The sequence below is a fragment of the Bradyrhizobium jicamae genome (assembly GCF_018130215.1).
In the GTDB taxonomy this organism is placed as follows: domain Bacteria; phylum Pseudomonadota; class Alphaproteobacteria; order Rhizobiales; family Xanthobacteraceae; genus Bradyrhizobium; species Bradyrhizobium jicamae_A.
Window position 1 is genome coordinate 227542 of sequence record NZ_JAFCKQ010000002.1, and the last position, 114082, is coordinate 341623.

Annotated in this window: 105 protein-coding genes and 1 pseudogene (2 of these 106 running past the window's edge); 57 read left to right on the forward strand and 49 right to left on the reverse strand. The window is 65.3% G+C overall.

The annotated features are described in order from the left end of the window. A protein-coding gene (locus JQ586_RS04100; protein WP_212393210.1) for a FecR domain-containing protein crosses the window boundary here: on the reverse strand, window positions 1-46 show its beginning. It extends 659 nt beyond the left edge of the window; only the first 46 of its 705 coding nucleotides appear in the window; the start codon lies at window positions 44-46; its stop codon lies beyond the left edge, outside the window. A 257-nt stretch (window positions 47-303) separates the two neighbouring features. Between JQ586_RS04100 and JQ586_RS04105 the strand changes: the two genes are divergently transcribed. Further along, entirely contained in the window at window positions 304-1578 is a 1275-nt protein-coding gene (locus tag JQ586_RS04105; protein WP_249147326.1) for a phospholipid carrier-dependent glycosyltransferase, read from the forward strand. A 12-nt stretch (window positions 1579-1590) separates the two neighbouring features. On the opposite strand, the gene JQ586_RS04110 is transcribed toward JQ586_RS04105, so the two are convergent. Then, on the reverse strand, window positions 1591-1917 hold the full coding sequence (locus JQ586_RS04110) for a hypothetical protein (protein WP_212393212.1): 327 nt from the start codon (window positions 1915-1917) through the stop codon (window positions 1591-1593). A 123-nt stretch (window positions 1918-2040) separates the two neighbouring features. Then, window positions 2041-2673: an OmpA family protein gene (locus JQ586_RS04115; RefSeq protein WP_212393213.1), complete on the reverse strand. Its 633-nt coding sequence runs from the start codon at window positions 2671-2673 to the stop codon at window positions 2041-2043. Between the two features lie 286 nt (window positions 2674-2959). Between JQ586_RS04115 and JQ586_RS04120 the strand changes: the two genes are divergently transcribed. From JQ586_RS04120 to JQ586_RS04235, 24 genes are all read left to right on the forward strand, one after another. Beyond that, the gene (locus JQ586_RS04120) at window positions 2960-4369 is read left to right on the forward strand and encodes a caspase family protein (protein ID WP_212393214.1); all 1410 of its coding nucleotides are present in this window, start codon (window positions 2960-2962) and stop codon (window positions 4367-4369) included. 245 nt (window positions 4370-4614) lie between these two features. After that, on the forward strand, window positions 4615-4845 hold the full coding sequence (locus JQ586_RS04125; protein ID WP_212393215.1) for a hypothetical protein: 231 nt from the start codon (window positions 4615-4617) through the stop codon (window positions 4843-4845). 71 nt (window positions 4846-4916) lie between these two features. Beyond that, window positions 4917-6080 (forward strand): winged helix-turn-helix domain-containing protein, encoded by a 1164-nt coding sequence (locus tag JQ586_RS04130; protein ID WP_212393576.1) that lies wholly within the window; start codon window positions 4917-4919, stop codon window positions 6078-6080. A gap of 191 nt (window positions 6081-6271) precedes the next feature. Then, window positions 6272-7597 carry an MFS transporter gene (locus JQ586_RS04135; RefSeq protein WP_212393216.1) on the forward strand — a complete coding sequence of 442 codons (1326 nt, stop codon included), beginning with the start codon at window positions 6272-6274 and terminating at the stop codon, window positions 7595-7597. Window positions 7598-7867: 270 nt separating this feature from the next. Further along, a complete protein-coding gene (locus tag JQ586_RS04140; protein ID WP_212393217.1) occupies window positions 7868-8974 on the forward strand; it encodes an efflux RND transporter periplasmic adaptor subunit in 1107 nt (368 codons plus the stop codon). A gap of 45 nt (window positions 8975-9019) precedes the next feature. Then, entirely contained in the window at window positions 9020-12160 is a 3141-nt protein-coding gene (locus JQ586_RS04145) for an efflux RND transporter permease subunit (RefSeq protein ID WP_212393218.1), read from the forward strand. 21 nt (window positions 12161-12181) lie between these two features. After that, window positions 12182-12790: a TetR/AcrR family transcriptional regulator gene (locus JQ586_RS04150; RefSeq protein WP_212393219.1), complete on the forward strand. Its 609-nt coding sequence runs from the start codon at window positions 12182-12184 to the stop codon at window positions 12788-12790. Between the two features lie 161 nt (window positions 12791-12951). Further along, complete coding sequence (locus tag JQ586_RS04155; protein ID WP_212393220.1) at window positions 12952-13575, forward strand: flavin reductase family protein; 624 nt, start codon at window positions 12952-12954, stop codon at window positions 13573-13575. Window positions 13576-13847: 272 nt separating this feature from the next. After that, window positions 13848-15113 (forward strand): SMP-30/gluconolactonase/LRE family protein, encoded by a 1266-nt coding sequence (locus JQ586_RS04160; protein ID WP_249147261.1) that lies wholly within the window; start codon window positions 13848-13850, stop codon window positions 15111-15113. A 215-nt stretch (window positions 15114-15328) separates the two neighbouring features. Continuing rightward, complete coding sequence (locus JQ586_RS04165) at window positions 15329-17596, forward strand: acyl-CoA dehydrogenase (protein WP_212393221.1); 2268 nt, start codon at window positions 15329-15331, stop codon at window positions 17594-17596. Beyond that, entirely contained in the window at window positions 17596-18879 is a 1284-nt protein-coding gene (locus tag JQ586_RS04170; RefSeq protein WP_212393222.1) for an acetyl-CoA C-acetyltransferase, read from the forward strand. The genes JQ586_RS04165 and JQ586_RS04170 overlap by 1 nt, the downstream gene beginning before the upstream one ends. A 2-nt stretch (window positions 18880-18881) precedes the next feature. Continuing rightward, the gene (locus JQ586_RS04175) at window positions 18882-20978 is read left to right on the forward strand and encodes a 3-hydroxyacyl-CoA dehydrogenase NAD-binding domain-containing protein (RefSeq protein ID WP_212393223.1); all 2097 of its coding nucleotides are present in this window, start codon (window positions 18882-18884) and stop codon (window positions 20976-20978) included. A 26-nt stretch (window positions 20979-21004) separates the two neighbouring features. Beyond that, the gene (locus JQ586_RS04180; protein WP_212393578.1) at window positions 21005-21436 is read left to right on the forward strand and encodes an acyl-CoA thioesterase; all 432 of its coding nucleotides are present in this window, start codon (window positions 21005-21007) and stop codon (window positions 21434-21436) included. A gap of 227 nt (window positions 21437-21663) precedes the next feature. Further along, a complete protein-coding gene (locus JQ586_RS04185) occupies window positions 21664-21858 on the forward strand; it encodes a hypothetical protein (protein WP_212393224.1) in 195 nt (64 codons plus the stop codon). An 82-nt stretch (window positions 21859-21940) separates the two neighbouring features. Then, a complete protein-coding gene (locus JQ586_RS04190; RefSeq protein WP_212393225.1) occupies window positions 21941-22615 on the forward strand; it encodes an HAD family phosphatase in 675 nt (224 codons plus the stop codon). Between the two features lie 157 nt (window positions 22616-22772). Further along, window positions 22773-23603 (forward strand): DeoR/GlpR family DNA-binding transcription regulator, encoded by an 831-nt coding sequence (locus JQ586_RS04195; RefSeq protein WP_212393226.1) that lies wholly within the window; start codon window positions 22773-22775, stop codon window positions 23601-23603. Between the two features lie 400 nt (window positions 23604-24003). Next, window positions 24004-25548 (forward strand): glycerol-3-phosphate dehydrogenase, encoded by a 1545-nt coding sequence (gene glpD / locus JQ586_RS04200; protein WP_212393227.1) that lies wholly within the window; start codon window positions 24004-24006, stop codon window positions 25546-25548. After that, on the forward strand, window positions 25545-26624 hold the full coding sequence (locus tag JQ586_RS04205) for an ABC transporter ATP-binding protein (RefSeq protein WP_212393228.1): 1080 nt from the start codon (window positions 25545-25547) through the stop codon (window positions 26622-26624). Before glpD ends, JQ586_RS04205 begins: the two co-directional genes overlap by 4 nt. A 12-nt stretch (window positions 26625-26636) precedes the next feature. Continuing rightward, window positions 26637-27722 carry an ABC transporter ATP-binding protein gene (locus tag JQ586_RS04210; RefSeq protein ID WP_212393229.1) on the forward strand — a complete coding sequence of 362 codons (1086 nt, stop codon included), beginning with the start codon at window positions 26637-26639 and terminating at the stop codon, window positions 27720-27722. Further along, window positions 27722-28624, forward strand: a complete 903-nt coding sequence (locus tag JQ586_RS04215; RefSeq protein WP_212393230.1) for a carbohydrate ABC transporter permease — start codon at window positions 27722-27724, stop codon at window positions 28622-28624. The genes JQ586_RS04210 and JQ586_RS04215 overlap by 1 nt, the downstream gene beginning before the upstream one ends. Further along, on the forward strand, window positions 28624-29430 hold the full coding sequence (locus JQ586_RS04220) for a carbohydrate ABC transporter permease (RefSeq protein ID WP_212393231.1): 807 nt from the start codon (window positions 28624-28626) through the stop codon (window positions 29428-29430). The genes JQ586_RS04215 and JQ586_RS04220 overlap by 1 nt, the downstream gene beginning before the upstream one ends. A gap of 11 nt (window positions 29431-29441) precedes the next feature. Continuing rightward, window positions 29442-29768, forward strand: a complete 327-nt coding sequence (locus tag JQ586_RS04225; protein WP_212393232.1) for a DUF2160 domain-containing protein — start codon at window positions 29442-29444, stop codon at window positions 29766-29768. Between the two features lie 80 nt (window positions 29769-29848). Beyond that, window positions 29849-31633, forward strand: a complete 1785-nt coding sequence (locus JQ586_RS04230; RefSeq protein ID WP_212393233.1) for an ABC transporter substrate-binding protein — start codon at window positions 29849-29851, stop codon at window positions 31631-31633. A 141-nt stretch (window positions 31634-31774) separates the two neighbouring features. Continuing rightward, window positions 31775-32485, forward strand: coding sequence for a hypothetical protein (locus JQ586_RS04235; RefSeq protein WP_212393234.1), 711 nt, complete (start codon window positions 31775-31777; stop codon window positions 32483-32485). On the opposite strand, the gene JQ586_RS04240 is transcribed toward JQ586_RS04235, so the two are convergent. Beyond that, window positions 32474-33283: a tetratricopeptide repeat protein gene (locus tag JQ586_RS04240; RefSeq protein ID WP_212393235.1), complete on the reverse strand. Its 810-nt coding sequence runs from the start codon at window positions 33281-33283 to the stop codon at window positions 32474-32476. The two genes, JQ586_RS04235 and JQ586_RS04240, sit on opposite strands and share 12 nt — an antisense overlap. A 303-nt stretch (window positions 33284-33586) precedes the next feature. On the opposite strand from JQ586_RS04240, the gene JQ586_RS04245 reads away from it, so the two are divergent. Genes JQ586_RS04245 through JQ586_RS04275 form a run of 7 tightly spaced genes read left to right on the forward strand, consistent with a single transcriptional unit; the run spans window position 33587 to window position 42073 of the window. Continuing rightward, window positions 33587-35056 carry an FAD-binding oxidoreductase gene (locus JQ586_RS04245; protein WP_212393236.1) on the forward strand — a complete coding sequence of 490 codons (1470 nt, stop codon included), beginning with the start codon at window positions 33587-33589 and terminating at the stop codon, window positions 35054-35056. A 3-nt stretch (window positions 35057-35059) separates the two neighbouring features. Then, window positions 35060-36139 carry an ABC transporter substrate-binding protein gene (locus JQ586_RS04250; RefSeq protein ID WP_212393237.1) on the forward strand — a complete coding sequence of 360 codons (1080 nt, stop codon included), beginning with the start codon at window positions 35060-35062 and terminating at the stop codon, window positions 36137-36139. A gap of 28 nt (window positions 36140-36167) precedes the next feature. After that, the gene (locus JQ586_RS04255; RefSeq protein WP_212393238.1) at window positions 36168-37262 is read left to right on the forward strand and encodes an ABC transporter ATP-binding protein; all 1095 of its coding nucleotides are present in this window, start codon (window positions 36168-36170) and stop codon (window positions 37260-37262) included. Window positions 37263-37266: 4 nt separating this feature from the next. Further along, entirely contained in the window at window positions 37267-39075 is a 1809-nt protein-coding gene (locus JQ586_RS04260; RefSeq protein ID WP_212393239.1) for an ABC transporter permease subunit, read from the forward strand. A gap of 28 nt (window positions 39076-39103) precedes the next feature. Continuing rightward, on the forward strand, window positions 39104-40009 hold the full coding sequence (gene dapA / locus JQ586_RS04265; protein WP_212393240.1) for a 4-hydroxy-tetrahydrodipicolinate synthase: 906 nt from the start codon (window positions 39104-39106) through the stop codon (window positions 40007-40009). Window positions 40010-40055: 46 nt separating this feature from the next. Then, window positions 40056-40904, forward strand: coding sequence for an IclR family transcriptional regulator (locus JQ586_RS04270; protein WP_212393241.1), 849 nt, complete (start codon window positions 40056-40058; stop codon window positions 40902-40904). Then, window positions 40904-42073, forward strand: coding sequence for an alpha-hydroxy acid oxidase (locus JQ586_RS04275; RefSeq protein ID WP_212393242.1), 1170 nt, complete (start codon window positions 40904-40906; stop codon window positions 42071-42073). Before JQ586_RS04270 ends, JQ586_RS04275 begins: the two co-directional genes overlap by 1 nt. Window positions 42074-42085: 12 nt before the next feature. Here the strand turns inward: JQ586_RS04275 and JQ586_RS04280 are convergent, their stop codons facing one another. From JQ586_RS04280 to JQ586_RS04295, 4 genes are all read right to left on the reverse strand, one after another. Continuing rightward, on the reverse strand, window positions 42086-43189 hold the full coding sequence (locus JQ586_RS04280; RefSeq protein WP_212393243.1) for an alkene reductase: 1104 nt from the start codon (window positions 43187-43189) through the stop codon (window positions 42086-42088). A gap of 87 nt (window positions 43190-43276) precedes the next feature. Beyond that, entirely contained in the window at window positions 43277-44137 is an 861-nt protein-coding gene (locus JQ586_RS04285) for an SDR family NAD(P)-dependent oxidoreductase (protein WP_212393244.1), read from the reverse strand. A 99-nt stretch (window positions 44138-44236) separates the two neighbouring features. Beyond that, the gene (locus JQ586_RS04290; RefSeq protein ID WP_212393245.1) at window positions 44237-44740 is read right to left on the reverse strand and encodes a DUF1993 family protein; all 504 of its coding nucleotides are present in this window, start codon (window positions 44738-44740) and stop codon (window positions 44237-44239) included. Window positions 44741-45004: 264 nt separating this feature from the next. Continuing rightward, window positions 45005-46339, reverse strand: coding sequence for a lytic murein transglycosylase (locus tag JQ586_RS04295; protein WP_249147262.1), 1335 nt, complete (start codon window positions 46337-46339; stop codon window positions 45005-45007). Window positions 46340-46514: 175 nt separating this feature from the next. Here JQ586_RS04295 and JQ586_RS04300 point away from each other — a divergent pair, with 175 nt between their 5' ends. Next, a complete protein-coding gene (locus JQ586_RS04300) occupies window positions 46515-48182 on the forward strand; it encodes an ATP-binding protein (protein ID WP_212393246.1) in 1668 nt (555 codons plus the stop codon). Between the two features lie 18 nt (window positions 48183-48200). Here JQ586_RS04300 and JQ586_RS04305 read toward each other — a convergent pair whose 3' ends face one another. From JQ586_RS04305 to JQ586_RS04325, 5 genes are all read right to left on the reverse strand, one after another. Next, window positions 48201-48611 (reverse strand): nuclear transport factor 2 family protein, encoded by a 411-nt coding sequence (locus JQ586_RS04305; protein WP_212393247.1) that lies wholly within the window; start codon window positions 48609-48611, stop codon window positions 48201-48203. A gap of 128 nt (window positions 48612-48739) precedes the next feature. Beyond that, on the reverse strand, window positions 48740-50416 hold the full coding sequence (locus JQ586_RS04310; protein WP_212393248.1) for a carbamoyltransferase C-terminal domain-containing protein: 1677 nt from the start codon (window positions 50414-50416) through the stop codon (window positions 48740-48742). Between the two features lie 130 nt (window positions 50417-50546). Further along, on the reverse strand, window positions 50547-51497 hold the full coding sequence (locus tag JQ586_RS04315) for an aldo/keto reductase (RefSeq protein ID WP_212393249.1): 951 nt from the start codon (window positions 51495-51497) through the stop codon (window positions 50547-50549). Window positions 51498-51603: 106 nt separating this feature from the next. Beyond that, complete coding sequence (locus JQ586_RS04320) at window positions 51604-51825, reverse strand: hypothetical protein (protein ID WP_212393250.1); 222 nt, start codon at window positions 51823-51825, stop codon at window positions 51604-51606. Further along, window positions 51818-52798 (reverse strand): SPFH domain-containing protein, encoded by a 981-nt coding sequence (locus JQ586_RS04325; RefSeq protein WP_212393251.1) that lies wholly within the window; start codon window positions 52796-52798, stop codon window positions 51818-51820. The genes JQ586_RS04320 and JQ586_RS04325 overlap by 8 nt, the downstream gene beginning before the upstream one ends. A 231-nt stretch (window positions 52799-53029) precedes the next feature. On the opposite strand from JQ586_RS04325, the gene JQ586_RS04330 reads away from it, so the two are divergent. Further along, complete coding sequence (locus tag JQ586_RS04330; RefSeq protein ID WP_212393252.1) at window positions 53030-53359, forward strand: DUF2147 domain-containing protein; 330 nt, start codon at window positions 53030-53032, stop codon at window positions 53357-53359. 31 nt (window positions 53360-53390) lie between these two features. On the opposite strand, the gene JQ586_RS04335 is transcribed toward JQ586_RS04330, so the two are convergent. Both JQ586_RS04335 and JQ586_RS04340 read right to left on the reverse strand, forming a co-directional pair. Beyond that, on the reverse strand, window positions 53391-54689 hold the full coding sequence (locus JQ586_RS04335; RefSeq protein WP_249147264.1) for an FAD-dependent oxidoreductase: 1299 nt from the start codon (window positions 54687-54689) through the stop codon (window positions 53391-53393). Between the two features lie 249 nt (window positions 54690-54938). Next, on the reverse strand, window positions 54939-55157 hold the full coding sequence (locus tag JQ586_RS04340) for a hypothetical protein (RefSeq protein ID WP_212393254.1): 219 nt from the start codon (window positions 55155-55157) through the stop codon (window positions 54939-54941). A gap of 427 nt (window positions 55158-55584) precedes the next feature. Here JQ586_RS04340 and JQ586_RS04345 point away from each other — a divergent pair, with 427 nt between their 5' ends. Then, window positions 55585-57012: a hypothetical protein gene (locus JQ586_RS04345; protein WP_212393255.1), complete on the forward strand. Its 1428-nt coding sequence runs from the start codon at window positions 55585-55587 to the stop codon at window positions 57010-57012. 145 nt (window positions 57013-57157) lie between these two features. Here the strand turns inward: JQ586_RS04345 and JQ586_RS04350 are convergent, their stop codons facing one another. Beyond that, on the reverse strand, window positions 57158-58081 hold the full coding sequence (locus JQ586_RS04350; protein WP_212393256.1) for a glycosyltransferase family 2 protein: 924 nt from the start codon (window positions 58079-58081) through the stop codon (window positions 57158-57160). 748 nt (window positions 58082-58829) lie between these two features. On the opposite strand from JQ586_RS04350, the gene JQ586_RS04355 reads away from it, so the two are divergent. Further along, window positions 58830-59087: an iron oxidase gene (locus tag JQ586_RS04355; protein ID WP_212393257.1), complete on the forward strand. Its 258-nt coding sequence runs from the start codon at window positions 58830-58832 to the stop codon at window positions 59085-59087. Window positions 59088-59101: 14 nt separating this feature from the next. Here the strand turns inward: JQ586_RS04355 and JQ586_RS04360 are convergent, their stop codons facing one another. Next, window positions 59102-60544 carry a short-chain fatty acyl-CoA regulator family protein gene (locus JQ586_RS04360; protein ID WP_212393258.1) on the reverse strand — a complete coding sequence of 481 codons (1443 nt, stop codon included), beginning with the start codon at window positions 60542-60544 and terminating at the stop codon, window positions 59102-59104. A 192-nt stretch (window positions 60545-60736) separates the two neighbouring features. On the opposite strand from JQ586_RS04360, the gene JQ586_RS04365 reads away from it, so the two are divergent. Continuing rightward, window positions 60737-60946, forward strand: coding sequence for a hypothetical protein (locus JQ586_RS04365; RefSeq protein ID WP_139482122.1), 210 nt, complete (start codon window positions 60737-60739; stop codon window positions 60944-60946). Window positions 60947-61156: 210 nt separating this feature from the next. Continuing rightward, the gene (locus JQ586_RS04370; protein ID WP_212393259.1) at window positions 61157-61735 is read left to right on the forward strand and encodes a hypothetical protein; all 579 of its coding nucleotides are present in this window, start codon (window positions 61157-61159) and stop codon (window positions 61733-61735) included. Here JQ586_RS04370 and JQ586_RS04375 read toward each other — a convergent pair. Beyond that, window positions 61732-62619, reverse strand: a complete 888-nt coding sequence (locus JQ586_RS04375; protein WP_212393580.1) for a metallophosphoesterase — start codon at window positions 62617-62619, stop codon at window positions 61732-61734. The genes JQ586_RS04370 and JQ586_RS04375 overlap by 4 nt on opposite strands. Window positions 62620-62753: 134 nt before the next feature. Between JQ586_RS04375 and JQ586_RS04380 the strand changes: the two genes are divergently transcribed. The 3 genes from JQ586_RS04380 (at window position 62754) to JQ586_RS04390 (ending at window position 64242) form a co-directional block, all read left to right on the forward strand. Continuing rightward, window positions 62754-63242, forward strand: a complete 489-nt coding sequence (locus JQ586_RS04380) for an NUDIX domain-containing protein (protein WP_212393260.1) — start codon at window positions 62754-62756, stop codon at window positions 63240-63242. 49 nt (window positions 63243-63291) lie between these two features. Next, complete coding sequence (locus JQ586_RS04385) at window positions 63292-63804, forward strand: GNAT family N-acetyltransferase (RefSeq protein ID WP_212393261.1); 513 nt, start codon at window positions 63292-63294, stop codon at window positions 63802-63804. A 120-nt stretch (window positions 63805-63924) separates the two neighbouring features. Next, window positions 63925-64242 (forward strand): EthD family reductase, encoded by a 318-nt coding sequence (locus JQ586_RS04390; protein WP_212393262.1) that lies wholly within the window; start codon window positions 63925-63927, stop codon window positions 64240-64242. A gap of 64 nt (window positions 64243-64306) precedes the next feature. On the opposite strand, the gene JQ586_RS04395 is transcribed toward JQ586_RS04390, so the two are convergent. From JQ586_RS04395 to JQ586_RS04420, 6 genes are all read right to left on the reverse strand, one after another. Continuing rightward, window positions 64307-66571 (reverse strand): TonB-dependent receptor, encoded by a 2265-nt coding sequence (locus JQ586_RS04395; protein WP_212393263.1) that lies wholly within the window; start codon window positions 66569-66571, stop codon window positions 64307-64309. A 148-nt stretch (window positions 66572-66719) separates the two neighbouring features. Beyond that, on the reverse strand, window positions 66720-67142 hold the full coding sequence (locus JQ586_RS04400; RefSeq protein WP_212393264.1) for a DUF2946 family protein: 423 nt from the start codon (window positions 67140-67142) through the stop codon (window positions 66720-66722). Between the two features lie 180 nt (window positions 67143-67322). Then, the gene (locus JQ586_RS04405) at window positions 67323-69386 is read right to left on the reverse strand and encodes a hypothetical protein (RefSeq protein ID WP_212393265.1); all 2064 of its coding nucleotides are present in this window, start codon (window positions 69384-69386) and stop codon (window positions 67323-67325) included. 1 nt (window position 69387) lies between these two features. Then, the gene (locus tag JQ586_RS04410) at window positions 69388-72189 is read right to left on the reverse strand and encodes a DUF4159 domain-containing protein (RefSeq protein ID WP_212393581.1); all 2802 of its coding nucleotides are present in this window, start codon (window positions 72187-72189) and stop codon (window positions 69388-69390) included. Next, window positions 72189-73130 (reverse strand): DUF58 domain-containing protein, encoded by a 942-nt coding sequence (locus JQ586_RS04415; protein WP_212393266.1) that lies wholly within the window; start codon window positions 73128-73130, stop codon window positions 72189-72191. Before JQ586_RS04415 ends, JQ586_RS04410 begins: the two co-directional genes overlap by 1 nt. After that, window positions 73130-74134, reverse strand: coding sequence for a MoxR family ATPase (locus JQ586_RS04420; protein ID WP_212393267.1), 1005 nt, complete (start codon window positions 74132-74134; stop codon window positions 73130-73132). The genes JQ586_RS04415 and JQ586_RS04420 overlap by 1 nt, the downstream gene beginning before the upstream one ends. Window positions 74135-74361: 227 nt before the next feature. Between JQ586_RS04420 and JQ586_RS04425 the strand changes: the two genes are divergently transcribed. The 4 genes from JQ586_RS04425 to JQ586_RS04440 are packed head-to-tail and all read left to right on the forward strand — an operon-like array spanning window position 74362 to window position 77184. After that, entirely contained in the window at window positions 74362-75003 is a 642-nt protein-coding gene (locus tag JQ586_RS04425; RefSeq protein WP_212393268.1) for a DUF1285 domain-containing protein, read from the forward strand. Further along, window positions 75000-75671: a CoA pyrophosphatase gene (locus JQ586_RS04430; RefSeq protein WP_212393269.1), complete on the forward strand. Its 672-nt coding sequence runs from the start codon at window positions 75000-75002 to the stop codon at window positions 75669-75671. Before JQ586_RS04425 ends, JQ586_RS04430 begins: the two co-directional genes overlap by 4 nt. Continuing rightward, on the forward strand, window positions 75668-75931 hold the full coding sequence (locus JQ586_RS04435; RefSeq protein ID WP_212393270.1) for a DUF6111 family protein: 264 nt from the start codon (window positions 75668-75670) through the stop codon (window positions 75929-75931). Before JQ586_RS04430 ends, JQ586_RS04435 begins: the two co-directional genes overlap by 4 nt. Continuing rightward, window positions 75928-77184 (forward strand): CCA tRNA nucleotidyltransferase, encoded by a 1257-nt coding sequence (locus JQ586_RS04440; protein ID WP_212393271.1) that lies wholly within the window; start codon window positions 75928-75930, stop codon window positions 77182-77184. The genes JQ586_RS04435 and JQ586_RS04440 overlap by 4 nt, the downstream gene beginning before the upstream one ends. A gap of 160 nt (window positions 77185-77344) precedes the next feature. Here JQ586_RS04440 and JQ586_RS04445 read toward each other — a convergent pair whose 3' ends face one another. The 6 genes from JQ586_RS04445 to JQ586_RS04470 form a co-directional block, all read right to left on the reverse strand. After that, entirely contained in the window at window positions 77345-77593 is a 249-nt protein-coding gene (locus JQ586_RS04445) for a DUF2158 domain-containing protein (protein WP_249147266.1), read from the reverse strand. A gap of 103 nt (window positions 77594-77696) precedes the next feature. Continuing rightward, window positions 77697-78437, reverse strand: a complete 741-nt coding sequence (locus JQ586_RS04450; RefSeq protein WP_212393272.1) for an HAD family hydrolase — start codon at window positions 78435-78437, stop codon at window positions 77697-77699. Then, window positions 78428-79324 carry an oxygen-dependent coproporphyrinogen oxidase gene (gene hemF, locus JQ586_RS04455; protein ID WP_212393273.1) on the reverse strand — a complete coding sequence of 299 codons (897 nt, stop codon included), beginning with the start codon at window positions 79322-79324 and terminating at the stop codon, window positions 78428-78430. The genes JQ586_RS04450 and hemF overlap by 10 nt, the downstream gene beginning before the upstream one ends. A gap of 1 nt (window position 79325) precedes the next feature. Continuing rightward, the gene (locus tag JQ586_RS04460) at window positions 79326-79691 is read right to left on the reverse strand and encodes a 6-carboxytetrahydropterin synthase (protein WP_212393583.1); all 366 of its coding nucleotides are present in this window, start codon (window positions 79689-79691) and stop codon (window positions 79326-79328) included. A gap of 34 nt (window positions 79692-79725) precedes the next feature. Continuing rightward, the gene (gene queE / locus JQ586_RS04465) at window positions 79726-80358 is read right to left on the reverse strand and encodes a 7-carboxy-7-deazaguanine synthase (RefSeq protein WP_212393274.1); all 633 of its coding nucleotides are present in this window, start codon (window positions 80356-80358) and stop codon (window positions 79726-79728) included. Between the two features lie 10 nt (window positions 80359-80368). Further along, window positions 80369-80839, reverse strand: a complete 471-nt coding sequence (locus JQ586_RS04470; RefSeq protein WP_212393275.1) for a tRNA (cytidine(34)-2'-O)-methyltransferase — start codon at window positions 80837-80839, stop codon at window positions 80369-80371. A gap of 275 nt (window positions 80840-81114) precedes the next feature. Between JQ586_RS04470 and petA the strand changes: the two genes are divergently transcribed. From petA to JQ586_RS04485, 3 genes are all read left to right on the forward strand, one after another. Beyond that, entirely contained in the window at window positions 81115-81645 is a 531-nt protein-coding gene (gene petA / locus JQ586_RS04475; protein WP_212393276.1) for a ubiquinol-cytochrome c reductase iron-sulfur subunit, read from the forward strand. Between the two features lie 87 nt (window positions 81646-81732). Continuing rightward, window positions 81733-83799, forward strand: coding sequence for a cytochrome c1 (locus tag JQ586_RS04480; protein ID WP_212393277.1), 2067 nt, complete (start codon window positions 81733-81735; stop codon window positions 83797-83799). A gap of 177 nt (window positions 83800-83976) precedes the next feature. Continuing rightward, window positions 83977-84651, forward strand: a complete 675-nt coding sequence (locus JQ586_RS04485) for a dienelactone hydrolase family protein (RefSeq protein ID WP_212393278.1) — start codon at window positions 83977-83979, stop codon at window positions 84649-84651. 87 nt (window positions 84652-84738) lie between these two features. Here JQ586_RS04485 and JQ586_RS04490 read toward each other — a convergent pair whose 3' ends face one another. The 3 genes from JQ586_RS04490 to JQ586_RS04500 form a co-directional block, all read right to left on the reverse strand. Next, on the reverse strand, window positions 84739-85701 hold the full coding sequence (locus tag JQ586_RS04490) for an ABC transporter permease (RefSeq protein WP_212393584.1): 963 nt from the start codon (window positions 85699-85701) through the stop codon (window positions 84739-84741). A 55-nt stretch (window positions 85702-85756) separates the two neighbouring features. After that, a complete protein-coding gene (locus JQ586_RS04495) occupies window positions 85757-87298 on the reverse strand; it encodes a sugar ABC transporter ATP-binding protein (RefSeq protein ID WP_249147267.1) in 1542 nt (513 codons plus the stop codon). Between the two features lie 123 nt (window positions 87299-87421). Further along, on the reverse strand, window positions 87422-88396 hold the full coding sequence (locus JQ586_RS04500) for a sugar ABC transporter substrate-binding protein (protein WP_212393280.1): 975 nt from the start codon (window positions 88394-88396) through the stop codon (window positions 87422-87424). A 231-nt stretch (window positions 88397-88627) separates the two neighbouring features. Here JQ586_RS04500 and JQ586_RS04505 point away from each other — a divergent pair, with 231 nt between their 5' ends. The 3 genes from JQ586_RS04505 (at window position 88628) to JQ586_RS04515 (ending at window position 92820) form a co-directional block, all read left to right on the forward strand. Further along, window positions 88628-89647: a LacI family DNA-binding transcriptional regulator gene (locus tag JQ586_RS04505; protein WP_212393281.1), complete on the forward strand. Its 1020-nt coding sequence runs from the start codon at window positions 88628-88630 to the stop codon at window positions 89645-89647. 452 nt (window positions 89648-90099) lie between these two features. Continuing rightward, window positions 90100-92265, forward strand: coding sequence for an anthranilate synthase component I (locus JQ586_RS04510; RefSeq protein ID WP_212393282.1), 2166 nt, complete (start codon window positions 90100-90102; stop codon window positions 92263-92265). A gap of 15 nt (window positions 92266-92280) precedes the next feature. Beyond that, window positions 92281-92820: an adenine phosphoribosyltransferase gene (locus JQ586_RS04515; protein WP_212393283.1), complete on the forward strand. Its 540-nt coding sequence runs from the start codon at window positions 92281-92283 to the stop codon at window positions 92818-92820. A gap of 38 nt (window positions 92821-92858) precedes the next feature. Here the strand turns inward: JQ586_RS04515 and JQ586_RS04520 are convergent, their stop codons facing one another. From JQ586_RS04520 to JQ586_RS04560, 9 genes are all read right to left on the reverse strand, one after another. After that, complete coding sequence (locus tag JQ586_RS04520) at window positions 92859-93527, reverse strand: hypothetical protein (RefSeq protein ID WP_212393284.1); 669 nt, start codon at window positions 93525-93527, stop codon at window positions 92859-92861. Between the two features lie 102 nt (window positions 93528-93629). After that, the gene (locus JQ586_RS04525; protein WP_212393285.1) at window positions 93630-94379 is read right to left on the reverse strand and encodes a hypothetical protein; all 750 of its coding nucleotides are present in this window, start codon (window positions 94377-94379) and stop codon (window positions 93630-93632) included. Between the two features lie 170 nt (window positions 94380-94549). Then, entirely contained in the window at window positions 94550-95776 is a 1227-nt protein-coding gene (locus JQ586_RS04530; protein WP_212393286.1) for a M48 family metallopeptidase, read from the reverse strand. Window positions 95777-95812: 36 nt separating this feature from the next. Then, window positions 95813-96373, reverse strand: a complete 561-nt coding sequence (locus JQ586_RS04535) for a LemA family protein (protein ID WP_212393287.1) — start codon at window positions 96371-96373, stop codon at window positions 95813-95815. A gap of 115 nt (window positions 96374-96488) precedes the next feature. Beyond that, window positions 96489-97463, reverse strand: a complete 975-nt coding sequence (locus JQ586_RS04540; RefSeq protein ID WP_212393288.1) for a small ribosomal subunit Rsm22 family protein — start codon at window positions 97461-97463, stop codon at window positions 96489-96491. 130 nt (window positions 97464-97593) lie between these two features. Next, entirely contained in the window at window positions 97594-101058 is a 3465-nt protein-coding gene (gene smc / locus JQ586_RS04545) for a chromosome segregation protein SMC (RefSeq protein ID WP_212393289.1), read from the reverse strand. A gap of 217 nt (window positions 101059-101275) precedes the next feature. Beyond that, the gene (locus tag JQ586_RS04550; protein ID WP_212393290.1) at window positions 101276-101932 is read right to left on the reverse strand and encodes a DsbA family protein; all 657 of its coding nucleotides are present in this window, start codon (window positions 101930-101932) and stop codon (window positions 101276-101278) included. Window positions 101933-102010: 78 nt separating this feature from the next. Beyond that, window positions 102011-102667: a DsbA family protein gene (locus JQ586_RS04555; protein ID WP_212393291.1), complete on the reverse strand. Its 657-nt coding sequence runs from the start codon at window positions 102665-102667 to the stop codon at window positions 102011-102013. A gap of 124 nt (window positions 102668-102791) precedes the next feature. Continuing rightward, window positions 102792-103271, reverse strand: a complete 480-nt coding sequence (locus JQ586_RS04560) for a DUF721 domain-containing protein (RefSeq protein WP_212393292.1) — start codon at window positions 103269-103271, stop codon at window positions 102792-102794. Window positions 103272-103450: 179 nt separating this feature from the next. Between JQ586_RS04560 and mutY the strand changes: the two genes are divergently transcribed. Beyond that, window positions 103451-104563: an A/G-specific adenine glycosylase gene (mutY, locus tag JQ586_RS04565; RefSeq protein WP_212393293.1), complete on the forward strand. Its 1113-nt coding sequence runs from the start codon at window positions 103451-103453 to the stop codon at window positions 104561-104563. Window positions 104564-104736: 173 nt separating this feature from the next. Next, entirely contained in the window at window positions 104737-105156 is a 420-nt protein-coding gene (locus tag JQ586_RS04570; RefSeq protein ID WP_212393294.1) for a PaaI family thioesterase, read from the forward strand. Here JQ586_RS04570 and JQ586_RS04575 read toward each other — a convergent pair. Continuing rightward, entirely contained in the window at window positions 105153-106427 is a 1275-nt protein-coding gene (locus tag JQ586_RS04575) for a flavin-dependent oxidoreductase (protein ID WP_212393295.1), read from the reverse strand. The genes JQ586_RS04570 and JQ586_RS04575 overlap by 4 nt on opposite strands. Window positions 106428-106611: 184 nt before the next feature. Between JQ586_RS04575 and JQ586_RS04580 the strand changes: the two genes are divergently transcribed. Further along, window positions 106612-107232 (forward strand): glutathione S-transferase family protein, encoded by a 621-nt coding sequence (locus JQ586_RS04580; RefSeq protein WP_212393296.1) that lies wholly within the window; start codon window positions 106612-106614, stop codon window positions 107230-107232. A gap of 73 nt (window positions 107233-107305) precedes the next feature. On the opposite strand, the gene JQ586_RS04585 is transcribed toward JQ586_RS04580, so the two are convergent. The 3 genes from JQ586_RS04585 to JQ586_RS04595 form a co-directional block, all read right to left on the reverse strand. Further along, the gene (locus tag JQ586_RS04585; protein WP_212393297.1) at window positions 107306-107992 is read right to left on the reverse strand and encodes a glutathione S-transferase family protein; all 687 of its coding nucleotides are present in this window, start codon (window positions 107990-107992) and stop codon (window positions 107306-107308) included. A gap of 134 nt (window positions 107993-108126) precedes the next feature. Further along, complete coding sequence (locus JQ586_RS04590; RefSeq protein ID WP_249147268.1) at window positions 108127-108426, reverse strand: hypothetical protein; 300 nt, start codon at window positions 108424-108426, stop codon at window positions 108127-108129. A gap of 187 nt (window positions 108427-108613) precedes the next feature. Continuing rightward, window positions 108614-109747, reverse strand: a complete 1134-nt coding sequence (locus JQ586_RS04595) for a site-specific DNA-methyltransferase (protein WP_212393299.1) — start codon at window positions 109745-109747, stop codon at window positions 108614-108616. A 400-nt stretch (window positions 109748-110147) separates the two neighbouring features. On the opposite strand from JQ586_RS04595, the gene JQ586_RS04600 reads away from it, so the two are divergent. Beyond that, entirely contained in the window at window positions 110148-111083 is a 936-nt protein-coding gene (locus JQ586_RS04600; RefSeq protein ID WP_212393300.1) for a neutral zinc metallopeptidase, read from the forward strand. Between the two features lie 98 nt (window positions 111084-111181). Then, window positions 111182-111745: a molybdenum cofactor biosynthesis protein B gene (gene moaB / locus JQ586_RS04605; protein ID WP_212393301.1), complete on the forward strand. Its 564-nt coding sequence runs from the start codon at window positions 111182-111184 to the stop codon at window positions 111743-111745. 10 nt (window positions 111746-111755) lie between these two features. Here moaB and JQ586_RS41455 read toward each other — a convergent pair. The 3 genes and pseudogenes from JQ586_RS41455 to JQ586_RS04615 all read right to left on the reverse strand — a co-directional run. Continuing rightward, window positions 111756-111836: pseudogene (locus tag JQ586_RS41455) on the reverse strand (hypothetical protein); the annotation flags it as partial. Window positions 111837-111906: 70 nt separating this feature from the next. Beyond that, the gene (locus tag JQ586_RS04610) at window positions 111907-112830 is read right to left on the reverse strand and encodes a helix-turn-helix domain-containing GNAT family N-acetyltransferase (RefSeq protein WP_212393302.1); all 924 of its coding nucleotides are present in this window, start codon (window positions 112828-112830) and stop codon (window positions 111907-111909) included. A gap of 75 nt (window positions 112831-112905) precedes the next feature. After that, complete coding sequence (locus tag JQ586_RS04615) at window positions 112906-113475, reverse strand: glycosyl transferase (protein WP_212393303.1); 570 nt, start codon at window positions 113473-113475, stop codon at window positions 112906-112908. 156 nt (window positions 113476-113631) lie between these two features. Between JQ586_RS04615 and JQ586_RS04620 the strand changes: the two genes are divergently transcribed. Beyond that, window positions 113632-114082 carry the beginning of a PA0069 family radical SAM protein gene (locus tag JQ586_RS04620; protein ID WP_212393304.1) on the forward strand. The gene runs 716 nt beyond the window's last position, so the window shows 451 of its 1167 coding nt (coding positions 1-451); the start codon lies at window positions 113632-113634; its stop codon lies beyond the right edge, outside the window.

Sequence of the window (114082 nt, forward strand, 5' to 3'; positions counted from 1 at the left end):
CAAAACCGAGAGCGAGGATTGGGAGAAGGCAGTGACGCGAAATCATTTCAAAACCGATCGACTCGTTCCGAGAACGTACCGGATCGCGCCTGCACCTGATGTAGTATAATTATCACAAGAAGCGCCGAGTTGACTGCGTGGTTGGTCGCGGCGGATTCGAAAGGCGTTCAACGCGATGGACATGAAAGTGAGATCCGATCACACTCGTCACACAGGACGCCGCTCCACATCACACTTCGCTCACACTCGCTCCCGCCACGTCACATTCGAACCGTGATCTCCGCATCAGCATCACATTCGGTTCTGCAGCATTCGGCCGCGCGCGCGGTGATCGTCGCCACAGTAATCTTCGCTGTCGCTCAATCGCTGCTGCTGCTCGGGATCACCACGCCGGACAAGTTCTATTTCGACGAGGTGCATTACGTGCCTGCGGCGCGCCAGATGCTGGCGCCGGCGACGCGGGAGCCGATGCTCAATCCGATGCACCCGCCACTCGCCAAGCAGATCATCGCACTGTCGATCGAGGCGTTCGGTGACGGACCGCTGGGATGGCGCTATCCCGCGACGCTGTTCGGTGCGCTCGCCCTGGTCGGGGTCTATCTGTCCGCGCTTGCGCTGTTTGCATCGCAATCGCGCGCGATCGCAGCCGTGCTGCTCGCCTTCTTCAACCAGATGCTGTTCGTGCAGGCGCGGATCGCGATGCTGGATATTTTCGCGCTCGCCTTCAGCCTGTTAGCGATCGCGGCGTTCATCCATGGCTTCCGGCGGCAGCGCCCGCAGCGCTTCTTCGCACTGGCGGGGCTTGCCTGCGGGCTCTCGATCGCCTGCAAATGGAGCGGGCTGTTCGTGCTCGCGACCTGCATCGCGATCACGGCGGTGATCGGCCTGATGCAGAGCTGGCGCACGCGCTTTGCCGACGGCAATGCGGAGGACTGGTATCGGCCCGATCTGTGGCCGGATCTCCGCCTGCATCATCTCGTGGTCTGCTTCGCGGTGATTCCGGCCATTGCGTATCTTGCAACCTTCATCCCGCTCTACGGCCCGTCGCCCTCCGACATCATCGAGGCGCAGCGCCGCATCTTTGCCGACAACACCACGACCGCGATCGCCGGCCACACCTATCAAAGCTCCTGGCCGTCCTGGCCGTTCCTGGTGCGGCCGGTCTGGTTTCTGTTCGACAAGGTCGGTGATGACAGGATCGCGGCGGTCGTCTCGCTCGGCAATCCGCTGGTGCTGTGGCCCGCGCTGATCGCGATTGCGGTCGCGCTGCGCGACTGGATCGTCGCGCGCAAGGCCGATGCGTTCCTGGTGCTCGCGTTCTATGCCGGACCGTATCTCGCCTGGGCACTGCTGCCGCGCAGCCTGAGCTTCATCTACTACTACCTGCCGTCGGCGACCACGGCGAGCCTGGCGCTGGTCTATGCGCTGACGCGCGAGGGCGCGCCGCGCTGGCTGCTCTGGGCATTCGTGGCCGTGGGCTGCGCGGGCTTCGTCGCGATGCTGCCGATCACCGCGGCCTTCATCGGCACGTCGATGGCGACATTCAACCGGCTGATGCTGTTCCAGAACTGGATCTGAGACGAGCCGTTTTCAGAATCCGAACCAGGAGACCCGGCTCCAGTAGATGCCGTGCCGGTGAAGATGCGGCCAGTAGATCGGGAACGGCTCCCAATAGGCGTAGTGCCGGTAGTGGCGGTGGGCGTAGCGGCGATGGCGGCGGGGAGCTGGCTCGGCTGCGGCCGGCGGCGACGTCTCCGCGGCCTTCGGCACGATCGACGGGCGTGGCACGCTGGCGGGCGTCTCGGCTTGCGCCGGCGCGGCGGTATCCTTCGGCACTGCCGTGTCGTCGGCACGGGCGAGCGGCGAGGCGACAACCAGCAGTGCGGCGACGGCAAAGCCGCTGATGTGCGTCTTCATGTTGAAGATCCCCCGGAGACAATTCGCCGTGGTTGTTCAACTCACGGCCGATCGAAAAATCACGCGTTGAAGTTCAACGGCCCGCCTGCCGGCAACGCGCAGGCGGACCGACGGTGCGCAACGCTACTGCGACGCGGTCTTGCCCGCCATGTTGACGACCTGCACGCGACGGTTGGTCGGGTCCATCGGATCGTTCGGATCCTTCGGCCTGTCCTTGCCATAGCCGACGGTCACGAGGTTGGAGCCGTTCAGGCCATAGTGCTGGACCAGGTACTTCTTGATGGTGTCGGCGCGGCGCTCCGACAGATCCTGGTTGTAGGCTTCGCCGCCGATCGCGTCGGTATGGCCGGCGAGGACGAAGGTCGAGCCCTTCAGGCTGGTATCGGACAGCGCCTTGCCGAGTTCCTGCACGGCCTGGGTCGAGCCCTTGCTGATGTCGGCCGAGTTGTAGTCGAAGTGGATCTCCAGATCGATCTTCGGCTTGTTGGTGGCGATCTCGGCGATCTCCTGGCGCTCGCCGAGCGAGAGCGAACGGGTCTGCCGGTTGCGAACGCTGTTGAGGAAGCCGGCTTCGCGCGCCGAGACGGCCGGGTCGACCTGCGGACCGGCCGACAGGCCGCGGGTGAGCGGCTTCGGCTTCAGTGCACTGAGGATTTTCGCGGCGGGGACGGTCTCGTCACCGGCCAGTGCGAGGCCCGCCGTCATCGACAGCGCGGCGCCGATTGTCAGAACGGACAGGGAAAAAGCGCGGGTCATGGTTTTCGTCCTCGACTGTGACGCCAGCCAATCGGGCTTGCTGTCGTTTTGATGTCGGGACCCTAGTATCGGTTCAAAGTCGTGAATGTGATCCAGGTCACGTTCTGGTTCCCGCCTGATCCGATCAGGATGACGTGCGTCGCACCGTTATGGAATCGGGTTCGAAGCACGCCTTGCTCTGTGTGACCTGGATCACGGTTACGGACTGCGCGCCAGATCACACTCCAGCCATCGGATGAGGACCTTGCGGCAGGATGCCGGAGGTCGGGCAAGGGGAGAGTGGATCATGCGGCGGCTTTTGATTGCGGCTCTGTCATTGGCGGGATTCCTGGTCGGCGCAGATGCGGCGCTCGCCGACAAGCGGGTGGCCTTCGTGGTCGGCAATGGCGCCTACAAGAATGTGCCGGCGCTGCCCAATCCGGCCGGAGATGCCAAGGCGATCGCCAAGCTCCTGCGCGGCGTCGGCTTCGAGGTGGTCGAGGGCGCGAACCTCACCCGCGACAAGATGACGGAAAAGCTGCTCGACTTCGGCAAGAAGGCCGAAGGCGCCGACGTCGCGCTGTTTTTCTATGCCGGGCACGGCATTGCGGTGAACGGCGTCAACTATCTGCTGCCTGTTGACGCCGACCTCAAATCCGAGATGGACGTCAAGCTCGGCGCCGCGATCAACGTGGACCTCACGCTCGAGCAGACGATGGCCGACGCCAAGGTCAAGCTGGTGCTGCTCGATGCCTGCCGCGACAATCCGTTCGCCGCAAAGATCCGTTCGGCCAAGGCGACGCGCAGCGTCAGCGTCGAGAGCGGGCTTGCCGAGATGAAGTCGGGCGAGGGCACCCTGATCGCATTCGCGACCGGTCCGGGCCAGACCGCGCTCGATGGCGAGAGCGGAACCAACAGCCCGTTCACCCGCGCGCTGCTCGCCAACATCGCAAGTCCCGGCGTCGAGATCCAGCAGGCGATGACCAGGGTCCGCGCCCAGGTCAACGAGGAGACCAACAAGGGACAGCTGCCCTGGGGCCACACCAATCTGATCGGCAGCGTCTATCTCAACCCGGCGGCATCGCCCTCGACCGACAGTGCTGTTGCCGAGACCGCGGCGCCCGCCGGCACCGCCTCCGAGGTCGAGCTCGAGTTCTGGCGTTCGATCAAGGACTCCAGCAAGGTGGAGGAGCTCAACGCCTACCTGACGAAGTATCCGAACGGCACCTTCAAGCCGATCGCGCTCGCTCGCGTCGCCGCGCTGCAGGATGGTCCGTCGACCACGACGCGCAACCTCGCCACTGGCTCCGCCATCGATCCCGCGACCTTCTCCGACGAAGCCACCCAGGTGACGGAGGATCAGCTCGGGCTCGATCGTAACCAGCGCCGCGACGTGCAGCACCGCCTCACCGGCCTCGGCTTCGACGTCAAGGCATCAGGCAGGTTCGACGACGCGACCCGTGCCGTGATCGAGCGCTGGCAGGCGGCCCGCGGCTATCCGAAGAGCGGCTACCTCAATGCGCTGCAGCACAGGGCGTTGCTGTCGGAGATCGTTGCGGCCCGTGTCGCATCCGGCGACAACGCCGACGACGAGTCCTCCCATGCGTCGCGCCGGCATGGCGGCGGTGGCGGCGTTCGCTATCACTATCGCGCCGGCGGCGGCGGTGGTCCGGGCGCCTTCTTCGGCGGCATGATGGGCGGACTGTTCCGCCACTGAGTTCCGGACCAGCGAGACATCGGGGCGGCCGCACGGGCCGCCCTTGTCTTGGCGCCGCTGCCGGTCGCATTCCCGTCGTGCTGCAGCCGGGCTTGCGACAAACAATCGGCACGATGCGCGCCTAGCTGCTGGCTGGGGACCAGTACAAGCGTAGACGGGCGGACGTGTTCGGGCAGAGCAGGCGACGGCATGGCTATCGGGAGCGACACGGAGGCAGTAACGATCGCGACCAGTCGGCGGCATCGATGCCGATCCTGATCGGAGCTGCGATGATCGCAACCGCGATCCTGCTGTCGACGCTGCTCGGCGCGCTCGCCAACCGCTATGTCGGCTTCGAGAGCCCGAACGACGAGAGCGCCTGGCTGGTCGATCGCCTGACCGGCAATGTCTACAAATGCGAGGCGCCGGAGCGCGGCAAGGCGGTCTGCGAGGCCGAGATGTCGACCGGATCGGTAACGGAGCGGCCGAAGCGCTGAGCATCATGCGTGGCCGGTATTCGCTGATGCGGCTCTCCACAGCAGCGCGAATCCCGCTACATTGCCGCACCATGCCGCGCGCGACCGAACCCGTTTCCCTAAGCAAGACCAGGGCCCGCCATGTCTGGCTGCGCGCGCAGCGGCTCGACACGACAGCGCCGTTCGGCGAGGGCGCATCCGCGGTGGCCGCCGCCGTCGATCATCTCGGCTATGTGCAGATCGACACCATCAACGTGATCGAGCGCTGCCATCACCACATCCTCTTCACCCGCATCCCGGACTACCGCCGCGCCGACCTGAAGCAGGCACAGAGCGCGGACAAGAGCGTGTTCGAATACTGGACGCATGCACTGTCCTACATTCCGTCCAAGGATATCGGCTATTTCCTGCCGGCGATGAAGGCGCACAAGCGCGACGGCCACAAATGGTTCGCGTCGGTCACGCCGGCGGACACGCGCAAGGTGATGCGGCTGGTGCGATCGGCCCCGCTCACCATCCGCGACATCGACGACGACGTGCTGACCGAGAAGGAGCATCTCTGGCAGAGCCGCAAACCCTCGAAGCGCGCATTGCAGCTCGCCTTCTACGGCGGCGCGGTCACCATCTCCGAGCGCAACGGCATGCTGAAGACCTACGAGCTGACCAGCCGGCATTTCGGCTGGGACAGGCCGCCGAAGGCGGCGTCGGCGTCGGACGGGATCACCTATCTGCTCGACCGCGCGCTGCGCGCGCAGGGGATCGTCAGCCTCGATTCGATCTGCCATCTCGACGCGCCCAGCAAGAAGGCGGTGCGCCGCCTGATCGATGCCCGCCTCCGCCGCAAGGAACTGGTGGCGATCGCGCTCGAGGGCGCCGGCAAGCAGGAGCATTGGGCGCGGCCCGAGGTGCTGGAGCAGACCGGCGAGGGGGACCCCGGCCTCGTCCACATCCTGTCGCCGTTCGATCCTTTGATCATCCAGCGCAGGCGCACCGAATTGATCTTCGGCTACGGCCACAGATTCGAGGCGTATGTGCCGAAGGAGAAGCGCCTGTTCGGCTATTTCGCGTTGCCGGTGCTGGTCGGCGACGACATCGTCGCCGCCCTCGACCTGAAGACCGACCGCCAGAACAGGAAGCTGCTGATGCAGAAATGGAGCTGGGTCGGCAACGGCAAGAAGCAGGCATCGCGCAAGGAGCTGAAGCGGCGCATCGAGGAGGAACTCGATCGGTTCGAGCAGTTTCAGCTGGCTGAATAGGCACTCACCTCCGTCAAGCGAGCGAAGCGAAGCAATCCAGGGTGCCGCAAGCGGAAACCATGGATTGCTTCGTCGCCTCAGCCTGCGAAGTCGCAAGGCGCCGCTCGGTGCTGTGCACGATGCATTTTTGCCATTGCTCAACGCGCGGCCACCCAATATGCCTCACGGCAAGCAATAGAACGGGGAAACTGATGAGCCAGACTGCAACCATCGCGCCTGATGGCGGCGCCCGCAGTGAGATCGAGACATCAACCATTCGCGCGATCTCATGGCGGCTGATCCCGTTCCTGGTGCTGGCCTACTTCTTCTCCTATCTCGACCGCGTCAATCTCGGCTTCGCGGCGTTGACCATGAACAGCGAGCTGAAGTTCTCGCCGACGGTGTTTTCGTTCGGCGCCGGCATCTTCTTCATCGGCTATTTCATCTTCGAGGTGCCAAGCAACCTGGCGCTGGAGAGGTTCGGCGCCAGCCGCTGGATCGCGCGCATCATGGTGACCTGGGGCATCCTCTCGGCGCTGATGTGTGCGGTTTACGACGAGTACAGCTTCTATGCTCTGCGCTTCTTCCTCGGCGTGGCGGAGGCCGGTTTCTTCCCCGGCATCATCCTTTATCTCACCTATTGGTACCCGGCCGAGTATCGCGCGCGCTTCCTCGCCGCCTTTGCGCTCGCTGTCCCGATCTCCACCGTGATCGGCGCGCCGATCTCGGGCCTCCTGCTCGGGCTCGACGGCGTGATGGGGTTCAAGGGCTGGCAGTGGCTGTTCATTGTCGAGGGCGTTCCGTCGGTGCTGCTCGGCGTCGTCACCTGGTTTTATCTCACCGACAGGCCGGAGAAGGCCGACTGGCTTTCGGCCGGGCAGAAGGCGTGGCTGAAGTCGAAGCTCGATGCCGAGATCGCTGCCAAGCAATCGGTGCAGCATTTTTCGCTTGGCCAGGCGCTCACGTCGCCCAAGGTGCTCGCGCTCAGCGTGGTCTATTTCGGCTTCGTCGGCGCGCTGTATGGCATGCAGTTCTGGCTGCCGCAGATCGTCAAGGCGTTCGGCCTCACCAATGCACAGACCGGCTTCGTCACCGCGATACCCTATCTGTTCGGCACCATCGCGATGATCCTGTGGGCGCGGCATTCGGATGCCACGCGCGAGCGCGTCGCCCATGTCGGCGGTCCGCTGCTGCTCACTGCGGTTGCGCTCGGCGTCTCCAGCTACATCACCGATCCCACCGCGACGATGGTGGTGCTGACGATCGCCGCCATCGGCGTGTTCTGCACCTTCGCGGTGTTCTGGACGCTGCCGACTGCCTGGCTCTCGGGTACCGCCGCCGCCGGTGCGATCGCGCTGATCAACTCGATCGGCAATCTCGCGGGTTTCGGCGGGCCCTATCTGATCGGCTGGGTCAAGGAAGCGACCGGCAGCACGTCGACCGGCCTCCTGGTGCTGTCATTGCTGCCGCTGGTGGCGGGCCTGCTCGTCTTTCTCGGCGGGCATGAGAGCAGGACCGAGTTCGCCGGGGCGAAGTAGCCCGCATAGGATTGGTTTCGCTGCACTCTACCCATCCCACGATCTGCCGTGGCCCGGATGGAGCGCAGCACAATCCGGGACCGCTCTTTCCATCGACGATCTCCCCCGGATTTCGCTGCGCTTCATCAGGGGCGACCTACTTCCTGAAAGCCGCCAGGCCCGGATGCCGATCACCCCAGGTTCACGAATTGGTTATTACTGATGAATATTGACATTTATCAGTGATAAATCGATACTCTTCATCAGTCGCCAGCTCGATGGAGAGATCCGATGTTCGCCCGTTCCGTTTTATCCAGCTATTACAGGCTCTTGACCGGAGCATTGCTGGCTTTTGCGGTGTTCGCGCTGACCGGCTGCAACGAAAAGGTCGCCGAAAAGACCGAGCCCGGGCGCCCGGTTCTGGTAGCGACCGTCCATTACGAAGCCGAAACCCCTGAGCGCAGCTTTGTCGGCACGATCAAGCCCCGGATCGAAGCCGATATGGGCTTTCGGGTGGCCGGCAAGGTGGCCAAGCGGCTGGTCGAGGTCGGACAGACAGTCGACATCGACCAGCCCTTGGCCACCCTCGACGAGGTCGACCTGAAGCTCCAGGCCGAGCAGGCCGAGGCCGAGCAGCGCGCCTCGACCGGGGTGCTGGCGCAGGCCGCTGCGGCCGAGCAGCGCGCCAAGGACCTGAAGGCCAAGGGCTGGGCCACCGACGCGACGCTCGACTCCGCCAAGGCCGCGGCCGACGAGGCGCGCGCGCGACTGAACCGTGCGGAGCGCTCGGTCGAACTGACGAAGAACTCGCTGTCTTATGCAACGCTTGTGGCCGACACCCGGGGTGTCGTCACAGCGACCATGATCGAGCCCGGCCAGGTGGTTGCCGCGGGCCAGGCTTCGATCCGTGTCGCCCGACTTGGTGAGAAGGAAGCCGTCGTCGCGATCCCAGAGACGCTGCTTTCCCGCGCCAGGTCGGGCGTTGCCACGGTGACGCTGTGGTCGGACGCCAACAAGACATATGCCGCGAAGCTGCGCGAGGTCGCGCCCTCGGCCGATCCCGCGACCCGCACCTATCTCGCAAAATTCTCGCTGCCCGATGCCGACGACAATGTCTCCCTCGGCATGACTGCGACCTTGACGCTCGCGGATTCCTCCACCGAACGCGTGGCGAAGCTGCCGTTGTCGGCACTCTACAGCCAGGGCGGCGATCCCTCGCTCTACATCGTCGACGACAAGGGCGACATCGCGTTGAAGCCGGTCAAGGTGAAGTCGTACGGCAGCGACTGCGTCGTGATCTCCGGCGGTGTCGATGACGGCGCCAAGGTCGTGGCCCTCGGCGTGCAGAAGCTTGATCCGAGCCAGAAGGTCCGGGTCGTCTCGTCGCTGTCGTTCTAGTCCAAGCAATCAACGCGAAATCAGTTCTGGGAATTGGAGACTGATATGAAGCGCTTCAATCTTTCGGCCTGGGCGGTCAGCCATCCGACGCTGGTGCTGTTCCTGATGATCGTGCTCGGCGTCGCCGGCTACTTCTCCTACCAGAAGCTCGGCCGCGCCGAGGATCCGTTCTTCACCGTGAAGGTGGTGAACGTCTCGGTGATGTGGCCGGGCGCGACCTCGCAGGAAATGCAGATGCAGGTCGCCGATCCCATCGAGAAGAAGCTGCAGGAGCTGCCGTTCTTCGAGAAGGTGCAGACCTATTCCAAGCCGGGCTTCACGGCGATGCAGGTCACCTTCCGCGATTCGACCCCGCCGAAGGACGTGCCCTACCTGTTCTATCTGCTGCGCAAGAAGCTGGTCGACGTTCAGGGTGAGTTGCCGTCCGGCATCCTCGGTCCCGTCGTCAACGACGAATTCTCCGACGTCGATTCCATCCTCTACATGATGACCGGCGACGGCGCCAATTATGCGCAGCTGAAGAAGGCCGCCGAAGGTTTTCGCCAGCGCCTGCTCAAGGTGCCGGGGGTGACCAAGGTCGACCTCTACGGTATCCAGGACGAGCGCATCTATGTCGAGTTCTCGCATGCCAAGCTCGCCACGCTGGGCATCACGCCGCAGGCGCTGTTCGATTCGCTTGCCAAGCAGAACAACGTGACGCCGGCCGGCACGGTCGAAACCTCCGCGCAGCGCGTGCCGCTGCGCGTCACCGGTGCGCTCGACGGCGTCAAGGCCGTCGCCGAAACCCCGGTCGAGAGCAACGGCCGCGTGTTCCGCCTCGGCGACATCGCCACCGTCACCCACGGCTATGTCGATCCGCCGAGCTTCACCGTGCGTCAGGAAGGCAAGCCGGCGCTCGGCATCGGCGTGGTCACCGCCAAGGGCGCCAACATCCTCGAGCTCGGCAAGGACGTCGAGCAGGCGACCGCCGAGTTCATGAAGGCGGTGCCGCAGGGCATCGACGTCAGGCAGATCGCCGATCAGCCCAAGGTGGTCGAGCACGCCGTCGGCGAGTTCGTGCACTCCTTCGTCGAGGCGCTGGCGATCGTGCTGTTCGTCTCCTTTGTCGCGCTCGGCTGGCGCACCGGCATCGTGGTGGCGCTGTCGGTGCCGCTGGTGCTTGGAATCGTGTTCATCGTGATGAACGCGATGTCGCTCGACCTGCACCGCATCACGCTCGGCGCGTTGATCATCGCGCTCGGCCTTCTGGTCGACGACGCCATCATCGCGGTCGAGATGATGGTGGTGAAGATGGAGCAGGGCTGGGACCGCATGAAGGCGGCGTCCTTTGCCTGGGAATCCACCGCGTTTCCGATGCTCACGGGGACGCTGGTCACGGCCGCCGGCTTCCTCCCCATCGGCTTTGCCAATTCGGCGGTCGGCGAATATGCCGGCGGCATCTTCTGGATCGTGGCGATCGCGCTGGTTGCCTCGTGGTTCGTCGCGGTGATCTTCACGCCCTATATCGGCGTCAAGCTCCTGCCCAACATCAAGGTGCATCAGAACCACGATCCGCACGCGATCTACGAGACGCGGATCTACCGCGGCTTGCGCGGCGTCGTGCAGTGGTGCGTTGATCACCGTATCAAGGTCGTGGTGGCGACCGTCGGCGTGTTCGCGGCCTCGATCATGGCCTTCGGTCACGTCCAGCAGCAGTTCTTCCCGCTGTCGGAGCGGCCCGAGCTGTTCCTGCAGCTCCGCCTGCCCGAGGGCACGGCGTTCAATGTCACCGAGAAGGCGGTGAAGAAGGCCGAGGCGCTGCTCAAGGACGACCAGGACATCGAGACCTACACGGCCTATGTCGGCCAGGGTTCGCCCCGCTTCTGGCTCGGCCTCAACCCGCAACTTCCGAACGAGGCGTTCGCCGAGATCGTGATCCTGTCCAGGAACGTCGAGGCTCGCGAGCGCATCAAGGCCAAGATCGAGCAGGCCGCTGCCGACGGCGCGCTGAACGAGGCGCGGGTCCGGGTCGACCGCTTCAACTTCGGGCCGCCGGTCGGCTTCCCGGTCCAGTTCCGCGTGATCGGGCCTGACGCCAACAAGGTGCGCGACATCGCCTACCAGGTGCGCGAGGTCATGCGCCAGAACCCGAACGTCAAGGACGTCCAGCTCGACTGGAACGAGCAGTCGCCCTATTTGAAGCTGGTCGTCGACCAGGACCGGGCGCGCGCGCTCGGCCTCACCCCGCAGGACGTCTCGCAGGCGCTGTCGATGCTGATCTCGGGCGCGCCCGTCACCACGATCCGCGACGGCGTCGAGAAGGTCGGCGTGGTCGCCCGCGCGGTGCCGTCGGAGCGGCTCGATCTCGGCCACGTCGGCGATCTCACGATCACCTCACGCAATGGCGTTGCCGTGCCGCTGCAGCAGATCGCGAAGCTCGAATATGCGCATGAGGAGCCGATCCTGTGGCGGCGCAACCGCGACATGGCGATCACCGTGCGCTCGGACGTCGTCGACGGCGTGCAGGCGCCCGACGTCACCAACCAGATCTCGCCGAAGCTGAAGGACATCCAGGCGCACCTCGAGCCGGCCTACCGGATCGAGCCGGGCGGAGCATTCGAGGAATCGGCCAAGGGCAATGCCTCGATCTTCGTGCTCTTCCCCGTCATGGTGATGGTGATGCTGACGCTCCTGATGATCCAGCTGCAAAGCTTCTCGCGCCTGTTCCTGGTGTTCCTGACCGCGCCGCTCGGCATCGTCGGCGCCTCGCTGGGGCTGAACGTCGCAAACCAGCCGTTCGGCTTCGTGGCGCTGCTCGGTCTGATCGCGCTGGCCGGCATGATCATGCGCAACGCCGTCATCCTGGTCGATCAGATCGAGAGCGACGTGTCGAGCGGCCTGACGCGGCGGGAGGCGATCGTGGAAGCCACCGTCCGCCGCGCCCGGCCGGTGGTGCTGACGGCGCTTGCGGCCATCCTCGCCATGATACCGCTGTCGCGCTCCGCGTTCTGGGGCCCGATGGCGATCACGATCATGGGCGGTTTGTTTGTTGCGACTTTCCTGACCTTGCTGTATCTGCCGGGCCTTTACGCCCTCTGGTTCCGCAAGACCTTGGACGAGAGTGGCCCCGTCGAGCGTGCCGATACTGCGCCGCAGCATGCCGGAGGTGCACAGCACGCATTTCCGCTTGCTGAAGCGGCCGAATAATTGAAGATTGAGCAGACCGACATGACGCTGATTTCGGAACACATCGAAACTGACACCCGCGAGCGGATTCTCGTGGTTGCGGAGCGATTGTTCCGGCAGCTCGGCTACCAGAAGACCACGGTGGCCGATATCGCCAAAGAGCTGCGCATGAGCCCCGCCAACGTGTATCGCTTCTTCGAATCGAAGAAGGCTATCCACGAAGGCGTGGCGCGCGGCCTGATGGGCGAGGTCGAGATCGAGGCCCAGCGCATCGCGCGGACCGAGGGGCCGGCGGCGCTTCGGCTGCGCGAGCTGATGAAGACCGTCAACCGCATGAACACCGAGCGCTATGTCGACGACTCCAAGCTGCACGAGATGGTCGAGGTCGCGATGCAGGAGGACTGGGAGGTCTGCACCGCTCATATCGAGCTGATCACCGGCACGATCGGCGAGATGATCGCGCAAGGTGCGGCGTCCGGCGAGTTCGAGGTGAATGACCTGATGACGGCGTCGCTGTGCGCCTGCACCGCGATGATGCGCTTCTTCCACCCGCAAATGATCGCCCAATGCGCCACCAAGCCGGGCCCGACCATCGACGAGATGATCGATTTCGTCATTGCCGGCCTGTCGCCGCGCGCCCGGGCGAATTGATCGGACCGAACTGACGCACTCGTCAGTTGACTCTTCAATCATCGCAGGCGAAGCGACTTCGTAGCCCGGATGGAGCGCAGCGTGATCCGGGATATTGATCCGCTTGCGAAACTGTCCCGGATTGCGCTGCACTCCATCCGGGCTACGGAAGAGGGCCCACCGTGACCGCGAAAGACCTGCATTTCTACGAGCCGAAGAACGGCCACGGCCTCAAGCACGATCCCTTCAACGCCATCATCGCGCCGCGCCCGATCGGCTGGATCGCCTCGCGCGACACCAGGGGCAACATCAATCTCGCGCCCTACAGCTTCTTCAACGCCTTCTGCTACGTGCCGCCGATCATCGGCTTCTCCTCGACCAATTGGAAGGACAGCGTCGCCAACATCCAGGAGACCGGCGAGTTCGTCTGGAACCTGGCGACGATGGATCTGGCCAGGCAGATGAACGCGTCCGCCGCCCATGTCGCGCGTGACGTCGACGAATTCAAGCTGGCCGGGCTGACCGCCGAGTCGGGCAAGCTCGTCAACGTGCCGCGCGTTGCCGAAAGTCCGGTCGCCTTCGAATGCAAGGTGAGCCAGATCATCCAGCTCCAGGGCGCCGACGGCAAGAAGGCGGAGGCCTGGCTGACGCTCGGCGAGGTCGTCGCGGTCCATATCGACAAGGCCTTCATCAAGGACGGCGTCTACCAGACCGGGCTTGCCCATCCGATCGTCCGCGCCGGCCGGCGAGGGGATTATTTCGAGATCAAGCCGGAAAACATGTTCGAGATGATCCGGCCGGATTAGCTCCGCTCTGTCGTCTGCCTCGCCCCGCTCTTGCGGGGAGAGGGCGGGGTGAGGGGCTGCCTCCACGAGTCGCGACCGTGGTGAAAGCTGTACCCCCTCACCCGGATCGCATCTTGCGATGCAATCCGACCTCTCCCCGCAGGCGCGGCGAGGTAAGGCAGACCGCAGCATTGCGAGCTTGCTTCGCTCCCGCCACGAAATCGTCACTCAGGGCATACTAACCTCTGGTTGCCAGGCCGGATCAACGGCCGGCCAACACAGCGGAGGATGCGATGTCACGCCAGGAGCGGAACGATCCAACAGAAGTGCGGAGCGATCCAAAAGAAGAGCGGCGCGGTCCGAACGTTTCACGACGAGCGCTTGTCCAGGGATTGGCAGTGGGAGCGGCTGCCACTGCAACCGGCATCGGCAGCGCGCTGGCGCAGAACGCGCCTGCGCCGGTCGGACCGCCGACGACGATCACCACCCCGCCGCGCGATTTCAGTCCGCGCGGTGCGCCGACCACCTATTTCTGGGACCCCGATATCATCGCGGTCGATCCGTCCTTCAACGACCTCGCCCAGCCCAACACTTCGATCAAGCGCCTCTATACGGGCACTCTATGGTCGGAAGGCCCGGCCTGGAGCTCGCAGGGGCGGTACCTCCTCTGGAGCGACATCCCGAACAACCGCCAGATGCGATGGTCGGAGGACGACGGCCACGTCAGCGTGTTCCGCATGCCCTCGAACTATTCGAACGGCAACTCGTTCGACTTCCAGGGCCGCCAGCTGTCCTGCGAGCATCTGACCCGCCGCGTGACGCGCTACGAGAACGACGGCACCGCGACCGTGCTTGCCGATTCCTATCAGGGCAAGAAGCTGAACTCGCCGAACGACATCGTCGCCCATCCCGACGGCAGCTACTGGTTCACCGATCCGCCCTATGGCAGCCAGCTCTATGAGGGCGAGCCTGATGCTGCGGGCGGCCCGGTCAATCCTGCCGGCAAGCTCAATCCGCGGATCGGCCAGCCGGCGGGCTTCGAGCCGTTCAAGCGCGAGCTGCCGACCAACTGCTATCGGATCGATCCGTCCGGGCGCATCGACCTCGTGGTGAGCGAGGACCAGGTGCCCGATCCGAACGGCATCTGCTTCTCGCCCGATTACAAGAAGCTCTATGTCGTCTCGACCGGCAAGGGACCGGGCGACACCGGGCCGGGCGGCAAGGGCGACGTGTTCGTGTTCGATGTCGGCGCCGACAACAAGGTCTCCAACGGCAAGCGGTTCAGCGACTTCACGATCGACGGCGTGAAATGCGGACCGGACGGCATCCGCTGCGACGTCAACGGCAATGTCTGGTGCTCCAGCAATGCCGGCCGCGCCGTCGGCTATAACGGCGTCACGGTGTGGTCGCCGGAGGGCAAGCTGCTCGGCCGTATCCGCCTGCCGGAGGTGTGCGGCAACATCACCTTCGGCGGCCCCAAGCGCAACCGCCTGTTCATGGCGGCAAGCCAGTCGCTGTATGCGGTCTATACCGCGACGCAGGGGGCAGGCCCGGGCTAGCCCTGACGCGGATTGGCGCCGGCGCGACCCGCCGGCGCCAATCCGCTACCTGACTGTCGCAACTCATGTTTCGGAACTGAAGGCGCGGCGTGCCGTTAACAAACGGCGCTTTCGCCGCGTCAATTTCGCTTCATTTCAAAAGCGAAGTGTTCACCCGTGACCGGCACTTTCCGCTAGGATCATCTCCATCCGCGCCGATTCATGAGGACCCCACCATGAGCTTCCGCCGCGACACGATCACCAAGCCGATTTTCTCGTTTGCGCGAGGCGTGCTGCCGTCGATGTCCGACACCGAGCGCGAGGCGCTGGAGGCCGGCGACGTCTGGTGGGACGCCGATCTCTTCACCGGCAATCCGGACTGGACCAAGCTGCTGGCCTTTGCGCCGGCGACCCTGACCGAAGAGGAGAAGGCCTTCCTGCACGGCCCGGTCGACCAGCTCTGCGCCATGCTCGACGAGTGGAAGATCAACTGGGAATGGCGCGACCTGCCGCCCGAAGTGTGGGACTTCGTCAAGCGCAACAAGTTCTTCGGCATGATCATCCCGAAGGAGTTCGGCGGTCTCGGCTTCTCGCCCTATGCGCATTCCGAAGTGGTGCGCAAGATCTCGTCGCGTTCGTTGACCGCGGCCGTCACCGTGATGGTGCCGAACTCGCTCGGGCCCGGCGAATTGCTGATGCGCTTCGGTACCAGGGAGCAGCAGGACAAATGGCTGCCGCGGCTCGCCGACGGACGTGACATCCCCTGCTTCGGGCTGACCAGTCCGGAGGCCGGCTCGGACGCCGCCTCGATGATCGACAGCGGCATCATCTGCAGGGGCAATTTCGAAGGTCGTGAGGTGCTCGGCCTGAGGCTGAACTGGCACAAGCGCTACATCACGCTCGGCCCCGTCGCGACGCTGCTCGGGCTTGCCTTCAAGGCCTATGATCCCGATCACCTCGTGGGCAACGAGGAAGAGCTTGGCATCACGGTTGCGCTGATTCCAACGCATCTGCCCGGCGTTTCGATCGGCCACCGCCATCTGCCGGCGATGCAGGTGTTCCAGAACGGCCCGAACTGGGGCCGCGATGTCTTCATCCCGCTCGACTACATCATCGGCGGTCAAGAGCGGCTCGGCCAGGGCTGGAAGATGCTGATGACGGCGCTCGCCGCCGGCCGCGGCATCTCGCTGCCGTCGCTGTCGGCTGCCGGCGCCGCCTACGCCGCGCGCACCAGCGGCGCCTATGCCCGCATCCGCGAGCAGTTCGGCATTTCGATCGGCAAATTCGAGGGCATCGAGGAGCCGCTCGCGCGCATCGCGGCGACGGCCTACCTGCTCGACGCCGCGCGGCGGCTGACCTGCGCCGCGTTGAACGCAGGGCATCACCCCGCCGTCATCTCCGGCATCATGAAGCTGCACGCCACCGAGCGGATGCGGCTCGCGATCGACGACGCCATGGACATCCATGGCGGCAAGGCCGTGATCGACGGGCCGCAGAATTACCTGGGAGGGCTCTACCGCTCGGTGCCGGTCGGCATCACGGTCGAGGGCGCCAACATCCTGACCCGCAATCTCATCGTGTTCGGGCAGGGCGCGATCCGCGCCCATCCCTATCTGCTCGCGGAGATGAACGCGCTGCGCGATCCCGATCGCGACAAGGGGCTCACCGCATTCGACACCGCGTTCTGGAAGCATGTCGGCCACAGCTTCGCGACGCTGTTCCGCGCCTGGGGCCGCAGCTGGACCCTTGGGCTGTTCGCGCCGGCGCCGGACGCCGGCGAGGCAACCGGGTTCTATCGCCAGCTCTCGCGCTATTCGTCGGCCTTCGCGCTGTGCGCCGACATGGCGCTGCTCACGCTCGGCGGAGCGCTGAAGCGCAAGGAGATGCTGTCCGCCCGCTTCGGCGACATCCTGTCCGAGCTGTATCTGCTCTCGGCTGCGCTGAAGCGCTGGCAGGACGAGGGCCGGCAGAAGGAGGACCTCCCTGCGCTGCAATGGTGCATGGCGACCGGCTTCAAGACCATCGAGAGCCGGCTGGCGGAGATCACGGCCAACCTGCCCAACCGCGTCGTCGGTGTGATGCTGAAATTCCTGATCCAACCGTTCGGCGCGCGCGTCACGGGTCCGTCTGATGAGGTCGTGCATCGATGCGCGCAGCTCGTGCTGTCACCGTCCGCGGCGCGCGACCGCCTGACGCCCGATCTTGCCTTTGTCGAGGATGACGGCGGCATCGCACGGCTGGAGAAGGCGTTCCGTCTCGTCACCGAGGCCGAGGATGCCGCCAGGCAGCTGCACGCCGCACGCATTCATGACTGGAAGGATGCGGTGAAGAAGGGCGTCATCACCGAGGCCGAGGGCGAGAAACTCGCCGCCGCCCACGACGCAGTCGCCAAGGTCATCGAGGTCGATGATTTTGCGCCGGAGGCGCTGTCGCCGATTTACAAGAAATCCGCCGACGTGCATCAGTTCTTCCAGGAGCTGGGTGAGCAGAGGGCGGCGGGCTGATGGCGCGACCAGTCTTTATCGTCGACGGCAGCCGGACGCCGTTCCTGAAGGCGCGCTCCGGGCCCGGCCCGTTCACCCCCGTTGATCTCGCCGTGCAATGCGGCCGGCCGCTGCTGGCGCGGCAGCCCTTTGCGCCCACCGCCTTCGACCAGGTGATCCTCGGCTGCGTCAACGTCATCGCCGACGAGATGAACCCGGCACGGGTCGCGGCACTTCGGCTCGGCATGGGCGAGAAGATGGTCGCCTTCACGATGCAGATCAATTGCGGCTCGGGCATGCAGTCGGTCGACACCGGCTACCGCTACATCCGCGAGGGGATCTCCGACCTGATCCTGGCCGGCGGCGCCGAGGCGCTGAGCCACGCGCCGCTGGTCTGGCCCAATGCCGGCGTGCGCTGGTTCGCAGGCCTTGCCGGCGCAAAGGGCATGGTCGCCAAGGTCGCCGCGGCGTTGAAGGTGCGGCCGGGCTATTTCAAGCCGATCATCGGGCTCGAGCGCGGGCTGACCGATCCCATCACCGATCTGAACATGGGGCAGACCGCGGAGAAGGTCGGACATCTCTTCGGCATCACGCGCGCGCAGTCCGATGCCTATGCCGCCGAAAGCCACCAGCGGCTGGCGCACGCGCAGAAGGAAGGCTACCTCAAGGGCGAGGTCGAGACCGCCTTCGCCCGCGACGGCAAATTCTACGATCATGACGACGGCGTCCGTCCGGACTCGACGCCGGAGACCCTGGCCAAGCTCAGGCCCGTGTTCGAGCGTCCCTGGGGCCAGGTCACGGCCGGCAATTCCTCGCAGATCACCGACGGCGCGTCCTGGGTGATCCTGGCCTCCGAGACGGCGGTCGCAAAACATGGACTGACGCCGAAGGCCGTCATCCTCGACAGCCAATGGTCGGCGCTCGATCCCTCGATCATGGGCCTCGGCCCGGTGCTGTCGACGACCGCGCTCCTGAAGCGCAACGAGCTGATCTTGCAGGATATCGAGACCTGGGAGCTGAACGAGGCGTTTGCAACGCAAGTGCTCGGCTGCCTCGCGGCGTGGAATGACGAGAAGTTCTGCCGCGAGATCCTGGGGCTCGACGGCGCGGCCGGCGAGATCGATCGCGCCAGGCTCAACGTCGATGGCGGCGCGATCAGCCTCGGCCATCCCGTCGGCACCAGCGGCAACCGCATCGTGCTGCATCTCGTCAATGCAATGAAGCGGCTCGGCACCAGGCGCGGCGTCGCCACGGAATGTATCGGCGGCGGGCAGGGCGGCGCGATGTTGATAGAGACGGTGTGATCATGGATTCGCAGATCATGGACGTTCTCGCCGGTCGCGTGCTCGAGCTGGGGCCAAAACCGACCGCCGAAAGCCCTTACAGGAACTTCAAGCTGACCCGCGACGAGGACGGCATCGCCTGGCTGTTGTTCGACCGCGCAGGCGCCAGCGCCAACACGCTCTCCGTCGATCTGCTCGACGAACTCGACGCGATCGTGTCAGAGCTCCACAGCCAGCGCCCGGCCGGCCTCGTGGTCCGCTCGGCGAAAAAGAGCGGCTTCATCGCCGGCGCCGACGTCAACGAATTTCGTGGTGCCACGGACCCGGGCACGGTCGAGACCGCGATCGGCCGCGCCCATGCGGTGATCGACCGGCTGGAGGCGCTCCGCGTGCCGTCGGTCGCGGTGATCCACGGCTTCTGCCTCGGCGGCGGCCTCGAGGTTGCGCTGGCCTGCCAGATGCGCATCGCGATCGACGATGCACGGTTCGGCTTTCCGGAGGTGATGCTCGGCCTGCATCCCGGTCTCGGCGGAACCGTGCGCTTCACCGAACTGGTCAACCCGATGCAGGCGATGACGCTGATGCTGACCGGCAAGACGATCGATGCGCGCCGCGCCCGGTCGCTCGGGCTGGTCGATGCCGTGACGCAGGAGCGCCATGTCCGCAACGCCGTGAAGGACGCCGTGTTCGGCCGCCTCAAGCGCGCGAAGCCTGGCCCGCTCAACGCGATCCTCAACTTCGCGCCGGTGCGTGGCTTCCTCGCCAGCCGCATGCGCAGCGAGGCTGCCAAGGCGGCGCCGCGCGCGCACTATCCCGCGCCCTATGCGCTGATCGATCTCTGGGAAAAGCACGCCGGCAACCGCACGGCGATGCTGAATGCGGAGAAGACATCGTTCGCCAATCTGATGGTGACGCCGACCGCGCAGAGCCTGATCCGCGTGTTCTTCCTGCGCGAGCAGATGAAGAAGATTGCCGCAGGCGGCAACAAGATCGCGCATGTCCATGTCATCGGCGCCGGCGCGATGGGCGGCGACATCGCGGCCTGGTGCGCGAGCCAGGACATGCGGGTGACCCTGGCAGACATGAAGGCCGAACCGATCGCAGGTGCCTTGAAGCGCGCCGCCGATCTGTTCGGCAAGATCATGCGCAAGAAGATCGACCAGCGCGACGCGCTGGACCGCCTGATCCCGGACATGGAGGGTGAAGGCGTCCGCAATGCGGATCTCGTCATCGAGGCTGTGCCGGAAAAGCTCGAGCTGAAGCAGAAGGTCTATGCCGGCCTCGAACCGAGGATGAAGCCGGGTGCGATCCTCGCCACCAACACCTCGAGCATTCCGCTGCAGGATCTGCGCACCACGCTGCAACGGCCGGAGCGGCTGCTCGGGCTGCACTTCTTCAATCCGGTGTCGCGGCTGCAACTGGTCGAGATCGTCAGCCATGACGGCACCGATCCGGCGCTGCTCGGCGAGGCGCTCGCCTTTGTCGGTGCCATCGACCGCCTGCCGCTGCCGGTGAAGAGCTCGCCGGGCTTCCTCGTCAACCGCGCGCTGACGCCCTACATGCTGGAGGCGATGTTGATGCTGGACGAGAAGATCGACCAGCGCCTGATCGATGCGGCCGCAGTCGAGTTCGGCATGCCGATGGGACCGATCGAGCTGGCCGACCAGGTCGGTCTCGACATCTGCCTCGACGTCGGCGACATGCTGCGCTCCAAGTTCGGCGATCATCTGCCGCCGACGCCGGCCTGGCTGCGCGACAAGGTCGCGAGAGGCGAACTCGGCCGCAAGACCGGCAAGGGGTTCTACAGCTGGAAGGACGGTAAGGCGGAGAAGGCGCCGTTGTCCGAGACCGGCCCGCGGGTGACGGATGAAATGATCGACCGTCTGGTGCTGCCGATGTCCAATGTCTGCGTCGCGGCTCTGCGCGAGGGCATCGTCGACAATGCCGACGTGGTCGACGGTGCGATGATCTTCGGCACAGGCTATGCGCCGTTCCGCGGCGGCCCGCTCAACTATGCTCGCACGCGCGGTACCGACAACGTGGTATCTGCGATGCGCGCGCTCGCGCAGAAGTTCGGCGACCGTTTTGCGCCGGATGCAGGCTGGGAGACTTTCAAGTGACCGATCCGCAAGTGACCGATCCGCAAGTGACCGGCACGCATGTCCACGCGCCGCTGATCACCTCGAACGAGCCGCAGGGCGATCTCTGCATCCGTACGCTGGCGATGCCGGCCGACACCAACGCCAATGGCGACATCTTCGGCGGCTGGCTGCTCAGCCAGATGGACGTCGGCGGCGGCGTGTTCGCCTCCAAGCTCGCGAAATCCCGCACCGTGACGGTCGCGATCGAGGCAATGAATTTCCGCAAGGCGGTCTATGTCGGCGACCTCGTCTCGGTCCATGCCAATCTGGTGCGGGTCGGCCGCACCTCGGTCACGGTCCATCTCGAAGCGTGGGTGCTGCGCCGCCGCGAGCAGCAATCGATCCTGGTCACCGACGGCAATTTCACCTACGTCTCGATCGACGACCAGGGCCATCCGCAACCAATCAAGCGCGAGGGCGCGACGATTGCGACATAATCCGGCCCCAAAGGTTGCTGTCGTCATCCGCGAAGCTCCCGCAACCCGGATGAAGCACAGCGAAATCGCGGATTGCGCTTCGCTCCATCCGGACTGCGCACCGGATTCAAGCCGAAACGTGGCGGCGCGCTGGAAAGCCGGAATCCGCAGGTTGCACGCGAGTGAGGGGCTTAGGAACAAATCGGCGGTGACCCCGTTGTCGGCCCGGACTTAAACCGAGGCTGACCATGTCTGACAGTTACGTGATCGAAGTAAGTTCTCAGACCGCGGGTATCGTGGTGCGCGATACCGGCGGCTATCAGTTTTTTGCGGCGTCGCATCTTTTCGACCGCCTCGAAGGACAGATCTTTCGCAGCGCCCGCGACGCCGAACGGGCGGCGCGTCGTCTGGCTGCGGGCCAGGTGCTCCCGATAGCTTCGTAGCGGCGATCCACAGCGCGCGCCATTTGCGCGCGCCGCAACAGTCTGTATTGATGCATCCGGATTCACTGGGATCATGGTTCGGATGCTGCAGGAACAAGGCAAGGCGCTGCTGTTCGATATCGATGGCACGCTGGCCGATACCGATCCGCTTCACCTTGCCGCGTTCAACCGGGTGCTCGGGCCTCACGGCCACGTGTTCGACCACGCGCGCTTCGGCAAGGAACTGCAAGGTTTCTCCAACGCATCGATCGCCGAGCGTTTCCTGTCGCATGAGCCGGCGGAGCGCCGCGTCAGCATCCTGGGCGAGAAGGAACGAATCTTCCGCGAACTCGTCAGCGGCCAGATTGCGCCGGTGCCCGGATTGCTTGATCTGCTCGACCGGGCGGACCGCACCGGCGTTGCCATGGTGGCGGTGACCAATGCGCCGCGCCCCAATGCCGAATTGCTGCTGTCGGGACTTGGTATCGCGCACCGCTTCAAGGCTGTCGTGATCGGCGACGAACTGGCACACGGCAAGCCGCATCCGCTGCCCTATCTGGAGGGATTGCGCCTCGCCGGCGCATCGGCCGGGGCCGCGCTGGCGTTCGAGGATTCTCGTTCCGGCGTGCAATCCGCGACCGCCGCCGGGATCGCGACGATCGGCATGCGGACAGGGCTCAGTCATGCCGATCTGGTCGCGGCCGGCGCGGTGGCCAGCGCCCGGGCGTTCGACGATCCGGAGCTGATCAGGCTGGTCGCAGCGGCCATGGCCTGGTGAACTTGCCTGGTAAGCTGGCCTGGCGAGCGGCTGCGTGCTTGCTCGTTGACCTCCGGGCCGAACGGTCGCACCATGGGCTGCGGCATGATCAGGAAACTGGATACCGGTTTTCCGAAAAGATCATGTCCAGATCGATTGCCGTTTCAAGGGTGCCGCCGTGGCCGGACTGTCCCATCGCCAGACTGAAATCCTCAACATCGCACGCGCGTTCGGTCGGGTCATGGTGGAGGACCTTGCCAAGCGATTCGAGGTTTCGGCGCAAACCATCCGCAAGGACCTCAACGATCTCTGCGACCAGCGGTCGCTGACGCGCATCCATGGTGGTGCCATCATCGCTTCCGGCGTGGAAAACCTCGCCTACGAGGCGCGCCGCTTCGTCGCGGCCGACGAGAAGAAGGCGATCGGCGCCGCCGCGGCCGCGCGGATCCCGAACGGCTGCTCGCTGTTCATCAATATCGGCACCACGACGGAGGAGGTGGCGAGCGCGCTGACCTCGCATGAGGACCTGCTCGTCATCACCAACAACCTCAACGTTGCGATGCTGCTGTACCGTCATCCGCGCATCGAAGTGGTGGTCGCCGGCGGCACGGTGCGGCGGGCCGACGGCGCCGTGGTCGGCTCGACCGCGACGCAATTGATCGGTCAGTTCAAGGTCGACTATGCCATCATCGGCGCGTCGGCGATCGACGAGGCTGGTGCGCTGCTGGACTTCGACTATCGCGAGGTGCAGGTCGCGCAGGCGATCATCGCCAACGCACGCAATGTGATGCTGGTGTCGGATGCGACAAAGCTCCGCCGCAGCGCGCCGGTGCGCATCGCCCATATCAGCCAGATCCAGACCTTCATCACCGATTCACCGCTGCCCGCCGGCCTCGCCAACATCTGCCACAGCCGGGGCATCGAGGTGGTGGTGGCGATGGACAAGCCGCAATCCGACATCGACGACAACGGCCCCGACTCCGCTCCCGTCACGCTGCGCAGCGCGTAGTGTCAGCAAGTCTCGGCAACATCTGTTGTCGTCGCCGGCTTGACCGGGCGATCCAGTATTCCAGAGACATTCGTGCTTGAGCCGAGAAGCAGCGCTGTACTGGATGCCCCGCTTGAAGCGGGGCATGACGGCGGAGTGTGCCGAAGCTCAGTTCTTCCGCCGTTACCCCGAAGAGCGCGCATCGCGTGCAGGTCGTCGACCCTTCGAGGGCCGCCGAAGAAGCGGCCACCTCAGGGTGACGGTGAGAAATTCGCGCGAGCCGCAATCCGGTCAGCAGCTCCAAACCTAAAAAAAACTTCACAAAGTTCCATTTTCGGATTGCTTTCGTTTTTGCTTGTGATTTACTCCGATCCGAAAGTAAAACCGCTAAAGCGAAGGCGGCGCCCGGGGGAGGCGTTCTTTGGATCGAATTTACGACCTCGCCATCATTGGAGGCGGCGTTAATGGCTGCGGCATCGCGCGCGATGCGGCGGGCCGGGGCAACACCGTTTTCCTCTGTGAAATGAATGATTTGGCGAGCGGGACGTCGTCCTGGTCGACCAAACTCGTGCATGGCGGCTTGCGCTATCTCGAGTACTACGAGTTTCGTTTGGTGCGAGAAGCGCTGATCGAGCGCGAGATTCTCTGGCAGATCGCACCCCACATCATCCGTCCGCTGCGTTTCGTGTTGCCGCATCACTCCGGCTTGCGTCCGGCCTGGCTGCTGCGGCTCGGCCTCTTCCTGTACGACCACATCGGCGGCCGCCATCTGCTGCCGGCAACGCGCTCGGTCGATCTCACCAAGGATGTGGTCGGCAAGCCGCTGATCCCTGGCCGCTACACCAAGGGTTTCGAGTACTCCGACTGCTTCGTCGACGATGCGCGGCTGGTCGCGCTGACCGCGCGTGACGCAGCCGATCGCGGCGCGGACATCCGCACCCGCACCCGTGCGGTCGAGATCAGGCAGGTCGACGGCATCTGGCACGTCACCGTCGAGGATCGCACGAGCGGCACGCGCGAGGTGATCAAGTCCCGCGTCGTGGTCAATGCCGGCGGTCCCTGGGTCGAGCAGGTGCTGGCGGCAGGTGCCGGCGTCAATGCGCGCGCCAAGGTCCGGCTGGTGCAGGGCTCGCACATCGTGGTCAAGAAGCTCTACGACCACGACCGCGCCTACATCTTCCAGAACGCGGACGGTCGCATCATCTTCGTCATCCCCTATCAGGACGATTTCACGCTGATCGGCACCACCGATCGCGATTATGACGGCGACCCGGCCAAGGTGAAGGCGTCCAAGGAGGAGATCCAGTATCTCTGCACCTCCGCCAGCGAATATCTGGCGAGCCCGATCAAGCCCGAGGACGTGGTCTGGGATTATTCCGGCGTGCGTCCGCTCTATGACGACGGCGCGAGCGAAGCCAAGGCCGCGACCCGCGACTACGTGTTCGAGCTAGATACGCCCGGCGGTGCGCCGATGCTGTCGATCTATGGCGGCAAGATCACGACCTATCGCCGTCTCTCCGAAGAGGCGCTCGAGCGGCTGTCGCCGTATCTTCGCAGCGCGAAAGCGAAGGAGGGCTGGACCGGCAAGGCGGCGCTGCCCGGCGGCGACATGGATGTCTCCGCGGTCGCCGCGCTGACCGCCGAGCTCACGCGCGCCTATCCGTTCCTCGCGCAGCCGCATGCGAGCCGTCTCGCGCATGCCTACGGCACGCGCGCTGCCAAATTGCTGGGCAATGCAAAATCCGCTGACGATCTCGGACGATCCTTCGGGGCCACCTTGACGGAGAGCGAAGTCAGGTACCTGATGGCGAACGAATGGGCTCAGGCTGCGGAGGATGTCGTCTGGCGGCGATCCAAGCTCGGCCTGCGGATGACGGCGAACGAAATCGCCGCGCTCGACGAGTGGATGGCCGCCAACCGCGTCCCCGGTGAACGTCCCCTTCGCGAAGCGGGAGGACGGACATGAGCGTTACGCTGCAAAATGTCACGCGGACCGTGGATGGCGTTCCGGCCATCCGCGATGTGTCGCTGACGCTGGAACGCGGCACGCTCAGCGTGCTGCTCGGTCCGACACTGTCGGGCAAGACATCGATCATGCGGCTGCTGGCCGGCCTCGACAAGCCGACGACGGGGCGAGTGCTGGTCGACGGCAAGGACGTCACCGGCGCCGACGTGCGGCAGCGTTCGGTCGCGATGGTCTATCAGCAGTTCATCAACTATCCCTCGCTGACGGTGTACGAGAACATCGCGTCACCCTTGCGGGTGCAGGGCAAGCCGCGCGAGGAGATCGAGAAGCGCGTCGCCGAGGCCGCGGGCCTGTTGCGGCTCGAGCCGTTTCTGAAGCGTACGCCGCTGCAGCTTTCCGGCGGCCAGCAGCAGCGCACGGCGATCGCGCGTGCGCTGGTCAAGGGCGCCGACCTTGTGCTGCTCGACGAGCCGCTCGCCAACCTCGACTACAAGCTGCGCGAGGAACTGCGCGCCGAGCTGCCGCGCATTTTCGAGGCTTCCGGCGCGATCTTCGTCTACGCGACGACCGAGCCGTCGGAAGCGCTGCTGCTCGGCGGCAGCACCGTGTGCATGTGGGAAGGGCAGGCGCTGCAGTTCGGCGAGACGCCGAAGGTCTATCGCCATCCGGACACGCTGCGCGTCGCCCAGGTGTTCTCCGATCCGCCGCTCAACATCATCGGCATCGAGAAGAAGGGCGGGCAGGTGACCTATAGCGGTGGCGAGCAGGCGCCTGCGACCGGCCTCTATGCCAATGTCCCCGACGGCATCTATCGCGTCGGCTTCCGGGCGCATCAGCTCGAGGTCGGCAACGCGCCCGCCGGCCGTCACAAGTTCTCGGCCGCGGTGACGGTGACCGAGATCACCGGCTCGGAGAGCTTCGTGCACCTTCACGTCCACAGCTCGAACTGGGTCGCGGTGCTGCACGGCGTACATGAATACGAACCCGGGCAGGTGCTCGACACCGCGCTCGATCCCGACAACATCTTCGTGTTCGACGCGACCGACCGCCTCGTCGCGTCACCAGGCTCCAAGTGAGGGAGATGCAAGATGGCCCGCATTGACCTCGACGACCTCGCGCATTCCTACGGCGGCAACGATGCGCCGCAGGAATCCTTTGCGCTGAAGCCGGTCACCATGACCTGGCGGCAGGGCGGCGCCTATGCGCTGCTCGGCCCCTCCGGCTGCGGCAAGACCACGTTGCTCAATTTGATCTCCGGCATCGTGACCCCGTCGCGCGGAAAAATCCTGTTCGACGGCAACGACATCACGCCGCTGTCGACGCAGAAGCGCAACATTGCGCAGGTGTTCCAGTTCCCGGTCATCTACGACACCATGACGGTCGGCCAGAACCTCGCCTTCCCGCTGAAGAACCGCGGCGTGGCGAAGGCCGAGGTCGATGCCCGCGTCAAGCAGATCGCCGATCTGCTCGACCTCACGCCCTATCTCAATCGCAAGGCGACGCGGCTCACCGCCGACGCCAAGCAGAAGATCTCGCTTGGCCGCGGCCTGGTCCGCTCCGACGTCGCCGCGGTGCTGTTCGACGAGCCGCTGACGGTGATCGATCCCGAGCTGAAGTGGCAGTTGCGCTCGAAGCTGAAGGCGCTGCACCGCGAGCTCGACCTGACGATGATCTACGTCACGCACGACCAGACCGAGGCGCTGACCTTCGCCGATACCGTCGTCGTGATGCACGACGGCCGCGTGGTGCAGAGCGGCACGCCGGCCGAGCTGTTCGACAAGCCGGCGCACACCTTCGTCGGCTACTTCATCGGCTCACCCGGCATGAACATCGTACCGGCGGAAGTGAACGGGCAGCAGGCGCGGATCGACGGCCATGTCATCGGCCTGCATCGCAACTATGGTGTGCTGCCGGCCGGCAAGAAGATCGAGATCGGCGTGCGGCCCGAATTCGTCGACGTCGCGGCGCCCGCCTCGGGCCTGTTGTCGGCGACGATCGAGCGGATCGACGATCTCGGCCGCATCCAGTTCGCGCGGGTCCGCATCGGCGACGCCAAGTTCGCCGCGCGCGTCCCGCCGGGGTTCTCGATCTCCGGCAACACCGCCGGCCTGGTCTTCGATCCTGCGCACGTTCACGTCTATGCCGACAGCCATTTGGTGGAAGGGGTCGCCTGATGGACAAGACCGTCAACCAGAAAGCCTGGTTCCTGGTACTGCCGGTGTTCCTGGTGGTCGCGTTCTCCGCGATCCTGCCGCTGATGACCGTCGTGAACTATTCGATGCAGGACACGTTCGGCAACAACCAGTTCTTCTGGAACGGCGTCGGCTGGTTCAAGGAACTGCTCGATCCTTCGACCGACCTCGGCGGTCGTTTCCTGGCTTCGCTCGGCCGCAACCTGTTCTTCTCCGCCGTGATCCTCGCGATCGAGGTGCCGCTCGGCATCGTCATCGCATTGTCGATGCCCCGCGAGGGCTGGAGCGTCGCGGCCTGCCTGGTGATTCTCGCGCTGCCGCTCTTGATTCCCTGGAACGTGGTCGGCACCATCTGGCAGATCTTCGGCCGGCCCGACATCGGCCTGCTCGGCTATGTGCTGAACAGCATCGGCATCAACTACAATTACGTGTCCAATGATATCGACGCCTGGGTCACCGTCATCGTGATGGACGTCTGGCACTGGACCAGCCTCGTCGCGCTGCTCTGCTACGCCGGCCTCAAGTCGATCCCCGACGCCTATTACCAGGCGGCGCAGATCGACGGCGCCTCGCGCTGGGCGGTGTTCAAGGCGATCCAGCTGCCGAAGATGCACCGCGTGCTCCTGATCGCCGTGCTGCTGCGTTTCATGGACAGCTTCATGATCTATACCGAGCCCTTCGTCGTTACCGGCGGCGGGCCGGGGAACTCGACCACCTTCATCTCGATCGAGCTCGTCAAGATCGCGCTTGGCCAGTTCGACCTCGGCAAGGCGGCGGCGCTGTCGCTGGTCTACAACCTGATCATCCTGATCGTGTGCTGGGTGTTCTACACCGTCATGACCAATGCCGGCGCCGAGCGCCCGGCCAAGGAAGGAGTGGCCTGATGCACTCGATTCCCGGTCGCCGCGTCGTCATGGCGCTGTTCCTGATCTTCCTCCTGTTGCCGATCTACTGGCTCGTCAACATGAGCTTCAAGACCAATACCGAGATCGTCTCGACGATGACGCTGTGGCCGCATACGCCGACCCTGCAGCACTACAAGCGCATCTTCATCGACGAGAGCTGGTATTCCGGCTACATCCATTCGCTGGAATATGTCGTCATCAACACCATCATCTCGATCTCGGTGGCGCTGCCTGCGGCCTATGCGTTCTCGCGCTATCGCTTCCTCGGCGACAAGCATCTGTTCTTCTGGCTGCTGTCGAACCGCATGGCGCCGGCCGCGGTCTATGCGCTGCCGTTCTTCAACCTCTATTCGGCGATCGGCCTGTTCGATACGCCGTGGGCGGTGGCGCTCGCGCACTGCATCTTCAACGTGCCGCTGGCGGTGTGGATCCTCGAAGGTTTCGTATCCGGGGTGCCGCGCGAGATCGACGAGACAGCGTTCCTCGACGGCTATTCGTTCCCGCGCTTCTTCATCAAGATCCTGGTGCCGCTGATCGCGAGCGGCATCGGCGTCGCCGCGTTCTTCTGCTTCATGTTCTCGTGGGTCGAGCTCCTGCTCGCGCGCACGCTGACCTCGGTCGACGCGAAGCCGATAGCCGCGGTCATGACGCGCACGGTGTCGGCCGCTGGCATGGACTGGGGCCTGCTCTCGGCGGCCGGCGTGCTCACCATCATCCCGGGCGCGCTCGTGATCTGGTTCGTCCGCAACTACATCGCGCGCGGCTTCGCGCTCGGCCGCGTCTAAAGGAGGCATTCATGGACAGCATCGCATGGATGGCCTGGACACTGCCGACCGCGATCTTCTTCGTGCTGCTGGCCTGCACGCTCGGCGTGATGACCTGGCTCGCCGCAGCCTATCCCGAGGCCGAGCGTATCGGAGTGCTCAGCATTCCGACCACGCGCGGCGACCGCCTGTTCATTTCCCTGGTGCTCGCCGCCGTGATCCATCTGGTGTGGATCGGCGTGGTCGGCACCGGCCCGATCGCGACACTGCCGATCGGGGAGGGCTTCGAGATTACGAGCCTGTGGCTCGCAACACTGATTTCGCTTGTCTCGGCCGTGGTGATCTTTCGCACCGTCTGAGCCAGTCGAAAAAGAGCAGATCCGGGGTCTACCCGGGCCTGGGGTTTAGTTAGTTTGTCGCTGCAACCGGAGGAATCATCATGCGACACTTGAGAACGACCAAGGATAGTCTTCTGACGATGACCAGCGCGCTCGCGCTCGTCGCGGCAGCTGTGACTGTCGCCGCGCCTGCTCGCGCGGACGAAGCGGCCGCGAAGAAGTGGATCGACAGCGGCGAATTCCAGCCGTCGACCCTCTCCAAGGACGACCAGATGAAGGAGATGGACTGGTTCATCAAGGCCGCTTCACCCTTCAAGGGCATGGAGATCAACGTCGTCTCCGAAACGCTGACGACGCACGAGTATGAATCCCGCACGCTCGCCAAGGCGTTCGAGGAGATCACCGGCATCAAGGTGAAGCACGACGTCATCCAGGAAGGCGACGTCGTCGAGAAGATCCAGACCCAGATGCAGTCGGGCAAGAACGTCTATGACGGCTGGATCAACGACTCCGACTTCATCGGCACCCACTTCCGCTACGGCCAGGCCGTCGACCTGACGGACTGGATGAAGGGCGAGGGCAAGGACGTCACCGACCCGATGCTCGACGTCGACGACTTCATCGGCAAGTCGTTCACGACCGCGCCGAACGGTCACCTCTACCAGCTGCCCGACCAGCAGTTCGCGAACCTCTACTGGTTCCGCTACGACTGGTTCACCAACCCGGACTACAAGGCCAAGTTCAAGGCCAAGTACGGCTACGAGCTCGGTGTGCCCGTGAACTGGTCGGCCTATGAGGACATCGCCGACTTCTTCACCAACGACATCAAGGAGATCAACGGCGTCAAGGTCTATGGCCACATGGACTATGGCAAGAAGGATCCCTCGCTCGGCTGGCGTTTCACCGACGCCTGGCTGTCGATGGCCGGCAACGGCGACAAGGGCATCCCGAACGGCCTGCCGGTCGACGAATGGGGCATCCGCATGGAAGGCTGCCGTCCGGTCGGCTCGTCGGTCGAGCGCGGCGGCGACGTCAACGGCCCGGCGGCGGTCTACTCGATCGTCAAGTATCTCGACTGGATGAAGAAGTATGCTCCGCCGCAGGCGCAGGGCATGACCTTCTCCGAGTCGGGCCCGGTGCCTTCGCAGGGCAACATCGCCCAGCAGATCTTCTGGTACACCGCCTTCACCGCCGACATGGTGAAGCCCGGCCTGCCCGTGATGAACGCGGACGGTACGCCGAAGTGGCGTATGGCCCCGTCGCCGCACGGATCGTACTGGAAGGACGGCATGAAGCTCGGCTATCAGGACGTCGGCTCCGCGACGCTTCTGAAGTCCACCCCGGTCGATCGTCGCAAGGCGGCCTGGCTCTACCTGCAGTTCATCGTCTCCAAGACGGTGTCCCTGAAGAAGAGCCATGTCGGTCTCACCTTCATCCGTGAATCCGACATCTGGGACAAGTCGTTCACCGAGCGTGCGCCGAAGCTCGGCGGCCTGATCGAGTTCTACCGCTCGCCTGCCCGCGTGCAGTGGACCCCGACCGGCAACAACGTGCCTGACTATCCGAAGCTCGCGCAGCTCTGGTGGCAGAACATCGGCGATGCGTCGTCCGGTGCGAAGACGCCGCAGCAGGCGATGGATGCGCTCGCAGCCGCCCAGGACTCGGTGATGGAGCGTCTCGAGAAGTCCGGCGTGCAGGGTGCCTGCGGTCCGAAGCTCAACAAGAAGGAGACCGCGGAGTACTGGTTCGCCAAGTCGGAGAAGGACGGCAACATCGCGCCGCAGCGCAAGCTTGCCAACGAAAAGCCGAAGGGCGAGACCGTCGACTACGACACGCTGATCAAGTCGTGGCCGGCCTCCCCGCCGAAGCGCGCCTCGGCGAACTAAGCCGCAACACCGTCACGTGGCCGGGCGCGTCCCGGCCACAACGCGACAAGGAGGCCGGGAGCGATCCCGGCCTTTTTTGCGCTGCAGGCAGGATTGCCGTATCGACTTAATGCAAGGCTCAATTCGGCCAGGGAGTTCGCCATGCGCATGACGTTCCGTTGCGATCCTGTTCTCGCCGAGTATCTGCCGCGGCCGTATCCGGCGCGCAGCGCGCTGCCCGACTGGCTGCGCGCGATGCCGGCGAAGGCGCATTCCGCGGTGCATGGCCGCGAGATCCGCACCGTCAAGCAATGCCCGCCCTTTGTCGATGCGATGGCCTATGGGGTGATGATCCCGCTGCCTTGCGACGTCAGGGTCGAGCGCGGCGCCTTCGCCTGGGACTGGGACATTCCGGAGCCGGCGACGGAGGGCCATCCGCGCGCGCCGCTCAGCTTCCATCCGGTCGCTCAATTCGCCGGCGCACCGTTCGGGAACGGACAGGCCGCGCTGAAGTTCAACAGCTTCTGGACCATCGAGGTCGACCCCGGCTGGTCGCTGTTTGCGACCCATCCGGTCAATCGCGACGACCTGCCGTTCCGCCTCGTCTCGGGTCTCGTCGATGCCGATCGCTTTCACGACGGCGGCATCAATTTCCCGGCGGTCTGGACCGCGCCCGATTTCACGGGCGTACTGCCGAAGGGCACGCCGGTCGCGCAATGCTTTGCAGTGCCGCGCGAGGCGCCCGAACTGGTGTTCGAGGCCTTCGACGACGCGCACCGGGAAGCCTATACGAAGGTGGTCGGCGAGGTGCTCGCCGCACCCAATGTCTATCGCAAGCACTTTCGCGCCAGGCGCGGCCGCCTAACCAGCTAATGCGTTTCTCAGCGCGCCCTCGTCGAGCCACAGCCGGCCGTGCGGGGCCGAGGTCAGCGCCATCGCGATCGAACCGAACAGTTGCGGGCGCAAGCCATAGGCCCGAGCGAAGGCGCGCATTGCCGCATCCGGATCGCCGCCTTCCGTGAGCGCGATCCCGAGATTGAGCGCGGCTTCGGCGTAGTCGGGCTTGAGCGCGATTGCCTGGCGATACGCCTGCGCCGCGCCGCCATGATCGCGCAGATCCTGTCGCGCGACGCCGAGATCGAACCAGACCGAAGCGGGCGCGTCGCTCCGGGTCGCGCGCTCCAGCAGGCTGACGGCGCCTGCGAGATCACCGTCATCCCATGCCAGCCGGCCGAGCCGCGCGGCGGCTTCCTGGTGCTCCGGGATCGCCTTGAGGATCGCCTGCCAGGCCTCGCGCGCCAGGGCCCTGTGCCCTGCAAGCTCGAGCGTGCGCGCCTTCTCGATGAAGAGATCGCGCTGCGGCTTCAGCGCAATCGCGCGGTCGAGATGCGCCAGCGCGGCATCGTAGTCGGCGGCCGCACGCGCGATGCGCGCGCCCAGCAGCCGGGCCGCGGCATTGTCCGGGCGCCGGGCAAGGGATGTCTCGACATGCGTGCGCGCCGGCGCGATCTCGCCCTTGGTGAACAGCACCGCGGCGAGCAGATGGCTCAGCATCGGTTCGCCGGGCGCGCGGACGAGGCCGCGTTCGCAGAGTTGCTGTGCGTCCTGCGGGCGGCCCGCATTGAACGCGACGGTCGCGCGTCGAACGATATCCTCGGCAGTGTCCTTCATCGCTGCATTAGAGCAAAGCAGGTCCGACGCAGCAATCTGCCCGGCGCATTGCGCTTGCGCGGCAAGGCGCAATCGCTTCCGCGCATCAGCGACCGCATCAACGCGTGCCGTCGCGCCTCGAGACATAAAACAGAAGTGCCCTTTCGACGCTGATCCGGCCACGACCGGGCCGCCCATCCGCAAACGCCCGCTTGACTCGGCGGGGCAACAATCTCATTATCATAATGCGATTGAAGTAATCGTATTGCGATTAAATTGATCCAAGCCTGCGGAAATGGTGTTGGCCCCACGAGAGGCTGGTTGATGGCACTGATCGAGGCGTTCAGGCAGTTGCTCGGCGACGGCGCGGTTCTGACCCGCGAGGAGGATCTCGCCGGGCTGACCGAGGACTGGCGCGGCCGCTACCGGGCGCCCGCGCTCTGCGCCGTGCTGCCGTCCAACACCGCCCAGGTCGCCGCGGTCGTCCGGCTTTGTGTCGAGCACGGCGTTCCGGTGCTGCCGCAGGGCGGCAATACCAGCCTGTGCGGCGGCGCCACGCCGGCCGACCAGGGCAAGCGGCCCGTCATCATCGCGCTCACCCGGATGCGCCGGATCAGGTCGATCGATCCTGTCAACAACACGATGGAAGTCGACGCCGGCTGCGTGCTCGCCACGATCCAGGAAGCTGCCGCTGCGGCCGGCCGGCTCTATCCGGTCAGTCTCGGCGCCGAGGGCTCCTGCCAGATCGGCGGCAACATCGCCACCAATGCCGGCGGCACCGGCGTGCTGCGCTACGGCAATACGCGCGACAACGTCCTCGGCCTCGAGGCGGTGCTGCCAGACGGGTCGATCTGGGACGGCCTCTATGCCTTGCGCAAGAACAACACGGGCTACGATCTGAAGCATCTCTTCATCGGCTCGGAAGGCACGCTCGGCATCGTCACCGGCGCGGTGCTGAAGCTGCATCCGCTGCCGACCGCGGAGACGGTCGCCTGGCTTGCAGTCGATGGTCCCGAGCAGGCACTCGAGGTGCTCGGCCTGTTCCAGGCCTCCTGCAATTCACGGCTCTCGGCGTTCGAGCTGATCAACTCCAACCAGGTCCGGCTGGTGCTCGAGCAGGTGCCGGGCCGGCGCTGTCCGGTTGCGAGGGTCGACGGCTGGCATGTCCTGGTCGAACTGTCCGATACAGGCGATGCGCAGGCCATCGCGGGCACCATGCAGGCGGTGCTGGAGCGTGCGCTCGAACTCGGACTGATCAGCGACGGCGTCGTGGCGTCGAGCGAAGCCCAGCGCAAGGCGATGTGGCTGGTGCGTCACAGCGTGTCTGAAGCCAACAAGAAGGCCGGCGTCGGCCTCACCTCCGATACGGCCGTGCCGGTGTCGGCGGTGCCGGCGTTCATCGCGCAGGCAACGGCGGCGGTGCACGTCATCGCGCCCGGTGTCCCGATCGTTGTCGTCGGCCATATGGGTGACGGCAACATCCACTTCATCCCGTTCTTCAGCTTCGCGGCGTGGGAGGCGATGGCGAACCGCGCCGAGGTCGCCGACCAGGTGCGCCGGGCCATCGACGATGCCGCTGCCGCATTGCGCGGCACCTTCAGCGCCGAGCACGGCATCGGACGCACGCTGACCGGCGAGATGGCGCGATACAAGGCGCCGGTCGAGCTCCGCTTGATGCGGGCCGTGAAGCAGGCCTTCGATCCGTCCGGACTGTTCAATCCCGGCCGCGTGCTGCCTGTGGCGCGCGAGGCATCTTCTCCATCATCCGACGCAACCGACACCAGGGAGAGTTGAGACATGAGCATTATCGTGAAGACCGGTCTTTCCCGCCGCAGCCTGCTGCTCGCAACCGGCGCCGCCGCGCTCGCAACGCCCGCGATCTGGTCGCCGTCGCGCGCCGCGGGAAAGCGCATCGTGGTGCGTGACGACGGCGGCATCTACACCAAGGCCTATGGTGCGGTGTTCTACCGTCCGTTCACGGATGCGACCGGCATCGAGGTGGTCGGGGTGCAGGCCAATGCCGAGCCGGTCGCGCAGATCAAGACCATGGTCGATACCAAGAACTACACCTGGGACATGGCCAAGATCAGCTGGCCCGCAATCCTGCTGCTGACCAACGGCAGCAAGGTCTATCTCGAAAAGCACGGCCTGGAATCCGAACCCGTGATCAAGTCGATCCCGGCCGAATTCATGTCGCCCTACGGCGTCGGCACCAATGTCTACACCACCGTGCTCGCCTACCGCACCGATGCCTTCAAGGGCCGCAAGGCGCCGCAGTCCTGGGCCGATTTCTGGAACGTGGCGGAGTTTCCGGGCCGCCGCGCCGTGCGCAAGCATCCGTTCGACACGATCGAGGAGGCGTTGATGGGCGCGGGCGTCCCGACCGCGCAGGTCTATCCGTGCGACGTGGACAAGGCGTTTGCCTCGCTGGACAAGATCAAGTCCTCCGTCGCGGTGTGGTGGACCAGCGGCGCGCAGGTCGAGCAGATGCTGATCTCCGGCGAGATCGACCTGCTGCCGACCTGGGTGTCGCGGCCGCAGTCGGCGCAGGCGGCCGGCGCACCGGTCGAGATCGTCTGGAACCAGGGCATCTGGGGCGGCGACAACTGGTCGATCCTCGCCGGCACGCCGAACGCGGATGCCTGCCGCGAGTTCATCAAGTTCGCCTCCGATCCGAAGCGCCAGGCGGCGCTGACGGAGTATTTCCCCGCCGGCCTGACACAGCCGGAGGCCTTCAACTACGTCAAGCCGGAGCTCGCCAAGAACTGTCCGACCTATCCGGACAACATCAAGGCAGGCCTGAAGATCGATGCGAAGTTCTGGTTCGACAACCAGGCCGCCGTCATCGAGCGCTTCAACAGCTGGATCCTGGCCTAGGCCCGAACGGTCGCGATTGGAGCAGGGCATGACATCGTCGAGCTTGCGCGTCAAAGGACTTACCAAGCGCTATGGCGACTTCGTCGCGCTCGCGCCGACCAGTCTCGACGTCGCGAACGGGGAATTCCTCACGCTGCTCGGCCCTTCGGGGTCGGGCAAGACGACGCTGCTGAGCCTGATCGCGGGGCTCGCCCATCCGGACGAGGGCCACATCCTCGTCGATGACGCCGACGTGACGCATAGCCCGGCCTATGACCGGGACATCGGCGTCGTGTTCCAGAACTACGCGCTGTTTCCTCACATGACGGTCGAGGACAACATCGCGTTTCCGTTGAAGATGCGCAAGGTCGCCGACGCCGATTTGCGCCGGCGCACCGCCGAGGCGCTGGAGACGGTGCGCCTGCCGCATGTCGCAAAGCGCTATCCTCGCGAGCTTTCGGGCGGCCAGCAACAGCGCATTGCGCTGGCGCGCTGCATCGTCTACCGGCCCGCGATCATCCTGATGGACGAGCCGCTGGGCGCACTCGACAAGAAGCTGCGCGACCAGATGCAGCTCGAGATCAAGCGCATCCATCGCGAGCTCGGCACCACGATCATCTACGTCACCCACGACCAGGAGGAGGCGATGACCATGTCCGATCGTATCTGCCTGATGAACGCGGGCGCGATCGAGCAGCTCGGCACGCCGGAGGATCTGTATTTCCGCCCGCAATCGGTCTTCGTCGCCGACTTCCTCGGCGAATCCAACCTGCTCAGCGCAACGGTCCGGCAGGTCGACGCGCAGGGGCTCGATATCGTGCTCGCCGACCAGGCGGCGCCGTCGCGCGCCGTCGGCAACGGCGCGAGCTTTGCCGCCGGTGAGCCGATCAAGCTCATGGTGCGCCCGCAGAATCTCCATGTCGAAGACGCGGCGAACGGCAAGCTCACCGGCCGGCTGGTCGACGTGATGATCAGCGGCAGCATGACGAGGCTCTACATCGCGCCCGAAAGGATCGACATGCCGCAACTCGTCGCGGCCTACCCGACGCGCTCGAGCGCGGCGCCTTACGAGATCGGCCAGCTCGTCTCGCTCGACTGGAATTCCGCGGATGCGGTGGCGATCCGCGACGGCAGGGGACACTGACGTCATGGCACTGGCCAAAGCGCCTGCGATCGAGCCGGGACAGCTCCGGACCACGGCGCGCTCACGCGCCCGGTCGCAGGCCTGGACCTGGGCTGCGATGGGCGGCCCGCTCGTCCTGCTGCTCGTCTTCTTCCTGGTCTATCCCGTCGGCCAGTTGCTGCTGCTCAGCATCTACAACGACAGCGGCTTCACGCTCGCGCCGTACCGCCAGCTGTTTGCCTCCGCCGTCTATATCGACGTCCTCCTCATCACACTGAAGATCTCGCTGGCGACGACGCTGGTATGCGTGGTCGTCGGCTATCCGATCGCCTATCTGATTTCCGTCGTCGGCAAGGACAGGAAGGCGACGCTGCTGTTCTGGGTGCTGCTGTCGTTCTGGACCAGCTTTCTGGTGCGCGCCTTCGCATGGATCGTGCTGCTCGGGCGCAACGGCGTCATCAACAAGCTGCTTCTGTCACTCGGCATCATCTCGAGCCCGGCAAGCCTGCTGTTCAATTTCGGCAGCGTCCTCGTCGGCATGGTCAACGCGCTGCTGCCGCTCGCCGTGCTGACCATGCTGTCGGTGATGGAGAACATCGACCGCAACCTGCCGCGCGCGGCGGCAACGCTCGGCGCGCGGCCGGGCATGGCATTCTGGAAGATCTATTTTCCGCTGTCGCTGCCCGGCGTCGCTGCGGCCGGCATCATGGTGTTCGTCACCGCGATCGGCTTCTTCATCGTGCCGGCGCTGCTTGGCGGCCGTCGCGAGACCATGATCACGCAATTGATCATCGACCAGGTCCAGCAGACCCTGAACTGGGGCTTTGCCGGCGCGATCTCCGTGCTGCTCCTGATCGTCGTGCTGATCGTCTTCGTGGCCTATGACCGGTTGCTCGGCCTGTCGACCATGACGGGCGCGGCCGCGCCGCGCCGCGCGGCGCCTTCGCGCCTCGCGGGCCCCGTGCAGAAGATCGGCGACGCGGTGCTGACGCTGCTCGGCATGATCTCCGATCGAATTATCCTCGCGCTGCCGTCGCGCCGCCGTGATCGCAATCCGGAGCAGGCGGGCCTCGGCCTGCAGGCCTTCGTCTGGACCATGCTCATCATCATCAGTGCACCGACGATCTTGATGATCCCGCTGTCATTCGGCACCGGCGGCCTCAACTGGCCGCCGCAAGGATTTACGCTGCACTGGTATGAGACCGTGCTGCATTCGCCGGTGTGGACCCAGGCGTTCCTGCGTTCGCTGCTGGTCGGTCTGGGGACGGGTGGGCTCGCCATGCTGATCGGAACGCCGGCGGCGTTCCTGCTGGTGAGGAGCAACGTCCCCGGCAAGGCCGCGTGGCTCGCCTTCATCCTGTCGCCGATCGTCGTGCCGCGCATGATCATCGCGGTCGGCATGTTCTACGTGTTCGCGCGCATGGGCCTCGTCGGCAGCGCCTTTGGCCTCATTCTCGGACATACCGTCGTCGCGGTGCCCTACGTCGTCATGACCATGATGGCCGTGCTGCGCAACTACGACACGCGGCTCGACCATGCCGCCCAAAGCCTTGGCGCGCGACCTTTCGCCACGCTGCGCCATATCACGTTTCCGATCCTCGGCGCAGGCATGTTCTCCTCGTTCCTGTTCGCCTTTGCGACATCGTTCGATGAATTGACCATCGCGCTGTTCGCCACCGGCGGCCTCAACGCCACGCTGCCGAAGCAGTTCTGGGACGAGGTGACGCTTCAGGTTTCGCCCGTGATCGCCGCCGTCTCGACTTGCCTGTTCATCTTCATGGGGCTCTTGATCTTCGTTGCCGAACGCCTGCGTCGGCGCGCGGCCGCAAGGTAGCACCAGCTTCCAACCAGGGGTTTTTACGATGCTCACTGCCAATCGCCTACGCGGCCTGTTTCCCGCCATCCCGACCCCGGTGAATGCCGACGACACGATCGACGCCGAGGCGGTTTCGGCGTTGTTTGCCTGGCTGCTCAGGCAGGGTATCGACGGCGTGGTGCCGCTCGGCGGCACCGGCGAGTACGGCGCACTGGCGCGCGCGGAGCGCATCCGCATGGCGGGGATGTCGGTCAAGGCAATGGCCGGCAAGGGCCCGGTGATCGCGGGCGTGCTCGACACCGGCTTCCACGATGCCCTGCAGGCCGGCCGGGAATTCGCCGCGGAAGGCGTGGACGGACTGCTGGTCCTGACGCCATACTACACCAACCCGACGCAGGCGGGCATTCGCGACTATTTCCTGCGCTACGCCGATGCCTCGCCCGTACCCATCCTGATCTACGAGATTCCCTACCGCACGAGGATCGCGATCGAGCCCGGGATCCTGCATGAACTGTCCCGGCATCCCAACATCATCGGGATGAAGGCCTGCAATCTCGATACGTATCATTTCCTGCAGGTCGTGGCCGGTGTCGACGAGAGCTTTGCGGTCTTGAGCGGCGAGGACAGTCTGTTTCCGCTGCATCTTGCGGCCGGCGCCAAGGGCGGCATCGTGGTGACCGCGTGCCTGTTGCCGCGGGCCTGGCGGCAGATCTACGAGGCGGGCACCGCCGGCCGCACCGCGGACGCGCTCCAGCTGCACCGCCGGCTGATCCCGCTGATGAACATGGCGTTCGCCGAGACCAATCCGGGGCCGATGAAGGCCGTGATGGATCTCGTCGGCGTCGACGCGCCGCGCATGCTGGCGCCGCTGGTCCAGCCGGCGCCGGCGCTCGTTGCGGCGCTGCGGGCCGAACTCAGCCGTCAGCTGGCGATTTCGGAAGGCGTGGGTTGACGATGTGCCGGCTGCCGCGCGACATCGGTTGTGAAAGGATAACTGCATGAGTCGCGGGAGCCGGAGCGGCGCGGGTCGCACCACCAGGACGGCCAAGGGAACGAAGAGCGCCGAGCCGGCGCGCTCGTCACTGTTCGTCGGTTCGACCGAGAAGGCATTCCAGGTCCTGCATGCGTTCGACGGCCCGCAGCGCTATATGACGCTGGCCGACATCGCGCGGGCTGCCGGTCTTGACCGCAGCGCCACTCAGCGCCTTGTCTATACGCTCGAGACGCTGGGCTATCTCAAGCGGATCGAAGGCACGCGCAATTACGGCCTGACCTCGAAGGTGCTGCAGTTTTCCCACAGCTATCTCAAGGCCAACGATCTGATCGACCGGGCATCGCCCTATCTGCTCGACATCAGCCGCAACCTCGGCGAGACATGCAATCTGCACGAGCTCGACGGCCACGAGATCGTGTTCGTGGCGCGCTTTCCCGGGCAGCATCTCATCAATATCGACATCGTGATCGGCAGCCGGCTGCCGACTTTCTTCACGGCGTCCGGAACAGCGATCCTTTCGGCGTTGCCTGAGGACGAGCGCCTCGATCTCCTGAGACGAACCGCGCTCGAACCCCTGACGCCCTACACGGTGACCGATCCGGACAAGCTGCTCGAGCGCGTCCGCGTCGCGGCCCAGCGCGGCTATGCCGTCATCATGAACGAGACCGTCATGGGTGACATATCCGTCGCCGCACCCGTGATCGACGAGCACGGGCGGGCGATCGCCGCGATCAATATCTCGGTGCCGACCACGCGCTGGACCGTCGAGCGCGCCGAGGCCGAGCTGGTGCAGCACGTCCATGTCGCTGCGACCTCGATCTCGAAGTCGAAATTCAACCGCTACGCCGCCTGATGCAGATGCTGCTGAATGCCGACGACTACCGCAGCAGTGCACAAAAATTCCTGCCGCGCGGCCTGTTCGACTATATCGACCGGGGCACGGAGGATGAGATCGCGCTGAGACGCTTGCGCGCTTCGCTCGACGAGATCACGCTGACGCCGTCCGTGCTGACCGGGCACGACAGGCGATCGTTCGAGACCACGCTGCTGGGACAGCGCCTTGCGGCACCCATCGTCGTGGCGCCGACGGCGCTCGCCGGTCTCGTCGCGCATGATGGCGAGACCAAGTTGGCCCGCGCGGCCTCGCGCGTCGGCATTCCCGTCTGCATCTCGACGCAATCGGTGACAACGGTCGAGGCCATCCGGCGCGGCGCGCCCGATGCGACGCTGTGGTTTCAGCTCTATGTCTGGCGCGATCGGACGCTGACGAAACGGCTTCTGGAGCGCGCCCGAGCCTGCGGCTGCGAGACTCTGGTCGTCACGGCCGATACGCCGGTTTCCCCCAACCGCGAGTATAACAAGCGTAACGGCTTCGGCATTCCGTTCGTGCCGAGCCTGCGCAGCACGTGCGACATCGCGTTGCATCCGCGCTGGTTCGTCAATGTCCTCGCGCGCTATCTTCTGAGCGAAGGCATGCCGACCTACGGACACTACCCGGACGAGTTCCGCACGGTGATCACGCGGCCGAGCATCGCGGAGGCGGTGCGGCTCGACCATCGCCTCAACTGGGACGACATCGGCTGGTTGCGCGAGATCTGGCCGGGCAAGCTGATCGTCAAAGGTGTCTTGGCTGCTGGGGATGCGGAGACCGCGACCGAACTCGGTTGTGATGCAATCGTGATTTCCGCGCATGGCGGGCGCAATCTCGATTGCCTGCCTGCACCGGCGGAGTGCATCCGGGCGATCGCGGATGCCGTGAAGGGACGGTTGACGGTGCTCGCCGACAGCGGCGTCCGCCGCGGCACGGACGTGCTGAAATATCTCGCGCTCGGCGCCGAGGCCGTGCTGCTCGGCCGCCTGCCGCTCTGGGGTCTCGCCGCGGGCGGCGAGACCGGTGCGGAGGCGGTCTTGCGCATGGTCGTCGGTGAGATGGACGCCGCGATGGCGTTTCTCGGCGCGGAGCGCGTATCGGAGTTGCGCTCTCCGTCATTCCGGGCAACGCGTCGCGCGGGCCCGGAATGACAGTGTGAGGTACTACTCCGCCGCCTCGGTCGCCTTGAGCGTCGGATAGTCCGTGTAGCCCTTGGCGCCGCCGCCGTAGAAGGTGGCCTTGTCCCAGTCGTTGAGCGGCGCGCCCTGCTTCAGGCGCTCGACCAGATCGGGGTTGGAGATGAACGGCTTGCCGAACGCGATCAGGTCGGCTTCGCCGGCTTCCAGCACCTTGCTCGCCAGCGCGAAATCATAGCCGTTGTTGGCCATGTAGGCCTGCTTGAAGCGCTTGCGCAGCGAAGCGTAGTCGAACGGCGCGACGTCGCGCGGGCCGCCGGTCGCGCCCTCGATGACGTGAATGTAGGTCAGCTTGAGCGCATTGAGGTGGTCGACGATGTAGTCGAACAGCGGCTGCGGGTTGGAATCGGAGACGTCGTTGGCCGGCGTCACCGGCGAGATGCGGATGCCGGTGCGATCGGCGCCGGCCTCGGCGGCCACGGCCTTCGAGACCTCGAGCATCAGCCTGGCACGGTTCTCGATCGATCCGCCGTAGGCGTCGGTGCGCTTGTTGGTGCCGTCCTTGGCGAACTGGTCGAGCAGGTAGCCGTTGGCGCCGTGGATCTCGACGCCGTCGAAGCCGGCCGCAATCGCGTTCGCCGCGCCGCGCTTGAAGTCGTCGATGATGGCAGGAATTTCGGTCAGTTCCAGCGCGCGAGGCTCCGAGACGTCGGCGAAGGTGCCGTTGACGAAGGTCTTGGTCTTGGCCTTGAGCGCGCTGGGTGCGACCGGTGCACCGCCGTTCGGCTGCAGCGCGACATGCGAGATGCGGCCGACATGCCAGATCTGGATGAAGATGCGCCCGCCGCGCTCATGCACGCGATCGGTGACCTTCTTCCAGCCTTCGACCTGCTCCTTCGAATAGATGCCGGGCGTGTCCTGATAACCCTGGCCCTGCTGCGAGACCTGGCTCGCCTCGGTGATCAGGAGGCCGGCGGAGGCGCGCTGGGCGTAATAGTCGATCGCAAGCGGGCTCGGCACCATCGAGGGCGGCACCGCGCGGTTGCGCGTCAATGGCGCCATCACCAGGCGGTTCGGCAATGTCAGCGGGCCAAGCTTGTAGGGCTCGAAGAGTTTGGTCGATTGGCTCATGGGGAGGTGTTCCAGGATATGACTGATAGCTGAGAGTTGTGCATTGCCGCGAGAAGCGCAATGGCGGCGGTATTCGCTGCCTGCAGATTAGCCGCGCACGATCCCGCCCATGTGCCCGGCATCGAGGAACAGCGTGTGCGCGTTCACATAGGAGGATTCGTTCGAAATCAGGAACAAGGCGGTATAGGCAACCTCCCATCCGGTGCCCTGGCGGCCGAAAGGCACTGTCACCGCCCGGTCCGAGCGCCTGCGGCTGGCGTCGCGGCCCATCGGCGTGTCCATGAAGCCGGGCGCGATCACATTGCAGCGAATGCCTTTGTCCTCGCCGGCGCGCGCGATCGCCCGTCCCAGCGCGATCTGCGCGGCCTTGGAGGATTCATAGGCCGGATTGCGGCCGCCGGCGCGCTGGCTCGCCATCGAGGAGATCAGGATGATCGCGCCGCCCGGTGCCATCACCTGCAGCGCGTTCTGCGCGAACAGCATGTGGCTGCGCACGTTGACGGCATAGTCCTTGTCCCACGCCTCTGCCGTCATCCGCGGCAGCGACAGACCGCAGGATATCCCGACATTCAGCGCCAGCCCGTCGAGCCCGCCGAGCTTTTGCGCGCAGCGTTCGACCGCCGGCGCGATCGCCGCGGCGTCGGAGACGTCGACGACATCGGTGAAGGCCTTGCCGCCTTCTCTCGTGATCTGCGCGACGGTGTCGTCGGCGGCCTCCCTGTTGATGTCGAGGCAGGCGACCGTTGCGCCCTCGCGGGCGAACAGCACGCTCATCGCGCGGCCGTTGCCAACAGGCGGATCCTCGTCGACGGTGTTGCGCTGGCCGGCGCCGACCACGATGATGCGGCGGCCGGCGAGGCGGCCATGGCTTTTCGCCAACCCCAGCGATTCCGCATGCAGCGAGGCCGAGGGATCGACGGATCTTGGCGCGTGCGTGGTGGTCGACATGGCGTGCTCCCTGACGTCTTGTTGTTGTCAGGAAGCACTAGCATGGCTCGCCGTGTGAGGCGAAAATCCCGCAGCGGGGAATATCGCGCGCCTGCGTGGTCAGCTCACGCCGAGGAAATCCCGCTTGCCGATCTCGACGCCGTTGTGGCGCAGGATGCCGTGCGCCGTCACGGCATGGAAATAGAAGTTCGGGAACGAGAACGCGTTGAGGAATTGCTGGCCCTTCAGGGTCATGGTGCGGCCGGGGCCGACCGGGAAGGTGACCTCCTTGACGTCGCCGCCGTCGAATTGCGCGGGCTGGAACGACTTCACATAGTCGATCGTCTTCGCCAGCCGCTGCTTCAATTCGCCGAACGTCGTCTCTGTGTCCGGTGTCGACGGCACCTCGCTGTGCGTCAGCCGCGCGCAGCCGCGTGCGGCGTGATCGCAGACCAGTTGCACCTGCTTGGTCAGGGGCAGCATGTCCGGGTAGAGCCGCGATCCCAAAAGCACCGCGGGCTCGATCTTCTTCGCCTCGCAATGCGCCTCGGCCTTGGTGAGCAGGCCGGTGAGGCTGCCCAGGATCTGCAGGTAGGCGGGGACGACGGCGTCGTGAAAGGACATGTGATGCTCCCGGTCTCGATTTGAATTGCGCATGCGCCTGATGGCGATGCTGCAAATGGGGCCGGGAGGAGAGGAATACAACTGCGGGGAGACGTAATACCTGGTCAAATATTCTTTGACTTCACCTCGCCCCGCCTGTGGGGAGTGGTCGGATCGCAAGATGCGATCCGGGTGAGGGGGACAGGTCCTACTACGCGCAACACTCGCGGCGAGAGGAGCCCTCGCCCCAACGCTCTCCCCGCAAGAGCGAAGGAGCACGAACGCCTAACGCATCCCCGGCATCGCGGCCTCGGTCGGCTGCGCGCGCGGACCGCGCATGTGCGCCAGCAATTCCGCGGTTGGCCAGGAATCCGCCGGCAGGCCGTATTTGATCTGCATCGCCTTGACGGCGCTGCGGCTCGCCTGTCCCAGCACGCCGTCGACCTTGCCGACATCGTAGCCGGCGCGCGCCAGCAGGCCCTGCAACTCCTTGATCTCGCCAAACGGCAGTTGTGCGACGGGCCCACGCGGCCGCTGCATCGGCGGCGCGCCTGCGATGCGGCCGGCGAGATAGCCTGCGGTGGTCGAATAGATCAGCGAGTTGTTCCACTCGGTATAGGCGGCGAAATTCGCGTAGGCCAGGAATGCGGGTCCCATCCGGCCCATCGGCAGCAGCAGCGAGGCCGGCATCTCGTCATTGGGCAGCGGCTTGCCGTCGGCCGAGGTGACGCCGAGCGAGGCCCATTTCGAACGCGGCAGCCTGATGGTGAGATCAGCCTGGTCCCACGGAAAATCCGGGGCCTGCGGCACGCGCACCTCCTGCAGCCACGGCTCGCCGCGCCGCCACTTCAATCCGTTGGCGATGTAGTTCGCGGTCGATCCGATCACGTCGGGCCCGCTGCTCAACAGATTGCGATGGCCGTCGCCATCGTAGTCGACCGCGTAGTTGACATAATGCGTCGGCAGAAATTGCGTCTGCCCGAGCTCGCCGGCCCAGGAGCCGATCATCTCCTCCGGTGCGAGATCGCCGCGATCGATGATCTTCAGCGCGGCGATGGTCTCGCCCTGGAACATCTCGGAACGGCGGCAATCATAGGCCAGCGACACCAGCGATTTCAGCGTCGGCAGGTTGCCCATCTGGGCTCCGAAATCGCTCTCCAGTCCCCAGAACGCGGCGATCACCGCCGGCGGCACGCCGTATTCCTTCTCGGCGCGCGCGAACGCGGCGGCGTAGGTCCTGATGTATTGCTGGCCCTGCTGCATTCGATAGTTCGCGGCCATGCGGCCGGCGAACTGGGTGAAGATCTGGCCGAACACGCGCTGGCCGCGGTCGCGATTGACGATGCCCTGGTCATAGGTGAGGTAGGGCGAGGCCTCCGCGATGGTCTGCTGCGAGACGCCGGCCGCGACCGCCTTTTGCTTCAGCTCGGCGAGGAAGCGATCGAAGCTCGCGCCATCGTGGCACGACGCGGCGCGCGGTACCGCCGCCACCCGTGGCTTGGCAGGCGTGGGTTTTACGGGGACCGGCAACGGCTGTTGCGCCGAGGCAACGGACGGGCACGCCAGCGCGACCATGGTCGCTGCGATCATGATCGGGGTGCGCAGGAAAGATACTGGCATCGAGGTCACCGGCAGGTCATCGAGGGAAAGGCCCGCTCTGCATACACCAGGGCGACACCGGGCAACAACGGGATAGACCAATTGGGCTTCGGCAGGGAGATTGCCCGCCGCTATCATCGGTGCAGGTGATTCGCGGGCAGGGGTGTCGGCGGATCGATCACGCCCGGAGGGACCCATGTGGAGTTTTCTCGAGCGTCTTCTGGATTCGTCGACGCTTTCGCCTCACGGCATCTGCCTGTTGTGGGAGCCAGAGCTGATCTGGCTCCACGTGGTGTCCGACGCCATCATTGCCGCTTCCTACTTCTCGATCCCGTTCGCGCTCGCGATCGTCGTCTCCAAGCGCCGCGATTTCCAGTTCGGCTGGGTGGCTTGGCTGTTCGCCGCCTTCATCCTGCTCTGCGGGCTCACGCATGTGTTCTCGATCTACACGCTGTGGGTGCCGATCTACGGCCTCGAAGGCCTGCTCAAGGCGTTGACCGCGATCGCCTCGATCTTCACCGCGATCATGCTGTGGCCGCTGATCCCGAAGGTGCTGGCGATCCCGACCGAGGCGCAGCTGCGCGAGGCGCATGTCGCGCTTGCGGAAGAGGGCCGGCAGCGCCAGCATTCCGAGATCCTGTTGCAGCGGTTCCGCGAGGCCGAGGCCAACGAGAACAAGATCCGCCAGGCGCAGAAGATGGAGGCGGTCGGCCAGCTCACCGGCGGCATCGCGCACGACTTCAACAACATCCTCACCGTCATCACCGGCACGATCGACATCCTGGCCGAAGCGGTGATGCACAACCGCGCGCTCACCGAGATCACATCCCTGATCCGCGATGCCGCCGAGCGCGGCGCTTCGCTGACCCGGCACCTCCTCGCCTTCGCGCGCAAGCAGCCGCTGCAGCCGACCGACGTCGACGTCAATGCGCTGATGGTCGACACCATCGAGCTGCTGCGGCCGACCATCGGCGACCAGGTCGACATCGACTTCCGCGGCGCGCCGAACCTGCCGCGCGCGCTGGTCGATTCCAACCAGCTGGTCACCGCGATCATCAATCTCGCGCTCAATGCGCGCGACGCGATGCCGAAGGGCGGCAGGCTCGGGATCGAGACCCGCGCCGCCGAGCTGAGGCCGGATGACGTGCGCGGCCATGACGGGCTCGCCGCCGGCGACTATGTCGCGATCGCGCTGGTCGACAACGGGCAGGGCATCGCGGAAGCGGATCTGGCGAAAGTGTTCGAGCCGTTCTTCACCACCAAGGAGGTCGGCAAGGGCACCGGCCTCGGGCTCAGCATGGTCTACGGCTTCGTCAAGCAGTCCAACGGCCACATCGTGCTCGACAGCGCGGTCGGCCGCGGCACCGAGGTCCTGCTCTATCTGCCGCGTGCCGCCGTGACGTCGCTGCCCGCCAGGGCCGACCCGCGCAGGCCGGAACAGCGCGGCGCGCACGAGATCGTGCTCGTCGTCGAGGACGACAGGCTGGTGCGCTCCTATGTGCTGACCCAGATCGAGAGCCTCGGCTACACGACGCTGTCGGCCAGCAATGGGCCGGAGGCGCTCGCGGTGCTGGAAGGCGGCGCGCCGGTCGATCTCCTGTTCACCGACGTCATCATGCCCGGGCTGATGAACGGGCGCGAGCTCGCCACCGAGGCGCAGAAGCGGCGGCCCGGGCTACCCGTGCTGTTCACCTCGGGCTACACCGAGAATGCGATCGACCGCGACGGCAAGCTCGACGAGGGCATCCTGTTCCTCGCCAAACCGTACAGCCGCGCAGAGCTCGCGCGCATGCTGCGCATCGCGCTCCGCGAGGGCGAACTGATCACCGCGCGCGTGGCGGCGGGCAGCGCGGTGGGGGGATGAGTCCGTAACGCGTCCCTCTCACGCCGGAGGCGAGTCCAGGAAAACGTAAAGCGCCGCGATCTTGCCGTCCCGCGCGACGATGAAATCCACGCCCGTATACTCCGCCGCTTGGCCTTTCGGACCGGAGCCCCAGGCCAGGCGCGCCGAATTGTGCAGCACCTGCGGTGCGCCATGCGGCGTGTAGACGTAATGCGGATGCGTCGCCCGCAGGTCGCCGGCGAACTTGTCGAGCGCCTCGCGCCCGACGAGGATGCCGGGCGGCACATACAGTACGCAGTCCTCGGTATAGAGCTCGGCGATGGCGGCCCTTCTGCGCGCCGCGTCGCCTTCGCCGAAAACCTCCGGCAGGTTGCGGCTGAGCAATGTTGCGATCGCGCCCACATCCGCGCCGGGGGACGGCGGCGCGCTGTTCCCGCGATGGTCGTTCATCGTAGGTCTCCTTCGTGCTGGTGGACCCCTTGATGATGCGGTCGCCGCCTGGCTTCCGAAATGGAAGGAATGGAAAGTCATTGTTTCCGATTTTTGGTGTGCGAGGCGCCGCCAATCCCGAAACAAGTTCACCCCCGCGCGGTCAGCACCACATCGTCCATGAACAATGCATCGATGCCGGACTTGCGGAACGTAACGATCGCATCATTGGGCGTGCACACGATGGGTTCGCTGTCGTTGAATGACGTGTTGACGACAAGCGGCACGCCGGTCGTCGCATGGAAGCTCGAGATCAACTCGTGAAAACGCGGATTTGATTTGCGGCTGACGATCTGCACGCGTGCGCTGCCGTCCTTGTGCAGGACCGCGGGAATGAGGTCGCGCTTGTCCGGTTTCACCGGACATGCAAACAGCATGAATTCGTGACTCGCGGTCGGCATGCCGATCTCGAACCATTCCGCGGCGTGCTCGGCCAGCACACTCGGCGCAAAGGGACGGAAATCCTCCCGGTGCTTGACCTTCTGATTGAGGATCGCGCGCATGTCCGGCCGCCGGGGATCGGCGAGCAGGGAGCGGTTGCCGAGCGCCCGCGGCCCGAACTCCATGCGGCCCTGAAACCAGGCGACGATCCTGCCGCCGGCGATCATGCCGGCGGCATCGCGCGCCGGAGACTTGCTCCGCCGCGCCCTGAGGCCGGCCGACTTCACCGCAGCCAGGATCTCGCTCCGCCTGAACGCAGGCCCGAGATACGGCGTCGCGTTGCCGCGCTCGGGTGGACGCTTGTCCTTTGCGCAATGCACGGCAAAGGCGGCGCCGACCGCAGTTCCGGCATCGTGCGGAGCGGAGGGGATGAACACATTGGCGAACTCGCCGCATCGCCGGACCACTTCATTGGTCACGCAATTGAGCCCGACGCCGCCCGCGAGGCAGAGATTGTCCGATGGCACCCTGCGCTTGACGCGCCGCACCGCCGCCGTCACCGCAGCGTCCGTTGCCACCTGCAATGCCGCTGCAATGTCGGCATGCCGCGGCAGGATCTCGGCGTCCTCGTAGCGCGGCGGCCCGAAGATGGCTTCCATCCTGGCGAACCGGTCCGGGTGCGTGCCGAGAAACTCCCGCGCCACCCCGTAGTTCACCTCGTCGGCGCGCATGACCGACAGGAACTGCTCGCGGTAGACCTCCGGATCGCCATAGGCCGCGAGCCCCATCACCTTCGAGGCGTCGTAGTGCGAGAAGCCGAGATAGCCGCTGAACACCTCCCAGATGAACCCGATCGAATGCGGATACTCGAAGGTCTCGACGGTCTTGATATCGGTGCCGACAGCCTTCGCGAGCGAGGAGGCCGCAGTCTCGCCGATGCCGTCGATGGTGAGGATGGCCGCGCGATCGAAGCCCGAAGGGAAGTACGCGGATGCGGCGTGCGCCAGGTGATGCGGCACGAAATGCAGCCGTTGCCCGAGCGAGCGTCCCAGCAGGTCGTCGATGGCCCCACGCACCTGGCCAAGGCGCAACCGAAACGTCTCCTCCAGCCGCGGATCCCACCATTCCGACCGATATCGCTTCCGGCGCGCCGCGGGATCGAACGAGAATGCGACATGGTCGATATCGCGTGCGGTGAGCCCGGCATGGTTCAGGCAAAAACGGACCGCGCGTTCCGGCAGCTGATGGGGATTGTCGAAGTCGGCCTGCTTGCCGTGCTTGATGCGGTTGAACCGTTCCTCCTCGACGGCCACCACGAGCTTGCCGTCGACAAGCAGCGCAGCGGCGGACTCGTGATACACCGAGTTGATTCCAAGAACGTTCACCTGCAACTCCCGATCAGCCTGGCCGTCGCGGAACATTACTCAATGTGTCCGGACGTGTCAGGGGATATCGAGGCTGCGGTTCGACCCGGGGACCGACGGTTCGGGAAGCGGCGCTAAGCGCCGCCTCATCCTATGCGCTCGCCGTGGTCAGCCGTTCGATCTGGCTCGCCGTCAGCTCGAGTCCGGTCGCGGCAACCAGCGTTGCGACGTGCTCGGGCTTGGTCGCGCTGGCGATCGGTGCCGCGATGGCCGGCCTCGTCATCAGCCAGGCGAGCGCGACGGCCGCAGGCTCGGAGCGCGTTTCGCCCGCGACCTCGTCGAGGCCGGCCAGGATGCGCATGCCGCGCGGGTTCATGTATCTCGGAATGCTGCGCGCCCCGCGCGGGCTCTTGCCGAAGTCGGCCTCCGAGCGATACTTGCCGGTGAGGAATCCTGCGGCGAGGGAGAAGAACGTGATCACGCCCAGATCATTGTCCACGCAGACCCGTTGCAGCGCGCCCTCGTAGCTCGATCGCTCCGCCAGGCTGTATTCGGGCTGCATGCTCTCGTAGCGTGGAAGCCCGTTCTTCGCGGATATGTCGAGCGCGTTCTGCAACCGCTCGGCGGAAAAGTTCGACGCGCCGATCGCCCTGACCTTGCCGGCCTTGATCAGCTTCTCATAGGCCGCAAGCGTCTCCTCCTGCGGGGTGGTCTCGTCGTCCTTGTGCGACTGGTAGAGGTCGATGTGGTCGGTCTGCAATCGACGCAGCGAATCCTCGACGGCGCGCGCGATGTAGTCGCCCTTCAGCCCGACATTGCCGTTGCCCATGTCCATGCCGACCTTGGTGGCGAGGATGACGCGGTTGCGGTTGCCGCGTGCCTTCATCCATTTGCCGATGATGGTCTCGGACTCGCCGCCGTGATGGCCCGGCACCCAGCGCGAATAGACGTCGGCCGTATCGAGGAACGTCAGCCCGTGCTCGAGCACGGTGTCGAGCAGGCGGAACGACGACGCCTCATCCACCGTCCAGCCGAACACGTTGCAGCCGAAGCACAGGGGAGGAACTGAAATGCCGGAACGGCCGAGCGGACGATGCTTCATGAGTTTCTTTCGCTTGTTCTTGTTGGGGGCTGGCCACGGAACACTGGGGCAGGTTGCCCTCATTTGCAACATCTGATGATTGCTACGCCCGCCTGCTCACGATCTCTCAGCCGGCATCGTGCGTGTCGTCCGCCTCGTTTTCCTCCACCGCCTTCGGTGGCCAGGCACCGCGGCGGATCAGCGCCTCGTGCAGCAGCTTTTCGATCTGCCCCTGGCGCGAACGCAATTCCGCGGCGGCCAGACGATCGAGGACGTCCAGCAGCGGGCTGCCGAGCCGCAGCAGGACCGGCTCCTTGTCCGGTCCCTTGGGGCGGCCGCGCCTAGGCATACAGCGTCCCGGTGTTCACGACCGGCGTGGCGTCCTTGTCGGAGACCAGCACGACCAGCAGGTTCGACACCATCGCCGCCTTGCGTTCGGGATCGAGATCGATGTCGGTTTCCTCGCGCAGCTTGTCGAGCGCCTCCTTCACGATCTCGACCGCGCCCGACACGACGAGCTTGCGGGCGGCGATCACGGCGCTCGCCTGCTGGCGTCGCAGCATCACCGGCGCGATCTCGGGTGCGTAGGCGAGGTGGTTGATCCAGGCTTCGTCGATGGTGACACCGGCGATCGTGAGGCGGTCCCGCAGCTCGGCGATCAGCTCGTTGGTGACCTGGTCACCGCTTTCGCGCAGCGACAGCGTTCGTGCGGCCTCCCGTTCGGGCGTCGCGGCCGCATCGCTCGCCGGATGCGAGCTCGCTTCGTCGAAATCATAGGGATGGCGTCCGGCGATGTGCCGCAGCGCCGACTCGGTCTGCGCGCCGACGAAATCGGCATAGTCGTTGATCTGGAAGATCGCCTTGGCGCAATCCTCGACCCGCCACACCACGACGGCGCCGATCTCGATCGGGTTGCCGATCAGATCGTTGACCTTCAGCTTCTCGCACTCATTGTAGCGGACGCGCTGCGAGACCTTTCGGGCGTGAAACAGCGGGATCGTCGCGCGCAGCCCCGGCGCGGAATCGGTGCCGGCATAGGACCCGAACAGCGTCAGCACGGCGCTTTCATTCGGCTGCAACGTGTAGATTGCGCCGGCGAACAACACGGCAATCAGGAAAAGGCAGAGCGCGCAGAACAGTGTCAGCCACGAGACCTGGCCGTTGCGCCAGAAGGCGCCATAAGCCGTGTAGACGGAAAGGAGGAGACAGGCGAATCCGATCAGAAGCGCGATATAGCCGCTGCCGACGACGATGGCCGGGCGGTCTTCCACACGGGTGTTGACCCTGATCGCGGACGAACCGGTAGGGGCTTGGATGGTCATGGGAGCATCCCTATTACTCAGCACAATTGCTGATATTTTTTGATATCAAAAAATCAGCAAGCGCACAATGGTACCGTTCGGAGCCTGTTGCCGGGTAACGAATTCGATCGCCAAAACAGTGGCTTGGCGATAGGTCTAACCAAGGCTTGGGATTCAGGGGATCAGGCTGATCCGTGCGGAGGGGATTGCTCGCGCATCATGACGCCTTCAGCCCGATTGGAAGGAACAAGGATGATACGCAGATTCTCCCTCGCGGCCGCAGCGTTTGTGATGGCCGCCGGAGCCGCCCATGCCGGTTCGATCGACGGCGCCTGGATCACTGCCAGCGGTGAGACCGCTGTGATCTCCGGCGGCACGATCACGCTGAAGACCGGCAAGTTTGCCGGCAAGACCATCGGCACGATGAAGGCCGCGGGCGACGGGAAATATGCCGGCACGATCACCGACCCGCAGGACGACCGGACCTATTCAGGATCGGCCAAGCTGTCAGGCGCAACCCTCGAACTGACCGGCTGCGCGATGAGCGTGTTCTGCAAGACCCAGACCTGGAACAAGAAGTAGCGGGGGGCCCGCATCGGCTGGTTTCCGCAAGTCAGATCACTGCGCCATCCCTGTGCAGGGCCTCGCGCAGATCTGAAACGTTCAAGGCTCGCGGCGATGTGCCGCCCTGAACGCACATTGCGGCAGCCATGCCGATTGCCTGACCGTAGGAGAAACACTGCGCCGTCACGCGCGCGGAGGCCATGGCCTCATGCTCGGCAGACAGGCAGCGTCCCGCCACCAGGAGCCCTTCGCCCCTTACCGGGACAAAGCTCTCGTAGGCAATGTCATAATAGTCGTCGAGCAGCCACTCGAGCCTGGGCTTTTCGCCGGAATGAAGCTCGATCGGCCAAGCCGAGCGTGCGATCGACGTCTTGCGCTTTCTGCCGGACACCACGTCATCGTTGGTGAGCACCTCCATGCCCCTGATCTGTCGCGTCTGGCGGACACCGACCTGAACGCCGGTATCGTTGACAAAGGAGCTTTCGCAACCGACCAGGCGATCCCTGAAGAAGCGCGCATACTCGCGCACTTGCCTGCGCCCCTCGATCTCTGCCTCCGTGATGTCTTCTACCAGCAGGGGATTGAGCTCGCGGCCGTCGCGGCCGATGACGCGCGTACAATTGCACAGCAGTTCGTTCGGCCGTGGTGTCGGAAACAGAAAAACCTTGGCGCGTGGCAAGTGGTATTCGCGGCTGTTGTGGAGGTTGCGGATCATCTGCGAGACTTCGTCACCCAGGATGGTGTCGTCGCCATAGTGTGCGCGGAAGCGTTCGACGTCGACGCCCATCAGGCGAAAGATCATGGTCGGGTTCTGCACGGCACCGTCGCGGCCAACGAAGGTCTCGAAACCGGCCAGTGCTGCGACATCCGCGTCGCCGCTCGCATCGATCGTGATCTGGGCGCGAATGTCGAAGCGTCCCTGCTTGGTCCAGGCGACCACACCGGTGACGTTCTCGCCCTCCGTGAGCACGTCAACGACGGTGGTATGAAACAGGATCCTGGCACCCGCCTCCGCAAGCAGATAGTCTCCCGCTTCACGCCAGACGAGCGGATCGTGTGTCAGCGTAAAGGTCTTGCCGTAGCGGACGGGATCGGTCACTCCGCCTCTGATCTTCATCACGTCGAGGAAGCGATCGGCGAATCCGAATACAACCCGCTGCGGAGCGGACGTCCGGTTGTCCGTCGCCGCGAACAGACCGCAGACCGTACCCGACAGTCCGGCCACCGCTGCGCCACCACAGAAACCGTATTTTTCCAACAGGAGAACGCGTGCCCCTGCTCTTGCGGCGGTACAGGCCGCAGCGAGGCCGGCCGCGCCTCCTCCGACGACGAGGACGTCTGCGCTCAACTCCTGCCTCGGCCGCTCATCCCCCGTGCGTGCCATGATGCTTTCACCAATCGCACCGGATCCCGGATCGACGCACATTACAGTCGATCGAGCAGTCAGGGACAAGGGCCTTCGCGTCCGAAACGGGGGGACCGAGCCAGTCGGTCGTGCCCATCACGCGATATTCGCTTTGACCCGAAATCGCCCTGATTGCTGCGGGCACGCAAAATGACGCGATGGGCCGATAGGCGACTTCGCACGTTCCACTCTCTAGTTGCGCGGTGCCAGCGCAAGCTCCATCAGCGCGATCCGCTGCAATGCGCCGAGCTCGCGCTCGCCCTCGTTTGCCGTGCGCAGGATCGATTCCGCGATCACGTTGATTTGCGCGGTGTTGACGGGATCGGGCAGCGTCGCCACCGAGGAGTTCAAGGCCCGCGTCATCAGGTCGATCACCTCAGGTGTAAATTCAGCATCCGGAAAATTCTTCATTGCTCTGCCGTCGCGTTCGTATGCAACCGCCCCCTTGCCGCGACACTAACTTTTGCGATGGCGCCGGGTTCCGGCGCCAGACCGCTACAAAATTCCGCGATCAGGGGAACTGATTTTGCCCGACGGGCGAGTCAACCGAAAACCTGTCAAGCGGTCGTGTAAAATAATTCGGTTTATCGGAACGAAAAAACGGTGTATAGGTTTCCCCGTCTCACCCGCTCGAGGGGCGCTTGCGAACGTTGTGGTGGGATGCGGTGGACGCCGGGTGCGCAACTGACGAGTGCACGCACGGCGGACTGTGAAATCGTGCAGGCCTGCGGCTTCATTTCAGCAGGAGGCGATGGTGCGGTCGGAGCGCGAAGCTCCAGCGCGTACAACGGGCGGAGCGGCCTCCCTGGGCGGCGTCGGGTCCCCGTGGCCATGGACCGTGCTGGCGTGGGCCGCACTGCTGGTGGTGATCGTCGCGTCGTTCAGGCCGGCGGTCCCGGCCATCTGGGGCGACACGCCACCCTTCGTGGAATCTGCCTTTCGTACGCTCGAGGCCGGACGGCCGACCGTGGCGGGCGGGCGCGATCCGGGTTACCCGGCGTTGTTGGCCGCGACGTTCGCGTTTGGGGGTGACCTCGCGACGGTGGTGCGCCTGCAGCAGACGGCGTGGACAATCCTGATGCTGGCGCTCGCACTAACCGTTCAGACCGCGACGCGCAACGCCGGTGGGCTTGTGCCGATCATCCTCGTGGCGGCGTATCCGGGCCTGCTGCTGTTCAGGAACGTCGTCACCTCGGAGCTTCTCTTTGCGGTCTTCCTCAATCTCGCAATGATCGGATTGCTCGTTGCCACCTGCGTCGGCAAAACCGCACGGTGCTTCGCGGTCGCTGCCTCGATCCTGTGCGCGGCTCTCGCGGCGTGCCTCAGATCGCAAGGAATCCTGGTCCCAATCGTCGTCGTCCTGGTGGGCGCGAGCCTCGCCCGGCCAGACACCTCCCGACGCCTTATCGTGATTGCCCTGTCCGTCGCGGCAGCGCTGGGGCTCCTTGCCGTCGGTTCCCGGTTCGGGGCATCCAACTCCGACCAAGCCTCGGTCGTATTCGTCCCCAAGACACTGTTCTGCAATCACCTGAACATCGTGCTCGCAAGCGATGCGGCGCGACGCGAGATCGCGTCCGCGGCCGGGGACCGCGCCGACGCCACGATGGCGCGGCTTGCCGCGGACTTCGCGGCGGAGCCGGGTCGGTGGCCGGCACTCGGGTTCTTCGGCGACGCGTGTCTCTTCGACACCGCACTGGATCGAGACGTCGCCGGCGATACCGAAAATGCCGACGGCGCGGCGAGCGCCTATCGGCGCATCTTCCTGGCCGCCGTGCGCGACCGGCCGCTGGCGTACGCGGGCAAGGTCGTCCGCCAGATTGCCTATGGGGCTACGGTCGCATGGCCGGCTTACGGACTCGCCCCTGCCATACCGGTGTCGACCGACGATGTGCCGCACGTGTCCGACATCATGACGCGGCATGGCCGGGCAGCTCGGCCGATCGATCTGCAGGGCGGACCAGTTCGAATCGGCCTGCTGGCCGATCTCCCGGTCATCTCCGCCTATCTGTTCAGGGCCTTGTCCATCGCGTTCGTCATTGCAGTCACATATTGGACAGTGACTGCCGTGTGGCGTTGGCGCCCCGGATTCTCAACGCGCGGAGGTATCGTCATCGTGATGTGGGCGGCCTCGATCGGGACCGCCGCCGCCGCCCACACCCTCGACGTCTGGCGATACCTGATTCCCGAAGTGCCGATGGTCGGCCTCATGCTGTCCCTTTTTGCCGTTGAACTGGTCGAAATTATCGCATGGCTGCGGAGGGCCTAACCGCATCATTCGCGAACCCCTGCGCGCCGAAGATGCGAGCGCATCGCTCTGGCGCCGCAATGCTGGCAGCCTCCTGAACCAGGGAGCCGTCTTTAGAAGAAAGCCGTCCTTGCAGAGCAAGCTCAAGACGAATGAGTGACGTCACTTATTCCGGAGGCCGCAAAGCCAAATAGGCAAGTCGCCGCAACTCGCGGCGGCCACGCACGACAGTGTCGAGGATTATTCCACTGAAGAAGCTAAGGAAGGCGAGTATCATGAGTCCTGTCGAAAGAACGGCGGTGGGCAGACGCGGCACCAAGCCGGTCCTGGCATACGTGACGGCAAGAGGTATCGCGATCACGGTCGAACCGAACCCGAGCAACGTGCCAATCATGCCGAAAAAAAGCATCGGTCTTTCAACTCGAAACAGCATCAGGATGGTCAGGAAAATGCGACAGCCGTCGCGGAATGTGGAGAGCTTGGACTTCGAACCTTCCGGCCGTACCTTGTAAGCAGTCCCGATCTCGGCCACTGGCATGTGCAACCCCAGAGCATGGATGCTGATCTCCGTCTCCACCTCAAAACCTTCCGAGAGAGCGGGGAAGCTTTTTACGAATCGGCGCGAGAATACGCGATAGCCCGAGAGGACATCGCTGAACGAGCGACCGAAGATATACGACAACATTCCAGTGAGGATCGCATTGCCCAGGCGATGACCCGGCCTAAAAGACGCGTCGGCGATCGAACTTCGCACGCCTACCACCATGTCCAGCCGGCATTCGATCAACTCCCGTATCATCGTCGGTGCAGCCGCTGCGTCATAGGTCGCGTCGCCGTCGGCCATCACATAGATGTCGGCGTCAATGTCTGCAAAACTCCGGCGGACGACGTTGCCCTTTCCTGGCGTCAGTTCGGTTCGAACTATCGCGCCAGCAGCACGAGCTACATTCACGGTATTATCGGTCGAATTGTTATCGAAGACATAAATGGCAGCGTCGGGCAAAGCCGCACGAAATGCTGTTACCGTGGCGCCGACGGCCGCCTCTTCATTGCGACAAGGGAGGATTACCGCCACACTTTGTTGTTTCATGGCCGGACTATAGAGCCTGCAGCATTGCTCGAACCGACAATAAGCCGGAGCTTCCGCGGTCCAGTGCAGGCATCACCATATAAAGTTCGGGTTGAACACTGCTACGTTGCGTGCGTGCAGCTCGATTTTTATCAGCCTGACCTTGCCGACTGCAAGTCTGATCCAGCCTGGTCTCGGCAACGGAGCCATCCGGTCGCTCGCCCAGGAAGAGGATTTTGCCCGACGGGCGAGTCAACCGAAAATCTGTCAAGCGGGCCGCGAAAAAATATTTCGGTTTATCGTAACGACAAATCGGTGTATAGAGTTTCCCGTCTCACCCGCTCGAGGGGCGCTTCGCGATCGTCACGAACGTCGTGGTGGGATGCGGTGGACGCCGGGTGCGCAACTGACGAGTGCACGCACGGCGGACGGTGAAATCGTGCAGGCCTGACGCCCTAGTGGCAGGTGTCTCCCGCGAGATGCGAAAGCATCTTCGCGAGACGGTGACAAAAGAGCCCAGTCTCGCCGGGGCGAGCACGTATAAGCCGTAACCCATCGCGCAGGGAAAGCCGGGTTGTTCCGGTTACACCTGTGGTCCTACCCCGGTGCTACCTTATTTGCACCGGGCCCATGGGTGCGATCGGCACCCGGCTTTCCCTGCGCCCTCTGCTTGAGGAGAGGGCGGAACGAGATGCAAAGCTCAGGCGGATAATGCCGTGAGAACGCGAACGCATGTTTCATCGCCGGGACGACGCGTGGGGTGAGCATCATGGTCAAACTACAAAATGGAAAATCGCGGCGTGCCTTCATCGGTGCTGCAATTGCCGGACTCCCCACGACGCTGTTGCTTCGCACCGCATCTGCATCCGACAAGATGACCAAGCCGCAGGCGGAATATCAGGAGACGCCGAATGGCATCTACTCCTGCGGCCTCTGCTCGCTGTTCGTTGCGCCCGACGGCTGCAAGGTGGTCGAGGGCGCGATCAGCAAGGATGGCTGGTGCAAGGCGTTTGCGGCGGTGGATTAGCCGGTTGTTCCGGCTCACAACTCCCGTGCGTTCGAGAATGCGAACGACGACACCCGCCGCGTGGTCTCGTCGAGAATCAGGGTGCGCGTGATCGGCGGCTCGGCGCGCTGGCTGCAATTCTCGCGCTCGCAGAGCCGGCAGTTGACGCCGATCGGCGTACCCTCGGCCTTCTCAAGATCGATGCCGGTGGCATAGACGAGCTTCGCGGCATGGCGGATCTCGCAGCCGAGCCCGATCGCGAAACGCGGCTGCGGCTGCGGATAGGGCGCGACCGGGCGTCGCACCGTCTGCGCGATCGAGAAATAACGCGTGCCGTCGGGCAGCTCGATCACCTGGCTCAGCAGGCGATCCGGCATGTCGAAGGTCGAATGCACGTTCCAGAGCGGGCAGGTGCCGCCGAACTTGGAGAACGGGAAGGTGCCGGAGGAGAAGCGCTTCGAGACGTTGCCGGCGTTGTCGACGCGCAGCATGAAGAACGGAACGCCGCGCGCGTTCGGCCGCTGCAAGGTGGTGAGGCGATGGCAGACCTGCTCGAAGCCGGAGTTGAAGCGCTGCGCCAGCACGTGGACGTCGTAGTTCAACGCTTCGGCGGCAGAATGGAACGCCTGGTACGGCATCATCGCGGCGGCCGCGAAATAATTGGCGAGCGTGATGCGGTAGAGCCGCCGCGCGGTGTCGTCGAGCGGGCCGGCGCGGCCGATGATGGCATCGATGCCGGCGCCGCATTCGACAAAGCCGACTTGCAACGCAAGCTGGAAGCTGCGGCCGGGGCTGTCGACGAGTTCGGAGATCAACAATTGCCGGCGATGGCGGTCGAAGCGGCGCAAGGTCTCGCGCATCACGTCGACGGGCATGATGCGGGTGACGGTCGAATGCTTTTCCCGCAGCCGCGTGGCGAGCGCCGTGAACAGCCCCTCGGCCGGCACGTCGAGCTCGTCGCGCAGCGTCTCCGCCGCGGTCTCGAGCTCCGGAAAATAGTTGCGGTTGGCCTCGATCAGGTCGCGCACCCGCTCGATCGGGTTGGCCTCGAACTGCGAGCCCTCGCGGTTGGCCATTTGCGCCGCGACCAGCGTCTCGCCGCGGCGCGCCTCGGTGTATGCGGCGTAGAGCCGCTGCAGCGCATGGGTGACGCCGGGGCAGAGTTCGGCGAGGTCGCGCAGCTCCTGCTTCGGCAGGTCGATCTGGCGGAACAGCGGATCGGAGAAGATCTCGTTCAGCTCGGCGAAGAAGCGGTCCTCGTCGGCGGTGGCGAGGTCGCGCAAATCGAGGTCGTAGGTCTCGGCCAGCCGCAGCAGGATCTGCGCCGTCACCGGCCGCTGGTTGCGCTCGATCAGGTTGATGTAGGAGGGCGAGATGCCGAGCCCTTCGGCGATCTGGGTCTGCGACAGCCCCAGTTGCTGACGGATCCGCCGGAAGCGGGGCCCGACGAAGAGTTTTTTGGCGGAGTCAGCCGGCATGATGGGTCTTCCTGCATCACTTGTGACAAAATTTACAAATCGACATTTATTACAAGTGTGTATGTTACATGACATCACCATTCGGAAACAAGGTATCTGTACGAACTTCCCGGTTTCGCGTTAGCTCTTGGCACGGATTTGGCGGCGCGCTGTCACGAATGTCGAGGCAGCCCGCTCGAGAGGAGACTGACAATGACCAAAGGCAGCAACTTCTGGGTGATCGGCGGCGAGTTCGGCTCGATGAACTTCCACAAGCTCGTGGAAGGCTCGGCCCAGGTCAAAGGCCCGTTCAAGACCCGCAAGGAAGCAGAGGATTGCTGGCGCGAGGTCTCGGAAGAGAACCGTCACAAGGCCGGCGTCCGCTTCTCCATCGTCGAGGAGCCCTCGCGGGTCTCGGCCTGACGGTTCACGTCATCAATCAAGAAACGGCCCAAGGACGGCGGCCCCATCCGGTTCACCCGGGTGGGGCCGTCCAGTTTCGGGACACCTGCATTTGGCTTGGGCTGGGGATAAGCGATCGCCTAACCCCTTGGGAACAAACGCCCTTTGCGGCGCTCATGGTTGCTGATAGGTTAATGCATAGCAAAACCCGTCACCACGAGGCCGCGACGAATGTCCGATCCGCAGAACACCGGCAACGAGGCCCGCGAGCTGCGGCCGACATTGCGCGAGGCGCTGCGGCGGGCGCGGATCGAGGCGGCGGACCGCACCGGCGTCGTCGTCGAGCTGCGCGATGCCGAGGTGGCGCGGCTCGAGATCCTCAACGACGCGCTCAATCCCCTGTTCGACCAGGTGCCGGAGAAGGTCGACCTGTTCGACCGCGGCATCAGCCAGGGCGAGACGCCGCGGCTCTGGATCGATGTCGTCGCGCACATCCTGATGGGCCGCGACAAGCGCATCTACCGCTTCGTGCAGGACACGCGGTTCGGCCGCATCGTGCTCGCCGAATCGCACGACGTGCCCGTGATCGTCGATGCCGTGACCGACTATGTCGCGCGGCGCATGATCGAGCGCGAGCACGCGATGGTGGCAACCCCGCTTCCGGTCGCCGAGCAGCCCCCGCCGCTGCCGGTGGCCGTGGTCGCGCCGAAGCGCCGCCGCGGCGGGTTCGGCATCTTCGTGCTCGGCTTCATAATGGGAGCGCTGGCACTGTTCGGCCTCGCGCTGTATGCGAGCCTGAAGAACATCTAGATCAGCCGTGCCGCCGACAGTTCGACGATCCGCCGCGCGCCGTCGAGGCCGCGCACGGTCTGCTCGCAGCGCCAGGCATTTCCGTCGCGTTCGATCGAGAAGAGATTGTAGGCCGCCGCCGGATAATGTTTGCGCGCCAATGCCGACGCCGAGGGCACGCCGATCGCGGGGATTTTCCGGTCCGGCCCGTCGAACCACATCGTCGAGTGGATGTGGTCGTGGCCGTGCAACACCAGCTCGACCCCGTGCCGCTTGAGCAGCGTCAGCAATTGGTGCGAATCGGTCAGGCGCTTGGCGTGGCCGTCGGAGTGCAGCGGGTGATGCACCAGCAGCACGCGGAAGGCATCCTCCTGCGACAGTTGCGCGAGGATTGCTTCCAGCTCCGCGAGCTGCGCGCGCCCGAGCCAGCCGGTAGCCATCAGGGGCGGCGTCGGCACCGCCGAGGAAACGCCGATCAGCGCCACCGGTCCGCGCCTGCGCACGAATGGAAAGGTGGTCGGCGTATCGTCGGCGTCGCCGCGCAGATAGTCGCCGAAGATGCCGACGAAGCGGTGCCGGGTCGCGCGCACATAGGCGTCGTGATTGCCGGGGACCACGGTGACGTCGGCGGGCTGGCCGACGCCCTCGAGCCATTCCCGCGCCGGATTGAACTCGGCGTCCAGCGCCAGGTTGACCAGATCGCCCGTGACGGCGACGTGGTCCGGCTGCTGCGCCTGCATGTCGGAGACCAGTGCGTCGAGCACCTCGCGCCGATGATATTTGTGGCGGTTGCGCGTCCAGTTGAGGTAGCCGAATGCGCGCTTGCCGGCGAGGTCGCGCAGCCGTGCCGCCGGAAGCGGCGGCAGATGCGGGTCGGACAGATGCGCGAGCCGGAATGCCACCATCATCCGGTCCGGTTCGGATCGCCAGTGAAAGATCGCCTGCAAGCGGTCATGTCGTGCTATCCCGAAAGCCCGGCTCTGTATTGGCAAGCGGCGCGCGTCCGCGCAAGGATCAAACAGGATGATGTCGAGGGGTGATGACGTTGCTTGAGGAGGCGCGCAAGCGCTTCGAGCCGCAGATCAGGCGGGTGTTTCATTTCTACTGGCGGCTGGTTCGCGGCATGACGCTCGGGGTGCGCGCCGTCGTGCTCGATGCCGACAACAGGGTGTTCCTGGTCAAGCACAGCTACGTTCGTGGCTGGTACCTGCCGGGCGGCGGGGTCGAGGTCGGCGAAAGCTTTCTGGACTCGCTGCGGCGCGAGCTGGTCGAGGAGGGGCGGATCGAGATGGTCGGCGAGCCGGTGCTGCACGGCATCTTCTTCAACCGGCACGTCTCGCCGCGCGATCATGTCGCGGTCTATGTGGTCAGGCACTTCCGGCAGGACCGGTTGCCGGAGCCGAACCGTGAGATCGTGGCCTGCGGCTTCTTCGACCCTTCGGCGCTGCCCGACGACACCACTCCGGGCACGCGGCTGCGCATCGCCGAGGTGCTCGACGGCAAGCCGTCGACTGTCACATGGCGGTGAACGCGGACGATGGACCGCGCGCCCGTCAAATGCTATCCCGCGCCTCACCATGAACGACCTTTCCCTCACGATTCTGCCCGAGACCCCGAAGGACGCCCAGGCGATCGAGCGCCTGCACGAGCGCACCTTCGGACCCGGCCGCTTCGTGCTCAGCGCCTACCGGCTGCGCGAGCATGTCGATCATCTGCTCGACGTGTCGTTCACGGCGCGGATCGGCACGCTGCTGGTCGGCTCGGTGCGGCAGCTGCCGATCCTGATCGGGGATACGCCCGCGTTGATGCTCGGGCCGCTCACCGTCGAGCCGCCGTTCCGCAGCCGCGGCGTCGGCCGCGCACTGATGGAGCGCGCGATCAACGACGCCCGCGCCAGGGGCCACCGGCTCATCGTGCTGGTCGGCGACGAGCCATATTATTCGCGCGTCGGCTTCAAGCCGATCCCGAAGGGGCGCGCGACCATGCCGGGCCCGGTCGACTACAGCCGCCTGCTCGTGCTCGAGCTGGCGGACGGTGCGTTCGACGGCGTGTCCGGGTCGATCCAGCCGGACTGGAGCAAGGCGATCTGACATTCGTGTGACGCCATCGGAACCGCGCTCTGCGCTGTTGCACGCTCCGGAAAACTGAAGCACAGTCGATGTGCAGCGCCGGAACATAACCGGCTGGTGTCACATCAATGGGAGCGCGCGATGATCAAGGTCAGTGTCATGTATCCGAACAATCCCGGCGCGCGCTTCGACCACGACTACTACCGTGACAAGCACATGCCGCTGCTGAAGGCGCGCCTCGGGGACAAGTGCAAATACTACACGATCGACAAGGGTCTCGCCGGCGGTGCGCCGGGCGCGCCCGCCACCTATGTCGGGATGTGCCACATCTTCTGCGAGACCGTCGAGGACTTCCAGACCGGCTTCGGACCGCACGCCAAGGAGATCATGGGCGACATCGCGAACTACACCGACCTCCAGCCGGTGATCCAGATCAGCGAAGTCGTCGTCGGCCACTGACTTAGAGGTCGCCGCGCGCAGCCGTGCCCCTGCCGCGAACGGCAGGGGTCGAGGCGTCATGCCGTCAGAGCTTCTGCGAGATGCCGACGTAGAAGCCGCGGCGCGGGCCGTATTGCGGGGCGAACACGCCGATGCCCGAGCCGTCCCTGATCTCGTAGATCGTGTCGAACAGGTTGACGACGTCGAAGCGGATCGTGGTCGGCTTGTTCGGCGCGACGATGTTGAAGTCGTGCGATACGCCGAGATTGACCTGCGTATATCCCGGCAGGTGGTCGGTGTTGGCAAAGCCCGAACGCAGACCGCTGCCGTAGATCATCGAGGCGGAAAAGCGCGTGCCGTTCCACAGGTATGACGCGCCGGCGGAGCCCGTCCAGGTCTGTGCGTGATCGGTGTACACATCGTGGGTGGCGATGTAGGCGAGTTCGTCGGCACCGAACAGATACTGGTTCGAGACCACATTGCTCGCGATCTGCTTCGCCCAGGCGAAGTTCGCGTAGGCCTGGAAATTGCCGTTGGCGTACTTCGCCTTGAGCTCGACCCCGGCATTCTCGCCGCGCTCGTAGTTGAATCCGGTCAGCACATAGGCCGCGCCGAATTGGCCGTCGTCGAGCAGGTCGCGGGCGGTCTTGTAGTAGGCGTCAATGCCGACCTCGAGGCCGGGTATCGCATGGATCTTCTGGTCGACGCCGACGTCGTACACGTTGGAGCGTTCGGGCAGCACCGGGCTGTTGGTGCCGACCTGGGGCTGCTGCGAGGTGCCCTGCACGAGAGCGAGGTTGACCGGGGTGGCGATCACCTGCTCTGGCGGCGTGAAGTTTCGCGAATAGCCGGCGTGGAACGCGGTCCCGTCAAACGGCTTCCAGACCAGATTGGCGCGCGGGCTGAACTGGTTGGCGTCGACAAACTGGTACATCTGGTCGAAGCGCAGGCCGACATTGAGGGTCAGCTGGTTGTTGATCCGCCATTCGTCCTGCAGGTAGGTGCCGATCAGCCAGCCGGTTGCGCTGTTCGAATCGAAGATCGAGAACGGCGCGTCGACCGTGCCGGAGGTTGGGTCGGTCGGATCGAGCAGTGGCAGGACCGTCGAGTAGTTGTTGACCAGGGTCCGCTCCGAGGAGACCGAGAAGCCGAACCGCAGCGTATGGGCGTAGCCGACGCGCCACGCGGTGTCTTCCTGGATGCCGTTGACGAAGCTCTGGCGATAGACATCAGAGGCGACGCCGTTGAACACGAGATCGCCGATCGTGTCGGGGTAGAAGTGCAGCTGGCTGTAGCGATTGAAGTAGGACAGCTGCATGTCGATGTCCTCGAACGACTTCTGGTAGGCCACGACGTTGAACTGGTTGGACTCGGTCTGGCGCTCATTGAGCTGCGAGGAATCGAAATTCGACACGCCGAACGCGGTGAAGTTCGGTGTCTGCCCGGGATTGTTCGGGATCTGGTAGGTGCCGTTGGAGACGCCGCCGATATAGGTCAGGCGGCTGGTCGGATCGAGCACCGTCGACAAATAGAGGAAGCCCTTCTCCTGCTGTGTGTTGTCGTGGATCGCGTTGTAGGACGAGGTCGGGTTCTCGATGCCGACGCTGCTCTGGAAATAGCGTCCCGAGACGAAATATTGGGTCTGCCCGACCGTCCCGCCATATTCGAAGCTCGGCGTGATCGTGCCGTGGCTGCCGCCGTACACGCCGACCTTCCCGGTGTTGTCGAACGCGTCGGTCTTGGTCTGGATGTCGAGGACACCGGCGGTATGGAGCCCGTATTGCGCCGGCAGCGCGCCGGTGAGCAGGGCAAGGCTGCCGATGATCCCGGTATCGAGGATCTGGCCGAAGGCGCCGACGCCGTCGGGCAGCATGATGCCGTTGATGCGGTACTGCACGTTGGCATGCTCGTTGCGGACATGGAACTCGCCGCTGGCCGCAGAATCCTGCGTCACGCCGGGGAATTGCAGCAGCACCTTGTCGAGCGGCGCGTCGGTGCCTTGCGGCATCGCCTCGATCGCCTGGTGATTGAGCTGATGGGCGGTCGCACCGAGCGGTGCGACGATGCTCTGGCGCGCCGTGTCGAACTTGTCGTTGGTGCTTGTCAGCACCTGCGCCGCTGACGGTGGCGGTGCCGCCGGCGGCGGTGCCTCGCGTCGCGTGGTGAGGACGGGCTTCTTGGGACGCCGCGGCGGCTGCGTATGCTTCGGTTCGACGACCTCGATCGACGGCAGCGTGGTGGTGCCTGCGGATGCTGGGGGCGGGGTCTGCGCGCTGGAGGCATGGCCCAGGGCGAGCAGCACCGAGGCTGATGTGGAAAAAAGAAGCGTGGCTCTGAACGGGGACTTCATGGTCGGGATCCTGAAGGCCGCCAGCGAATCCGCATTCGGGTAGGCTGGCGCGGCCTTGCCGTCATTCGCGACGGACCGATTGATTGATTGCTCCGCGATCACGCCGCTCAACGCGATGCGATCCCGGAGGCACAGACAGCAATCGATGTCAGGACAGGGGTGGACCGCGCGAGTGGAAGGCCGCGGGCGCCGACTTCAGGTGAAGGAATTCGGCATCGGTGGTGCGGCGGAGAAGCTCCAACGCTTCCGGCAACATCAGCACCGGCGGGGTCGCGACGAGCAGATTGCCGGCCAACGATATGACGGCGCAGATTGCGCATGTGTCGGCCGGGTGCTTGTCGTCGTCGTGATGGGCAGGCGGCTGCCTCTCGGTGACCTGGACCGCGAGGTCCGGCGTCGCCGAGGTCCCGAGATAGGAGAAATCAAGCCGCGACAGGGCGACCTGGGCTGCCGGCGCCGCTTGCGCCGCCGCCAGCGGATGGAAATGGCCGAACGACAGCACGAACTGGACGGCGAGCGCGAACAGCGCCAGCCGCGAGCCAGTCCTGATGTGTTTCCGGAACCACTTCATACTGATCGACGCCCACCCTCGGCGCGGTTTAATGACCCCGACCGCTCCGATGTTACATTATAACATCGGATGGCAATGGCGATGTCAACCGTGGTGCTGACGACGCGCGATCGATCGGCGTGCTGTGTGTGATTGACGCAACGTGCCCGACGGCATGCGCGCTTCGCCTCCAGCAGGGTTTCAGCGTCCCTCGCGCAGCCAGGTCGCGGCGAACGCACCGAGCAGCAACAGGAGGCCGATGGCGCCCGCGAACATCGGTAACACGGCGACACCCTTGACCACGCTGGCATCGCGCATCTTGACGCCGAGCCAGCCGTCGCCGCGGAAGATCGACGAGGCGTGCACCGGAACGATGCGCGGCACGTCGAGACTCGATCCGTCGACGATGCGCCGAGCGTCACCGCCGGTCGCCTGCGCCAGTGGCTTCAGCGTCTCGGTGGTGGAGGTGACCTCAGAAAACTCCTTCGGATTGGTCGGGCCGACATTGATCAGCGCCTTCAGCGTGCCGTCGGTCGCCTGCCACAGGCCGAGCTCGTTCGCAGGCAGCGTCGCGCGCCATTCGCCGGGATCGCCGGCGGTCAGGGTCAGCTCATGCGTGGTGCCGCTCGGCGACGTCACGGTCACCGGCGAGACGGTGTCGGCCATGGTCTGGCGCACCACCACGAGGTCCTTGCCCTGCACCTGCATGCGCAGCGCCTCCTCGTCCAGGTCGGGCTGCTTCATCAGCCAGTGCGACATACGACGCAGCAAATCGAGATGCGGGCCGCCGCCCTCATAGCCGCGCGCCCAGAGCCAGATGTGATCGGACAGCAGCAGCGCGACGCGGCCTTCGCCAAAGCGGGACAGCAGCAGCAGCGGCTTGCCGTCGGCGCCGGTCATCACCGGCGGCGTGACCGCGTTGCGGGTGTCGACGGTGCGGAAGAACCGGCTCCAGTGTGGCGGCTCGGAGGCGGAGCCTTCCAGCCCGCGCGTCACGGGGTGACGTTTTCCGGCGTCACTCAAATGCGCGTAGAACGGTTTCTCGGTCACGCCGACGGGCTCGGCCGGCAGCACCGCGTCGAGCGGCGTGCGCCAGATGCTGGTGGTCGAGGCGTAGTCGGGACCGGCCGAGACCAGCACCGCGCCGCCGGCGCGGACATAGCGCGCGATATTGTCGAAATAGGCGATCGGCAGCACGCCCTGGCGGGCATAGCGGTCGAAGATGATCAGCTGGAATTCGTTGATCTTCTGCTGGAACAGCTCGCGGGTCGGAAATGCGATCAGCGACAGCTCGTTGATCGGCGTGCCGTCCTGCTTCTCCGGCGGACGCAGAATGGTGAAGTGGACGAGATCGACGCTGGGGTCGGACTTCAGCAGGTTGCGCCAGGTGCGCTCGCCGGAATGCGGCTCGCCGGAGACCAGGAGCACGCGCAGCTTGTCGCGGACGCCGTCGATCGCGACCACGGCGCGGTTGTTGACCGGCGTCAGTTCGTTCTCGAGCGGCGAGGCCTCGATCTCGACGATGTTGGGGCCGGCATGCTTGATGTCGACGTCGACACTGGAGGTCTGGCCGCTGGCCAGCGTGCGCTCGCTGATCACCTCGCCGTCGCGGCGGATCGTGACCTTGGCGCGCTCGCCGGTCACGCCCTGGTCGTCGAGCCGATAGGTGATGGTCTGGGTCTGGCCGACGATGCCGAAGCGCGGCGCGGCCGTGATCGCGATGCGGCGGTCGCGCTCGTCCTTGCGGCCGGTGATCAGCGCATGCAGGGGCGCCTGGAAGCCGAGAGCCTGGGCGTTGGCGGGAATGTCGTGGACGCGACCGTCGGTGATCATGAAGGCGCCGGCAACCCGCTCGACCGGAACGTCGGCCAGCGCCGACGTCAGCGCGCCGAACAGCTTGGTGCCGTCGGTCTCGCCATCGGCCTGGCCGGCCTCGACGACGCGGACCTCGAGGCCCTTGACCTGCTTCAGGCTGTCGACCAGCGCTTCCCTGGCCTTGTCGGTCTCCTGGTTGCGGGTGCCGAAGTTCTGGCTCGGGCTCTTGTCGACCACGACGGCGGCAACCGACGACAGCGGCTCGCGGTCCTCGCGGGTGAACGACGGATTGGCCAGCGCAAGCAGGATCAGCGCGAGCGCCGTCACTCGGATCGCGGCACCGCGGGCGCGCGACAGCAACAGCAGCGCCGCGATGACGACGATCGCGCCGAGCGCGAGCCACAGCACGAGCGAGGGAACCAGCGGGGTGAACGCGATACCGTAGTTCATCTCATTGTCCCAGCCGCTCGATCAGAGCGGGTGCGTGCACCTGGTCGGCCTTGTAGTTGCCGGTCAGCGTGTACATCACGATGTTGACGCCGGCGCGGAAGGCGAATTCGCGCTGGCGCGGCTCGCCTGGCGTCAGCGGCAGCATCGGCTGGCCGTCGGGGCGGATGGCCCAGGCGCCGGCGAGATCGTTCGAGGAGATGATGATCGGCGAGACGCCGTCGCCGCCGCGCGCCGGGTGCTGCGCGGCATCGTCGTCGTCTTCTCGCGGCAGTGCCTCGACCCAGGTCTGGCCGGTGGTGAAGCGGCCCGGGAAGTCGCGCAGCAGGTAAAAGGTCTTTGTCAGGACGTGCTCGCGCGGCACCGGTTCGAGCTCGGGAACGTCGAGGGTCGCCAGCAACTCTCGCAATGTCTGCATGCCGGGCGTCTGGGAAGCGCCGTTGTCGCCCGGCGGTGCCTCGATTGCGTCGCGGGTGTCGAACAGCACGGTGCCGCCCTGCTTCATATAGGCGTCGATCTTGTTGATGGCGTCCTGTGGAGGCTTCGGCGCGCCGGGCACGATCGGCCAGTAGATCAGCGGGAAGAAGGCAAGCTCGTCATGCGCGGGATCGACGCCGACCGGATCGCCGGCCTCCAGCGCGGTGCGCTGCGCCAGGAACAGCGTCAGCCCGGACATGCCCGCCTTGACGATCGAATCGACATCGGCATTGCCGGTCACGACGTAGGCGAGGCGGGTCTGCGACACCGCCTTGATGGCGAAGTCGTCCTTGTCCTCGGCGTGCGTCGGCGAAGGTGCGATCGCTGCGAGCATGAAGGCGAAGGCGAGCACGGCAGCGGCCGCGCGCCGCCGCAGCAGCGCGGCGAGACCGGCGCCGAGCATCGCCACCACGATCGCATCGATCAGGAACAGCGCGAGCGCCGACGACAGCAGGATGCCGCGCAGGTCGCGCGGCTCGGTGTTGGTGTAGCTCGCGTGCCGCGCATTGAGGCCGGAGGTGTCGAGCGGCGCAATACGGTCGCCGGAGGCGAGCGTGTTGACCGCGATCGGGCCCTCGGCCGGACCGTAAAGGCCGGGCGGATGATCCGCCGTGGCGCGGTCGTGATAGTCCGCCGGCATCGGCTTGGCGCTCGACGGCGGCGGGCCGAACGCGCCGTAGCCATCGAGGGTGCGCAGCGGCGCGACCGTCTCGGCATTCGGGTTGCCTGCAACAGCGGGGCCGGGCGTTGCGGTATAGCCGGACATGTCGACCAGCCGGCGCAGCATCTCGACGAAGGTGCCGGACATCGGCAGGTCCGACCAGCGCATGTCGGCGCCGACATGGAACAGGCTGATCACGCCCTTGCCGCGATGCTCGCCGGTGACAAGCGGCGTGCCGTCTTCAAGCGATGCCCAGCTCTTGGTCGCGAGCACGGCGTCGGGCTCGGCCAGCACCTGGCGGCTGACGGTGATGTCCTTTGGCACGTTGAGGCCTGCGAACGGGCCGTCGGCAGCGAAGGAGGCCATGTGCTGCGGCTTCTCCCAGGTCAGGCTGCCGCCGAGCGTGCGGCCACCCTTGCGCAGCTTGACCGGGACGAGGTCGTCATCGGCCTGCGCGAGGCGGGGACCGGCGAAGCGCACGAGCACGCCGCCCTGCTCGATCCAGGCGTTGAGCCGCTCGCGGATCTCCGGGGACAGCGTGCCGACATCGGCCATCACGATCATCGGCAGGCGCTGATCGAGGAATTGCGCGATCACCTGTTGCGGTGCACCGCGATCGCCAAGCCTGACATCGGCGAATGGCGACAGCGCGCGCGACAGATAGAAGGTCGAGGCCAGCAGCGGCTGGGCGGTGTCGGTGCTCGATCCCGAGACCACGCCGATGGCGCGGCGACGCCAGCGCTTGTCGAGCAGCTGCACTGCGCCGGCCGAACGTTCGCCCGCGATCTCGAGCCGCGTGATGTCGTTGCGCAGCTCGACCGGAAGGTCGAAGGACGCCTCGGTCTCGCGGTCCTGAGGGCCGAAATTATAGTGGGCCTCGCCGATCGGCGAGCCCTTGGCGTCGACCGCGCGCACCGTGCCGGCTGCGATGCCGCCGACCGTGCGCAGCACCTTCACGGTCATCTTGGCGGCGGCGTTCTCGGCAGCAACCAGCGCCTGCGCGGGCGGGGCGCCACCTTCGAAGATCGTCAGCTTCCTGGTCTCGATCACCTTGCCGAGGCCCTCGGTGAATTCGCTGCCGCGACCGGTGTCGACACCGTCGGACAAAAAGGCGATGTCGCAATCGCCGGTCGCCTTGAGGAAACGTCCGAGCGAGGCAAGGGTTTCCACGCGATCGACCGAGTAGGGCTTTGGCGCAAGTTGACGCAACGCCACGCGGGCGGCGCCGGCGGGCATCAGGGTGATGTCGCGGGCGGGCTCGGACAACGGCACCAGCGCGACGCCGCGGCGATCGCTGTCGGCATCGGCGATCAGCTCGTCCGCCGCCTTGATCCGCGCATCCCAGCTCGCGGCCGCGCTCCAGCCGTCATCGAGCAGGATCACGAGTGGCGACTTGCCGGCCGCGACTCCCGTTTGTGGATTCCAGATCGGGCCAGCCGCGGCGAGAATGACCAGCGCGGCGGCCGCCAGCCGCAGCAGCGTCAGCCACCACGGCGTGCGCGAGGGCGTCTCCTCCTTCGGCGCGATGTCGAACAGCAGCCGCGTCGGCGGGAATTCGACGCGCCGCGGCCGCGGCGGCATCACGCGCAGCAGCCACCACAGGACCGGCAGGCTGACCAGCCCGAGCAGCAGCATCGGTTCGGCGAAGGAGAGGGGGAGGCCTGCGATCATGCGCTGCGTCCCGCCTTGACAGTTGCGCGTCCGCCGGACTTGCTCACCATCATGCCTGAGTGCAGGTACAGCAGCAACTCTGCCGCCGAGCGGCTCGTGGTGTGGGTCGAGAACAGCCAGTCGAGCCGGTTGGTCTCTTCGCGGATCTGGTCGCGATGCAGCGCAACACGGGCGACGTAGTCGTTGGTCCAGCTCTCCGCACGGCCGGCGGTGATATTGCCGCCGCCTTCGGGCTCGACGAATTCGACGCGGCCGGAATAGGGGAAGGTCTCTTCCGCGGGATCGACGATCTGGATCAGCGTGCCATGCGCGCCGGAAGAGGAGAGCCCGGCCAGCATGGCCGCGATCTCCGGTAGCGGCGACCAGAAGTCGGACAGCACCACGATTTCGGCGAGCGACGACGGCACGAACGACGGCGGCAGGCTCGCGCGGGTCGCATCGTCGTGCAGCATCGTTTCCGCCATCTTGTCGATCACGCTGCGGCTCGCGGTCGGGCTCATCAGACCGGGGATGCCGACGCGCTCGCCGCCGGCCACCAGGAGCTCGGCGAGGGCGAAGGCGACGATCAGTCCGCGCTCGAGCTTGCTGTCGCGCGCATTCCTCGAGGCAAACGCCATCGACGGCGAGCGGTCGGCCCAGACCCACACGGTATGTGCGGCCTCCCATTCCTGCTCGCGGACATAAAGGTGGTCGTCGCGCCCCGAGCGGCGCCAGTCGACCCGCTGCGACGGCTCGCCGGAGACGAAACGGCGATATTGCCAGAAACTTTCGCCGGAGCCGGCGCGGCGGCGGCCGTGCAGGCCGTGGATGACGTTGGCCGCGATGCGGCGTGCCTCAAGCACCAGGCGCGGCAGCGATGCGGCGAGCGTTCGGCTTTCGCCATCTGCACGTCGGACCGCCAGAATCTCCTCGTTCAGGTGCCTGTTCTCTGCGGCCATCAACCGATCCGCGTCTTCAATTGCCTGATCACGTCAGGAATGGTGCGCCCTTCGGCGCGCGCAGAAAATGTCAACGCCATGCGGTGCTTGAGCACAGGTTCCGCGAGATCGAGCACGTCGTCGATCGAGGGCGCGAGCCGCCCGTCGAGCAGCGCGCGGGCGCGCACCGCCAGCATCAGCGACTGGCTGGCGCGGGGACCAGGTCCCCAGGCGATCAGCTTGCCGGCTTCGCCACCCTCGGGGCCCGGACGTGCCGATCGAACCAGCGACAGGATCGCCTCGACCACGGAGTCGCCGACCGGCAGGCGGCGCACCAGGCGCTGCGCCGCGATCAGCGTCTCGGCATCCATCGAGGCCTTGGCGAGCGTTTCTTCGGCGCCGGTGGTTTCGAACAGGATGCGCCGCTCGGCGTCGCGATCCGGATAGTCGACGTCGATCTCCATCAGGAAGCGGTCGAGCTGCGCCTCGGGCAGCGGATAGGTGCCTTCCTGCTCCAGCGGGTTCTGCGTCGCGAGCACGTGGAACGGCTTCGGCAGATCATGCCGCGCGCCGGCAACGGTGATGTGCTGCTCCTGCATGGCTTGCAGCAGCGCCGACTGGGTGCGCGGGCTGGCGCGGTTGATCTCGTCGGCCATCAGCAGCTGCGCGAACACTGGCCCGGAAATGAAACGAAACGAGCGTTTGCCGGTCGAGCTCTCATCGAGCACTTCGGCGCCGAGGATGTCCGACGGCATCAGGTCCGGGGTGAACTGGATGCGCTTGGCATCGAGCCCCAGCGTGATGCCGAGCGTTTCGACCAGCTTGGTCTTCGCAAGTCCGGGTACGCCGATCAGCAGCGCATGGCCGCCGGACAGGATCGTCACCAGGGTGTTTTCGATCACCCGGTCCTGACCGAAAATGACAGTGGATATCGCTTCCTTGGCGGCACGGATCTGGCCGGCGACCTGTTCGGCCGAACGGACGATCACGTCCTCCAGTTTCTCGACGCCATCTGCACCAGCCATCCGTCAGCTCCTTCTTGACGATGCGCCTGATTCTCGCGTCGTCATGTCATGACCCTCATGCTAAACCTGTGCGAAGGCCATGTATTCGTTGAATTAAACTATCCCCACCTTATCGGTATTTCAGGGTATGAACGACATCACGATGTGGCGAGAATGACATCCCGACCACATCTCAGGATATGTGCACCAATCGTGCCAGATTGAAGGTTGGAAGCTTAAGGCAAACAATGGCGAAGCAAGGGCAGGCCGAACAGGGCCGTGAAACCACGGGCCTCGAACGCAAGGGTCTCGAGGGCCTTACCGCGGCGGCGACGCAAGCTTCCGCGTCGGGCTCGACCGGCCGGAAGGGCCTGCCGCCCGTGCATCTGTGGAATCCGCCGTTTTGCGGCGATCTCGACATGCGAATTGCCGGCGACGGCACCTGGTTCTACATGGGAACGCCGATCGGCCGTCCGGCCCTGGTGCGGCTGTTCTCGACCATTCTGAAGCGCGAGGACGGCAAGCACTTTCTCGTGACGCCGGTCGAGAAGGTCGGCATCCGCGTCGACGATGCACCGTTCCTTGCCGTCGAAATGCTGACCGAAGCGGACCCACGTGGCCGCCTGCTCAGGTTCCGCACCAATGTCGACGATTGGGTCGATTGCGAAAAGGGCCATGGCCTCAGATTCGAGGCGGCCGAGGACGGCGGGCTCACGCCCTACCTGCATGTGCGCGCCGACCTCTGGGCGAAGGTGACCCGTGCGCTCTATTACGATCTGGTTGACATGGGCGAGGCGCGGATGGTCGATGGTCAGGAAATGTTCGGAATCGAATCCGGCGGGGAATTCTTCGCGATGGCTGACGCGAAGCAGGTGAGGGACGCGCTTTGAACGAGCCGTTGCTGAAGGTGGGGCGGGCGACGATCAGCTCGACGGAATTCTTTGCACGGGCCCGCGCGCGGCTCGATTTCGAGGTGCCGCTCGGCTTGTTCGATCCCCATATCATTCCGCGCACCGGCGATTCCGGCAATGACCGCATGCTCGAGATCGTGGCGCAGGAGCAGCCCGTGCGGCCGGCCGCCGTGCTGATCCCGGTGGTCGATCGCCCCGAGCCAACGGTGCTGTTGACGCAGCGCTCGCCGCATCTGTCGAGCCACGCCGGACAGATCTCGTTTCCCGGCGGCAAGATCGACGCCACCGACGCGTCCCCCCGCGATGCCGCGCTGCGCGAGGCCTGCGAAGAGGTCGGGCTGAAGCGCGAGTTCATCGAGCCGGTCGGCTATCTCGATCTCTATGGCACTGCGTTCGGCTTCCGCATCCTGCCGACGGTCGCCAAGGTGAAGCCGGGGTTCACGCTCGAGATCAACGAGGCCGAGGTCGTCGATGCCTTCGAGGTGCCGCTCGCCTTCCTGATGAACCCGGAAAATCACCAGATCCATACCAAGGAATTCCGCGGTATCGATCGGCGCTATTACGCGATGCCGTACGCCGAGCGCTACATCTGGGGCGCGACTGCCGGCATCCTGCGCGTGCTGTACGAGCGGATCTATCTGTCATGATGCGGACGGCGTTGACCGAGATCGGAATCTTCCTGATCCCGTTCGCTGTCTATGCCATTTTCCTGGTTGCGACGCGGTCCGGCGTGACGGTGCCGGCCTCGTGGCCGCTCGACATGCTGGGCAAGCTGACGCTGGCGGCGCTGCTGCTCGTCATCGTCAGCTTCGTCCTGCTTGCCGAATACACCGGCGCGCCGCCGAATTCGACCTACGTTCCTGCCCATATCGAGAACGGCAGGCTGGTGCCCGGAGTCGAGAGATGAGCGAGGCGCGCCTGCTGTCCGACGCGCCCTGGCTCGCTTCCGGCCCGGCCGCGCGGGTGCTCGGCCTGCTCAATGCCGGCGGCGAAGAGGCGCGGGTGATCGGCGGTGCCGTCCGCAATGCGCTGATGCGAATCCCGCTTGGCGACATCGACATTGCCACCACAGCCGTGCCCGACGAAGTGGTCCGCCGCGCCAGGCAGGCCGGCATCAAGAGCGTGCCGACCGGCATCGCGCATGGCACTGTGACGCTCGTCGTCGAGGGCCAGCCGTTCGAGGTGACCACGTTGCGCGAGGACACCGAGACCTATGGCCGCAAGGCGAAGGTGACGCTCGGCCGCGACTGGGTGCGCGATGCCGAGCGGCGCGATTTCACCATCAACGGCCTGTCGGTCGATGCCGCAGGCCTCGTGCATGATCATGTCGGCGGGCTTGCCGATATCGAGGCGCGGCGTGTGCGCTTCATCGGCGATCCCGCGCGGCGGATCGCGGAGGATTATCTGCGCATCCTGCGCTTCTTCCGCTTTCACGCCGCCTATGGCGCCGGCGAGGTCGATCGCGCCGGCTATCTCGCCTGCATCGGCGGACGCGCCGGGCTCCCGGACCTCTCGGCCGAGCGCATCCGCATGGAGATGCTCAAGCTCGTGATCGCCAAGGGGGCTGCGGCTGATGTGGTCGCGATGGCCGATGGCGGCCTGCTGCTGCCGCTGTTCGGCGGCGTCGCCTACACCGGCCCGTTCGCGGCGATGATCGAGATCGAGACAGAGATGGGGCTGGCCCCGAGCGCGATGCGCAGGCTGGCGGCGCTGACGGTTGCCGTGACCGAGGACGCGCGGCGCATCGCGACGCGGCTGCGTCTGTCGAATGCCGAGGCGAAGGCGCTCGATTCCATGGGCCATCGCTGGTGGCGGCTGCCCGGCATGGACGAGGCGCGCGCAAAGCGGCGGCTCTACCGGCTCGACGAGGCGCCGTATCGCGACCGGCTGCTGCTGGCCTGGGCCCGCACCGGCGCGGATCGGGACGTCGAGCGATGGCGCGCGCTCGCCACGCTGCCGCAGCGCTGGAGGGCGCCCCACTTTCCGTTGAGGGCGTCCGATTTCATCGCGCGCGGCATTGCCGAGGGACCGGCGCTCGGGCATGTCCTGGCGCTCGCCGAGGACGCCTGGCTCGCCGCCGATTTTCCGCTGCAGCCGTCAGCGCTCTCGGCCATCGCCGACCAGACCGTTTCCCGCTTCACGCGCGACCATCGGCTCTGACCGGCCAGCTGCTGACGCGATGCCGCCCGTGTCTGGCGGTACCGCGCGCGCCATTGGTGCTGGAGCATGATCCGGAAAAGCGTGCAACGGTTTTCCGAAAAGATCACGCTCAAGCAAAGAGCCAAAGCGCGATGACGATTCAGCCTTGTCTCATCGCGCTTTAGGCAGCCTTGCGCTTCTTCTTGCGATCGCCTTCGTCGTCTTCGTCCTCGTCGTCATACTCGTCTTCGTCGCCTTCTTCGTCCTCATCCTCTTCTTCATCGTCTTCCGGATCGAGCTCGGTCGATTCCAGCGCGACGACCGGCAAGGACTCGCGATACAGGTCGCCGTCCACACCCATCCAGAGGCACTCGACGTGATCGTCCTTGACGTCCACAACCGTCAGCGGGTGACCGCCGGATTTCAGCATGACGACATCGCCTGGTTTCAGTTCCATGATTTTTCGTGATGACAGCCCGATCACGGCGGATGCGTGCAGGGGCGGGTTTGATGTGGAAACGGTCGCCGTCGCGCTAGGTGCGTGCGGCCGGCACCAGTTCGGTCAGCGAGCGGATGATGCGATCGGGCTTGATCGCCGATCCCGGCGGCAGGCCCTCGCCATGCACGTCCATCCAGATCGCGTAGATGCCGAGCCGCTGCGGCGCCACGACTTCCCATTCCAGATTGTCGCCGACCATCCAGGTGTCCGCGGCGGTGACGCCGAGCGCCGCCATCGCGTGCAGGTAGGCGCGCTCCTCCGGCTTGCCGAAGCCGTGCTCGCCCTCGATCTGGATGTGATCGAAGCGGTGCGTCAGCGCGAAGCGCTCGACCTTGGCACGCTGCATGTCGGCGGCGCCGTTGGTCACCAGCGCAAGCCTGACGCCGCGCGCCTTCAGCGCGTCGATCGCCTCATGCGCGCCCGGGAAGACGAACATTTCCTCTTCGCGATACGTCGTGAAGCGATCGGCGATGCGGTGTGCGAGATCGTCCGGCAACGCCCGGTGGCCTTCGGCCGCGAGCGCAGTGAAGCCGCCTTTCACGGTGAGGCGGCGCGCCTCGCCGAGCCTGATCCGCCAGATCGGCTCCGCCGTCGACCAGAATCGCCGCGCCGACGCGAGCAGCGCGGCGGCGACCTGGTCCGGGGGCAGCGGCGCCAGCTCGTCTGCGAACTCGGCGGTGATCTTGTTCCAGGCGATCTCGGGACGGCCATAGGCCGACAGGATGGTGTCATCCATGTCGATCAGCATCGCGCGCGGCAGTCTGGTCACGGCCATTTCACCTCCGGCGGCAGCGATGACAGGATCGAATCGACATTGCCGCCGGTCTTCAGCCCGAAGATGGTGCCGCGATCATACAGCAGGTTGAATTCGACGTAGCGCCCGCGGCGGATCAGCTGCTCCTCGCGATCCTCGGCCGTCCACGCCAGCGCGAAATTGCGCCGCACCAGCTCGGGATAGACCTTCAGGAAGCTGCGCCCGACATCCTGGGTGAAGCCGAGATCGGCCTCCCAGTCGCCGCTGTCGTGCCAGTCGTAGAAGATGCCGCCGATGCCGCGCGCTTCCTTGCGGTGCGGCAGGTAGAAATACTCGTCGCACCACTTCTTGTACTTGTCGTAATCGGCGACGCCGTTCGGGCCGGTGCACGCCTGCTTCATCGCGGCGTGGAAGGCGACCGTATCAGGGTCGTGCTGGGTGCGCCGCCGGTCCAAAACCGGCGTCAGGTCGGCGCCGCCGCCGAACCAGGCCTTGGCGGTGACGACGAAGCGGGTGTTCATGTGCACGGCGGGCACGTTCGGATTGCGCAAATGCGCGATCAACGAGATGCCGGAAGCCCAGAAGCGCGGATCGTCGGCGGCGCCCGGAATCTGCGCGCGGAACTCGGGAGCGAATTCGCCATGCACGGTCGAGCAGTGCACGCCGACCTTCTCGAACAGCCGGCCCTTCATGATCGACATCACGCCGCCGCCGCCGGGCTTGCCCGTATGGTCGGTGCGCTCCCAGGCCGTGCGCACGAAGCGGCCGGCATCGCCGGGATGGAGCGAAGCGGGCGCATCGTCCTCGAGCTTCTCCAGGGCGGCGCAGATGTCGTCGCGCAGGGCCTCGAACCAGCCGCGTGCGCGAGCCTTGCGATCCTCGATGATGGAGGGGTCTGTGGGCAGCATGTCAGGCCTGCGGTCCGAAATAGGTGCAGCTTTCATTGCAGCTGTCGCGGTGGACGCTGACCCGCGTCAGCCGACCTGCATGCTGCAGCCGCTCCCAGATGAAGCGCGACAGGTTCTCCAGCGTCGGCGGCCCGAGCGTCGTGATCTTGTTCAGCAGCTTGTGGTCGAGCGTCCTGCGCACCTCTTCCATGCTGCGTTCGAGCAGGCCGAGATCGACCACCATTCCGGTGGCCGGATCCGGTGTGCCGCGGACGGTCACTTCGGTCCGGAAGGAGTGGCCGTGGATCTCCTCGCTGTCGGCGCCAAAGGTCGTCCCGGTCAGCGCATGCGCGGCCTCGAACCGGAACGATTTCGTCAATTCCCACATGTCGGTCAACAATCCAGTTCTGTCTGATACGCGTTCATCTGATCCCGAGCGTCTTGTGCGTCTGCACGCTGAGCCGCCATTGCGGATGCTTCAGGCAATAATCGATGGCGGCCGCCGTGTTTGCGATCACGTCAGGGCCGTCCATCGGTTGCAGCGAAAAGCGCTCGAAGGCGAGGCCCGCGAAATCCTCCGGCGCGTTTTCCACCTGCGGATAGACCAGCTTGAGCTCGTGCCCTTTGCGGACCACGAGCTCGCTGCCGGCCTTGGGGCTGACGCAGATCCAGTCGAGCCCGTCGGGCGGGACGATGGTGCCGTTGGTCTCGATCGCGATGGCAAAGCCGCGCGCATGCAGCGCCGCGACCAGCGGCGCGTCGACCTGAAGCAGCGGTTCGCCGCCGGTCAGGACGACATAGCGGTCGGTGCCGCCGCCGGTCCATTGTGCGGCGATGGTGTGGGCGAGCTCGCCTGCGCTAGCGTAGCGGCCGCCCAGCGTGCCGTCGGTACCGACAAAGTCCGTGTCGCAGAATTTGCAGACCGCGTCTGCGCGATCCTGCTCGCGGCCGGTCCAGAGGTTGCAGCCGGCGAAGCGGCAGAACACGGATGCGCGGCCCGCATGGGCGCCTTCGCCCTGCAGCGTCAAAAAAATCTCCTTGACCGCGTAGCTCACAAAAAGTCCCTCAGATTGCCGGGCCGGTGACTGGTGCACCGGTCTGGCGCAGCGCCTCGCCGACTGCCATGGCGGCCGTGACGGCCACATTGAGCGAGCGCAAGGACGGTTTCATCGGAATCAGCAGCCGCGCATCCGCGGCGGCCACGACCGCGTCGGTAACCCCTGCGGTCTCCCGCCCGAACAGCAGGATGTCGGAGGCGTTATAGCTGAAATCAAGGTAGGATTTCGCCGTCTTGGTCGTGAACAGGATCAGTCGACAGCCTGCCTCGCTACGCCATTCCTCGAATTTCGACCATGAGTCGTGCCGCTTCAAGCTGACCTGGTCGAGATAGTCCATCCCTGCGCGCCGGAAATTGCGGTCCGAGGTGTCGAACCCCGCGGGCTCGATGATGTGGGCCGCTACGTCCAGGCAGGCGCAGAGGCGCAGAATCGTGCCTGTATTCTGGGGGATATCGGGCTGGAACAGCGCGATCTGCATGGTGCTGGCGACCTGTGACCTCGGGATGAAATTGTCTCAATAAAACATCGCTTGGCGCGGATTTCGTGCATTGCACGCTTGCGAGCCGATAGCGGGCTTGCGCTCGTACGGCAAGGGTGCCAATAGAACGATTCTGGACTGCCATTCCGACGTTTGGGGTGTGGAATGGCGGTTTCCTGCCGCCGCGGGGGCCGCGGGCGCCGGCAGCCTTTCCTGGGCGCTTCAGCGTCTTCGGGGTGGTTCCACCGGCTGCAGACAAGAAAGGGCTTGGGAACGTGACGACAGCGTCTTCGGCGGATCATCCGACACGCCGTGATTTCCTCTTTGTTGCAACCGGAGCTGCCGCCGTGGTCGGCGCAGCCGCCACCGTCTGGCCGCTGGTTACCCAGATGAACCCGGATGCCGCGACGATCGCGGCCGGCGCGCCGATCGAGGTCGATCTGACGCCGATTGCCGAGGGCCAGGACATCAAGGTCTTCTGGCGCGGCAAGCCGATCTATATCAGCCACCGCACCAAGAAGCAGATCGATGAAGCCCAGCAGGCACCGCTCTCGAGCCTGAAGGACCCCGAGGCCGACTCGGCGCGCGTGAAGGCCGGCCACGACCAATGGCTGGTCGTGATCGGCATCTGCACCCATCTCGGCTGCATCCCGATCGCCCATGAGGGCAATTACGACGGCTTCTTCTGCCCCTGCCACGGCTCGCAATACGACTCCTCCGGTCGTATCCGCCAGGGGCCGGCACCCGCCAATCTCGAAGTGCCGCCCTATACCTTCGTTTCCGACACCAAGATCCAGATCGGCTAAGTCCCGGACCTCCGGGACTTCGGCCTGGACCTCGACTTGACCTCGACTTGGACCCATCGCGTCGTTTTTCTTCTCAGGATCGCATCAATGAGCGGACCATCCGATTATCAACCGAGCAACCCCGCCTTGAAGTGGATCGAGCGGCGCCTTCCGATCTTCGGCCTGGTCCACTCCTCTTTCGTGGCCTATCCGACGCCGCGTAACCTGAACTACTGGTGGACCTTCGGCGCCATCCTCTCGATGATGCTGGCACTGCAGATCCTGACCGGCGTGATCCTGGCGATGCATTACACGCCGCACGCCGATCTCGCCTTCAAGTCGGTCGAGTTGATCGTCCGCGACGTCAATTACGGCTGGCTGCTGCGCAACATGCACGCCTGCGGCGCGTCGATGTTCTTCTTCGCCGTCTACGTCCACATGTTCCGCGGCCTCTATTACGGGTCATACAAGGAGCCGCGCGAGGTGCTGTGGATCCTCGGCGTCATCATCTACCTCCTGATGATGGCGACCGGCTTCATGGGTTACGTGCTGCCGTGGGGCCAGATGAGCTTCTGGGGCGCCACCGTCATCACCAACCTGTTCTCGGCAATCCCCTATGTCGGCAAGAGCATCGTGACGCTGCTGTGGGGCGGTTACTCGGTCGGCAACCCGACGCTGAACCGCTTCTTCTCGCTGCACTATCTGTTGCCCTTCGTCATCGCCGGCGTGGTCGTGCTCCACGTCTGGGCGCTGCACGTCGCGGGCCAGAACAATCCGGCCGGCGTCGAGGCGAAGACCGAGAAGGACACCGTGCCGTTCACGCCGTACGCGACGATCAAGGACATGTTCGGCGTGTCCTGCTTCCTGATCTTCTACGCCTGGTTCATCTTCTACATGCCGAACTATCTCGGCGACGCCGACAACTACATTCCGGCGAATCCGGGCGTGACCCCGGCGCACATCGTGCCCGAATGGTACTATCTGCCGTTCTACGCGATCCTGCGTTCAATCCCGAACAAGCTTGCCGGCGTCGTGGCGATGTTCTCGGCGATCATCATCCTGTGCTTCCTGCCCTGGCTCGACAGCGCACGGACCCGGTCGTCGAAGTATCGTCCGCTGGCCAAGCAGTTCTTCTGGATCTTCGTGGTGGTCTGCGTCCTGCTGGGCTATCTCGGCTCGCAGCCGCCGGAAGGCATCTACGTGATCGCCGGCCGCATCCTCACGGTTTGCTACTTCGCCTACTTCCTGATCGTGCTGCCGTTGCTCGCCCGCATCGAGACGCCGCGGCCGGTGCCGAACTCGATCGCCGACGATGTGCTGTCGCGGAGCAGGGGCAAGGTTGCGGCCGCAGCCTCCGTCGTTCTCGCTGTCGTGATGGCCGGCGGCCTGCTCGCAGGCTCGACGCAGTCCGCCAAGGCCGAGGACGACACCCCGCCGGCCCAGAAATGGTCGTTCTCCGGTCCTTTCGGCAAGTATGACCGCGGTTCGCTGCAGCGTGGCCTGAAGGTCTACAAGGAAGTTTGCTCGGCCTGCCACAGCCTGAACTATATCGCGTTCCGGAACCTCGCCGATCCCGGTGGACCCGGCTATTCGGAAGCGCAGGCGGCGGCGTTCGCGGCCGATTACAAGATCAAGGACGGTCCGAACGACCAGGGCGAGATGTTCGATCGCCCGGGCCGCCCGGCGGACTATTTCCCGCCGCCGTTCCCCAATGAGCAGGCCGCAGCCGCAGCCAACGGCGGCAAGGCACCGCCGGACCTGTCGCTGATGACCAAGGCACGAGGCTACGAGCGCGGCTTCCCGCAGTTCGTCTTCGACTTCTTCACCCAGTTCCAGGAGCAGGGCCCGAACTACGTTTCGGCGATCCTGCAAGGCTTCGAGGACAAGCCGCCGGCGGGCGTCACCATTCCGGAAGGCACGTACTACAACAAGTACTACCCCGGCCACGCGATCAAGATGCCGAAGCCGCTGAATGATGGCCAGGTGACCTTCGACGACGGCTCGCCCGCGACGGTCGCGCAGTATGCCCACGACGTCACGACCTTCCTGATGTGGACCGCCGAGCCGCATCTGGAAGAGCGCAAGCGGGTCGGCTTGCAGGTGTTCGTGTTCCTGATCATCTTCGCCTTCCTGATGTACTTCACCAAGAAGAAGGTCTGGGCCGACGCGCACTGACGCGACGCGGCACTGCCATGTGATTGAAAAAGCCCCTTCGGGGGCTTTTTTGTTGCGCCACGCGAGACGCGTTGCGCCGGATGACGAGTGCGCGAGCCGGATGATGGGCGATTGCGTCCGTCCCGGAGTGCGGACAGAATGCCGGCCAATCAGCCGGCCAACATTGCGGAGGAATCCATGGGTACCATCATCAGCTTCAAGCGCCCCGACGGCAAGGACGCCTCAGGCTATCTCGCCAATGCCGCGCGCGGCAACGCGCCGGGCGTGGTCGTGATCCAGGAATGGTGGGGGCTGCAGGACCAGATCAAGGGAATGTGCGACCGCTTCGCGCTGGCCGGCTTCGATGCGCTGGCGCCCGATCTCTACAAGGGCAAGGTCGTGCCGTATCACGACACCGACGCGGCCGGCAAAGAGATGAACTCGCTCGACTTCATGGACGCGACGACGCAGACGGTGCGCGGCGCCGCGCAATACCTGGCCAAGAGCGGCACCAAGGTCGGTCTGACCGGCTTTTGCCTCGGCGGCGCAGTGACCATCATCGGCGCCACCAAGATCCCGGAACTGACGGCAGGCGTCGTGTTCTACGGCATTCCGCCGGAGCAGGCGGCCAAGCCGGCGGATGTCAAGATCCCGCTGCAGGGGCATTTCGCCACCAAGGACGACTGGTGCACGCCGGCGCTGGTCGACGGTTTTGAGAAAGCGATGAAGGCCGCGGGCAAATCGCTGGAGTTGTTCCGCTATGACGCCGAGCACGGTTTCGGCAACGAGCAGCGCCTGTCCGTGCACGACCGCCATTGTGCGGAACTGGCCTGGGGCCGGGCGACGGACTTCTTCAGGAAGCATCTGGGATAAATCACGAAGCTCCGCGTAATTCGGGGCCGGATCATTCATGGCAACAAGCCCGGATTTCGCTACGCTCCATCCGGGCGCTGTCGAGCGTCACTGCACGCCTTTGCGGCTCTCCATCGCGCGGAGGAATTTGTTGCGATAGGTGTCCAGGATCACGGCCAGCACGATGACGGTGCCGATCACGATCGGTTTCACGTTGTCTTCGGCGCCGAGCAGCTGGAGGCCGGTCGACAGCACCTGGAGAATGCACGCGCCGACCAGAGTGCCGATGATCGATCCCTTGCCGCCGGACAGGCTGGTGCCGCCAATGATCACGGCTGCGATGGCGTTGAGCTCATAGCCGATGCCGGCGATCGGGCTGCCGACGTTGAGCCTCAGCAGATAGACCATGGCGGCGATGCCGGCGGTCAGGCCGGAGATCGTGAAGGCGGCGATCTTGATTGCGCGCGGGTTGTGACCGGACAGGCGCACCGCCTCTTCGTTGGTGCCGATCGCGAAGATGAAACGGCCGAACACCGTGAAGCGCAGGATGAACCAGCCGATCAGGACGACAGCCAGCGCGATGACGAAGATCGACGGGAATATCCCCCAGAAGATCAGGTTGCCGAATTCCACGAAGGGCTGCGGCAGGCCGCTGATCGTGGAATTGTTGGAGACCACGCGAGCAAGGCCGCTGGCGATGTTCAGCATCCCGAGCGTCACGATGAAGGAGGGCAGCTTCCACTTCTCGCACACCCAGCCGTTGATGGCGCCGCACAGCGCTCCGGTGCCGAGACACGCGAGGAACGCCAGCGTGATCGAGGTCCCGGCGGAGAGACGCTCGTCGGTCGTGATGGTCGCGCCGACGACTGTGCAGAGGGCAAGAACCGAGCCGACCGACAGATCGATGCCGCCGGTCAGGATCACGAAGGTCATGCCGGCCGCGAGCACGGTATTGATCGCGATCTGGACGAAGATCTTCAGGAAATTGCCGGACGTCGCGAAATAGGGCGCGGTGGCGCAGAAGAACAGGACGATCAGCACCAGGGCGACGGTCACTCCCGCCTCGCGCATCGAGATGCGGAGCAGGTTCTCCCAGAGCGCGCTCGACTTCTGCTTCCGAGCTTGTTCAGCGATCTCGGACACGGCCATACTCCTGAAAGGCGAAGGAAAGGATGCGGTGTTGGTCGAATTCGGCGCGCGGCACCTCGCCGGCGATCCGACCCTTCGAGAAGACGAGGATGCGGTGGCAGATCGCCATCAGCTCCGGAAGATCTGATGAGACCACCAGGATGCCCTTGCCGTCCGTCGCCAGCTTCCGCAGCAACTCGTAGATTTCGGCCTTGGCCCCGACATCGATGCCACGCGTCGGTTCGTCGAAGATCAGCACCTTGGGGCCGCGGAACAGCCATTTCGCGATGACGATCTTCTGCTGGTTGCCGCCGGAGAAGGTGCGGACGGCCTGGTGGATCGACGGCGTCTTCACCCGCAACTCCTTCACCAGCCGCCGAGAGGCGGCATGCTCCGTCTTGCGCTGGAGCAAGCCTCGCCAGGAGATCTTTGCGAGATCGGTGATGGTGGTATTTTCGGCGCAGCTCATCTCGAGCAGCAGGCCCTGGCCCTTGCGATCCTCGGTGGCGAGGCAAAGCCCATGCGCCACCGCATCCCTTGGCGAGGCAATATCCACCTCCTGACCAACGATCCGGATGCGGCCTGCGGCCTTCGGATCGGCTCCGAACAGCGCGCGGACCACCTCGGTACGGCCTGATCCGACCAGGCCGGCGATGCCGACGATCTCGCCCTTGCCGACCGAGAAGGACATCTCGGGGCTGTCGCCGGTCAGCTTCAGCCCTGTGACGCCGAGCGCCTCGCCGCCGACGGGGATGTCGGCCGAGAACTCGCCCTGATCGGCAATGGTGCGCCCGACCATCAGTTCGACGATATCGGGAATGCCGAGGCCGGACAGCGAGCGGGTCGTGACATGCTGGCCGTCGCGCAGCACCGTCACGTGGTCGCCGACCGCATAGATCTCCTCGAGCCGATGGGAGATGTAGAGCGTGGTCACACCCTTCGCCTTCAGCCGATGCAGGATCTCGAACAGACGATCGACCTCGCGCACGGTGAGCGTTGCGGTCGGCTCGTCGAGAACGAGCAGCTTGCTCTCGTGGCACAGCGCCTTGGCGATCTCGACCAATTGCATCTGCGCGACGCCGAGCCGGCTGACTTCGGTCGTCGGCGCGACGTCGAGGCCGACCTCGGCCAGGAGCTCGGCGGCACGACGGTTCATTTCCCGGAAATTGACCATCCCGTGCCGGCTCGGCAGTTGTTCGAACAGAAGGTTCTCCGCCACCGACAGGTTCGACAGCAAATTGAGCTCCTGATGCACGACGCGGATGCCGGCCTTGAATGCCTCGAGCGGCGAGGCCGGTCGATACGGCGCGCCGTCGAACCAGATCGCGCCGTCGTCGGGCTGCAGCGCGCCGCCGAGCATATTGATCAGCGTCGATTTTCCGGCCCCATTCTCGCCAAGCAGCACGTGGCCCGCGCCGCGCGCGATCTCGAAGGAGACGTCGCGAAGCGCGACCACGCCGGGAAACCGCTTGCCGACCGCCTGCAGCTTCAGCAACGGCGTTTCTGCGTGCGCGGCCGCATCGACGCGAGAACGGGTCAACTCATCGCCGTGCATGAGAGGAAGCGCTCCCCGGTGTGGCAAGACCAGCAGAAGGATGTCGTCGAGGATCCGTCAGGATCGGGACGCCGACAAGGTGCCGGCGTCCCGCTCGCGCAGGGCGGATCACACGTTGTTGGCCTCGATCAGCTTGATGTCCGTCTTGATCCAGCCGGAGAACTTCTCGCCGGCGAGCTGCCGGAGGCCGTATTTGACGCCGTTCACCGCCATCTCGGCGCCGAACTGCTCGACCGTCGCAAGCATCTTGCCGTTCTTGATCAGGGGCTGCACCGGCGGAATGTTGTCGAAGCCGACCACCTTTATCTTGCCGCTCTTGCCGGTGGCATCCAGTGCCTTGACGACGCCGAGTGCCATCGAGTCATTGGCCGCCATCACGCCCTGGATATCCTGATACTTGGTCAGGAAGTTCGTCATCAGCGTGTTGGCCTCTTCGGTCTCCCAGTGCGCCGTCTTGCTGTCGAGCAGTTGCAGCTTGCCTTCGGCGATCGAATCCATGAAGCCCTGCTTGCGCTGCTTGGCGTTGTCCGCCTCGGGGTTGCCTTCGAGGATGACGACCTTGCCGCCGGCGCCGAGAGCCTTGGCGAGCGCGTCACCGGCCAGCTTGGCGCCCGCCTGGTTGTCCGGGCCAAAGAAGGCAAGGTCGATGCCGGCGGCTTTCTTCGCGCCGGCGTCCAGCGGCACGTCGATATTGACGACGACGATGCCGGCCTTGACGGCCTTGGCCAGGGGCGTGGCCATGGCCTTCGAGTCGGCCGGGGCGACGACGATGATGTCGTACTTCTGGGTGATGAAATTCTCGACGGCATCGACCTGGGCAGCAAAGTCCCGCTCATCCTTCATGCCGACGGCCTTGAAGTCGAACTTGTCCTTGTTTTCGGCGGCGTATTTGTCGGCGCCAGCCTGCATCTGTTTGAAGAACTCGTTGGAGAGCGACTTCATCACGAGGCCGACCTTCGGCTTGCTGGCGGCGCGCGTCGGACGAAGGCCCGTCATGATGGTGATGGTGCCGGCCGCACCGGCTAGCACGATTTGACGCCTGCTGATCCCTGTTCCGGACGTCTGATGCGTAGATTTCGTCATGTCCACCTCCCTGTTGAATGAATTTCTTTGTGCCGGATTGTTTGACCGGCATTGTGAAACGTTTCCAAATACGCGATGAAACGTTTCCAAGTCTAAATACCAAAATCGGATGTGGGGTTCAAGTCGACCGTATCGTGTATTGGAGCGGGGCGCGCCGCCCGGGGTTGCTGGCTTTACAACTGGCCCTTTCCGCATTTGCGGTAACAACCGGCGCGCGATTGAGTGTGGCTGATGTCGAAGAGCGGAATCAAGGATGTTGCCGAGCGGGCCGGCGTTGCGGTCGGGACCGTATCGCGGGTGTTGAATGGCCATCCGTCGGTCACGGCGGAGGTGCGGGCGCGCGTGAAGGCCGTGATCCAGGAACTCGGCTATCGTCCAGACCCCTTCGCGCGCAGCATGCGGAGCAAGATCAGCCGGTTGATCGGGATTGTCATTCCGAACCTGACCAATCCGTTCTTCGCTGAGCTCGTTCAATACGCGGAGCGCGCCGCGACCGACCACGGTCACAATGTCATCTTCATGACTTCGTTCGATGATTCCGCCAAGGAGGCTGACCGGCTGGCGCAGCTGGCCGGGCGCAAGGTCGACGGAATCATCATCGTCCCCAGCGATGGTCCCCATCCCATCAAGGCCCCGACGGGGCTTCCCTTGATCACGGTCGACCGCCTTATCGCCGATCATCCGGGGGTCGCGGCGGACCACCGCGGCGGCGCGCGTCTTGCCGTGGATTACCTTGCCGGGCTTGGTCACCGCCGCATCGCCTGCATCGCTGGCCCGGCCGGGTCCCGCCCGGCCGAGGACCGCCTCCAGGGATATCTCGACGTCATGAAGACCCTGCGCAATGACAGCGAGCCGCTCTTTGTTCACGCAGCATTCGACTTTGAAAGCGGGCGGGCGGCCGGCACCCACTTGCTCGCCAGACCAAGGGACGAGCGACCGACGGCATTGTTTGCCAGCTCCGATCAGCAGGCCATCGGTTGCTTGCGCGCGGCCAGGGACCTCGGCATTCAAGTTCCGGCCGAACTGTCCGTTGTCGGCTTTGACGGAATACCGCTGTCAAATCTCATTGCACCGCGCCTGACGACAGTGGTCCAGCCGATGCGGGAGATTGCGGATGCCGCGATCTCGTCGCTGCTCGGTCGGCGGACGATGCCGCCAGTCGGTACGCCCGATCTTTTTCAATGCGAGCTCGCCGTGCGTGAGTCCTCGGCGGCGCCGTTTTCGGAGCCTGCCGCCGTCAGCTCCGTCTAGAGCAATTTCGGTTCTGATTGAATCAGAACCGAAGCTCTAGATTCTTGTTTTGACGCGTTTTCTTCACGCGAACCGGTATCCACTTCGCTCGAAAGCGCTCCAGCTCTTCGCATCCACTCCCGTCCCTGCTGTCTGTTTTTTGGGCGGGGGCGGGCCGCCATTGTCGGCAAATCCTGCGGGATGCGTGCTCATTCAAGGCGGAAAAAGGTGTCTCGAACCGGGGCAGGGGCCGCCATCCCTTGACACGACCCGCGCCGGATGTGAGTAAGCCCCCATGAGCACCGCAGCCCACCCATCCCGTCTCTGGTGGCCCACCTTCTCATAGGTGGCCGGTGCGATTTCATTTCCAAAAGTCGTCGAAGGTCGCCATCGCAGTGCGACCGATGGTTCGTTTGTTTGCCCTTCGTCTGTCCTGTGTGGCGCTCTCTTCCCAAGTCTCGTAAGAGGAACACATGAACAGGACAGTCTTCTCCCTGCCGGCCAAGAGTGAGTATCTGACCAATGGCGGCCTCGCGGTCGCTCGCGTGGTCGAGCAGTTCACCGGCGGTGCCAACCGCCTCGACGAGCTGATCGCGCTGCTCGACCGCCGCCGCGGCGTGGTGCTGTCCTCGGGCACGACGGTGCCGGGGCGTTACGAGAGCTTTGATCTCGGCTTTGCCGACCCGCCGCTGGTGCTGGAGACATCGGGCACCGGTTTCTCGCTCTTGGCACTGAATCCCCGCGGCGAGGTGCTGATCGCCTTCCTCGCCGACGTGCTGCATGAACCCTGTGTCGTGATCACGGAGCGGAGTGCGACGAAGCTCGCCGGCCACATCATCCGCGGGGCTGCGCCGATCGAGGAAGATCAGCGCACCCGGCGCGCCAGCGTGATGTCGCTGGTGCGCGACATGGTGGCCGCGTTCACCTCCAATGCCGATCCGCTGCTCGGCCTGTTCGGCGCCTTCGCCTATGACCTCGTGTTCCAGATCGAGGACCTCGTGCAGAAGCGCGCCCGCGAAGCCGACCAGCGCGACATCGTGCTCTACGTGCCGGACCGTCTGCTTGCCTATGACCGCGCCACCGGCCGCGGCGTGGTGCTGAGTTACGAATTCGCCTGGAAGGGCAGATCCACTGCCGGCCTGCCGCACGACACCGCGGCGAGCGTCTATGTGAAGACGCCGCGGCAGGGTTTCGCCGATCACGCGCCGGGCGAGTATCAGGCGACGGTGGAGGTGGCGCGCGCGGCCTTCGCCCGCGGCGATCTGTTCGAGGCGGTGCCGGGACAATTATTCGCCGAGCCCTGCGAGCGTTCGCCGGCGGAAGTGTTCCAGCGGCTGTGCCGCATCAATCCGTCGCCCTATGGCGCGCTGATGAATCTCGGCGAGGGCGAGTTCCTGGTGTCGGCGTCGCCGGAAATGTTCGTGCGCTCCGACGGCCGCCGGGTCGAGACCTGCCCGATCTCGGGCACGATCGCGCGCGGCTCGGACTCGATCGGCGACGCCGAACAAATCCGCAAGCTCTTGAACTCGGAGAAGGACGAGTTCGAGCTCAACATGTGCACCGACGTCGACCGCAACGACAAGGCGCGCGTCTGCGTTCCCGGCACCATCAAGGTGCTGGCGCGCCGCCAGATCGAGACCTATTCGAAACTGTTCCACACCGTCGACCATGTCGAGGGCATGCTGCGGCCGGGCTTCGACTCGCTCGATGCCTTCCTCACTCACGCCTGGGCCGTGACGGTGACCGGCGCGCCGAAACTGTGGGCGATGCAGTTCGTCGAGGATCACGAGCGCTCGTCGCGGCGCTGGTATGCGGGCGCGATCGGCGCCGTGAATTTCGACGGCAGCATCAACACCGGGCTCACCATCCGCACCATCAGGATGAAGGACGGCCTCGCCGAGGTGCGCGTCGGCGCCACTTGTCTGTTCGATTCTGATCCTGCGGCCGAGGACCGCGAATGCCAGGTCAAGGCCGCCGCGCTGTTCCAGGCACTGCGCGGCGATCCGCCGAAGCCGCTGTCCGACTTCGCGCCCGACGCCACCGGCTCCGGCAAGAACGTGCTCCTGATCGATCATGACGACAGCTTTGTGCACATGCTGGCGGATTATTTCCGCCAGGTCGGCGCCAATGTCACGGTCGTGCGCCACGTCCATGCGCAGGACATGCTGAAGCGCAAGGGCTGGGATCTGCTGGTGCTGTCGCCCGGTCCGGGCAGGCCCGAGGATTTCGGCATCTCGAAGACCATCGGCACGGCGCTCGAGAACAAGCTGCCGATCTTCGGCGTATGTCTCGGCGTGCAGGCGATCGGCGAATATTTCGGCGGCCAGCTCGGTCAGCTCGGCCAGCCGGCGCATGGCCGGCCTTCGCGTGTCCAGGTCCGCGGCGGGCGGCTGATGCACAACCTGCCCAATGAGATCGTGATCGGCCGCTATCACTCGCTGTTCGTTGAGCGCGACAGCGTGCCCGATGTGCTGACGGTGACCGCAACCACCGAAGACGGGGTCGCGATGGTGATCGAACACAAGACCCTGCCGGTCGCCGGCGTCCAGTTCCATCCGGAGTCGCTGATGTCACTCGGCGGCGAGGTGGGACTGCGCATCGTCGAGAATGCATTCCGGCTGAACCCGCCGGCCAGTTGAGGATTGCGAGATCAAATGACCTTCGACCTGGACATCAAGTCAACCGTTCGCACCATCCGTGATTATCCGAAGAAGGGCATCCTGTTCCGCGACATCACCACGCTGCTCGCCGACGCGAGGGCGTTCCGCCGCGCGGTCGACGAACTTGTTCATCCCTGGGCGGGCTCGAAGGTCGACAAGGTCGCGGGCATCGAGGCGCGCGGCTTCATCCTCGGCGGCGCGGTGGCGCACCAGCTCTCGGCCGGCTTCGTGCCGATCCGCAAGAAGGGCAAGCTGCCGCACACCACGGTGCGGATCGCCTACTCGCTGGAATACGGCATCGACGAAATGGAGATGCATGCCGACGCCGTGCAGCCCGGCGAGCGCGTCATTCTGGTCGATGATCTCATCGCGACCGGCGGCACCGCCGAGGGCGCGGTGAAGCTGCTGCGCCAGATCGGCGCCAACGTGGTCGCGGCCTGCTTCATCGTCGACCTGCCCGATCTCGGCGGCGCCGCCAAGCTGCGCGCGATGAATGTTCCGGTGCGCACGCTGATGGCGTTCGAGGGGCATTGAGCCTGCACCCGTTGTCCCGGCCTTCGCCGGGACGACTGCTACGACCTCTGCAGCAGCATGCTCAATTCGAGATCACGGAAGGTGGTGTAGTTCCTCCGGATCCACTGGTGAAGCTCGGTCGAGGAATCCTTTTCGTGGCGCAGGTAGTCCGTGAAGGAGAAATTCAGCCGGTCGATATAGGTCTTCAGGAACACCGGCAGCGCGCGGAAGCGCAGCACGCGGCCGCGCGACATCATGGGCGGCAGTTCGCCACGCACGACGAATTCATTGTCGAGCACGACGAGCGCGGTCGGCGGGATCAGGCCCGCGAGCATCTGGTAGCCATGCTGCGAGACGCGGTCGGTATCGGCGACGAACAGAATGACAGGCGCGACGCGGCGGCGCAGCGCTTCCTTCATCAAGCCGATCTCGCCGCACATTTTGAAGAATTCGTCGAAGGCGTGGTAGCCGAGGTCGATCACCTTGGCGATGCCGTCGTTGACGATGACGCGGTCCATCAGCTGCATCTTGCCATAGGTGTCGATCACGTCGGCGGTCTCGGTGATCCGCGGCAGATAGTCGAGCAGCGACGGCTCCTTCAGGTTGATGTCGAAGGAGACCACGTCGCCGTTCTTGAGCAGCAGGAATTCGCTGAGCAGCCGCGCGATCAGCGTCTTGCCGACCTGCGGGCGGGGCGAGCAGATGATGTAGACGGGCGTAGATGACATCGCCCGCTATATCAGGCCAAATTTTCCGCTAATCCAGCCCCGGCGGCACCCCCGGACGCGATTTTTCGCTGTCCCGGACGCGATTTTTCGCTGCCGCGGCGACTATTTTTCGCCGCCGCGGGTGGCCGATTTGGCACCGACCAGGTCGGTCAGCTTGATCCGGTCGTACTCGCTCCAGACATTCGCCAGCCAGTGCCGGACGTAGCCGCGCAGCACGAAGGAGTAGTTCGCGGCCTCGTCCTCCTTGCCCTTGTTGGCGACGAATTTCAGGAACGGCACCGAGGAAACCTCGACCTGCTCATAGGCCATTTCGTTGAGCTTGGGGATCGTGAGGTCGGTCGCATCCTTGATGCGGTGGAAATAGGAATTGTAGGTCGCCTGATCCCATTGGAAGAACTGGGTGTCGTTGATGAAGTTCTTCACCAGGAAATACTTCGCGCCGCTCATGAAGTTGGCGGTCTCGGCGATCTCGTCCAGCGAGGCGATCGAGGGACCCAGGATGTGGAACACGGCGAAGGTGATCTGGCCGGACCGTGCCGCGTCCAGGAACCCGATGTCGCGCAGCGAGGCCAGCGCAGGCGACAACAGGCCGGCGCGGACGTCGATCACGGTGACCGAGGGGCCTGCGCTCAGCGTATCGAAGATCTTCATCTGGTCCGCGGTCGTCGTCATGTCGACGATCTCGGTGATATCGGGGTGGAAGCGCTTCAGCGTGCCGCGCGGCGATTCGGTGTCGAACGCCCGGGTCGGCACATTGTTGGCACTGAAATAGTCCAGGAGCGTCCGCGAGACAGTGGTCTTGCCGACCCCGCCCTTATCAGCGCCCACCACGATCACGACCGGCTTTGCCATGGAAGTCCCTTAAAAGCGCGCTCCCGATCGCGAGGGCGATCGGCAAGTCCCCACGCCTGCCTGCTTTGGGGCGCGACCATGGCAGAATCGAGGGAGAATTCAATTCCTTAACGGGCCCACCATGGGTTTGGTGGGGATTTCCTTAATGGAATGAGAGGGCTGCGGCGGAGTTAGACGTGCCGTCCCCACGGTCCCTGAAGCGGACCCAGCGGTCCTTGAGCCGGGCCGGGGCCGGGAAGAGACGGAGGATTGTCCGCCGGCGTGGTGGTGGCATCGCCCCACGGCCCGTGGGGTATCGGAGGGGGCTGGTCGCCGGCAGCCTGGTCTTCCTGCCTTGCGGTCGCGTCCGATGTCTCGTCCGGAAGCGCCAGCGGTCCCGGATCGCGGCCACCGGCGTATTTCACCAGCGCATCCACCCGGGACTTGATCGACGGGTGGGTCGCGAACAGGTCGGCAAAGCCTTCGCGCGGGTTGTCGACGCAGAGTTCCATCACTGCCGACGTGGCGCCGGGCAGCTCACCGCGGTTTTCGATCTTGCGCAGCGCCGAGATCATCGCATCGGGGTTTTTCGTCAGCTCGACCGACCCGGCATCGGCGAGGAATTCGCGCGAGCGCGACAGCGCCAGCTTGACGATCTGTGACATCAGCCAGGCCAGCATGATCAGCGCGATCGCGATGATGATGACGACGATCGCCCCGCCGCCCGATCCCTTGCGGTCCGACGAGGACGATGATGATTCCGAGGATGACGACGACGAGGACGACCAGCCGCCGCCGCCGCTCGAATTCCACGACAGATTGGTGAAAACGCGGAAGAACAGCTCGCCGAAGAAGCCGACCACGCCTGCGATGATCACCGCGACCACCATCAGCTGCACGTCGCCGTTCCTGATATGGGTGAGTTCGTGGCCGAGCACGGCCTCGATTTCCTGGTCGTTCAGCGCCTTCAGGAGGCCCGTCGTGACGGTCACGGAATATTGCCGCGGGTTCAGACCGGTGGCGAACGCGTTCAGCGCCGGGCTGTCCATCACCTTCAGCTTCGGCATCGGAATGCCGCGCGAGATGCAGAGGTTTTCAAGGAGATTATAGAGACGCGGCTGCTGCTGTCGCGTCACGCTCTCGCCGCCGGTGACGGCGTCGATCATGTCCTGGTGGAAGAAATAGGCGATCACGATCCAGGCCACGGCCGCGATCGTCGCCCAGGGCAACGCGGAAACGAGATCGCGTGAGGCCCGCGTCAGGTAATAGTCGACCGAGCGGCCATTATTGACCAGCACTTCCGCGACCAGCGCGCCGGCATAGACCAGCACGTAGATCAGCAGGAACAGACCGGCAAGCAGCAGCATCGAACGAAACTTGTTCGATGCGATGTGCGTGTAGAGACCGTAGGCGGCCATCGGGGAGCAGTCTCTCGCCGTAGGAGGTCGCGCGTCTCAGAACTTCACGCTGGGTGCGGCCTCGACTTCGGTGCGGCTGGCGCCGAGATCGAAGAAGTCCTTGCGGGTGAAGCCGAACATGCCGGCGAACAGCGCGGCCGGCATCTGCTGGATGCCGGTGTTGTATTCCTGGACCGCGTTGTTGAAGAAGCGGCGGCTGGCGGCAATCTTGTTCTCGAGGTCGGAGAGCTCGGAGGCGAGCTGCTGGAAATTGGCGTTGGCCTTGAGGTCCGGATAGGCCTCCGACAGCGCAATCAGCCGGCCAAGCGCGCCGGAGAGCTGGTTCTCTGCCGCCGAGACCTGGGCCGGTCCTTGCGCCGACATCGCCGAATTGCGCGCCTTGATCACCTCATCCAGCGTGCCGCGCTCATGGGCGGCGTAGCCCTTCACGGTCTCGACCAGGTTCGGGATCAGGTCATGACGCTGCTTGAGCTGCACATCGATGTCGGCAAAGGCCTGGCTGACCCGCTGGCCGAGCGCGACCAGGCGGTTGTAGGCGCTGAACGCAAACAGCACGAGGATGACGATGATGCCGATAACGATCCAGCTGGTCGACATGACGGGCGGCTCCTGATGGGACGAAACGGCGGCCACCGTAACCCAAAACCGGTCACGCGGCAGCCCGCCGGGAAAAGGTGGGCAAAGCTTTCGTCGCAGTTGGTCTCGAATTAGTTCACGGGGTGTCGACGGCATCGCCCCAGCGCCAGCGCCGGGCGAGGGCGTAGTCGGCTTTGGCGCGGCGCGGGACTTTTGCGATCGCCACGCCTTCCGCAGTACAGAGCTTCGCCGAAATCTCGACCTTGCCGACCATCGGCTGTGCCAGCACCCGGGCGGGCCGCGTGGCCGCCGGCGCGCGAGTCAGCGCGACATAGGCAAATCGCTCGTCCTCGAACGGCAGCTCGGCGCCCTTGAGCTGCTTGTGCGCGCGCGAGCGTTGCAGGCGCTGGCTGAAGTGGCACCAGTCGGGCGCGACCAGCGGGCAGGGACCATCATGCGGACAGGGCGCGGCAACATGGGCGCCGGCCGCGATCAATCGTGCGCGAAGCGAGATGATCCTGGCGTAGCCGGCGGGCGTGCCCGGCTCGACGACCAGCAGCGTGTCCCTGGTTTTCTCCCACATCGCATCGGCGAGTTCGGCGCGCTCGGTATCCCCGATCTCGTTGATCACGTAGCTGCCAATCACGAGGTCGGCCGCGTCGGCGTGCGCGACGCAGGTGCGGGCCTGTCCGAGCTCGTATGCGACACCACGCAGGCGGTGGCTCCTGCGTGTGAGTTCGAGCGCCAGCGTGCGCAGGGCGTCATTGGCATCGAGCTGGGTGAAGTCCTGCAACGATGGGAAAACCTCCGCGGCGGCCCAGCTCGCCGTACCCGGCCCGGCGCCAACATCCAGCAGGCTCGTCGGCGCAAAATCCGGCCTGACCTCGGTGAGGGCATTGATGCTTGCGACAACGGCCGCATAGGTCGCCGGCATGCGCGCCAGCGCGTAGGCCAGCGCGTCGGTCTCGGTCCTGATCGTGCCCGAGCCGCCGCCCTCGCGATAGGTGCGAGAGATTGCGGCGGCGCGCCCGGCCGCATCGTTGCGCGACAAGCCTTCGAGCCTTGCGTTGAGCACTGCGCGGAGTTCGGCGGGGAGATCGGGTGAAACCATCACTACCTCGTCATGCCCCGCGCATGCGGGGCATCCAGTACGCCGAGGCGGATGTCTGTCACACGCAGAGCGCGGCGCACTGGATCATCCGCCTGCGCGGATGATGACGTCAATGGCGAGCACCGGCGCCTTACGCCACGTTCTGGTCGAGGATGTCAACCGCGCCCTGGAGATCGACCGAGACCAGTTGCGAGACGCCGCGCTCGGCCATGGTGACGCCGAACAGGCGGTTCATCTTCGCCATCGTGATCGGATTGTGCGTGATGATGATGAAGCGGGTTTCCGTCGACGACGTCATCTCGTGCAGCAGGTTGCAGAACCGCTCGACGTTGTGGTCGTCGAGCGGCGCGTCGACTTCGTCCAGCACGCAGATCGGCGACGGGTTGGTGAGGAACACCGCGAAGATCAGCGCCAGCGCCGTCAGCGCCTGCTCGCCGCCCGACAGCAGCGACAGCGTCTGCGGCTTCTTGCCCGGCGGCTTGGCGATGATCTCGAGGCCCGCTTCGAGCGGATCGTCGCTCTCGATCAGGTGCAGCGCGGCTTCGCCGCCGCCGAACAATTCGGTGAACAGCCGCTTGAAATGGTTGTTGACGGTCTCGAACGAGGTCAGCAGCCGCTCGCGGGCCTCGCGGTTGAGGCTCTGGATACCCTGGCGCAGCCGCTTGATCGCCTCGACCAGATCGTCACGCTCGGTGGTCAGCGCGGTGTGCTGGGTCTCGACTTCCTTCAGCTCTTCCTCGGCGCGCAGGTTGACGGCACCGAGGCGCTCGCGGTCGCGGCGCAGCTTTTCCAGCTCTTCCTCGATCTGGGCGACCGGCGGCAGCTCCGCGCCGGGCTCGATCTCGGCGAGGCCTGCGACCGCCTGCGGCTCGACCTCGAGCATGTCGTGGATCTCGCGCTCGATGTCGGCGAGGCGGCGGCGAGTGCCTTCCATGCGCTCCTCGGCGCGCGCGGTGGCTTCGCGGGCAGAGGAGAGCGCTTCGAGCGAGGCCTTGGCGAGGCGGTCGGTTTCCGCCATCGCGGCTTCGGCGGTCGCGAGCGCATCGGCCGCGATCCGGCGGTCGCTCTCGGCATGCTCGATCTCCGTGATCAGCGCGCTGCGCTTCTCGGCGAACACTTCCGGCGCGTTGGCGAGTTCCTCGCGCTCGATCGAGACCTCGGCGATGCGCGCCTCTATGGTTTCGACCTGCGAAGCGGCGCTGGTCTTGCGGTTCTGCCATTCGTTGCGCTCGGCGAGGATCGCCTGCACGCGGCGGTCGGCGAGCTCGGCCTCGCGGGCGAGCGCCTGCGCCTCGGCGCGGACCTGGGCGGCGGCGCGGCGCTGGTTGTCGATCTCGGCGCGGACCGCGGCGAGTTGGACTTCGGTCTCGGCACTCGGCGGCAGTTCGGTGAGGGCTGCGACCGCGCTCTCATGCGCGGCTTCGGCCTCGGTGCGGTCGGCCGCGACGCGGCTGTGCGCTTCTGCCAGCGCCGACTTGCGCGCGGCATGACGGTTGATCTCGCGTTCGGTTGCGGCGTGGCGCTCGCGCGCGGCGTCGGCCTCGCGGCGGGCGGCACGCACCGCTTCGCGGGATGCGGCTTCGGCAGCCGATGCCGAGCGCAGCTCGGCCTCTGCCGTCTCCAGTGCCTGGCGCTTGGCGGCGGCATCGATGCGGGCCTGCTCCAGCTCGTGCTCGATGTCGACCAGGCGGGCGCGCTCGGCGAGGCGGCGTGCGGCGCCGGTCGGTGCATGCGCGTCGGCGACGAAACCGTCCCAGCGCCAGACGTCGCCTTCGAGCGACACCAGCCGCTGGCCGGTCTTGAGCTGCGATACCAGCGCGGCACCGCGTTCCTTGGTGACGACGCCGATCTGCGTCAGGCGGCGCGCCAGTTCCGGCGGCGCCTGCACGCGGTCAGCCAGCCGCTCGACGCCGTCGGGCAGCGCGGGGTCGTCAAACGTCGCACCGGCATTGGTCCAGCGCATCGGCGCGGACGGATCGACCGGTGCGTCGAGATCGTCGCCGAGCACGGCGCCGATCGCCTTCTCATAGCCCTTTGCGACCGTGATGCCGTCGATGATCGGCGGCCACAGATTCTTGGTTTCGCTGGTGACCAGCTTGGAGATCGTGCGGGCCTCGGTCTCGAGCCGCTGCACGCGCTTCTCGGCCTCGGCGAGCGGGCTGCGCGAGGATTCCAGCGTCTGCCGCGCCGCGGCGTGATTGATTTCGCTGGCCTGCACGACGGCCTCGGATTCGGCGAGCGTCTGCTGCGCCACCTCCATCGCGGCCGCGAGCGCGTCGATGTCGCCGAGATTGCCGGTCTCCTGCGCGAGCCTGGTTTCCTCGGCCTGGACGTTGGCGATCTCCTGATCGAGCCGCGCCAGCCGGTCGCGGTGGGTGCGCACCCCGGCCTCGAGCTGGTTGCGCTTCGCCGTCAGGTCGGCGAGCTGCGTGGTCAGTTCGGCGAACTGTCGCTCGGTCGCGGCCAAAACGGCTTCGGCCTCGGCGACGCGCTCGTCGACGCCGGAGCGCTTCTCGACGCGCGACTTGATCTCTTCCTTCAGCTCGGCGTCTTCGGCGTCGAGCCGTTGCAGTGCGATGTCGGCATCGGAGGTCTGCTGCTGCTCACGGGCGATGTCGGCGGCGAACTGGGTGAGGCGGCGATCGAGCTCGCCGACGCGCTCCTTGGCGCGCTGCTCCTCGCGGTCCAGCATCTCGCGCGCATTGGTCAGGCGCTGCAGACCGGCCGCCGCGCGGGCCTCGGCTTCGCGCAGCGCCGGCAATTCGGAGGCGCGGATCGCCTGGATGCGGGCGGACTCGGCCTGCTCGCGGGTGCGCTCGGCCATCTCGCGCACGGAAAGATCGTGGGTATGCGCGGCATCGTTGACGTCGGCATGGGCCTCGATCCAGCGCAGATGGAACAGCGTGGCTTCGGACTTGCGCACCTTGGCGGCGACCTCGCGGTAGCGAATCGCCTGGCGTGCCTGCTTCTTCAGGCCGTCGATCTGGCCGGTGAGCTGGCCGATCACGTCCTCGACGCGGGTGAGGTTGGTCTCGGCCGCCTTCAGCCGCAGTTCCGCCTCGTGGCGGCGGGCGTGCAGGCCGGCAACGCCGGCGGCGTCTTCCAGCACGCGGCGACGCTGCTCCGGCTTGGCCTGGATGATCTCGCCGATCTTGCCCTGGTGGACGAGGGCCGGCGAGCGCGCGCCGGTGGCGGCGTCGGCGAACAGAATCTGCACGTCGCGAGCGCGCACGTCGCGGCCGTTGATGCGATAGACCGAGCCGGCCTCGCGCTCGATGCGGCGGGAGATTTCGAGAATCTGGCTGTCGTTGACGGCGGCCGGCGCCGAGCGATCGGAATTGTCGATCGTCATCACCACTTCGGCGTGGTTGCGTGCCGGGCGATTGCCGGAACCTGCGAAGATCACCGCGTCCATGTCGGCGGCGCGCAGCGATTTGTGCGAGGTCTCGCCCATCGCCCAACGCAGCGCTTCAACCAGATTGGATTTGCCGCAACCGTTCGGACCGACGACGCCAGTGAGGCCCGGTTCGATCATGAAGTCAGTGGGTTCAACGAACGACTTGAAACCGTGGAGGCGGAGGCGCGTGAGCTTCATGTACACAGATCTCGCTTGGCCGGGCGCGAATCTCCCTGCCGTGACAATACCATGGAAGGCAATGTCGGTGTGTGGGTGAACAGCTGCGGGCAGCTCTCATACGGCGCGACAATGGCGAGGCCGGCGCTGGAGAGCAACCGCTTGAGGCGGCTTTTCCCAAGGGTTTTGCGTGTGTTCTGAGGTCGCAATGGGCCGCAGGAATACGGCTTTTCGCGAATCAAGTTTTCAACAGGGAATTGATGCGCTTGCTCAATTCCTCGAACTCGATTTCGCCCACTATCATCGTGCCGTTGACGAAGAAGGTCGGCGTACCCTCGATCTTCAGCGTATCGATAGCGAACTTCTGGTCGGCCTGGATCTTGTCCAGCGTCGCCTGATCCCTCAGGCAGTCTTCGACGGCTTGGTCGCCGAGGCCGGCCTGATGCGCGATCCGCTTCAGCGTATCCGTTGTCTTTTTCACCAGGTCGTCCTGCTGGCGGAACATCACGTCGATGACGGCAAAGTATTTTCCGGAGTCGTTGTTCGCGATGGTCCGCGCCACCATCGCGCAGGCGACGTCCTTGATGTTGAGCGGGAACTCGCGAAACACGTAACGCACCTTGCCGGTGTCGATGAACTCCGACTTGAGCTTCGGGAACACATCGCGGTTGAAACGCGCGCAATGCGGGCACGTCGAGGCCGCGTATTCGATGATCCTGACCGGCGCGCCGGATGCGCCGAGCACCATCTCGGGCAGAGAAGTGGGCTTCGACAGGTCATTCGACGCGTCGGCCGCTTCCGCGGCCGTCGCGATGCCGATCAGCCGCAACGGGAAGGCGCCGCAGATCCCGGCGAGCGACAATGCGGCGGCAAGGACGCGGCGGGTGATCGGCATGAGCGGCTCCTTTGGAGCATGATCCGGAAGAGCGGGAACCGGATCTCCTAAAGATCATGCTCAGATCAACAGACGGGATCAGCTCTTCAGGAGCGGATCGATGTGCTTGCTGAATTCCTCGAACGAAGTCTCGCCCTTCAGCACCTCGCCGTTGATGAAGAAGGTCGGCGTCGAGTTCACCTTCAACACATCGTTGGCGTATTTCTGGTCGGCGGCGATCTTGTCGAGCAGCTTCTGGTCCTTCAGGCAGTCCTCGACCTGCTGCTGGCTGAGGCCGGCCTGCTTGCCGATCCGCGTCAGCGTCTCGGTGGTGTTCTTCATCACCCAGTCGTTCTGCTGGCGGAACAGGAGGTCGATCACCGCATAGAACTTCGGCGCGTCGTCCTTGGCGATGCAGCGCGCCAGCATCGAGCCGGCGGCCGCCTTGATGTCGAGCGGGAATTCGCGGAACACGTAGCGGACCTTGCCCGTATCGATGTAGGCCGACTTGATCTTCGGGAACACGGTTTCGTTGAAGTTGGCGCAGTGCGGGCAGGTCATCGAGGCGTATTCGGTGATGGTCACCTTGGCGTCCTGCGGGCCGAGCGCCATGTCGGGCAGCGACTGCGGCTTGGCGACGTCGGCGGCGCTCTGCGCGAACGCTTCCGAGATCAGGCGCAGCGGCGAAAAACCGGCGAGGGCGGCCAGCCCGGTCAGCGAGAGAGCGGTGGTGAAGGCGCGGCGCGTGATGATCAAGGTCAGCTCCCGGATTGGCGCGTTCACGCCTGATAGAATGGGGTTCCCGAAAAAGAAGCCTTCGCTAGCTCGAAACAACCATCGTGGCAATGCCGGGTTCTCGCGGCCACACGGGCGGAAAACGTCAATTTCGCTTGATCGAGGCGCCGAGCCGGGCCAGCGCAGCGCGCAAATCGTCGTCCTCAACGGCGGCGAGGCTGGCCGCCTCCTTGGCCACCGCCGTGGCGTCCGGGGCGCGTGGCCGCGCCGGGCCATTGCGCCGCGATAGCGGGGCCTGGCGGATGGTCAGGCGCCCGACCGCATGCCAGCCGAAAAAGCGATTCACCCGCTCCAGGATGACGTCGGAGGAGTGCTGGATCTCCAGCGCCATCGGCCCCTCGACCCGCAGCACCAGGGTCGCCGGCTCCTGCGGCTGCCCCTCCACCGGCCGCGGCCATTGCAGCTTCAGCGGCTCGCAATAGGCGGCAATCCGCTCGCCCGCGATCTCACCCCAGCGCGTCACCAATTCGCGAGCCGCAAAGCCCTGCCTGGCGTAGGCGTCGGTAAAGACGTCACTGAGCAGGATCGAGAGGGGCTTTGCGCTGATCGGGCCGGGCTTGGACATGGGATGATTATAGCAGCGTCGCTAAAGTGGCTGAAACCCTATCCGTCGCCATGGCGGGGCCTGGGCGTCCGAAGGGCGGCGTCGCTTCCGCTCGCCTATGACAAAGAAAGGCGTGGATGCCCGGGTCAAGCCCGGGCATGACGTGGAGAGATGTGCGCACGATCCGCTAAGCTTGGCTCATGACATCTTCCACTGCCGCCAAGACGAGGCGCCGCGAAGCGCCGGCCGACCGTCCTGCTTTGCTGCTGGCCTGGTACGACCGGCATCGCCGGCGGCTGCCGTGGCGGGCCGCGGCGGGGGAACCGGCCGATCCGTACCGCGTCTGGCTGTCGGAGATCATGCTGCAGCAGACCACGGTCAAGGCGGTCGGTCCCTATTTCGAGAAATTCACCTCGCGCTGGCCTGACGTGTCGGCGCTCGGGCGCGCCTCGCTCGACGACGTCTTGAGGATGTGGGCCGGGCTCGGCTACTACTCGCGGGCGCGCAACCTCCATGCCTGTGCGGTTGCGGTGCTCAACGACCACGGCGGGATCTTTCCCGACACCGAGGACGGGCTGCGCGCGCTGCCCGGCATCGGGCCCTACACGGCGGCCGCGATCGCCGCGATCGCGTTCGACCGGCGCACCATGCCGGTGGATGGCAATATCGAGCGCGTGGTCACCAGGCTCTACGCGATCGAGGAGCCTCTGCCGCAATCCAAGCCGCGGATCCAGCAGATGGCCGCGACATTGCTCGGCCCCTCCCGCGCCGGCGACGAGAAGTCTCGCGCCGGCGATAGTGCCCAGGCGCTGATGGATCTTGGCGCGACGATCTGCACGCCGAAGAAGCCGGCCTGCTCGCTGTGTCCGCTGAATGAGGATTGCGCAGGCCGCGCGCGCGGCGATCAGGAGACCTTCCCGCGCAAGGCGCCGAAGAAGAACGGCATGTTGCGCCGCGGCGCGGCCTTCGTGGTGACGCGGGGCAACGAGCTTCTGGTGCGCTCACGGCCGGAAAAGGGCCTGCTCGGCGGCATGACCGAGGTGCCGGGATCGGAATGGCGTGCCGGGCAGCAGGACAAGGCCGCGCTGGCCCAGGCGCCGGAACTGAAGGCTGTCGCGCGCTGGCACCGCAAGGCCGGTGTCGTCAGCCACGTCTTCACGCATTTCCCGCTCGAACTCGTGGTCTACACGGCCAATGTCGCGGCGCGAACGCGCGCGCCCGACGGCATGCGCTGGGTCGCAGTTGCCACCCTTGCCGGTGAAGCGTTCCCGAACCTCATGCGCAAGGTCATTGCGCATGGCCTCGATCTCTAGAGCATGATCCGGAAAAGTGTGAAGCGGTTTTCCGGAAAGATCATGCTCAAACAAGAAGCTGGAGCGCGATGACGATTCAAGCTGATCTCATCGCGCTCTAGCCACCGCAGCGCTGCTGACACCATGCTGGCAGCAGGGCTCGGCTACCACGCGCCGAGCAAATGGAGGCCGCCATGATCGCAACCGCGCTCGATCACATCCCGACACCGCCCTGCGCCAGGCTGCTCGGCTGGCGCCTCGTCGATGCACGCCCGCAGGACGGCTGGATCAGGATCGTGTTCGACGGCAAGCAGGAGTTCTGCAATCCGGCCGGTTTCGTCCAGGGCGGGATGCTTTCGTCGATGCTCGACGACACGATGGGTCCGGCGGTGTTCGTGATGACCGAGGGCCGGCTCTACACCACGACGATCACGATGACGGTGAATTTCCTCGCGCCGGCAAAGCCCGGGCCGATCACGGGCGAGGCGAGCGTGACCCAGCTCGGCAAGACCATCGCCTTCGTCGAGGGCCGGCTGACGGCCGCGGACGGCACCCTGCTCGCGACCGCGACGAGCAGCATTCGGCTGGTCGAGGCGGCGCGCGCCCTTCGCTAGGCGGTCGCCGGGCGCTGCACGATCGGTGGCTTCGCATTCAGCCCGTCGACCTGGAAGCCGGCGACGCGCTTGTAGTTGGCGGCGATGTCTTCCAGCTCCTGTTGCGACAGCACCTCGGTGACGACGCCGAAGCCATCGGGCGCGCGCTCCTCGACGAGCTGCATCACCTGCTCGGGTCCGTTGCGGCGGTTCAGCATCACGAGATCCGATGTTGCGGGGCGCCGCTCGGCCTCGTAGGCGACCAGGGCTGCATGCGTCATCCCCAGGCCCAGGATCTCCCGGGTCAGCACCCGCGCATCCAGAATCGCCTGCGAGGCGCCGTTGGAGCCGACCGGGTACATCGGATGGGCGGCATCGCCCATCAGCGTGACCCGGCCGAAGGTCCATTGCGGGATCGGATCGCGATCGACCAGTGGATATTCATAGGCGTGCGGGCAGTTCCTGATCAGGCTGGGGACGTCGAGCCAGTCGAAATTCCAGCTCTCGAACCACGGCAGGAATTCGTCGAGCTTTGCGGTGCGGTTGTAGTCCTCGCGCCGCCACTGGTAGGTCGGCGGCATGTGGCGCTCGGCGACCCAGTTGATGTCGAACCTGCCGTCGTCGGCGCCGGCCTGCTTCGAGATCGGGTAGCAGACGAATTTCAGCGTTTCGTGGCCGGCCATGATCATGGTGCGGCCGGTGAGGAAGGCATTTGCGCGCGTGATGCCGCGCCAGAGGATGCGGCCGTTCCAGATCGGCGGGCCCTCCTGCGGATAGAGCTTTTCGCGCACCGCCGAATGGATGCCATCGGCCGCGATCAGGATCGCGCCCTCATGGTGGCCTGCGGGCTTGCCGGTCGCACGGTCGATGAAATCGGCACGCACGCCATCGGCGGTCTCGGTCCAGCCAGTGAGGTGATGGCTGGTCAGGATGTTCTGGCGCCCCAGCCGTTCGGTCGCGGCATCCAGCAGGATCTGCTGCAGGCGGCCGCGATGGATCGAGAATTGCGGCCATTTGTAGCCGGCCTCGAGCCCGCGCGGCTCGCTCCAGATCGACTTGCCGTGCTTGGAGAAATAGGCGAGCTCCTTGGTCCGCACCGCCGCGGCGTCGAGCGCATCGTGCAGGCCGAGCTCGATCAGTTCGCGTACCGCATGCGGCAGCACGTTGATGCCGACACCGAGCGGCCGCAGTTCGGGTACGCTCTCGAACACGCGGCAGGGGACACCGATCTGGTGCAGGCTGAGCGCCAGCGTCAGCCCGCCAATTCCGCCACCTGCGATGAGTACCGTCATGGTCAATCCTCTCGATCGGCCATGGTCATGACACGACAGCGCGGCTGTGGGCAACCGCGAAGGGCTTGCGACGTCGAGCGGGATGGACGGCCGAGGGGAGCGCGGCTAACGTCCGCCCGCCGCAACAAGAACGCGGACCGGGTTCGGAGACCCTGAACCGGCAAGGCCCGCAGAGGACATCATCATGCTCAAGCTCTATTTCGCCCCCGGCACCTGCGCGCTCGCCTCCCATATCGCGCTCGCCGAAGCCGGCGCGCCCTACACGATCGAGAAGGTCGACTTCAAGACCAACCAGCAGAACAGCCCGGAATATCTGAAGATCAACCCGAAGGGCCGGGTGCCGACGCTGGTGACCGACCGCGGCATACTGACCGAGACCCCGGCGATGCTGGCCTATATCGCGCAGAGCTGGCCGCAGGCGAAGCTGGCGCCGCTCGACGACGCCTTCGAGTTCGGCAGGCTGCAGGCCTTCAACTCCTATCTCTGCTCGACCGTGCACGTGAACCACGCCCACAAGATGCGCGGCGCGCGCTGGGCGACCCAGGAGACCTCGTTCGCCGACATGAAGGCGATGATCCCGAAGACCATGGGTGCCAGCTTCATTTTGATCGAGCGCGATATGCTGAAGGGCCCGTGGGTGATGGGCGAGAGCTACACCGTGTGCGACGCCTATCTCTACACGCTGACGCTCTGGCTCGACGGCGACGGCGTCGACCTTGCGACCCTGCCGAAGGTCAAGGCGCATCGCGCTGCGATGGAGCAGCGTCCCGCGGTGCAGAAGGTGCTGGCCGAGCAGAAGGCGTAAGCCGAAATCTCGGTGTCGTCCCGGCCCTCGCCGGGTCGACACCGTTGGTTATCCCCCGCAATGACGGCGCCTGTTACGCCACCTTGGTCTTGAGATGGCCGAACATGATGTTGCGGGCCTCGTCGTCCATCTCGGTCTTGAAGCTGTGCCTGTCCTTCAGCGCGATGGCGCGCGCTGCCGCCGGCCGCGCCGAGATCTCGTCGACCAGGCGCTTCACGTTCGGATACCTGGCGTAGCCTTCCTCGCCCAGCACGAACGGCGCCATGCGCGCCCAGCCCCAGAACGCCATGTCGACGATGGTGTAGCTGTCGCCAACCATGTAGCGCGATTTGGCCAGATGATCGTCGAGGATCTTGTAGTGGCGATGCGCCTCGAACTGATAGCGGTTGTGGGCGTAATCGAGGTCCTTCGGCGCGAAATGCTTGAAGTGCACGGCCTGGCCGGAATAGGGGCCGACACCGGTCGCGATGAACATCAGCCAGGATAGCGTCGCGGCGCGGTTGGCCGGGGTGTTGGCGGGCAGGAACTTGCCGTGCTCCTCGGCGAGGTAGAGCAGGATGGCGTTGGAATCGAATACGAACACGCCGTCATCGTCGATCGCCGGCACCTTGCCGTTGGGGTTGACCTTGAGGAAGTCGGGCGCGAACTGCTCGCCCTTGCGGGTGTCGACCGGGATCGCCTCGAAGGGCAGGCCGGACTCTTCCAGGAACAGCGCGACCTTGTTCGGGTTCGGCGCGCCGTTGAAATAGAATTTGATCATGAAAGGGACTCCCTTGGTTTTGTCACGTCGACAACGGGCGCGGCGTGGCGGGGCCGCGGGCGGCTTTCCATGCGCAAATTTCGCCGTCGGGCGCAAGCAGTGAGTTTGTGGAGCAGATGCGCGCGGCGCGCTGGTCAGCCGAAGCAGACGAAACCCGCCGTACCCGCGATGGCGAGCGCAAGCCCCACCACTTCCAGCACGGCTGCCGATCGCGTTGCTGCATGCAGGTGGGAGACCTGCGTCGCGCGTTCGGACGCGCGCGCGTAGCCATGAACGATGATCTCTTCGTTGAATTCGCTGTGTGCCTCGAGGCCGAGCGTCAGTCCGACGCAGACGAGCAGGATGCCGAAGATGATAAGCCCGAAAAATCCGAGCAGGCCGATCAGCAGCATCGGGAACATGCCGAGCAGGAAGATCGGCAGCAGCGGCAGCAACAGCAGGGTCTCGGATTGCCTTCGCATCGGACGACCAATCGAAACGGGCAATTGACCACTGCAATGTAGGTCCGCGTCAGCGGCGCATCAAGGCGGATGCGTTCAACACGGCGTCATTGCGGAGCGGTCAGAGCCGCCGATTCGTAGGATGGGTTTCGCTTCGCTCGACCCACCCTGCAACCGTCGCTCAGCCCGCCGCCATTCCAGCGCGGATCTCGGCACGCAGCTCGTCGATCAGCTTGAGCCCGTTCTTGGTCTCGACGTGCCAGAAGGTCCAGCCGTTGCAGGCGCCTGAGCCCTGCGCGACCGCGCCGATGCGGTGGATCGAACCGACCTTGTCACCGAGCATGATGGCGCCGTCGGCGCGGACCAGCGCGCCATGGCGCTTCCTGGCGTCGACCAGCCTGGCGCCGGGCATGATCATGCCGCGCTCGATCAATTCGGAGAAGGCGACCCGGGGTGCCTCGCGCGCCGTCATGAACGGAGCCAGGGTTGCGTCCGGCAGCGGCTCGATCGCGGCGATCCGCGCTTCGGCGGCGGCGGCATAGGTCCGGTCGCGCTCGAAGCCGATGTATTTGCGGCCGAGGCGCTTGGCGACCGCACCCGTGGTGCCGGTGCCGTTGAACGGATCGATCACGAGGTCGCCGGGTTTCGACGACGACAGCAGCACGCGCGCCAGAAGCTGCTCGGGCTTCTGCGTCGGATGAACCTTCTTTCCGTCGCCGTCCTTGAGGCGCTCCTCGCCGGTGCACAGCGGGATCAGCCAGTCGGAGCGTGCCTGCACGTCCTCGTTGGCGGCCTTCAGTGCTTCGTAGTTGAAGGTATAGCCCTTGGCCTTCTCGTCGCGCGCGGCCCAGATCATGGTCTCGTGCGCGTTGGTGAAACGGCGGCCGCGGAAGTTCGGCATCGGGTTCGACTTGCGCCACACGATGTCGTTCAGCAGCCAGAACCCGAGGTCCTGCATGACAGCGCCGACGCGGAAGATGTTGTGATAGGAGCCGATCACCCACAGCGTCGCCGACGGCTTCATCACGCGGCGGCAGGCGAGCAGCCAGGCGCGGGTGAAATCGTCATAGGCGGCAAAGGACGAGAACTTGTCCCAGTCGTCGTTGACGGCATCGACATGCGATTCGTCGGGACGCTTGAGGTCGCCCTTGAGCTGCAGATTGTAGGGAGGATCAGCGAAGACCAGATCGACCGAGCCGGCCTCCAGCTTCGACATCTCCGCGACGCAATCGCCGATGACGATGCGAGACGACGGGGTACTCTCGAATTTAGTGCGGGGCGCCCTTGCAGACGCCCCGCGACGCGACACAACCATGACTCAAGAACTCTGACTCAGGCGACGCTGTCGGCGACGCGGGACTAAACAACCGACTGGCCACACATTGACCGGCCTTAGTAAAAATCGACTTAATTGGAAATGTTCGCGTAAAAGATTGCAGCGTCTTTCGAGCGGCGTGTCGCGTCGGCCTCACCGCGTAGCGCTTCGCCGTCGTGTCGTGCTGCAGCATCAATGCGTTGCGCGAAAAGTTTCGAACATCACGAATCCGTCGCGATTCGGCTGCACGGAACAGCGTTGCCGCGGCCGATGTCGCATCCGACGAATGCGCATCCGCGCACTAGGCAATTTTTGCCGGGCGAGCTATTGATTAACAGAACGGAAATTTTACGTCTGCTGTCCCGCGTTGGGCCGCTGACTGGAATGAAGGGAAACCGCCATGCGCTACGATGATTTTCGCCGCAGCGACGACATCGAGGACCGTCGCGACGAAGGCGGGATGGGCGGAGGCGGCGGCGGTGGTTTGGGCCTTCCGATGGGAGGCGGCGGGCTCGGCATCGGCACCATCATCGTGCTCGGCCTGCTCGGCTATGCCTTCGGCATCGATCCGCGCATCCTGATCGGCGGCGCGGAGATTCTCACCGGCGGCGGGCAGGCGCCGAGCTACCAGACCGACCGACAGTCGGGTGGCGGCCAGGTCAAGCGCGGCGCGCCGACCGACGAGATGGGCAGCATGATATCGGGCATCCTCGGCGAGATCGACGACCGCTGGAGCGAGATCTTCCAGGCCTCCGGCCAGAGCTACACCGGTCCGAAGGTCGTGCTGTTCCGCAACGCCACCAATGGCGGACGCTGCGGCATGGCGCAGTCGGCGATGGGCCCGTTCTATTGCCCGCCCGACAAGACCATCTTCCTCGACACCAGCTTCTTCCGCGAGGTCGAGACGCGTTTCCGCGGCTGCTCCGGCAATGCCTGCAAGTTCACCGCGGCCTACATCATCGCGCATGAGGCCGGCCATCACATCCAGAACCTGCTCGGCATCATCCCGCGCGTGACGCGGCTGCAGCAGCAGGCCGGAAGCAAGGCGGAAGCCAATGCCTTGCAGGTCAAGGTCGAGTTGCAGGCCGACTGCCTCTCCGGCGTCTGGGTCAACCGCGAAGAGAAGAAGCGGCCCGGTTTCCTCGAGGCCGGCGACATCGACGCCGCACTGACCACCGCGAACGCGATCGGCGACGACACGCTTCAGCGCCAGGCGACGGGCAGGGTGGTGCCGGACTCCTTCACCCATGGCTCGGCCGCGCAGCGCAAGCAATGGTTCATGACCGGCTATAAGAACGGCACGGTGCAGTCCTGCAACACGTTTGCCGGTGGGTAGTGGCGTCATTCCGGGGCGCCCGAAGGGCGAAACCGGAATCTCGAGGTTCCGGATCAGTCCGCTGCGCGGCCTGTCCGGAATGACGGCGAGGACACGCAATGTCTGCAATTGACGAATCCAAGACCTTCATCCCGCTGAATATCGCGGTGCTGACGATTTCCGACACCCGCGCGCTGGCCGATGACAAGTCGGGCACCACGCTCGCCGATCGCCTGACGGCGGCCGGGCACAAGCTCGCGGCCCGCGAGATCGTCAACGACGATGTCGAGGCGATTCGTGCCGTGGTCAGGCGCTGGATTGCGGATACAGGGATCGATGCCGTCATCACCACCGGTGGCACCGGCTTCACCGGTCGCGACGTGACGCCGGAGGCGATCGAGCCGCTGTTCGAGAAGCGGATGGACGGCTTTTCCATTGCCTTCCACATGCTGAGCCACGCCAAGATCGGCGCCTCGACGATCCAGAGCCGCGCCACCGCAGGCGTTGCGGGCGCGACCTTCATCTTCTGCCTGCCGGGCTCGCCCGGTGCCTGCCGCGACGGCTGGGACGGCATTCTGGCCGCGCAGCTCGACTACCGCACGCGCCCCTGTAATTTCGTCGAGATCATGCCGCGGCTCGACGAGCATCTGCGCCGTCCGAAGGCAAAGGGGGCGAGTGCGTAGCCTCCGGGCTTCATCGCCTGCCGCTGACGAATCTCACCACGACGCGCCACATCCCCCGAACGGCGTCACGATGGGCCTCCGCGCGCAGCGCGTGAGCGCGCCGTGATAGAGTGTGATGAGCTCAGCCGTCACGCGCCGCGCTTTATCGCAGCGCTGCGGCTTCAAAGATCCATCTCCCAGGTCTCACCGACGAGGTCCACGCCAAAGCTGTGGTGCCTCTCTTCCTTGACGCGGCGAAAGCCCTGGCGGGCGTAGATGCCGCGCGCGGCGACCAGGATGCTCTGGGTCCACAGCGTCATCCTCTTGTAGCCGTTCTCACGCGCGGTGCGGACGCATTGCTCGACCAGCGCCCGTCCGACGCCGAGCCCGCGCGCCTTCTCCTCCACCAGCAGCAGGCGCAGTTTTGCAACGCCGGCGCCCCCGTTGACCAGGAAGATCGAGCCGACCGGTTCGCCGTCGACCTCCGCGATCCAGCAATGCTCGCGGGCGGGATCGAACGACTTGACGAACTGCGCGCAGATCTCGGCGACCAAGGCCTCGTAGCTGATGTCCCAGCCATATTCCTCCGCATAGGCGCGTCCCTGGCGCGAGATCACCCAGCCGATGTCGCCGATGCGGTGGCTGCGCAGCAGGAAGCCGGCCGGCCTCGCAGCCTGTGGCTGCAGCGACCGCTCGATCGTGCCCATGGCCTGCACGACGGCGGCGCGCCTGTCGCCGTCGAGGCCATTCAGCATCGTCGCAACTTCGTCGTGGGATGCGCGATCCAGCTTCGCAAAGGCCTGTCGTCCCTTGGTGGTGAGGTTGAGCCGGACCTGCCGCCGGTCGGTCGGCAATGGCGTGCGGACGATCAGCCCGTCGTCATCGAATTTCTGGACGATCCGGCTGAGATAGCCGGCGTCGAGGCCGAGCTCGATCCCGATGTCGCGGGCCGCCGCATCCTCGCGATGGGCAAGCTCGTACAGCACGCGCGCCTCGCTCAGCGAAAACGGACTCTGCAGCAGATGCTGGTCCAGCACGCCGAGCTTGCGGGTGTAGAAACGGTTGAAGCCGCGCACCGCGGCGACCTGGCCTTCGGACTCTGTCATGGGGGCGTCTCCGATATTTGCCATTGTCAAATAATTATTTGACTTTGGCAAGTATCGATTGCGACCATGATCCGGCTACGCCACCATGATCCGGCTGCGCAGCATGGTGCGGGAAGAGCGACCGAGCCGGCGCAACAGCCGGGCCTCGGAACGCGGCGCGTCGGGCCGGTAGCCGCCGAGACGCTCATAATGGTCGCGTGCGATCAGCAGGCCCTGCTCGGCCGAGGGCCCGGCGATCATTCGGGTGACGAATTTGATGCCGTCGCGCAGGCCGGGATCGGCGTAGGGCGGGCGGGCGTAGCGGAAGACCCCGGCGCGGTCCTTGCCGCTCGTCGCAACCATCTGGATGAACTGGGTTGTTTCCTCGATCCAGCCGGCGTCCAGCACCGCACCCGGATGCAGGAACATCAGCCAGGGTGAGCGCGCCTGCTTGGCGCCCGCAGCGAGCGCCGCCGCGCGGCTGCCCAAAAAGCGCATGAAGCGGCAGCCCGCGACATCTGCGACGCGCTCCATCACGTCGGTATCGGTGCGATCGACCAGCAGCACCTCGCGAATGATTCCGGCGGCTGCGCCCGGCACCAGCGCCGCGAGCGTCGCGACCGCGGTGCGTTCGACCCCGTCAGTCGGAATGATCACGCTCAGCATGAGTCTTCGTCGGCTCGAAAGTTGAAAAACCGCGCTGTGTTATCACCTTGTCATATTCAAAGCAGCCTTTCGGGCTGCAGTTTTTTGCGGCAACGGTTTGTGGATTTTTACGCCGCGTGTTCTTGATTTGTTCTATTGCTGTGATAGCTTCACAGCATGAGCCGAGCATCCTCTCATGCCCTCAAGCACCCGCCGGTAACGGCGCCCTCCGATAACCCGGCGGGTGCGCCTTCCCCGTTTCCGGAGCTTGCGGTCGCGATCGAAAGCGAGCGGCGGCGCGGCCGCGGCGCGCAATCCAACGCCTCTGGCCGCTACGAGGCCGAGGCGAGGGTCGCCTTCGACGACGGCTGGCAGAGCCTCGACGATCTGCCGCCATTCAAGACCACGGTCGCGATCGACACCTCGCGCAAGGTGATCACCCGCAACGACTCGCCCGACATCGGCTTCGACCGCTCGATCAATCCCTATCGTGGCTGCGAGCACGGCTGCGTCTACTGCTTCGCGCGGCCGACCCACGCCTATCTCGGCCTGTCGCCGGGGCTCGACTTCGAATCGAAGCTGCTCGCCAAGCCCGACGCGCCGGAACTGCTCGAAAAGGAGCTGGCAG

What these genes read in the sequence shown, in the direction of transcription:
- JQ586_RS04110 (WP_212393212.1), bottom strand. Translation starts at nt 1,917, where the DNA reads ATGAAGACGCACATCAGCGGCTTTGCCGTCGCCGCACTGCTGGTTGTC.
- JQ586_RS04115 (WP_212393213.1), bottom strand. Translation starts at nt 2,673, where the DNA reads ATGACCCGCGCTTTTTCCCTGTCCGTTCTGACAATCGGCGCCGCGCTG.
- JQ586_RS04120 (WP_212393214.1), top strand. Translation starts at nt 2,960, where the DNA reads ATGCGGCGGCTTTTGATTGCGGCTCTGTCATTGGCGGGATTCCTGGTC.
- JQ586_RS04125 (WP_212393215.1), top strand. Translation starts at nt 4,615, where the DNA reads ATGCCGATCCTGATCGGAGCTGCGATGATCGCAACCGCGATCCTGCTG.
- JQ586_RS04130 (WP_212393576.1), top strand. Translation starts at nt 4,917, where the DNA reads ATGCCGCGCGCGACCGAACCCGTTTCCCTAAGCAAGACCAGGGCCCGC.
- JQ586_RS04135 (WP_212393216.1), top strand. Translation starts at nt 6,272, where the DNA reads ATGAGCCAGACTGCAACCATCGCGCCTGATGGCGGCGCCCGCAGTGAG.
- JQ586_RS04140 (WP_212393217.1), top strand. Translation starts at nt 7,868, where the DNA reads ATGTTCGCCCGTTCCGTTTTATCCAGCTATTACAGGCTCTTGACCGGA.
- JQ586_RS04145 (WP_212393218.1), top strand. Translation starts at nt 9,020, where the DNA reads ATGAAGCGCTTCAATCTTTCGGCCTGGGCGGTCAGCCATCCGACGCTG.
- JQ586_RS04150 (WP_212393219.1), top strand. Translation starts at nt 12,182, where the DNA reads ATGACGCTGATTTCGGAACACATCGAAACTGACACCCGCGAGCGGATT.
- JQ586_RS04160 (WP_249147261.1), top strand. Translation starts at nt 13,848, where the DNA reads ATGTCACGCCAGGAGCGGAACGATCCAACAGAAGTGCGGAGCGATCCA.
- JQ586_RS04165 (WP_212393221.1), top strand. Translation starts at nt 15,329, where the DNA reads ATGAGCTTCCGCCGCGACACGATCACCAAGCCGATTTTCTCGTTTGCG.
- JQ586_RS04170 (WP_212393222.1), top strand. Translation starts at nt 17,596, where the DNA reads ATGGCGCGACCAGTCTTTATCGTCGACGGCAGCCGGACGCCGTTCCTG.
- JQ586_RS04175 (WP_212393223.1), top strand. Translation starts at nt 18,882, where the DNA reads ATGGATTCGCAGATCATGGACGTTCTCGCCGGTCGCGTGCTCGAGCTG.
- JQ586_RS04185 (WP_212393224.1), top strand. Translation starts at nt 21,664, where the DNA reads ATGTCTGACAGTTACGTGATCGAAGTAAGTTCTCAGACCGCGGGTATC.
- JQ586_RS04190 (WP_212393225.1), top strand. Translation starts at nt 21,941, where the DNA reads ATGCTGCAGGAACAAGGCAAGGCGCTGCTGTTCGATATCGATGGCACG.
- JQ586_RS04205 (WP_212393228.1), top strand. Translation starts at nt 25,545, where the DNA reads ATGAGCGTTACGCTGCAAAATGTCACGCGGACCGTGGATGGCGTTCCG.
- JQ586_RS04210 (WP_212393229.1), top strand. Translation starts at nt 26,637, where the DNA reads ATGGCCCGCATTGACCTCGACGACCTCGCGCATTCCTACGGCGGCAAC.
- JQ586_RS04215 (WP_212393230.1), top strand. Translation starts at nt 27,722, where the DNA reads ATGGACAAGACCGTCAACCAGAAAGCCTGGTTCCTGGTACTGCCGGTG.
- JQ586_RS04220 (WP_212393231.1), top strand. Translation starts at nt 28,624, where the DNA reads ATGCACTCGATTCCCGGTCGCCGCGTCGTCATGGCGCTGTTCCTGATC.
- JQ586_RS04225 (WP_212393232.1), top strand. Translation starts at nt 29,442, where the DNA reads ATGGACAGCATCGCATGGATGGCCTGGACACTGCCGACCGCGATCTTC.
- JQ586_RS04230 (WP_212393233.1), top strand. Translation starts at nt 29,849, where the DNA reads ATGCGACACTTGAGAACGACCAAGGATAGTCTTCTGACGATGACCAGC.
- JQ586_RS04235 (WP_212393234.1), top strand. Translation starts at nt 31,775, where the DNA reads ATGCGCATGACGTTCCGTTGCGATCCTGTTCTCGCCGAGTATCTGCCG.
- JQ586_RS04240 (WP_212393235.1), bottom strand. Translation starts at nt 33,283, where the DNA reads ATGAAGGACACTGCCGAGGATATCGTTCGACGCGCGACCGTCGCGTTC.
- JQ586_RS04245 (WP_212393236.1), top strand. Translation starts at nt 33,587, where the DNA reads ATGGCACTGATCGAGGCGTTCAGGCAGTTGCTCGGCGACGGCGCGGTT.
- JQ586_RS04250 (WP_212393237.1), top strand. Translation starts at nt 35,060, where the DNA reads ATGAGCATTATCGTGAAGACCGGTCTTTCCCGCCGCAGCCTGCTGCTC.
- JQ586_RS04255 (WP_212393238.1), top strand. Translation starts at nt 36,168, where the DNA reads ATGACATCGTCGAGCTTGCGCGTCAAAGGACTTACCAAGCGCTATGGC.
- JQ586_RS04260 (WP_212393239.1), top strand. Translation starts at nt 37,267, where the DNA reads ATGGCACTGGCCAAAGCGCCTGCGATCGAGCCGGGACAGCTCCGGACC.
- dapA (WP_212393240.1), top strand. Translation starts at nt 39,104, where the DNA reads ATGCTCACTGCCAATCGCCTACGCGGCCTGTTTCCCGCCATCCCGACC.
- JQ586_RS04270 (WP_212393241.1), top strand. Translation starts at nt 40,056, where the DNA reads ATGAGTCGCGGGAGCCGGAGCGGCGCGGGTCGCACCACCAGGACGGCC.
- JQ586_RS04275 (WP_212393242.1), top strand. Translation starts at nt 40,904, where the DNA reads ATGCAGATGCTGCTGAATGCCGACGACTACCGCAGCAGTGCACAAAAA.
- JQ586_RS04280 (WP_212393243.1), bottom strand. Translation starts at nt 43,189, where the DNA reads ATGAGCCAATCGACCAAACTCTTCGAGCCCTACAAGCTTGGCCCGCTG.
- JQ586_RS04285 (WP_212393244.1), bottom strand. Translation starts at nt 44,137, where the DNA reads ATGTCGACCACCACGCACGCGCCAAGATCCGTCGATCCCTCGGCCTCG.
- JQ586_RS04290 (WP_212393245.1), bottom strand. Translation starts at nt 44,740, where the DNA reads ATGTCCTTTCACGACGCCGTCGTCCCCGCCTACCTGCAGATCCTGGGC.
- JQ586_RS04295 (WP_249147262.1), bottom strand. Translation starts at nt 46,339, where the DNA reads ATGCCAGTATCTTTCCTGCGCACCCCGATCATGATCGCAGCGACCATG.
- JQ586_RS04300 (WP_212393246.1), top strand. Translation starts at nt 46,515, where the DNA reads ATGTGGAGTTTTCTCGAGCGTCTTCTGGATTCGTCGACGCTTTCGCCT.
- JQ586_RS04305 (WP_212393247.1), bottom strand. Translation starts at nt 48,611, where the DNA reads ATGAACGACCATCGCGGGAACAGCGCGCCGCCGTCCCCCGGCGCGGAT.
- JQ586_RS04315 (WP_212393249.1), bottom strand. Translation starts at nt 51,497, where the DNA reads ATGAAGCATCGTCCGCTCGGCCGTTCCGGCATTTCAGTTCCTCCCCTG.
- JQ586_RS04320 (WP_212393250.1), bottom strand. Translation starts at nt 51,825, where the DNA reads ATGCCTAGGCGCGGCCGCCCCAAGGGACCGGACAAGGAGCCGGTCCTG.
- JQ586_RS04325 (WP_212393251.1), bottom strand. Translation starts at nt 52,798, where the DNA reads ATGACCATCCAAGCCCCTACCGGTTCGTCCGCGATCAGGGTCAACACC.
- JQ586_RS04330 (WP_212393252.1), top strand. Translation starts at nt 53,030, where the DNA reads ATGATACGCAGATTCTCCCTCGCGGCCGCAGCGTTTGTGATGGCCGCC.
- JQ586_RS04340 (WP_212393254.1), bottom strand. Translation starts at nt 55,157, where the DNA reads ATGAAGAATTTTCCGGATGCTGAATTTACACCTGAGGTGATCGACCTG.
- JQ586_RS04350 (WP_212393256.1), bottom strand. Translation starts at nt 58,081, where the DNA reads ATGAAACAACAAAGTGTGGCGGTAATCCTCCCTTGTCGCAATGAAGAG.
- JQ586_RS04355 (WP_212393257.1), top strand. Translation starts at nt 58,830, where the DNA reads ATGGTCAAACTACAAAATGGAAAATCGCGGCGTGCCTTCATCGGTGCT.
- JQ586_RS04360 (WP_212393258.1), bottom strand. Translation starts at nt 60,544, where the DNA reads ATGCCGGCTGACTCCGCCAAAAAACTCTTCGTCGGGCCCCGCTTCCGG.
- JQ586_RS04365 (WP_139482122.1), top strand. Translation starts at nt 60,737, where the DNA reads ATGACCAAAGGCAGCAACTTCTGGGTGATCGGCGGCGAGTTCGGCTCG.
- JQ586_RS04370 (WP_212393259.1), top strand. Translation starts at nt 61,157, where the DNA reads ATGTCCGATCCGCAGAACACCGGCAACGAGGCCCGCGAGCTGCGGCCG.
- JQ586_RS04375 (WP_212393580.1), bottom strand. Translation starts at nt 62,619, where the DNA reads ATGGTGGCATTCCGGCTCGCGCATCTGTCCGACCCGCATCTGCCGCCG.
- JQ586_RS04380 (WP_212393260.1), top strand. Translation starts at nt 62,754, where the DNA reads ATGACGTTGCTTGAGGAGGCGCGCAAGCGCTTCGAGCCGCAGATCAGG.
- JQ586_RS04385 (WP_212393261.1), top strand. Translation starts at nt 63,292, where the DNA reads ATGAACGACCTTTCCCTCACGATTCTGCCCGAGACCCCGAAGGACGCC.
- JQ586_RS04390 (WP_212393262.1), top strand. Translation starts at nt 63,925, where the DNA reads ATGATCAAGGTCAGTGTCATGTATCCGAACAATCCCGGCGCGCGCTTC.
- JQ586_RS04395 (WP_212393263.1), bottom strand. Translation starts at nt 66,571, where the DNA reads ATGAAGTCCCCGTTCAGAGCCACGCTTCTTTTTTCCACATCAGCCTCG.
- JQ586_RS04400 (WP_212393264.1), bottom strand. Translation starts at nt 67,142, where the DNA reads ATGAAGTGGTTCCGGAAACACATCAGGACTGGCTCGCGGCTGGCGCTG.
- JQ586_RS04405 (WP_212393265.1), bottom strand. Translation starts at nt 69,386, where the DNA reads ATGAACTACGGTATCGCGTTCACCCCGCTGGTTCCCTCGCTCGTGCTG.
- JQ586_RS04415 (WP_212393266.1), bottom strand. Translation starts at nt 73,130, where the DNA reads ATGGCCGCAGAGAACAGGCACCTGAACGAGGAGATTCTGGCGGTCCGA.
- JQ586_RS04420 (WP_212393267.1), bottom strand. Translation starts at nt 74,134, where the DNA reads ATGGCTGGTGCAGATGGCGTCGAGAAACTGGAGGACGTGATCGTCCGT.
- JQ586_RS04425 (WP_212393268.1), top strand. Translation starts at nt 74,362, where the DNA reads ATGGCGAAGCAAGGGCAGGCCGAACAGGGCCGTGAAACCACGGGCCTC.
- JQ586_RS04435 (WP_212393270.1), top strand. Translation starts at nt 75,668, where the DNA reads ATGATGCGGACGGCGTTGACCGAGATCGGAATCTTCCTGATCCCGTTC.
- JQ586_RS04440 (WP_212393271.1), top strand. Translation starts at nt 75,928, where the DNA reads ATGAGCGAGGCGCGCCTGCTGTCCGACGCGCCCTGGCTCGCTTCCGGC.
- JQ586_RS04445 (WP_249147266.1), bottom strand. Translation starts at nt 77,593, where the DNA reads ATGCTGAAATCCGGCGGTCACCCGCTGACGGTTGTGGACGTCAAGGAC.
- JQ586_RS04450 (WP_212393272.1), bottom strand. Translation starts at nt 78,437, where the DNA reads ATGGCCGTGACCAGACTGCCGCGCGCGATGCTGATCGACATGGATGAC.
- hemF (WP_212393273.1), bottom strand. Translation starts at nt 79,324, where the DNA reads ATGCTGCCCACAGACCCCTCCATCATCGAGGATCGCAAGGCTCGCGCA.
- JQ586_RS04460 (WP_212393583.1), bottom strand. Translation starts at nt 79,691, where the DNA reads ATGTGGGAATTGACGAAATCGTTCCGGTTCGAGGCCGCGCATGCGCTG.
- JQ586_RS04470 (WP_212393275.1), bottom strand. Translation starts at nt 80,839, where the DNA reads ATGCAGATCGCGCTGTTCCAGCCCGATATCCCCCAGAATACAGGCACG.
- JQ586_RS04480 (WP_212393277.1), top strand. Translation starts at nt 81,733, where the DNA reads ATGAGCGGACCATCCGATTATCAACCGAGCAACCCCGCCTTGAAGTGG.
- JQ586_RS04485 (WP_212393278.1), top strand. Translation starts at nt 83,977, where the DNA reads ATGGGTACCATCATCAGCTTCAAGCGCCCCGACGGCAAGGACGCCTCA.
- JQ586_RS04490 (WP_212393584.1), bottom strand. Translation starts at nt 85,701, where the DNA reads ATGCGCGAGGCGGGAGTGACCGTCGCCCTGGTGCTGATCGTCCTGTTC.
- JQ586_RS04500 (WP_212393280.1), bottom strand. Translation starts at nt 88,396, where the DNA reads ATGACGAAATCTACGCATCAGACGTCCGGAACAGGGATCAGCAGGCGT.
- JQ586_RS04505 (WP_212393281.1), top strand. Translation starts at nt 88,628, where the DNA reads ATGTCGAAGAGCGGAATCAAGGATGTTGCCGAGCGGGCCGGCGTTGCG.
- JQ586_RS04510 (WP_212393282.1), top strand. Translation starts at nt 90,100, where the DNA reads ATGAACAGGACAGTCTTCTCCCTGCCGGCCAAGAGTGAGTATCTGACC.
- JQ586_RS04515 (WP_212393283.1), top strand. Translation starts at nt 92,281, where the DNA reads ATGACCTTCGACCTGGACATCAAGTCAACCGTTCGCACCATCCGTGAT.
- JQ586_RS04520 (WP_212393284.1), bottom strand. Translation starts at nt 93,527, where the DNA reads ATGTCATCTACGCCCGTCTACATCATCTGCTCGCCCCGCCCGCAGGTC.
- JQ586_RS04525 (WP_212393285.1), bottom strand. Translation starts at nt 94,379, where the DNA reads ATGGCAAAGCCGGTCGTGATCGTGGTGGGCGCTGATAAGGGCGGGGTC.
- JQ586_RS04530 (WP_212393286.1), bottom strand. Translation starts at nt 95,776, where the DNA reads ATGGCCGCCTACGGTCTCTACACGCACATCGCATCGAACAAGTTTCGT.
- JQ586_RS04535 (WP_212393287.1), bottom strand. Translation starts at nt 96,373, where the DNA reads ATGTCGACCAGCTGGATCGTTATCGGCATCATCGTCATCCTCGTGCTG.
- JQ586_RS04540 (WP_212393288.1), bottom strand. Translation starts at nt 97,463, where the DNA reads ATGGTTTCACCCGATCTCCCCGCCGAACTCCGCGCAGTGCTCAACGCA.
- smc (WP_212393289.1), bottom strand. Translation starts at nt 101,058, where the DNA reads ATGAAGCTCACGCGCCTCCGCCTCCACGGTTTCAAGTCGTTCGTTGAA.
- JQ586_RS04550 (WP_212393290.1), bottom strand. Translation starts at nt 101,932, where the DNA reads ATGCCGATCACCCGCCGCGTCCTTGCCGCCGCATTGTCGCTCGCCGGG.
- JQ586_RS04560 (WP_212393292.1), bottom strand. Translation starts at nt 103,271, where the DNA reads ATGTCCAAGCCCGGCCCGATCAGCGCAAAGCCCCTCTCGATCCTGCTC.
- mutY (WP_212393293.1), top strand. Translation starts at nt 103,451, where the DNA reads ATGACATCTTCCACTGCCGCCAAGACGAGGCGCCGCGAAGCGCCGGCC.
- JQ586_RS04570 (WP_212393294.1), top strand. Translation starts at nt 104,737, where the DNA reads ATGATCGCAACCGCGCTCGATCACATCCCGACACCGCCCTGCGCCAGG.
- JQ586_RS04575 (WP_212393295.1), bottom strand. Translation starts at nt 106,427, where the DNA reads ATGACGGTACTCATCGCAGGTGGCGGAATTGGCGGGCTGACGCTGGCG.
- JQ586_RS04580 (WP_212393296.1), top strand. Translation starts at nt 106,612, where the DNA reads ATGCTCAAGCTCTATTTCGCCCCCGGCACCTGCGCGCTCGCCTCCCAT.
- JQ586_RS04585 (WP_212393297.1), bottom strand. Translation starts at nt 107,992, where the DNA reads ATGATCAAATTCTATTTCAACGGCGCGCCGAACCCGAACAAGGTCGCG.
- JQ586_RS04595 (WP_212393299.1), bottom strand. Translation starts at nt 109,747, where the DNA reads ATGGTTGTGTCGCGTCGCGGGGCGTCTGCAAGGGCGCCCCGCACTAAA.
- JQ586_RS04600 (WP_212393300.1), top strand. Translation starts at nt 110,148, where the DNA reads ATGCGCTACGATGATTTTCGCCGCAGCGACGACATCGAGGACCGTCGC.
- moaB (WP_212393301.1), top strand. Translation starts at nt 111,182, where the DNA reads ATGTCTGCAATTGACGAATCCAAGACCTTCATCCCGCTGAATATCGCG.
- JQ586_RS04610 (WP_212393302.1), bottom strand. Translation starts at nt 112,830, where the DNA reads ATGACAGAGTCCGAAGGCCAGGTCGCCGCGGTGCGCGGCTTCAACCGT.
- JQ586_RS04615 (WP_212393303.1), bottom strand. Translation starts at nt 113,475, where the DNA reads ATGCTGAGCGTGATCATTCCGACTGACGGGGTCGAACGCACCGCGGTC.